This is a genomic window from Sphaerotilus sp. FB-3, from assembly GCF_023706025.1.
GTDB classification, from domain to species: domain Bacteria; phylum Pseudomonadota; class Gammaproteobacteria; order Burkholderiales; family Burkholderiaceae_C; genus Sphaerotilus; species Sphaerotilus sulfidivorans.
Genome location: NZ_BQWE01000046.1, coordinates 21,797 through 128,951, shown reverse-complemented (window position 1 = coordinate 128,951; position 107,155 = coordinate 21,797). Strand labels below are relative to the sequence as shown.

The 107,155-nt window shown below is 71.0% G+C and carries 109 protein-coding genes, 1 tRNA gene, 1 other RNA gene and 1 pseudogene; 66 read left to right on the top strand and 46 right to left on the bottom strand.

What is annotated here, in order from left to right; all coding sequences use genetic code 11:
• Window positions 1–182: 182 nt before the first annotated feature.
• A complete protein-coding gene (gene ssb, locus NFT33_RS16080) occupies window positions 183–740 on the bottom strand; it encodes a single-stranded DNA-binding protein (protein WP_173804681.1) in 558 nt (185 codons plus the stop codon).
• A 154-nt stretch (window positions 741–894) separates the two neighbouring features.
• On the opposite strand from ssb, the gene NFT33_RS16075 reads away from it, so the two are divergent.
• Both NFT33_RS16075 and recQ read left to right on the top strand, forming a co-directional pair.
• Complete coding sequence (locus NFT33_RS16075; RefSeq protein ID WP_251676849.1) at window positions 895–2,277, top strand: chloride channel protein; 1,383 nt, start codon at window positions 895–897, stop codon at window positions 2,275–2,277.
• A gap of 40 nt (window positions 2,278–2,317) precedes the next feature.
• On the top strand, window positions 2,318–4,228 hold the full coding sequence (gene recQ, locus NFT33_RS16070; protein WP_149502546.1) for a DNA helicase RecQ: 1,911 nt from the start codon (window positions 2,318–2,320) through the stop codon (window positions 4,226–4,228).
• A gap of 21 nt (window positions 4,229–4,249) precedes the next feature.
• On the opposite strand, the gene NFT33_RS16065 is transcribed toward recQ, so the two are convergent.
• On the bottom strand, window positions 4,250–5,515 hold the full coding sequence (locus NFT33_RS16065; RefSeq protein WP_251676847.1) for a carboxylate--amine ligase: 1,266 nt from the start codon (window positions 5,513–5,515) through the stop codon (window positions 4,250–4,252).
• Between the two features lie 547 nt (window positions 5,516–6,062).
• Between NFT33_RS16065 and NFT33_RS16060 the strand changes: the two genes are divergently transcribed.
• The 3 genes from NFT33_RS16060 (at window position 6,063) to NFT33_RS16050 (ending at window position 9,629) form a co-directional block, all read left to right on the top strand.
• Complete coding sequence (locus NFT33_RS16060; protein WP_251676845.1) at window positions 6,063–6,359, top strand: hypothetical protein; 297 nt, start codon at window positions 6,063–6,065, stop codon at window positions 6,357–6,359.
• 33 nt (window positions 6,360–6,392) lie between these two features.
• Window positions 6,393–8,069, top strand: coding sequence for a hypothetical protein (locus NFT33_RS16055; RefSeq protein ID WP_251676843.1), 1,677 nt, complete (start codon window positions 6,393–6,395; stop codon window positions 8,067–8,069).
• 147 nt (window positions 8,070–8,216) lie between these two features.
• Window positions 8,217–9,629 (top strand): substrate-binding domain-containing protein, encoded by a 1,413-nt coding sequence (locus NFT33_RS16050; RefSeq protein WP_251676840.1) that lies wholly within the window; start codon window positions 8,217–8,219, stop codon window positions 9,627–9,629.
• On the opposite strand, the gene NFT33_RS16045 is transcribed toward NFT33_RS16050, so the two are convergent.
• From NFT33_RS16045 to fabI, 5 genes are all read right to left on the bottom strand, one after another.
• Window positions 9,616–10,059 carry a hypothetical protein gene (locus NFT33_RS16045; protein ID WP_220786021.1) on the bottom strand — a complete coding sequence of 148 codons (444 nt, stop codon included), beginning with the start codon at window positions 10,057–10,059 and terminating at the stop codon, window positions 9,616–9,618. The genes NFT33_RS16050 and NFT33_RS16045 overlap by 14 nt on opposite strands.
• A gap of 90 nt (window positions 10,060–10,149) precedes the next feature.
• Window positions 10,150–11,919 (bottom strand): PHA/PHB synthase family protein, encoded by a 1,770-nt coding sequence (locus NFT33_RS16040; protein WP_251676838.1) that lies wholly within the window; start codon window positions 11,917–11,919, stop codon window positions 10,150–10,152.
• A gap of 18 nt (window positions 11,920–11,937) precedes the next feature.
• Window positions 11,938–13,236: an acetate/propionate family kinase gene (locus NFT33_RS16035; protein ID WP_251676836.1), complete on the bottom strand. Its 1,299-nt coding sequence runs from the start codon at window positions 13,234–13,236 to the stop codon at window positions 11,938–11,940.
• A complete protein-coding gene (locus NFT33_RS16030; RefSeq protein ID WP_251676834.1) occupies window positions 13,233–14,654 on the bottom strand; it encodes a bifunctional enoyl-CoA hydratase/phosphate acetyltransferase in 1,422 nt (473 codons plus the stop codon). The genes NFT33_RS16035 and NFT33_RS16030 overlap by 4 nt, the downstream gene beginning before the upstream one ends.
• Window positions 14,655–14,719: 65 nt before the next feature.
• Complete coding sequence (gene fabI / locus NFT33_RS16025; protein ID WP_251676832.1) at window positions 14,720–15,538, bottom strand: enoyl-ACP reductase FabI; 819 nt, start codon at window positions 15,536–15,538, stop codon at window positions 14,720–14,722.
• Between the two features lie 221 nt (window positions 15,539–15,759).
• On the opposite strand from fabI, the gene NFT33_RS16020 reads away from it, so the two are divergent.
• The 8 genes from NFT33_RS16020 to NFT33_RS15985 all read left to right on the top strand — a co-directional run bounded on the left by NFT33_RS16020 (window position 15,760) and on the right by NFT33_RS15985 (window position 22,797).
• Complete coding sequence (locus NFT33_RS16020) at window positions 15,760–16,791, top strand: BMP family lipoprotein (protein ID WP_251676830.1); 1,032 nt, start codon at window positions 15,760–15,762, stop codon at window positions 16,789–16,791.
• A 48-nt stretch (window positions 16,792–16,839) separates the two neighbouring features.
• Window positions 16,840–18,372 carry an ABC transporter ATP-binding protein gene (locus NFT33_RS16015; RefSeq protein WP_251676828.1) on the top strand — a complete coding sequence of 511 codons (1,533 nt, stop codon included), beginning with the start codon at window positions 16,840–16,842 and terminating at the stop codon, window positions 18,370–18,372.
• Complete coding sequence (locus NFT33_RS16010) at window positions 18,369–19,517, top strand: ABC transporter permease (protein ID WP_251676826.1); 1,149 nt, start codon at window positions 18,369–18,371, stop codon at window positions 19,515–19,517. Before NFT33_RS16015 ends, NFT33_RS16010 begins: the two co-directional genes overlap by 4 nt.
• On the top strand, window positions 19,514–20,497 hold the full coding sequence (locus tag NFT33_RS16005) for an ABC transporter permease (RefSeq protein WP_251676824.1): 984 nt from the start codon (window positions 19,514–19,516) through the stop codon (window positions 20,495–20,497). The genes NFT33_RS16010 and NFT33_RS16005 overlap by 4 nt, the downstream gene beginning before the upstream one ends.
• 120 nt (window positions 20,498–20,617) lie before the next feature.
• Entirely contained in the window at window positions 20,618–21,160 is a 543-nt protein-coding gene (locus tag NFT33_RS16000; RefSeq protein WP_149502557.1) for a hypothetical protein, read from the top strand.
• A gap of 11 nt (window positions 21,161–21,171) precedes the next feature.
• Window positions 21,172–21,474 carry an Rz1-like lysis system protein LysC gene (gene lysC / locus NFT33_RS15995; protein WP_251676822.1) on the top strand — a complete coding sequence of 101 codons (303 nt, stop codon included), beginning with the start codon at window positions 21,172–21,174 and terminating at the stop codon, window positions 21,472–21,474.
• Between the two features lie 77 nt (window positions 21,475–21,551).
• Window positions 21,552–21,868: RNase P RNA component class A (gene rnpB / locus NFT33_RS15990), an RNA gene on the top strand.
• Between the two features lie 17 nt (window positions 21,869–21,885).
• Window positions 21,886–22,797, top strand: a complete 912-nt coding sequence (locus tag NFT33_RS15985; protein WP_251676820.1) for a DMT family transporter — start codon at window positions 21,886–21,888, stop codon at window positions 22,795–22,797.
• Here NFT33_RS15985 and NFT33_RS15980 read toward each other — a convergent pair.
• Window positions 22,778–23,401: an RNA pyrophosphohydrolase gene (locus tag NFT33_RS15980; protein ID WP_149502560.1), complete on the bottom strand. Its 624-nt coding sequence runs from the start codon at window positions 23,399–23,401 to the stop codon at window positions 22,778–22,780. The genes NFT33_RS15985 and NFT33_RS15980 overlap by 20 nt on opposite strands.
• A gap of 143 nt (window positions 23,402–23,544) precedes the next feature.
• Here NFT33_RS15980 and NFT33_RS15975 point away from each other — a divergent pair, with 143 nt between their 5' ends.
• The 12 genes from NFT33_RS15975 (at window position 23,545) to NFT33_RS15920 (ending at window position 35,085) form a co-directional block, all read left to right on the top strand.
• Window positions 23,545–25,290: a proline--tRNA ligase gene (locus NFT33_RS15975; protein ID WP_251676817.1), complete on the top strand. Its 1,746-nt coding sequence runs from the start codon at window positions 23,545–23,547 to the stop codon at window positions 25,288–25,290.
• Window positions 25,287–25,958, top strand: coding sequence for a lytic transglycosylase domain-containing protein (locus NFT33_RS15970; RefSeq protein WP_220786031.1), 672 nt, complete (start codon window positions 25,287–25,289; stop codon window positions 25,956–25,958). The genes NFT33_RS15975 and NFT33_RS15970 overlap by 4 nt, the downstream gene beginning before the upstream one ends.
• A gap of 40 nt (window positions 25,959–25,998) precedes the next feature.
• Window positions 25,999–26,349 carry a hypothetical protein gene (locus NFT33_RS15965; protein ID WP_220786032.1) on the top strand — a complete coding sequence of 117 codons (351 nt, stop codon included), beginning with the start codon at window positions 25,999–26,001 and terminating at the stop codon, window positions 26,347–26,349.
• A 143-nt stretch (window positions 26,350–26,492) separates the two neighbouring features.
• Window positions 26,493–27,188, top strand: a complete 696-nt coding sequence (locus NFT33_RS15960) for a Bax inhibitor-1/YccA family protein (RefSeq protein ID WP_149502564.1) — start codon at window positions 26,493–26,495, stop codon at window positions 27,186–27,188.
• Between the two features lie 246 nt (window positions 27,189–27,434).
• Complete coding sequence (locus tag NFT33_RS15955; protein ID WP_220786033.1) at window positions 27,435–28,505, top strand: glycosyltransferase family 2 protein; 1,071 nt, start codon at window positions 27,435–27,437, stop codon at window positions 28,503–28,505.
• Window positions 28,506–28,530: 25 nt separating this feature from the next.
• Window positions 28,531–29,817, top strand: coding sequence for a class I SAM-dependent methyltransferase (locus NFT33_RS15950; protein WP_251676816.1), 1,287 nt, complete (start codon window positions 28,531–28,533; stop codon window positions 29,815–29,817).
• Window positions 29,814–30,923 carry a CDP-glucose 4,6-dehydratase gene (rfbG, locus tag NFT33_RS15945; protein WP_251676814.1) on the top strand — a complete coding sequence of 370 codons (1,110 nt, stop codon included), beginning with the start codon at window positions 29,814–29,816 and terminating at the stop codon, window positions 30,921–30,923. Before NFT33_RS15950 ends, rfbG begins: the two co-directional genes overlap by 4 nt.
• Window positions 30,920–31,510: a dTDP-4-dehydrorhamnose 3,5-epimerase family protein gene (locus NFT33_RS15940; protein ID WP_220786035.1), complete on the top strand. Its 591-nt coding sequence runs from the start codon at window positions 30,920–30,922 to the stop codon at window positions 31,508–31,510. Before rfbG ends, NFT33_RS15940 begins: the two co-directional genes overlap by 4 nt.
• Window positions 31,510–32,892 (top strand): DUF4910 domain-containing protein, encoded by a 1,383-nt coding sequence (locus tag NFT33_RS15935; protein ID WP_251676812.1) that lies wholly within the window; start codon window positions 31,510–31,512, stop codon window positions 32,890–32,892. Before NFT33_RS15940 ends, NFT33_RS15935 begins: the two co-directional genes overlap by 1 nt.
• Window positions 32,889–33,689 (top strand): sugar phosphate nucleotidyltransferase, encoded by an 801-nt coding sequence (locus NFT33_RS15930; RefSeq protein ID WP_251676810.1) that lies wholly within the window; start codon window positions 32,889–32,891, stop codon window positions 33,687–33,689. The genes NFT33_RS15935 and NFT33_RS15930 overlap by 4 nt, the downstream gene beginning before the upstream one ends.
• Window positions 33,689–34,339, top strand: a complete 651-nt coding sequence (locus NFT33_RS15925) for a PIG-L deacetylase family protein (RefSeq protein WP_251676808.1) — start codon at window positions 33,689–33,691, stop codon at window positions 34,337–34,339. The genes NFT33_RS15930 and NFT33_RS15925 overlap by 1 nt, the downstream gene beginning before the upstream one ends.
• A complete protein-coding gene (locus NFT33_RS15920) occupies window positions 34,336–35,085 on the top strand; it encodes an SDR family NAD(P)-dependent oxidoreductase (protein WP_251676806.1) in 750 nt (249 codons plus the stop codon). Before NFT33_RS15925 ends, NFT33_RS15920 begins: the two co-directional genes overlap by 4 nt.
• Here the strand turns inward: NFT33_RS15920 and NFT33_RS15915 are convergent.
• The 5 genes from NFT33_RS15915 to hemA all read right to left on the bottom strand — a co-directional run bounded on the left by NFT33_RS15915 (window position 35,052) and on the right by hemA (window position 39,270).
• A complete protein-coding gene (locus tag NFT33_RS15915) occupies window positions 35,052–35,663 on the bottom strand; it encodes a UbiX family flavin prenyltransferase (RefSeq protein ID WP_251676804.1) in 612 nt (203 codons plus the stop codon). The genes NFT33_RS15920 and NFT33_RS15915 overlap by 34 nt on opposite strands.
• Before the next feature lie 11 nt (window positions 35,664–35,674).
• Window positions 35,675–35,989, bottom strand: coding sequence for a Grx4 family monothiol glutaredoxin (grxD, locus tag NFT33_RS15910; RefSeq protein WP_251676802.1), 315 nt, complete (start codon window positions 35,987–35,989; stop codon window positions 35,675–35,677).
• Window positions 35,990–36,089: 100 nt separating this feature from the next.
• Complete coding sequence (gene prmC / locus NFT33_RS15905) at window positions 36,090–36,911, bottom strand: peptide chain release factor N(5)-glutamine methyltransferase (RefSeq protein ID WP_251676800.1); 822 nt, start codon at window positions 36,909–36,911, stop codon at window positions 36,090–36,092.
• Entirely contained in the window at window positions 36,908–37,990 is a 1,083-nt protein-coding gene (gene prfA, locus NFT33_RS15900; RefSeq protein ID WP_251676799.1) for a peptide chain release factor 1, read from the bottom strand. Before prfA ends, prmC begins: the two co-directional genes overlap by 4 nt.
• Window positions 37,987–39,270, bottom strand: a complete 1,284-nt coding sequence (gene hemA, locus NFT33_RS15895; RefSeq protein WP_251676797.1) for a glutamyl-tRNA reductase — start codon at window positions 39,268–39,270, stop codon at window positions 37,987–37,989. The genes prfA and hemA overlap by 4 nt, the downstream gene beginning before the upstream one ends.
• A gap of 86 nt (window positions 39,271–39,356) precedes the next feature.
• Here hemA and NFT33_RS15890 point away from each other — a divergent pair, with 86 nt between their 5' ends.
• Entirely contained in the window at window positions 39,357–39,665 is a 309-nt protein-coding gene (locus NFT33_RS15890; protein ID WP_251676795.1) for a hypothetical protein, read from the top strand.
• A gap of 34 nt (window positions 39,666–39,699) precedes the next feature.
• Here NFT33_RS15890 and NFT33_RS15885 read toward each other — a convergent pair whose 3' ends face one another.
• Complete coding sequence (locus NFT33_RS15885; protein WP_251676793.1) at window positions 39,700–40,653, bottom strand: LysR family transcriptional regulator; 954 nt, start codon at window positions 40,651–40,653, stop codon at window positions 39,700–39,702.
• Between the two features lie 11 nt (window positions 40,654–40,664).
• Window positions 40,665–41,672: an MBL fold metallo-hydrolase gene (locus NFT33_RS15880; RefSeq protein ID WP_251676791.1), complete on the bottom strand. Its 1,008-nt coding sequence runs from the start codon at window positions 41,670–41,672 to the stop codon at window positions 40,665–40,667.
• Here NFT33_RS15880 and NFT33_RS15875 point away from each other — a divergent pair.
• Window positions 41,643–42,263 (top strand): response regulator transcription factor, encoded by a 621-nt coding sequence (locus NFT33_RS15875; RefSeq protein ID WP_251676789.1) that lies wholly within the window; start codon window positions 41,643–41,645, stop codon window positions 42,261–42,263. The genes NFT33_RS15880 and NFT33_RS15875 overlap by 30 nt on opposite strands.
• Before the next feature lie 84 nt (window positions 42,264–42,347).
• Here NFT33_RS15875 and NFT33_RS15870 read toward each other — a convergent pair whose 3' ends face one another.
• Window positions 42,348–44,120 (bottom strand): sensor histidine kinase, encoded by a 1,773-nt coding sequence (locus tag NFT33_RS15870; RefSeq protein WP_251676787.1) that lies wholly within the window; start codon window positions 44,118–44,120, stop codon window positions 42,348–42,350.
• A gap of 288 nt (window positions 44,121–44,408) precedes the next feature.
• On the opposite strand from NFT33_RS15870, the gene NFT33_RS15865 reads away from it, so the two are divergent.
• Together NFT33_RS15865 and NFT33_RS15860 are read left to right on the top strand one after the other, a co-directional pair.
• Complete coding sequence (locus NFT33_RS15865) at window positions 44,409–45,023, top strand: response regulator transcription factor (RefSeq protein ID WP_220786046.1); 615 nt, start codon at window positions 44,409–44,411, stop codon at window positions 45,021–45,023.
• 174 nt (window positions 45,024–45,197) lie between these two features.
• A complete protein-coding gene (locus tag NFT33_RS15860; protein WP_149502583.1) occupies window positions 45,198–45,587 on the top strand; it encodes a DUF2628 domain-containing protein in 390 nt (129 codons plus the stop codon).
• On the opposite strand, the gene miaB is transcribed toward NFT33_RS15860, so the two are convergent.
• Both miaB and NFT33_RS15850 read right to left on the bottom strand, forming a co-directional pair.
• Window positions 45,588–46,958, bottom strand: coding sequence for a tRNA (N6-isopentenyl adenosine(37)-C2)-methylthiotransferase MiaB (miaB, locus tag NFT33_RS15855; protein WP_251676785.1), 1,371 nt, complete (start codon window positions 46,956–46,958; stop codon window positions 45,588–45,590). It lies immediately after the preceding gene.
• A gap of 118 nt (window positions 46,959–47,076) precedes the next feature.
• The gene (locus NFT33_RS15850; protein ID WP_251676783.1) at window positions 47,077–47,517 is read right to left on the bottom strand and encodes a hypothetical protein; all 441 of its coding nucleotides are present in this window, start codon (window positions 47,515–47,517) and stop codon (window positions 47,077–47,079) included.
• 360 nt (window positions 47,518–47,877) lie between these two features.
• Here NFT33_RS15850 and NFT33_RS15845 point away from each other — a divergent pair, with 360 nt between their 5' ends.
• From NFT33_RS15845 to NFT33_RS15805, 9 genes are all read left to right on the top strand, one after another.
• On the top strand, window positions 47,878–48,345 hold the full coding sequence (locus NFT33_RS15845; protein WP_251676781.1) for a bactofilin family protein: 468 nt from the start codon (window positions 47,878–47,880) through the stop codon (window positions 48,343–48,345).
• Window positions 48,342–49,019 carry a hypothetical protein gene (locus tag NFT33_RS15840; protein ID WP_149502589.1) on the top strand — a complete coding sequence of 226 codons (678 nt, stop codon included), beginning with the start codon at window positions 48,342–48,344 and terminating at the stop codon, window positions 49,017–49,019. The genes NFT33_RS15845 and NFT33_RS15840 overlap by 4 nt, the downstream gene beginning before the upstream one ends.
• 91 nt (window positions 49,020–49,110) lie before the next feature.
• Window positions 49,111–50,769 (top strand): hypothetical protein, encoded by a 1,659-nt coding sequence (locus NFT33_RS15835; RefSeq protein WP_251676862.1) that lies wholly within the window; start codon window positions 49,111–49,113, stop codon window positions 50,767–50,769.
• A gap of 51 nt (window positions 50,770–50,820) precedes the next feature.
• Window positions 50,821–51,357, top strand: a complete 537-nt coding sequence (locus NFT33_RS15830) for a GTP-binding protein (RefSeq protein WP_149502591.1) — start codon at window positions 50,821–50,823, stop codon at window positions 51,355–51,357.
• 55 nt (window positions 51,358–51,412) lie between these two features.
• Window positions 51,413–52,054, top strand: coding sequence for a hypothetical protein (locus tag NFT33_RS15825; RefSeq protein ID WP_149502592.1), 642 nt, complete (start codon window positions 51,413–51,415; stop codon window positions 52,052–52,054).
• A 143-nt stretch (window positions 52,055–52,197) separates the two neighbouring features.
• Window positions 52,198–52,560 (top strand): roadblock/LC7 domain-containing protein, encoded by a 363-nt coding sequence (locus NFT33_RS15820; RefSeq protein WP_037479351.1) that lies wholly within the window; start codon window positions 52,198–52,200, stop codon window positions 52,558–52,560.
• Between the two features lie 32 nt (window positions 52,561–52,592).
• On the top strand, window positions 52,593–53,084 hold the full coding sequence (locus NFT33_RS15815; RefSeq protein ID WP_219341004.1) for a PAS domain-containing protein: 492 nt from the start codon (window positions 52,593–52,595) through the stop codon (window positions 53,082–53,084).
• The gene (locus tag NFT33_RS15810) at window positions 53,081–53,851 is read left to right on the top strand and encodes a phosphate/phosphite/phosphonate ABC transporter substrate-binding protein (RefSeq protein ID WP_246607222.1); all 771 of its coding nucleotides are present in this window, start codon (window positions 53,081–53,083) and stop codon (window positions 53,849–53,851) included. Before NFT33_RS15815 ends, NFT33_RS15810 begins: the two co-directional genes overlap by 4 nt.
• Window positions 53,852–53,858: 7 nt before the next feature.
• Window positions 53,859–55,007, top strand: coding sequence for a FimV/HubP family polar landmark protein (locus NFT33_RS15805; RefSeq protein ID WP_251676779.1), 1,149 nt, complete (start codon window positions 53,859–53,861; stop codon window positions 55,005–55,007).
• A gap of 13 nt (window positions 55,008–55,020) precedes the next feature.
• On the opposite strand, the gene NFT33_RS15800 is transcribed toward NFT33_RS15805, so the two are convergent.
• From NFT33_RS15800 to cysM, 3 genes are all read right to left on the bottom strand, one after another.
• Window positions 55,021–55,821, bottom strand: coding sequence for a hypothetical protein (locus NFT33_RS15800; RefSeq protein WP_251676777.1), 801 nt, complete (start codon window positions 55,819–55,821; stop codon window positions 55,021–55,023).
• A 4-nt stretch (window positions 55,822–55,825) separates the two neighbouring features.
• Window positions 55,826–57,091, bottom strand: coding sequence for an ammonium transporter (locus NFT33_RS15795; RefSeq protein WP_251676775.1), 1,266 nt, complete (start codon window positions 57,089–57,091; stop codon window positions 55,826–55,828).
• Between the two features lie 262 nt (window positions 57,092–57,353).
• Entirely contained in the window at window positions 57,354–58,259 is a 906-nt protein-coding gene (cysM, locus tag NFT33_RS15790; RefSeq protein ID WP_251676773.1) for a cysteine synthase CysM, read from the bottom strand.
• A 116-nt stretch (window positions 58,260–58,375) separates the two neighbouring features.
• Between cysM and NFT33_RS15785 the strand changes: the two genes are divergently transcribed.
• Together NFT33_RS15785 and NFT33_RS15780 are read left to right on the top strand one after the other, a co-directional pair.
• Window positions 58,376–58,462 (top strand) — tRNA-Leu (locus NFT33_RS15785).
• A gap of 33 nt (window positions 58,463–58,495) precedes the next feature.
• Window positions 58,496–59,113, top strand: coding sequence for a rhomboid family intramembrane serine protease (locus NFT33_RS15780; RefSeq protein WP_037479340.1), 618 nt, complete (start codon window positions 58,496–58,498; stop codon window positions 59,111–59,113).
• Window positions 59,114–59,125: 12 nt separating this feature from the next.
• Here the strand turns inward: NFT33_RS15780 and NFT33_RS15775 are convergent, their stop codons facing one another.
• Window positions 59,126–60,061, bottom strand: coding sequence for an NAD-dependent epimerase/dehydratase family protein (locus tag NFT33_RS15775; protein ID WP_251676771.1), 936 nt, complete (start codon window positions 60,059–60,061; stop codon window positions 59,126–59,128).
• Window positions 60,062–60,106: 45 nt separating this feature from the next.
• Between NFT33_RS15775 and NFT33_RS15770 the strand changes: the two genes are divergently transcribed.
• Window positions 60,107–61,135: a CDP-6-deoxy-delta-3,4-glucoseen reductase gene (locus tag NFT33_RS15770; RefSeq protein WP_251676769.1), complete on the top strand. Its 1,029-nt coding sequence runs from the start codon at window positions 60,107–60,109 to the stop codon at window positions 61,133–61,135.
• A gap of 67 nt (window positions 61,136–61,202) precedes the next feature.
• Here NFT33_RS15770 and rpsT read toward each other — a convergent pair whose 3' ends face one another.
• Window positions 61,203–61,514, bottom strand: coding sequence for a 30S ribosomal protein S20 (gene rpsT / locus NFT33_RS15765; RefSeq protein ID WP_037479336.1), 312 nt, complete (start codon window positions 61,512–61,514; stop codon window positions 61,203–61,205).
• An 89-nt stretch (window positions 61,515–61,603) separates the two neighbouring features.
• Here rpsT and murJ point away from each other — a divergent pair, with 89 nt between their 5' ends.
• The 9 genes from murJ (at window position 61,604) to NFT33_RS15720 (ending at window position 70,695) form a co-directional block, all read left to right on the top strand.
• Complete coding sequence (gene murJ / locus NFT33_RS15760; protein ID WP_251676766.1) at window positions 61,604–63,166, top strand: murein biosynthesis integral membrane protein MurJ; 1,563 nt, start codon at window positions 61,604–61,606, stop codon at window positions 63,164–63,166.
• 62 nt (window positions 63,167–63,228) lie between these two features.
• Window positions 63,229–64,107: a SirB1 family protein gene (locus tag NFT33_RS15755; protein ID WP_220786059.1), complete on the top strand. Its 879-nt coding sequence runs from the start codon at window positions 63,229–63,231 to the stop codon at window positions 64,105–64,107.
• 48 nt (window positions 64,108–64,155) lie between these two features.
• Window positions 64,156–65,238 (top strand): AI-2E family transporter, encoded by a 1,083-nt coding sequence (locus tag NFT33_RS15750; protein WP_251676764.1) that lies wholly within the window; start codon window positions 64,156–64,158, stop codon window positions 65,236–65,238.
• A gap of 35 nt (window positions 65,239–65,273) precedes the next feature.
• Entirely contained in the window at window positions 65,274–65,975 is a 702-nt protein-coding gene (locus NFT33_RS15745) for an HdaA/DnaA family protein (protein WP_251676762.1), read from the top strand.
• 50 nt (window positions 65,976–66,025) lie between these two features.
• Window positions 66,026–66,709, top strand: coding sequence for a histidinol-phosphatase (locus NFT33_RS15740; protein ID WP_220786061.1), 684 nt, complete (start codon window positions 66,026–66,028; stop codon window positions 66,707–66,709).
• Window positions 66,706–68,373, top strand: a complete 1,668-nt coding sequence (pcnB, locus tag NFT33_RS15735) for a polynucleotide adenylyltransferase PcnB (RefSeq protein WP_251676760.1) — start codon at window positions 66,706–66,708, stop codon at window positions 68,371–68,373. Before NFT33_RS15740 ends, pcnB begins: the two co-directional genes overlap by 4 nt.
• Entirely contained in the window at window positions 68,357–68,890 is a 534-nt protein-coding gene (folK, locus tag NFT33_RS15730) for a 2-amino-4-hydroxy-6-hydroxymethyldihydropteridine diphosphokinase (RefSeq protein WP_376744174.1), read from the top strand. The genes pcnB and folK overlap by 17 nt, the downstream gene beginning before the upstream one ends.
• A gap of 139 nt (window positions 68,891–69,029) precedes the next feature.
• Entirely contained in the window at window positions 69,030–69,677 is a 648-nt protein-coding gene (locus NFT33_RS15725; protein ID WP_037479331.1) for a DUF47 domain-containing protein, read from the top strand.
• A 7-nt stretch (window positions 69,678–69,684) separates the two neighbouring features.
• A complete protein-coding gene (locus NFT33_RS15720; protein WP_251676756.1) occupies window positions 69,685–70,695 on the top strand; it encodes an inorganic phosphate transporter in 1,011 nt (336 codons plus the stop codon).
• On the opposite strand, the gene NFT33_RS15715 is transcribed toward NFT33_RS15720, so the two are convergent.
• Together NFT33_RS15715 and NFT33_RS15710 are read right to left on the bottom strand one after the other, a co-directional pair.
• The gene (locus NFT33_RS15715) at window positions 70,671–71,141 is read right to left on the bottom strand and encodes a hypothetical protein (protein WP_251676754.1); all 471 of its coding nucleotides are present in this window, start codon (window positions 71,139–71,141) and stop codon (window positions 70,671–70,673) included. The genes NFT33_RS15720 and NFT33_RS15715 overlap by 25 nt on opposite strands.
• 19 nt (window positions 71,142–71,160) lie before the next feature.
• Complete coding sequence (locus NFT33_RS15710) at window positions 71,161–71,712, bottom strand: GNAT family N-acetyltransferase (RefSeq protein WP_220786065.1); 552 nt, start codon at window positions 71,710–71,712, stop codon at window positions 71,161–71,163.
• Window positions 71,713–71,927: 215 nt separating this feature from the next.
• Between NFT33_RS15710 and rpsP the strand changes: the two genes are divergently transcribed.
• From rpsP to NFT33_RS15680, 6 genes are all read left to right on the top strand, one after another.
• A complete protein-coding gene (gene rpsP, locus NFT33_RS15705; protein WP_149502608.1) occupies window positions 71,928–72,197 on the top strand; it encodes a 30S ribosomal protein S16 in 270 nt (89 codons plus the stop codon).
• 53 nt (window positions 72,198–72,250) lie between these two features.
• A complete protein-coding gene (gene rimM / locus NFT33_RS15700; RefSeq protein ID WP_149502609.1) occupies window positions 72,251–72,844 on the top strand; it encodes a ribosome maturation factor RimM in 594 nt (197 codons plus the stop codon).
• A gap of 39 nt (window positions 72,845–72,883) precedes the next feature.
• Entirely contained in the window at window positions 72,884–73,648 is a 765-nt protein-coding gene (gene trmD / locus NFT33_RS15695; protein ID WP_149502610.1) for a tRNA (guanosine(37)-N1)-methyltransferase TrmD, read from the top strand.
• Window positions 73,649–73,736: 88 nt separating this feature from the next.
• Window positions 73,737–74,090: a 50S ribosomal protein L19 gene (gene rplS / locus NFT33_RS15690; protein WP_037479324.1), complete on the top strand. Its 354-nt coding sequence runs from the start codon at window positions 73,737–73,739 to the stop codon at window positions 74,088–74,090.
• Window positions 74,091–74,162: 72 nt separating this feature from the next.
• Complete coding sequence (locus NFT33_RS15685; RefSeq protein ID WP_251676752.1) at window positions 74,163–74,891, top strand: CoA pyrophosphatase; 729 nt, start codon at window positions 74,163–74,165, stop codon at window positions 74,889–74,891.
• Window positions 74,888–75,880, top strand: coding sequence for a CobD/CbiB family protein (locus NFT33_RS15680; RefSeq protein WP_149502612.1), 993 nt, complete (start codon window positions 74,888–74,890; stop codon window positions 75,878–75,880). The genes NFT33_RS15685 and NFT33_RS15680 overlap by 4 nt, the downstream gene beginning before the upstream one ends.
• A 31-nt stretch (window positions 75,881–75,911) precedes the next feature.
• On the opposite strand, the gene NFT33_RS15675 is transcribed toward NFT33_RS15680, so the two are convergent.
• Window positions 75,912–76,553 carry a LysE/ArgO family amino acid transporter gene (locus tag NFT33_RS15675; RefSeq protein WP_251676744.1) on the bottom strand — a complete coding sequence of 214 codons (642 nt, stop codon included), beginning with the start codon at window positions 76,551–76,553 and terminating at the stop codon, window positions 75,912–75,914.
• Window positions 76,554–76,628: 75 nt separating this feature from the next.
• Here NFT33_RS15675 and NFT33_RS15670 point away from each other — a divergent pair, with 75 nt between their 5' ends.
• A complete protein-coding gene (locus NFT33_RS15670; protein ID WP_259373347.1) occupies window positions 76,629–77,531 on the top strand; it encodes a LysR family transcriptional regulator ArgP in 903 nt (300 codons plus the stop codon).
• A gap of 22 nt (window positions 77,532–77,553) precedes the next feature.
• Here the strand turns inward: NFT33_RS15670 and rsgA are convergent, their stop codons facing one another.
• Entirely contained in the window at window positions 77,554–78,468 is a 915-nt protein-coding gene (gene rsgA, locus NFT33_RS15665; RefSeq protein WP_251676742.1) for a ribosome small subunit-dependent GTPase A, read from the bottom strand.
• A gap of 10 nt (window positions 78,469–78,478) precedes the next feature.
• Window positions 78,479–79,744 (bottom strand): M48 family metallopeptidase, encoded by a 1,266-nt coding sequence (locus NFT33_RS15660; RefSeq protein WP_251676740.1) that lies wholly within the window; start codon window positions 79,742–79,744, stop codon window positions 78,479–78,481.
• 58 nt (window positions 79,745–79,802) lie between these two features.
• On the opposite strand from NFT33_RS15660, the gene orn reads away from it, so the two are divergent.
• The gene (orn, locus tag NFT33_RS15655; protein ID WP_251676738.1) at window positions 79,803–80,399 is read left to right on the top strand and encodes an oligoribonuclease; all 597 of its coding nucleotides are present in this window, start codon (window positions 79,803–79,805) and stop codon (window positions 80,397–80,399) included.
• 35 nt (window positions 80,400–80,434) lie between these two features.
• Here the strand turns inward: orn and NFT33_RS15650 are convergent, their stop codons facing one another.
• The 10 genes and pseudogenes from NFT33_RS15650 to NFT33_RS15605 all read right to left on the bottom strand — a co-directional run bounded on the left by NFT33_RS15650 (window position 80,435) and on the right by NFT33_RS15605 (window position 92,004).
• The gene (locus NFT33_RS15650) at window positions 80,435–81,022 is read right to left on the bottom strand and encodes a CAP domain-containing protein (protein ID WP_251676736.1); all 588 of its coding nucleotides are present in this window, start codon (window positions 81,020–81,022) and stop codon (window positions 80,435–80,437) included.
• A 104-nt stretch (window positions 81,023–81,126) separates the two neighbouring features.
• Window positions 81,127–81,600, bottom strand: coding sequence for a MarR family winged helix-turn-helix transcriptional regulator (locus NFT33_RS15645; RefSeq protein ID WP_251676734.1), 474 nt, complete (start codon window positions 81,598–81,600; stop codon window positions 81,127–81,129).
• A 47-nt stretch (window positions 81,601–81,647) separates the two neighbouring features.
• Window positions 81,648–83,459, bottom strand: coding sequence for an acyl-CoA dehydrogenase (locus NFT33_RS15640; RefSeq protein ID WP_251676732.1), 1,812 nt, complete (start codon window positions 83,457–83,459; stop codon window positions 81,648–81,650).
• A gap of 19 nt (window positions 83,460–83,478) precedes the next feature.
• The gene (locus tag NFT33_RS15635) at window positions 83,479–84,198 is read right to left on the bottom strand and encodes an ABC transporter ATP-binding protein (protein WP_220786075.1); all 720 of its coding nucleotides are present in this window, start codon (window positions 84,196–84,198) and stop codon (window positions 83,479–83,481) included.
• Between the two features lie 28 nt (window positions 84,199–84,226).
• Window positions 84,227–86,023: a branched-chain amino acid ABC transporter ATP-binding protein/permease gene (locus tag NFT33_RS15630; RefSeq protein ID WP_251676730.1), complete on the bottom strand. Its 1,797-nt coding sequence runs from the start codon at window positions 86,021–86,023 to the stop codon at window positions 84,227–84,229.
• Window positions 86,010–87,047, bottom strand: a complete 1,038-nt coding sequence (locus NFT33_RS15625) for a branched-chain amino acid ABC transporter permease (RefSeq protein WP_251676728.1) — start codon at window positions 87,045–87,047, stop codon at window positions 86,010–86,012. The genes NFT33_RS15630 and NFT33_RS15625 overlap by 14 nt, the downstream gene beginning before the upstream one ends.
• Window positions 87,048–87,098: 51 nt before the next feature.
• Window positions 87,099–88,280, bottom strand: coding sequence for an ABC transporter substrate-binding protein (locus NFT33_RS15620; RefSeq protein WP_251676726.1), 1,182 nt, complete (start codon window positions 88,278–88,280; stop codon window positions 87,099–87,101).
• 150 nt (window positions 88,281–88,430) lie between these two features.
• On the bottom strand, window positions 88,431–89,201 hold the full coding sequence (locus tag NFT33_RS15615) for an SDR family NAD(P)-dependent oxidoreductase (protein ID WP_251676724.1): 771 nt from the start codon (window positions 89,199–89,201) through the stop codon (window positions 88,431–88,433).
• A gap of 78 nt (window positions 89,202–89,279) precedes the next feature.
• Window positions 89,280–91,174: pseudogene (locus tag NFT33_RS15610) on the bottom strand (feruloyl-CoA synthase).
• Window positions 91,175–91,179: 5 nt separating this feature from the next.
• Window positions 91,180–92,004, bottom strand: a complete 825-nt coding sequence (locus tag NFT33_RS15605) for a crotonase/enoyl-CoA hydratase family protein (protein WP_251676722.1) — start codon at window positions 92,002–92,004, stop codon at window positions 91,180–91,182.
• Between the two features lie 71 nt (window positions 92,005–92,075).
• Between NFT33_RS15605 and NFT33_RS15600 the strand changes: the two genes are divergently transcribed.
• The 3 genes from NFT33_RS15600 (at window position 92,076) to NFT33_RS15590 (ending at window position 93,625) form a co-directional block, all read left to right on the top strand.
• Window positions 92,076–92,237 carry a hypothetical protein gene (locus NFT33_RS15600; protein WP_251676720.1) on the top strand — a complete coding sequence of 54 codons (162 nt, stop codon included), beginning with the start codon at window positions 92,076–92,078 and terminating at the stop codon, window positions 92,235–92,237.
• Entirely contained in the window at window positions 92,224–93,114 is an 891-nt protein-coding gene (locus NFT33_RS15595) for an amidohydrolase family protein (RefSeq protein ID WP_251676718.1), read from the top strand. The genes NFT33_RS15600 and NFT33_RS15595 overlap by 14 nt, the downstream gene beginning before the upstream one ends.
• 205 nt (window positions 93,115–93,319) lie before the next feature.
• Entirely contained in the window at window positions 93,320–93,625 is a 306-nt protein-coding gene (locus NFT33_RS15590) for a c-type cytochrome (protein ID WP_149502629.1), read from the top strand.
• A gap of 215 nt (window positions 93,626–93,840) precedes the next feature.
• On the opposite strand, the gene NFT33_RS15585 is transcribed toward NFT33_RS15590, so the two are convergent.
• From NFT33_RS15585 to xseB, 4 genes are all read right to left on the bottom strand, one after another.
• On the bottom strand, window positions 93,841–94,611 hold the full coding sequence (locus NFT33_RS15585; protein ID WP_149502630.1) for a ferredoxin--NADP reductase: 771 nt from the start codon (window positions 94,609–94,611) through the stop codon (window positions 93,841–93,843).
• 163 nt (window positions 94,612–94,774) lie between these two features.
• Window positions 94,775–96,703, bottom strand: coding sequence for a 1-deoxy-D-xylulose-5-phosphate synthase (dxs, locus tag NFT33_RS15580; protein ID WP_251676716.1), 1,929 nt, complete (start codon window positions 96,701–96,703; stop codon window positions 94,775–94,777).
• Between the two features lie 41 nt (window positions 96,704–96,744).
• Window positions 96,745–97,647 carry a polyprenyl synthetase family protein gene (locus NFT33_RS15575; RefSeq protein ID WP_251676714.1) on the bottom strand — a complete coding sequence of 301 codons (903 nt, stop codon included), beginning with the start codon at window positions 97,645–97,647 and terminating at the stop codon, window positions 96,745–96,747.
• Complete coding sequence (gene xseB, locus NFT33_RS15570) at window positions 97,644–97,895, bottom strand: exodeoxyribonuclease VII small subunit (RefSeq protein WP_037479289.1); 252 nt, start codon at window positions 97,893–97,895, stop codon at window positions 97,644–97,646. The genes NFT33_RS15575 and xseB overlap by 4 nt, the downstream gene beginning before the upstream one ends.
• Window positions 97,896–98,251: 356 nt before the next feature.
• Here xseB and NFT33_RS15565 point away from each other — a divergent pair, with 356 nt between their 5' ends.
• The 4 genes from NFT33_RS15565 (at window position 98,252) to NFT33_RS15550 (ending at window position 101,811) form a co-directional block, all read left to right on the top strand.
• Window positions 98,252–99,373, top strand: coding sequence for an aromatic ring-hydroxylating oxygenase subunit alpha (locus NFT33_RS15565; RefSeq protein WP_149502634.1), 1,122 nt, complete (start codon window positions 98,252–98,254; stop codon window positions 99,371–99,373).
• Between the two features lie 87 nt (window positions 99,374–99,460).
• Entirely contained in the window at window positions 99,461–100,372 is a 912-nt protein-coding gene (locus NFT33_RS15560; protein ID WP_251676712.1) for a DMT family transporter, read from the top strand.
• A gap of 22 nt (window positions 100,373–100,394) precedes the next feature.
• Window positions 100,395–101,252, top strand: a complete 858-nt coding sequence (locus NFT33_RS15555; RefSeq protein WP_251676710.1) for a sulfurtransferase — start codon at window positions 100,395–100,397, stop codon at window positions 101,250–101,252.
• Window positions 101,253–101,376: 124 nt separating this feature from the next.
• Window positions 101,377–101,811, top strand: a complete 435-nt coding sequence (locus NFT33_RS15550; RefSeq protein WP_149505140.1) for a universal stress protein — start codon at window positions 101,377–101,379, stop codon at window positions 101,809–101,811.
• Window positions 101,812–101,835: 24 nt separating this feature from the next.
• On the opposite strand, the gene NFT33_RS15545 is transcribed toward NFT33_RS15550, so the two are convergent.
• The 3 genes from NFT33_RS15545 to NFT33_RS15535 all read right to left on the bottom strand — a co-directional run bounded on the left by NFT33_RS15545 (window position 101,836) and on the right by NFT33_RS15535 (window position 104,857).
• The gene (locus tag NFT33_RS15545) at window positions 101,836–102,615 is read right to left on the bottom strand and encodes a TIGR00266 family protein (RefSeq protein ID WP_251676858.1); all 780 of its coding nucleotides are present in this window, start codon (window positions 102,613–102,615) and stop codon (window positions 101,836–101,838) included.
• A gap of 117 nt (window positions 102,616–102,732) precedes the next feature.
• Window positions 102,733–103,494: a hypothetical protein gene (locus NFT33_RS15540; RefSeq protein ID WP_251676709.1), complete on the bottom strand. Its 762-nt coding sequence runs from the start codon at window positions 103,492–103,494 to the stop codon at window positions 102,733–102,735.
• A complete protein-coding gene (locus tag NFT33_RS15535; protein ID WP_251676707.1) occupies window positions 103,481–104,857 on the bottom strand; it encodes a M48 family metalloprotease in 1,377 nt (458 codons plus the stop codon). The genes NFT33_RS15540 and NFT33_RS15535 overlap by 14 nt, the downstream gene beginning before the upstream one ends.
• Before the next feature lie 52 nt (window positions 104,858–104,909).
• On the opposite strand from NFT33_RS15535, the gene NFT33_RS15530 reads away from it, so the two are divergent.
• Window positions 104,910–105,731, top strand: a complete 822-nt coding sequence (locus NFT33_RS15530) for an SDR family NAD(P)-dependent oxidoreductase (protein ID WP_251676705.1) — start codon at window positions 104,910–104,912, stop codon at window positions 105,729–105,731.
• A gap of 4 nt (window positions 105,732–105,735) precedes the next feature.
• On the opposite strand, the gene NFT33_RS15525 is transcribed toward NFT33_RS15530, so the two are convergent.
• Window positions 105,736–107,155, bottom strand: a 1,420-nt coding sequence (locus tag NFT33_RS15525; protein ID WP_309296160.1) for a calcium-binding protein, incomplete at its 5' end; no start/stop codon positions are given.

Here is a 107,155-nt window from a genome sequence, read left to right as displayed (position 1 = left end):
GGGTCGATGGTCGTACCGCCCGGTCTCATTTCTCCACCGCTCGTGTCCTCAAGGCTGCTGGGCGGTCACCTTGAAAGGGATGGCCTTTAACCCTCCTTGCAGAGGGCGCCGTCATGCGCGGCCAGGGCCATTCCATTTCCTGAGCGACCTCGCCACGTCAGTGCGGCGAAGCGCCTGTTCGATCAGAACGGAATGTCGTCATCCATGTCGTCGAAGCCGGTCGACGACTTCGGCGCGGGGGCCGGGGCGGGGCGGGGGGCCGGACGCGGGGCCGGGGCGGCCTGGCGCATCGGGGCGCGCGGGGCCGGTGCCGGGGTGTAGCCGGATTCGGCGTCGTCGCCGAAGTCGCCACCGGCACTGCGGCTGCCGCCACGGCTGCCGCCGCCCGAGCCGCCTGCAGCGCCGTCCTCGCGGCCGCCCAGCAGCTGCATCTGGTCGGCGATGATCTCGGTGGTGTACTGGTCGACGCCGTCCTTCTGCCACTTGCGGGTCTTCAGGCGGCCCTCGACATAGACCGGGCGGCCCTTGCGCAGGTATTCGCCGGCGATCTCGGCCAGGCGGTCATAGAAGACGACGCGGTGCCATTCGGTCTCTTCCTGGCGCTCGCCGGAGGCCTTGTCCTTCCAGTTGCGCGAGGTGGCGATGGTGACGTTGCAGATGGCCGAGCCGCTGGGCGCGTAGCGCACTTCCGGGTCGCGGCCGAGGTTGCCGATGAGGATGACTTTGTTGACGGAGGCCATGGGCGCTCGCTCCTGGAACGGTGGGGCCGGCCGGGGCATCGGGCGGATGCGACGGCGGCCGTGGTGTGTAGAGAACTGGGGGACAATTGTGCCGCACCGCCCGTCTTCCGCGCCGCCCGGCGCCGTCCCCCTCTCTGGTGATGACCCGCGTCTGATGTCCCTGCCTCCCGACCGTTCCCTGCGTGCATTGATCGAGCCGCTGCTGCGCGAGATGCGCTCCGGTCGCCAGTGGATCGACCGCAGCGTGGTGCTGGTGTTCGCGCTGCTGACCGGGCTGGTGGTGACCGCCTTCACCGCGCTGGCCGATCTGGCCACCGGCACCTGGGTGGCGCTGCAGGGGTCGGGCTGGACCGGCGCGCTGCTGGCGCTGCTGTGGTCGCCGGTGCTGACGGTCGCGGTGCTGATGTGGACCCGCCGCTTCGCCCGCGAGGCCGGCGGCTCCGGCATTCCGCAGGTGCTCGCCGCGCTGCATGACGACACCCCGCCCGAGCGTGTCTCGGCGCTGGTCTCGCCCCGGCTGGCGCTGCAGAAGCTGCTGCTGACCTGCGCCGGGCTGCTCGGCGGCCTGTCGATCGGCCGCGAGGGTCCGACGGTGCAGGTCGGCGCCGGCGTGATGCTGGGCGCGCGGCGCTGGCTGTCGCCCGGCAGCGGCATCGACGCGCACGACCTGATGGTGGCCGGCGCCGCCGCCGGGGTGGCCGCGGCCTTCAACACGCCGCTGGGCGGCATCGTCTTCGCGATCGAGCAGCTCACCCGCCGGCGCGACCTGCGCCACAGCAATCTGACGATCGCCGCGATCGTGCTGGCCGGCCTGGTGTCGATCTCGGTCTTCGGCAACGAGAGCTATTTCGGCGCGCTGGTGGTGCCGGTGCTGGACTGGAGCCTGCTGGCGCCCGGCCTGGCGGTGGCGCTGGCCGCCGGACTGGCCGGCGGGCTGTTCTCGCGGCTGCTGGTGCTGTGCGCGCAGGGCGGCAGCGACCGCGTCAGCCGGTGGCGCGCCGCGCATCCGCTGCGCTTTGCCGCCGCCTGCGGGCTGGCGGTCGGCCTGATCGGCCTGGTGACGTCGGGCGCGACCGCCGGCGCCGGCTACCACCCGACGCGCGCGCTGCTCGAGCACGGCGATGACGGGCTGCCGCCGCTCTACACGCTGCTGAAGTTCGTCGCCACCTGGCTGTCGGCCTGGAGCGGCGTGCCGGCGGGCACCTTCGCGCCCTCGCTGGCGATCGGCGCCGGGCTCGGGCAGGACATCGCGCGGCTGGCCGGTCTGGCCGGACGGCCGGAATCGGTCGCGCTGGTGGCGCTGGGCATGGTCGGCTTCCTGTCGGCCACCACCCAGGGGCCGATCACCGCCTTCATCATCGTCATGGAGATGGTCTCCGGCCAGGCGATGGTGCTGAGCCTGATGGCCTGCGCGCTGCTGTCGGGCGCGGTGGCGCGGCTGGTGAGTCCGTCGATGTACACCGAGATGGCGGTGCTGTGGGGCATGCCGCGGCCGGCGGCGGGCGTGGCGGCAGGCGCGTCTCCCCATTCGGGGTGAGCGGATGCGCACGCCGGCCTCGCGTACCATCGGCCCGATCATGAACGCGTCCGACCCGAACCCGCCGTCCCCCACCGTCGCCGCCGCGCGGCGCGTGCTTGCCGAGGTGTTCGGCTATCCCGCCTTCCGCGGCCAGCAGCAGGACATCGTCGAGCAGGTGATCGACGGCGGCGACGCGCTGGTGCTGATGCCCACCGGCGGCGGCAAGAGTCTGTGCTACCAGATCCCGGCGATCGTGCGCCATGGCGCCGGCCAGGGCGTCACCGTGGTGGTCAGCCCGCTGATCGCGCTGATGCAGGACCAGGTCGGCGCGCTCGACGAGGTCGGCGTGCCGGCGGCCTTCCTGAACTCCTCGCTGGGCGCGCAGGAGGCCTCGGCGGTCGAGCGCGACCTGCTGGCCGGGCGGCTGACGCTGCTCTACGTCGCGCCGGAGCGGCTGCTGACGCCGCGCTTCCTGGCGATGATGGAGTCGCTGCACGAGCGCGGCCTGCTGGGCCTGTTCGCGATCGACGAGGCGCACTGCGTCAGCCAGTGGGGCCACGACTTCCGCGAGGAATACCTCGGCCTGAGCGCGCTGCACGAGCGCTTCCCCTCGGTGCCGCGCATCGCGCTGACCGCCACCGCCGACGACCACACCCGCGCCGACATCGTCGAGCGGCTGCAGCTGCAGGCGGCGCGCCTGTTCGTCAGCAGCTTCGACCGGCCCAACATCCGCTACACCATCGTCGAGCGCGACAACGCGCGCACCCAGCTGCTGCGCTTCATCCGCGACGAGCACGAGGGCGACGCCGGGGTCATCTACTGCGGCAGCCGGAAGAAGGTGGAGGAGACGGCGGCCTGGCTGCAGGGCGAGGGTGTGCCGGCGCTGCCCTATCACGCCGGGCTGGACGCCGGCACCCGAAAGCACCATCAGGACCGCTTCCTGCGCGAAGAAGGACTGGTGATGGTGGCCACCATCGCCTTCGGCATGGGCATCGACAAGCCGGACGTGCGCTTCGTCGCCCACCTCGACCTGCCCAAGAACATCGAGGGCTACTACCAGGAGACCGGCCGCGCCGGCCGCGACGGCCAGCCCGCCGATGCCTGGATGACCTACGGCCTGGCCGACGTGGTGCACCAGCGCCGCATGATCGACGACAGCCCGGCCGCCGACGAGTTCAAGCGAGTGCAGCGCGGCAAGCTCGACGCGCTGCTGGCGCTGGCCGAGGCGCATGACTGCCGCCGCGTGCGCCTGCTGGCCTACTTCGGCGAGGCCAGCGGCCCGTGCGGCAACTGCGACAACTGCCTGCATCCGCCTTCGACCTGGGACAGCACCGACGCCGCGCGCAAGGCGCTGAGCTGCATCTACCGCTTCGCCCAGCACGGCCGCGAGACCCAGGGGCCGCGCAGCTTCGGCGCGGTGCATCTGATCGACGTTCTGCGAGGCAAGCCGACCGACAAGGTCGGCCAGTACGGCCACGCCGGCCTGAGCACCTTCGGCATCGGCGCGGACCTGTCGGAGGCGCAGTGGCGCGCGGTGCTGCGCCAGCTCGTCGCGCTGGGCCATGTGGTGGCCGAGGGCGAGTACGGCACGCTGGCGCTGACCGACTCGGCGCGCGCGGTGCTGCGCGGCGAGGTGCGGCTGCAGATGCGGGTGCCGGCCGAGCCGGTGCGCGGGCGCGCGAAGCGCGGCCGTGCGGGCGCCGATGCCGCGGGCAGGGGCGCGCGCTCCGCACCGGCCGATCTGGTCGGGCAGCAGCTCGAGCGCTTCGAGGCGCTGCGTGCCTGGCGCTCCGGCGTTGCGCGCGAGCACAACATTCCGGCCTATCTGGTCTTCAACGACGCCACGCTGATCGAGATGGCGCGCCGCCAGCCCGGCACGCTCGACGAGCTGGGCCAGGTCAGCGGCGTGGGCGGCCGCAAGCTGGCGGCCTATGGCGATGCGCTGCTCGAGGTACTGGGCGCCTCCTGAGGGCGCGGGCGCACTGGCGCTTCAGCGCCCCTTGAAGGCCGGATCCTCGGCTTCCTCGAAGATCGTCTGCATCGATGGGCGTGATGCGGCCGGGCGTGCCGGCCGGGCACGCCGGACCAGCTTCTGCGCGAACCAGTCGCGCGTCAGGTGCAGCGCCGGGCCCAGATCGTCCATCGGCGCGAGCTGGCGCACCGTGCCGGGACGCAGCAGCGTGCCCAGGTAGCGCGACCAGCTCAGCTCGCCCTCGCGCACATACTGGCGCGCGGCGCGGAAGTCGCATTTCTCGTTGAGATAGCGCAGGCCGGTGCGGCGTTTCGAGGGCGCGGCGGCCGGCAGGCCGCAGGCATCGCGCCAGGCCATCTCGGGCAGGTTCATGCCGCAGCGCGTCGTCAGGATGTGCCACTGGCTCAGCCGCGGATTGATCTCCAGCAGCTTGTACTCCCCGGTGAGTTCGTGGCGCTTGAAGTCGAGATTGGCCACGCCGCGATAGCCGATGCGGGTCAGCACCTCGGCGGCGAGCGTCTCCAGCTCGGGCAGGCGCAGGTTCTCGCAGTAGGAGCCGCTGCCGACATGCGGCGGATCGTGGCGCAGCTTGCGCCCGCAGCTGCTGGCACGCACCGCACCGTCCGGGCCGATGTAGACATCGACGGTGAAATGCTCGCTGTCGCCGCCCGGCACATAGTCCTGCGCGATGATGTGGAAGCCATGCGGCGCCAGCATCCGCGCGATCTCGCGCAGCCGCTCCGGCGTCTCGACCACCACCGCCTTGGCGCGTGCCACCGCCGGCTCCACGCCCGGGTGCTGCCAGGCCACCGGCTGCGCCGGCTTGACGATCAGCGGGAAGTCGATCGCGCCGGCGATGATGTCCTCGATCTGCGCCATGCGCTCGATCCGCAGGGTGCGCGGCACCGGCAGATCCTGCTGCCGTGCCAGCTCGTCGAAGCGCGCCTTGTCCACCAGCTGCGCCACCAGGTCGGGCGCAGCCAGTGCCGGCCGGATGCGTTCGCCCAGACCGGGCAGAACCTCCAGCAGCGCCTGCAGATCCGGATCCGCGGTCGGGAAGACCACTGGCGCCGCGCCGTGCTCGGCTTCGATCTCGCGCAGCGCACTCGCCAGGCGCTTCGGATGGCGGGTGAAGTCCGGCACATGCCGGAACTCCGTGCAGTGGCGCGAATGGCGTGAAGGCGGCTGTGCGTATTCGCCGATCACGATCACCTTGATGCCGCGCTCGCCCAGCGAGCGCACCGCGTTCAGATCGCCTTCAGGGGCGCCGGCACAGGCCAGCACGACGGCAGGCGCCTGCCGAGCGGGCAGGACAGGCCGGGAAGAGCGATCGAGGCGATGAAGCATGATGTGGGCGCACCCGCGCGGGTGCCCTTTGTTGTCGGTTTGTGAGCGGCAGGATCAGGTGAAAAAATAGTCCAAGAACGCAGCGGTCCAGCTTCGGTTACGTAATCGATCCGTTCTCAATCATTTCCGCCTGTTATTTTTGCGGTTTGATTGTTGATCTATTAGGCACACCGGTTCGAGGGGGTTCCTGGGGCTTGGTTTTTGTGCTTGATCGCGGATCGTTCTGCTGGGCGTCGGGACGATTTCGGGCGTGATCGACAAGGTCGATCCGAGCAGGGACGGCTCAGGATGGGGTCGATGATCCGTGAAATTCTTTACGATTTTCTCATCTTGCTCTAGTACCGTCAGGTAGTCAAATCGCCAGGAGGTGCCGTGTCGTACCGCCTGTGCAGGTGGGGCGACAGCGCTGGTGAGTTGCTGTCATGAACATGACACATCGTGACAGGAGAGTCGTGTGCCATGCGACAAGTCCTCCTTGGTACCGGTGTGTTCGCCCGGCAGATCCTGCAGGCGCTCGAGCGGCGCCACCAGGTGGCGCCGGCGCGCGCGCCAGCCCGGGCTGCAGGTCGAGCTGCATCTCGACCGGATCGCCGGTGCTGACCGGCTGCCGCTGGCAGGCGGCCTGGTCTGCTGGGTGCCTGCGGCCGGTCAGGCCGATGCGCAGGCGATGGCCGCCTGGCTGCTGCAGCGTCTGGCGCTGCAGGCCGACTCTGCCGACCTGGCCGATTCGACGGATGCTGTCGATCCTGTGGAGCCGGCCGCTGGCCGGCTGCGCAGCTAGGCGCTGAGCGAGTGCCGCGCCGATCTTTCCGCGGTGCGCGCGCATTTGTCCGAGGTGCTGCTGGGGCAGCTGCTGCGGCTGCTGCGCCAGGGTCTGCCGGGCGATGCGGCGCCGGCCGCCGCGGTGCTGGCCGATCTGCCGGTGCTGCCGGATGAGCGCGGCCTGACGCTGGGCGCAGCCCAGTCCGGCGCGATGTGGCAGCGGCTGGCGCTCCACTACCAGGGGCTGGTGCAGCAGTGCGAGCCGGCCCGGCAGGCGGCGGAGCTGCGCCGCCTGTTCGCGCTGGGCGTGCACGAGGGCTTCGACGGCCGCGGCGTCGAGCCCGCGATGCGGGCCGACGAGGCGCTGCTGCAGCAGCGTGCCGAGGGCTGGTGCGATGAGGTCGAGGCCCGGCTCTGGCAGGACTGGCGCAGCGGGCGCCTCTCGCTCGAGGGCGTGCGGGCGCAGGCGCAGCAGGTGCGGCAGCACCTGCTGCAGGCGGGCGAGGCGGCGACCCGGCAGCTGCGCCAGGACGAGGCTCTGGCCGACCGGCTGCAGGCCGCGCTGGACGAGCCGCCAGCGCCGGCCGGCGGCCTGCCGCGCTGGTTCGGGGGCGCACGTGTGCCGGATCTGTCGGCCTGGAGCCATGCGCTGCAGGCCTGGGCGCAGGCCCGCACCACCGCCGCCCGCTCGCGGCGCGAACTCCGTCAGGTCGAGCGGCTGCAGACGGCATGGCAGCGCGGTCAGGAGGCGGTCGAGGCGGCCGATCTGGCGCTGGCCAGCCTCGCGGCCGAGGCCCGAGCGGTGGCGCAGGCCCTGCTGATCGACCCTGCCACCGGGCCGCAGCGCCTGGACCGGCCCGAGCTGGTGCAGGCGCTGGCGCGCACCTGGGTCGGCAGCAGCGGACCGGAGCAGCGTCAGATGCTGGGCCGGCTGCGCGCCGATCTTTTCCTGCGCCTGGGCGAGACGGCCCGCTTCGAGACGCTGGCACACCAGATCGGCGAGGACGGCGGCTGCGAGGCCCTGCGCCAGGCCTGCGACCGCGCGGTGGCCGCACCGGTGGTGGCGTCGGTCGCGCAGTCGGGTATGCAGTGGCTGCAGCGGCGCTGGGCGGACGACGCCCTGCGCGGCCAGGATCTGGCGCGGCTGCAGCCCCGGCTGGCGGCGCCGGTGGCGGTGCAGCAGCGTGCGCTGGCCGCACCGCTGCGCGACCGGATCGATCCGGCGGCGGCGCTGTTGCCGGCGCTCGGGCCGCGTGCGGCCGCGCTGGTCTGGCTGGTGCTGTCGGTTCCGCTGGCCGAGCTGCCCGAGCCGGTGCCGGTGCTGCCGCCGGACCTGTCGCCCGAGATGCCGCCTGAACCGCCGCCCGAGCCGCAGCCCGACCCCGTGCCGCCCTGGGCCGCGCGGCTGCTGCTGGCCGAGGCGCTGGATCTGCTGCGCGACGGGGGCGCGCAGGGCTGGCTGCGTGCCGAGCTTGACGACTTCGGCCTGGAGCTGGCGCTGCATCCGCTGGGCGCCGACTGGCCGGCGGTGCTGGCGCGTCTGCAAGACGACGCCGACGAGCGTCGGCGGCTGCTGGACGACGCGCTGCAGCCGCTGCTGGGGGCCGTGCCGGCCTCGGCGCGGCTGCGCGAGGTGATCGCGCGCCGTGTCGCCGTGCTCGGTCCGGCGTGGTCCGCCCCGGGGGCGGCCGCTCTCGAACTTCTCCGACAGGATGGGATGAATCCATGACTTCGACTGCGCCCCTGACGACGCCCCTGACGACGCCCCCGGCGATGCCGCCTGACCGAGGTGTCTGCACCAATCTGCCCGAGGCCTGCGGACTGGCCGCCCGCCGCCAGCCGCAGCCGCTGACCGACGGCGCTGGCCCTGCTGCTGGTGCTGGCCGCGCTGGTCGGCTGGCTGCTGCAGCGCGGCGCGAGCAGCCGTGCGGCGCCGGCCGAGCCCTCGCCGCCCTTGGCCGCGGCCGGGGCGTCGGCACCGCTGCTGCGCCTGCACGGCTCCAACACGGTCGGCGCCGCGCTGGCACCGGCGCTGGTCAAGGCCTTCCTGGCCCGCGAGGGCTACACCGAGCAGTCCGCCACCCCGACCGCGCCGGAGGAGCTGCGCATCGAGGCACGCCGTCCGTCCGATGGCGCGCGGCTGGCGGTCGCGCTGGCCTCGCATGGCACCTCGACCGCCTTTTCCTCGCTGGCGGCGGGACAGGCCGAGCTGGGCATGGCCTCGCGGCCGATCCAGGCGCAGGAGCGCGAGGCCACGAAGGCGCTCGGCGATCTGTCGGCCGAGGGCAGCGAGTACATCGTCGCGCTCGATGGCGTGGCGGTGATCGTGCACCCGAGCAATCCGCTCAAGCAGCTGACGCTGGCGCAGCTGCGCGACCTGTTCACCGGCCGCACCGGCGACTGGTCGGCGCTGGGCGCGCCGGCCGGTGCGGTGCGCCTGCATGCCCGCGACGAGAAGTCCGGCACCTGGGACACCTTCCGCGCGCTGGTGCTGGACAAGCAGGCGCTGGCCGCCGGCACCACCCGGCATGAGGACAGCCGCGCGCTGGCCGCGGCGGTGGCGGCCGATCCGATGGCGATCGGCTTTGTCGGCCTGCCCTATGCCGAGGCGGCCAAGACGCTGGCGCTGGCCGACGGTCAGGGGGCGGCGCTGCGCCCGAGCCGCTTCACCGTGGCCACCGAGGACTATGCGCTGGCGCGTCGGCTGTATTTCTATGTCGCCCGCGATGCGCAGCCGCTGGCGCGCCGGCTGGCCGACTTCGCGGTGTCGGACGAGGGCCAGAAGGTGGCGCAGACGGTCGGCTTCATCGGCCAGGCGCCCGAGGCCGACCCCGGCACCGCGGTGGCGCCCACCGATGTGCCGGCCGAATACCGCCGCCTGACCACCGGCGCGCAGCGGCTGGCGGTCAACCTGCGCTTCCGGCCCGGCTCCGATCAGCTCGACAACAAGGCGCTGCGCGATGTCGGACGCATCACCCGGCTGCTCGAGCGCGATGGCGCTGGCTCGCGCCAGCTGATGCTGCTGGGCTTCTCCGACGACCGCGGCGACCGCTGCGCCAACATCGGCCTGTCGCAGCAGCGGGCCCGCGCGGTGGCGGCGGATCTGTCGACCTACGGCGTGCGCCCGGCGGTGGTGCAGGGCTATGGTCCGGCCGCGGCGGTGGCCTCGAACGACACCGAGGCCGGGCGCGAGCGCAACCGCCGCGTCGAGGTCTGGCTGCTGGACAAGCCGCCGGCCACGCCGGTGCAGCCCTTCGCCTGCGGCCAGGCCGCGCTCAGTACACGCTGATGCCGCTCCAGCCGCTCAGTCCGGACTGGCCCGCATCGTCCCAGGCGCGGGCGCGCAGGCTCAGCACGCTGCCGCCGGTGCCGTAGGGCAGCGAGATGTCGAGCACCCAGGGCGGACGGCGCACGCTGCCGAGGTGCTGCACCGCCCCACCCGGGTAGACCATCTCGAAGTCGACCTGGGTGACCGCGTAGTCGTCCCAGGGCGAGGCGCTCAGCCGCACGGTGGTGCCGCCGGCGCCGCTGGCGGTGCTCATGCTCATCGAGACGGTGGGCGGTGCGTCGTGGCTGCCTGCATCGATGCCGATGCCCACCCCGACCGATACCCCGCCGCCGCAGCCCGACAGGCCGAGCGTGCCGGCCGAGAGCGCGGCCAGCAGCACGAGACGCGCGGCGCGCAGGAAGGACGTGCGGGAAGGGCGGACGGTGTTCATGGCGCGCTCAACGGCATGCCGACCCGCGGCGTTGACCGCGGCCGGCCGGCCCTTCCCCCGGCCTTCATCTGCGCTTCATCTTCAGGACGCTCAGTCCGGGTAGCGCACCATCACATACTCGCCCGGCGCGGGCATCAGCGCCGCCTCGGGCGCGATCTCGCGCGCCGGCACCTGGCGGCCGCTGCCGTGCGCCAGCAGCCAGTCGTGCCAGGCGGTCCACCACGAGCCCTCATGGCGCGGTGCGGCGCGCTGCCAGTCGTCCGGGCTCATCCACGGATCCTCGGCGCCGCAGGCCAGCAGCGCGTAGTGGCGCTTGGGGTGGCCGGGCTCGCTGACGATGCCGGCGTTGTGGCCGCCGCTGGTCAGCACGAAGGTGAGCGCGGTCTCGGTCAGGCGCAGCACCTTGTAGACCGAGCGCCACGGCGAGACGTGGTCCTTCTCGGTGCCCACGACGAACAGCGGCTGGCGGATGTCCGACAGCGACACCGGCCGGCCCTCGACCGGATAGCGGTCCTCGGCCAGGTCGTTGTGCAGGTAGCAGCGCCTGAGGTACTCGCCGTGCATGCGCGCGGGCATGCGGGTGACGTCGGCGTTCCAGGCCATCAGGTCGCTGGGCTGGCTGCGCTGGCCGAGCAGGTATTCCTGCATCCGCTTCGACCAGACCAGATCGCGCGAGTGCAGGAACTGGAAGGAGCCGGCCATCTGCCGCCCGCTCAGGAAGCCGCGCTCGGCCATCACCGCCTCGAGCAGCTGCACCTGCGCCTCGTCGATCAGCACGCCCAGCTCGCCGGGCTCGCTGAAGTCGGTCTCGGCCGCCAGCAGCGACACCGAGGCCAGCGGCGCCAGGCGCTCGGCGCCCTCGACCTGACCGGGGCGCGCCAGCGCGGCCGCGGCGATCGACAGCAGCGTGCCGCCCAGGCAGTAGCCGCAGGCGTGCACCGGCTCGCCCGGCACCAGCTCGGCGATGCGCGCCAGGCTGTCGAAGACGCCCAGGCGCAGGTAGTCGTCCATGCCGAGGTCGGCGTCGCCGGCGTCGGGGTTCTTCCAGCTCAGGATGAAGACGGTGTGGCCCTGCCCGGTCAGCCAGCGCACCATCGAGTTGTGCGGGCTGAGGTCGAGGATGTAGTACTTCATGATCCACGACGGCACGATCAGCACCGGCTCGGCCTGCACGGTGGCGGTCGTGGGCGCGTACTGGATCAGCTCGACCAGGCGGTTGCGCATCACCACCGCGCCGGGCGTGGTCGCCACCTCGATGCCGGGGCGGAACTCGCGCTCGGGCGGCTGCAGCGGCTCCAGGCCGTGGTCGCGGCGCCAGTCGTCGAGCGCGTGCTGCGCGCCCTGGACGAGGTTGGCGCCGGCGGTCTCGCGGGTGCGGCGCAGCACCTCGGGGTTGAAGGGCAGGTTGCTCGGGCTGAGCAGGTCCAGCCACTGGTGCGCGAAGGTGCGCACCACCTCGGCGTGGTGGCGGGTCAGGCCCTCCAGGCGCATCGCCTCGTCCCACCAGCGCTCGCTGCGCTTGTAGGCATGGGCCAGGCCGCTCCAGGGCCAGGCGCGCCAGTCCTCGCTGGCGAAGCGCGGGTCGCGCCGCACCGTCTCGTCGTCGCTGCACAGGCCGCTGGCGCAGTGGCCGGCCCATTCCACCGCGCCGGCCTGGGCCAGCGCGGCCAGCCGCAGCGCCTGGCCGGGCTGGCTGGCCAGATGCTGGGCCCAGTCCTGCCAGGCCAGCGACAGCGAGATCGGCGACAGGCCGGAGGTCAGCGGCGCCGAGCGCGCCATCAGCACCCGGTCCAGCGCGGCGGCGGCGGTGGCCGGATCGGGGGAAGGACTCGGGGCAGGACTCGGGGAAGCGGCGTGCACGGTGGATCTCCGTCGTGATCAGGGGGTGAGCGATGCGCGGGACATGGGCGAGTCGGGTGCCGGTGGCGCCGGGTCGTGCGCCGCATCCAGCAGCGCCCAGGCCGCCTGCGCGGCGACCCGGCCCTCGTCGGTCGGCACCACCCAGACCTCGACCGCGCTGTCGGCGGCGTGAATGGCGCGGACCGTGTCGCCGGTGGCGGCGGCGTTGGCCTGCGGGTCGATCGTGACGCCCAGGAAATGCAGCGCCTCGGCCATCGCCGCGCGGGTGGCGGCGTCGTGCTCGCCGATGCCGCCGGTGCACACCAGCACGTCCAGGCCGCCGAGCACCGCCGCCAGCGCGCCGCTCTCGCGGCGCAGCCGGTGCACGAACAGGTCGATGGCGCGGCCGGCCGTCTCGCTGCCGGCGGCCGCGGCGCGGCGCAGCAGCCGCATGTCCGAGCCCAGGCCCGACACGCCCAGCAGGCCGCTGTCCTTGTAGAGCAGCTTCTCGACCTGGGCCTCGGTCCAGCCCTGGCGCCACAGGTGCAGCACCACGCCGGGGTCGAGCGCGCCGCTGCGGCTGCCCATCATCAGGCCGTCGAGCGCCGAGAAGCCCATGGTCGTGGCGGCGCTGCGCCCGCCGATCGCGCCGCACAGGCTCGCGCCGCTGCCCAGGTGCGCCATCAAGACCCGGCCGCCGGCACGCGCGCTGAAGGCCGGCAGCACCTGCATCAGATACTGATAGGACAGGCCGTGAAAGCCGTAGCGGCGTATGCCCTCGTCATGCAGCGCCTGCGGCAGCGCGAAGCGGGTTTCCAGCTCCGGCAGGCTGGCGTGAAAGGCGGTGTCGAAGCAGCCGACCTGCGGCAGCGCCGGAAAGGCCTCGCGCAGCGCGGCCACGCCGGCAAGGTTGTGCGGCTGGTGCAGCGGCGCCAGCGGCGCCAGCCCGGCGAGCCGCTGCAGCGCCGCATCATCCAGCACGACCGGCGCGACGAACTGCCCGCCGCCATGCACGATGCGGTGCGCCACCGCGACGAGCTGCGCCTGCGGCGCCCGCTCGGCCACATGCTGCTGCAGCGCCTGCAGCGCCACCGCGAAGCGTGCATGCTCGTCGGCGGGCGAGGGCAGCTCGATCGGCACCTCGCCGCTCGGGCACAGCCGCAGCGTGCCGCCGGGCTGCAGCCCGTCGAGCTGGCCGCTGGCGAAGGACGGATGCGCGGCGAACTCCGCCGCCGAGTCGCCGCTGCGCGGGTAGAGCGCGAACTTCAGGGTCGAGGAGCCGGCGTTGACGACCAGGACGGCCGCCTCCGTCGGGGCCGCAGCGACGGCGGCGCTCACGGCCGCCGCTCCCGCCAGGCCAGCGCCAGGCGCGCGGCCAGCGCCGCCGAGGCCAGCCGCGAGGCCTCGCCGTCGGCGCGGCTGGTCAGCGCGATCGGCACCCGCGCGCCCAGCACGATGCCGCAGCCGGCCGCGCCCGCCAGATACTCGAGCTGCTTGGCCAGCATGTTGCCGGACTCCAGGTCCGGCACCAGCAGGATGTCGGCATCGCCGGCCACCTCCGAGCGGATGCCCTTGATGCGCGCCGCCTCGGCCGAGATCGCGTTGTCGAAGGCCAGCGGGCCGTCGAGCAGGCCGCCGGCGATCTGGCCGCGGTCGGCCATCTTGCACAGCGCCGCGGCGTCCAGCGTCGAGACCATCTTCGGGTTGACCGTCTCGACCGCCGACAGGATCGCGACCTTCGGCCGCTCCACGCCCAGCACCCGCGCCAGATCGATCGCGCTGGCGACGATGTCGGCCTTGTCCTCCAGCGTCGGCGCGATGTTGATCGCCGCGTCGGTGATCAGGATCGGCTTCGGATAGGTCGGAATGTCGAAGCGGAAGACGTGCGAGATGCGCCGCTTGGTGCGCAGCGCCGGCGTGGCGATCACCGCGTGCATCAGCTCGTCGGTGTGCAGGCTGCCCTTCATCAGCACCTCGACCTGGCCGGAGGCGGCCAGCTCGGCGGCGCGGGCGGCGGCGGCGTGGCTGTGCTCGACCGCCTCGATGCGCGCGTTGCCCAGATCCAGCCCGGCCTGCTCGGCCAGCGCGCGGATCTTCGCCTCCGGGCCGATCAGCCACGGCACGATCAGGCCGCGCCGCGCCGCCGCCAGCGCGCCCGCCAGCGAGGTGGCGTCGCAGGGATGCACCACGCCGCACTGCACCGGCGGCTGCCCGGCCAGGTCGGCCGCCCAGCCGTCGACCCAGCGCGCCAGCCGGGCAGCAGGGTCGAACAGGTGCATCTGCGGCAGCGCCGCGCGTGCCCGGCTGACCTTCTGCATCGGCGCGCGCACCAGCGCCTCGCCGCTGACGACGGTGGCGCCGGTCTGGTTGGTCACCACGCAGTCCAGCGTCAGGCGGTGGCGCTCGGTGTCGCGCGCGGTGACGATGACCTCGGCGGTCAGCGTGTCGCCGGCGCGCACCGGCAGGTGAAAGCGCAGCGTCTGGCCCTCGTAGATCGTGCCGGGGCCGGGAAACTCGGTGCCCAGCAGCGAGGAGATCATCGCGCCGGCCCACATGCCATGCGCGATCGTGCCGTGGAAGCGCGAGGCGTTGGCGTACTCGGGGTCGACGTGGGCCGGGTTGACATCGCCCGAGACCAGCGCGAAGGCGACGATGTCGTCCTGCGTCAGCGTGCGGCTGATGCGGGCCCGCGCGCCCACGGGCAGCTCGTCGAAGGTCAGGTTGGTGATCGGTTCGGAAGACGGGATCGGGTTCATGGCGGTCTCAGTGCATCAGGTCGTCAGGGCATCGAGGCGTCGGGGCGTCGGCCAGGGAGGCGGGCTCAGCGCACCACATGGAAGCCGGCGTCGACGAAGAGCGTCTGGCCGCTCATGCCGCGTCCGCCCGGTCCGGCCAGGAAGGCCGCCAGCGCGCCGACCTCCTCGAGCGTGACCAGCCGGCGCAGCGGCGACTCGGCGCGGGCGGTGGCCATCAGCGCGTCGAAGTCCTGCAGGCCGGAGGCCGCGCGGGTGGGCATCGGCCCCGGCGAGATCGCATGCACCCGCACGCCCTGCGGACCCAGCTCGGCGGCCAGGTAGCGCACCAGCGATTCCAGCGCCGCCTTGACCGGCCCCATCAGGCCGTAGTGCGGAATGGCCTCGTCGGCGCCGAGGTAGCTCATCGTCATCAGCGCAGCGTCGTCCGACAGGTGCGGCTCGCAGGCCCGGGCCAGCGCGGCGAAGGAGTGGCACGACACCGTCATCGCCCGCGCGAAGCCGGCGGCCGAGCTGTCGATGACGCGCCCGCGCAGCTCGGCCAGCGGCGCCCAGGCGATCGAGTGGATGACGAAGTCGAGGCCGCCCAGATGATCGACCGCGGCCTGCACCAGCCGCTCCAGATCGCCCTCGGTCTCGACATTGCAATCGAAGAGCGGTGCCTGGACCGCATCGGCCAGCGGCTGCACGAAGGGGCGCGCCTTCTCGTTCAGGCACGACAGCACCAGCGAGGCGCCCTGCGCGCGCGCCACCTGCGCGCAGCCCCAGGCGATGCTGTGCTCGTTGGCCACGCCCAGGATCAGGCCGCGGCGGCCCGCCAGCGGCAGGGGCGACGCCGACGGTGCGGTCGGCAGGGGGGCGGAGTCAGGCGTGGAAGAGGGGTTCATGCGCGTCCTCGGGGGTTCTGTGGCTGCCGTCATGCAGGATGCCAGCAGCCTAACCGAAAAAGATGTCAGCTTGATGCTGCAGTGCAGCACCGTTGATGCATGTCAATTCCGGCGGCTCCGGCGGAGCCTGCGGCCTTGTCTCTCCGGCAAGCCCCGGGGGGACGATCGGGTACGGCTATTGCAGAATCCGTCACGCCAGTCACCCTGCGCGAGGAGACGCCATGCCTGCAGACCCCTTTTCGTTCCGCCTGAATCCTGTCTTTCTGGCCACGGCCGCCGCCCTGGCCGGAGCGCTGCTGCTGGCGGCGCCGGCCGCCCGGGCCCAGGCCCAGCCGGCGGTCGTCTACGACGCCGGCGGCAAGTTCGACAAGTCCTTCAACGAGGCCGCCTACAACGGCATGGAGCGCTTCAGGAAGGAGACCGGCGGCAGCTACCTCGAGTTCGAGATCGCCAACGACACCCAGCGCGAGCAGGCCTTCCGCCGCATGGCGCAGAAGGGTGCCAACCCGATCATCGCCATCGGCTTCACCCAGGCCTCGGCGCTGGAGAAGGTGGCCAAGGAATTCCCGCAGCTCAAGTTCGCCATCGTCGACATGGTGGTGAACCTGCCCAACGTGCAGTCGGTGGTCTTCAAGGAGCAGGAGGGCGCCTTCCTGGCCGGCATGGCTGCGGCGATGGCCAGCACGTCGGGCAAGGTCGGCTTCGTCGGGGGCATGGACGTGCCGCTGATCCGCCGCTTCCAGTGCGGCTACGAGCAGGGCGCGAAGTACGCCAACCCGAAGGTCGAGACGCTGGCCAACATGACCGGCACCACGCCGGCGGCCTGGAGCGACCCGACCCGTGGCGGCGAGCTGGCGCGCAACCAGTTCTCGCGCGGCGTCGACGTGATCTTCGCGGCCGCCGGCGGCACCGGCGTGGGCGTCTACCAGGCGGCCAAGGACCAGGGCCGGCTGGCCATCGGCGTCGACAGCAACCAGAACCACCTGCACCCGGGCACGATGCTGACCTCGATGGTCAAGCGCGTCGACGTGGCGGTCTTCAACATCGCCCGATCGGTCAAGGACAATCGCTGGCAGTCGGGCGTGCAGGTGCTGGGCCTGAAGGAGAACGGCGTGGCGCTGGCGATGGACGAGCACAACGCGAAGCTGGTGACGCCGGAGATGAAGAAGAAGCTCGATGCGGCGCAGGCCGACATCGTCGCCGGCCGCATCAAGGTCGCCGACTACATGGCGGACAACGCCTGCCGCTACTGAGCATCGCGCCTTGAGCACCGGGCAGTCCATGGCCAGCGCCTGCGCCGCATGATCGCGCTGCGCGGCATCCACAAGCGCTTCGGCAGCGTGCACGCCAGCCGCGGGGTCACGCTGGAGGTGGCGCCCGGCTCGATCCACGGCCTGATCGGCGAGAACGGCGCCGGCAAGTCGACGCTGATGGGCATTCTCTACGGCCTGCACCCGCCCGACGAGGGCACCATCGAGGTGGACGGCCATGCCCTGAAACCGGGCAGCGCCCGCGATGCGATCGCCGCCGGCATCGGCATGGTGCATCAGCATTTCATGCTGGTGGACCGCTTCACCGTGCTGGAGAACATCGTGCTCGGCGCCGAGCAGGGCTTCGTGCTGGCGCCCGGCCTGGCGGCGGCGCGGCGCGAGGTGCTGCGGCTGGCGGCGGAGTTCGGGCTGGAGGTCGACCCGGACGCGGTGGCCGGCGAGCTGCCGGTGGGCGTGCTGCAGCGCGTCGAGATCCTGAAGGCGCTGTACCGCGGCGCCAGGGTGCTGATCCTCGACGAGCCGACCGGGGTGCTGACGCCGCAGGAGGCCGACCAGCTGATGCGCATGCTGCGCCAGCTGAAGCGCCGCGGCACCACGGTGCTGCTGATCACGCACAAGCTGCGCGAGGTGCTGGCGGTGACCGACCGGGTCACGGTGATGCGTGCCGGCGAGGTGGTCGCCACCCGCGAGACGTCCGCCACCACCGAGGCCGAGCTGGCCGAGCTGATGGTCGGGCGCAAGGTGCGGCTCGGCCGCGAGGGGCCGCCGGCGCAGCCCGGTGCGGTGGTGCTGAGCGCGCGGGGCCTGGGCTGGCGCGATGCGCAGGGCGTGGCGCGGCTCTCTGGCATCGACCTGGACCTGCGCCAGGGCGAGATCGTCGGCGTGGCAGGCGTCTCGGGCAACGGCCAGAGCGAGCTGCTGGAGCTGCTCGCCGGGCTGCGGCCGCTGCAGTCGGGCGAGATCCGTCTGGCGGCCGACGGCGAGCGCCCTGCGGGCGTCTGGCCGCTGGATCCGCACCGGCTGCGCCAGCTCGGCGTGGCGCATGTGCCGGAGGACCGCCACCGCCTGGGCCTGGTGCTGGATTTCGAGGCCTGGGAGTCGGCCGCGCTCGGCTACACCGACGACGCGGCGATCGCCCGCGGGCCGGCGCTGCTGGGCCTGCTCGACCACCGGGCGATGCGCGCACAGTGCGCCGGGATGATGGCCGACTTCGATGTGCGCCCGCCCGACCCGGCCTGGCGCTCGGCGAAGTTCTCCGGCGGCAACCAGCAGAAGCTGGTCATCGCGCGCGAGCTGCGCCGCGCGCCGCGCCTGCTGCTGATCGGCCAGCCCACGCGCGGCGTCGACATCGGTGCGATCGAGACCATTCACCGCGCGCTGCGCCGGCTGCGCGATGCCGGCTGCGCGGTGCTGCTGGTGTCGACCGAACTCGACGAGATCCTGGCGCTGGCCGACCGCATCGTCGTGATGTCGCAGGGCCGCATCACCGGCGAGATGGCGCGTGACGCCGCCGACGAGGTGACGATCGGCCGCTGCATGGGCCAGGGAGGGATCGCGGCATGAGCGGATCGACCGCAGCCGCCGGGGCGCCGCTGCCGCGCTGGATCGACTTCGGCGTGCTGCCGCTGCTCAACGTGCTGCTGGCGCTGGCGGTGGCGGGCGCGCTGGTGGCGCTGCTCGGCCACAGCCCGGCGCAGGCGATGCGGCTGCTGGTCGAGGGCGCCTTCGGCTCCGGGCTGGCCTGGGGCTACACGCTGCACTACACCACCAACTTCATCTTCACCGGTCTGGCGGTGGCGCTGGCCGCGCATGCCGGGCTGTTCAACATCGGCGCGGAGGGCCAGGCCTCGATCGGCGGGCTGCTGGCCTGCGTCGTCGCGCTGGCGCTGGACCGCTGGCTGCCGGGCTGGGCGGTGCTGCTGCTGGCCATGCCGGCGGCGGCCGTGGGCGGCGCGGCCTGGGCGGCGGTGCCGGCCTGGCTGCAGGCGCGCCGCGGCAGCCACATCGTCATCACGACGATCATGTTCAACTTTCTGGCCTCGGCGCTGCTGGTCTGGCTGCTGGTGAACGTGCTGGCGGTGCCGGGCAATCCGTCGGTGGAGAGCCGGGCGCTGGCCGAGGGCGTCGGCCTGCCGACGGCGCAGGCGCTGCTGGCCGCGCTGGGCGTGAACGCGCCGGCCACGCCGCTGAACGCGGCGCTCGGGCTGGCGCTGCTGTGCGCGGCCGGGCTGTGGGTGCTGCTGTGGCACACCCGGCTGGGCCACGCGCTGCGCACGCTCGGCCACGCGCCGGGCGCGGCGCACTATGCCGGGCTGTCGTCGGTGCGGCTGACGCTGATCGCGCTGATGGGCTCGGGCGCACTGGCCGGCGGCGTCGGCATCAACGAGGTGCTGGGCGTGCACCACCGGCTGCTGCTGGACTTCGTCGCCGGTGCGGGCTTCACCGGCATCGCGGTGGCGCTGATGGGGCGCAACCACCCGGCCGGCATCGTGCTGGCGGCGCTGCTGTTCGGCGCGCTGGTGCAGGGCGGCTCCGAGCTGGCCTTCGAGATCCCGACCTTCTCGCGCGACATGGTGACCGCGGTGCAGGGCCTGGTGGTGCTGTTCTGCGGCGCGCTGGCGCTGATGCTGCGGCCGCTGGTGGCACGCCTGTGGGCGCTGTGGACGCGGCGGGCGCGGCGGGTCGCCCCGGCCGGGGAGGGCGCATGAGCGAGCTGCAGGAGCTGGCGACCGTCGTCGCCTCGGTGCTGGGCGCGACGCTGCGCATCAGCGTGCCGCTGGTGCTGTGCGCGCTGGCCGGGGTGCTGAGCGAGCGCGCCGGCGTCATCGACATCGGCCTGGAGGGCAAGCTGCTGGCGGCGGCCTTCGCCGCGGCGGTGGCCGGCGCCTTCGGCTGGCCGGCCGGGGCGGCGCTGCTGGCGGCGGTCGCGGCCGGCATGGCGCTGTCGGCGGTGCACGGGCTGGCCTGCATCCGCTTCCGCGGCGACCAGATCGTCTCCGGCGTGGCGATCAACATCCTGGCGCTCGGGCTGACCGCGGTCATCGGCCTGCACCTGTTCCAGCGCGGCGGGCGCACGCCCGATGTGCCGCCTGAAGGGCGCTTCGGCGTGCTGTTCGACGAGGCGGCGCGTGCGGTGCAGGACTGGCCGCTGATCGGACCGCTGCTGGCCGAGGCGCTTCTGCGCCACACGCTGCTGACCTGGCTGGCCTTCGCGCTGGTGCCGGCGGTGTGGTGGCTGCTCTACCGCACCCGCTTCGGGCTGCGGCTGCGTGCGGTCGGCGAGAATCCGGCGATGGTGGATGCCGCCGGCATCTCGGTGGCCGGGCTGCGCTGGCGCGCGGTGCTGCTGGCCGGCGTGCTGTGCGGCATCGGCGGCGCCTTCCTGACGCTGGCGCAGAACGCCAGCTTCATGCCCGGCATGAGCGCCGGCCGCGGCTTCATGGCGCTGGCGGCGATGGTGTTCGGCCACTGGCATCCGGTGCGCGCGCTGTGGGCCTGTCTGCTGTTCGGCCTGCTCGATGCGGTGGCGATCCGGCTGCAGGGCACGGTCCTGCCGGGTCTGGGCGCGGTGCCGGTCGAGCTGATCCAGGCGCTGCCCTATCTGTTCACCGTGGTGCTGCTGGCGGGCTTCTTCGGCCGCGCGCAGGCGCCGGCCGCACTCGGACAGTCGTTCACGAAGGAGCGCTGAGCGGCGCGGCCTCTCACGAATCGTCACCGCTGCGGTTCCGGGTCTTGCCTACCATGCGCACCCGTCGGCCGGGATGACAATCCGACCTGAAATGCAAAATCATTATTCTGGAGTCCATCGATGTCCGACAAGCTGCGTCTGATCGCGACGACCGCGGCCCTGCTGGTGTCCGGCTGGATCGGCCATGGCATCGGCTCCTCCGACCGGCAGGCCGCCGAGCACCGTGCCGCCCGGCTCGAGACCCAGATGCGTGACAGCGAGGCCCGCCACCGCCAGGCGCAGATCGCGCTGGCCGAGGAGCTGCGCTCGCGCGAGGCCGCCTTCGAAGTGCGCCTGCGCGAGCTGCAGGTGTCCTTCGACGAGCAGAAGGTCGAGATGATCGAGGCGCTCGACGACAGCCAGGCCCAGCTGGCCGATCTGGCCCAGCGTCGCCGCGACACCGATGCCGAGCTGCTGCGGGTGCGCAAGGCGCTGGCGGCGGCTGGCGGCGGCGGCTCCGGCCGCCTGCGCGACGAGCTGCGCGAGCGCGAGCTGCAGCTGGTGCTGCTGCAGGGCCAGCTGCGCCAGAACGCGGCCGGCATGAGCTGCCTGTCGGCGCCGGTGCCGCCGGAGGCGCTGCGCACGCTCAACCGCGTGGCCGGCAACGGCAGCCGGGCGCGCTGATGAGAGCCGCCATGCTGTCGCCTGCTTCGGCTCTCGTGCTGCTGGCCGCGCTGGGCCTGGGCGGCTGCGCCTCGAGTCCGTCGGTGCCGCCTGCGCCGGTCGCGCCGAAGTGCGTGCTGCCGACCGGCGTCGACAGCGCCTGCCCGACGCCGCAGCCGCTCAAGGCCGGCCTGACCTACCGCGAGCTGCTCGAGGCCCATCTGGCCGATCGCCAGCAGCTGCAGCGCTGCGCGGCGCAGCATGAGGAACTGCGCCGTGTGATCGCGGCCTGCCAGGCACGGGTCGACGCGCTGTCCCGCACGCGGCGCGACTGAGCGCCACGAGGCGGCCGGTGCGCCTGTGTCCGGCCTCGCCCGCCCTTGTCTTGCGCTTGTGGGACAATCCCGGCCGTGGAGTCAGCCAGACCGCCGCTGGTGCAAGGATCGAAAGGTCGCACTGGAGGAAGGTCCGGACTGCACAGGGCAGCGCAGGAGGTAACACCTCTCCACCGCGAGGTGAGGATCAGAGCAACAGAGACGAGCCGGTTCGGTCCGGGTGAAACGGGCAATCTCTGCGCGCAGCAACACCAAATAGGCCAGCTATGACGCGGCCCGCTGAGCTGGCGGGTAGGTGGCATCGAGCCGTTCCGGTGACGGGCGGCCCAGAGGAATGGCGGTCACGGCGGGGCAACCCGCCGCACAGAATCCGGCCTATCGGCTGACTCCACACTTTTCTGTCGTTTGCCCATGCCCGCACGCTCCCATCTCGATCTTGTCGCCGTCCTGAGCCTGCTGCTGTGCTGCATGCTGTGGGGCCTCAACCAGGTCTCGATCAAGCTGGCGCTGCCGGAGGTGCCGGCGCTGGTGCAGGTCTCGATCCGCAGCATCGTCGCCTTCGTGCTGCTGCTGGGCTGGATGCGCTGGCGCGGCCTGCGCTGGCACTGGCTCGGCCCGAGCCTGCTGCCGGGGCTGCTGGCCGGTTTCCTGTTCGCCACCGAGTTCGCGCTGGCCTTCGTCGGCCTGCAGCACACCACCGCCGCGCGCGGCGTGGTCTTCATCAATACCTCGCCCTTTGTCGTCGCGCTGGTGCTGGCGGCGCTGCACCGGGGCGAGCGGCTGATGCCGCTGCAGTCCGTCGGGCTGCTGATCGCCTTTGCTGCGCTGGCGGCGGCTTTCGGGGAGGGTTTTTCGCTCACCGCCGCCGGCACCACCTGGCGTGGCGACCTGATGATCCTGGTGGCCGCGGTGCTGTGGGGGCTGACCACGGTGACGATCCGGCTGTCGGTGCTGCGCAGCGCGCCGTCCGAGGTCACGCTGGCCTGGCAGCTCGGGGTGGCGGCGCTGCTGTCGCCGCTGGCCGCCCTGGTCCATGGCGATGCCTGGCTGCAGTCCTGGAGCCTGTTGGCGATCGGCTCGATGGTCTATCAGGGCGTGATCGTGACCTTCGCCAGCTATCTGCTGTGGTTCTGGCTGCTGACCCGCTATCCCGCGACCCAGGTCCAGGCCTTCGTGCTGCTCACGCCGGTGTTCGGCACGCTCAGCGCCGGGCTGCTGCTCGACGAGCCGATCACGCCAGCCCTGCTGCTGGCGCTGGTCGGCATCTGCCTGGGGCTGGTGCTGCTGAACCGGCGCCCGCCGGTCAGGACGTCCCCAGCTTGAACTCGAGCGGCGGCAGATCGCTCATCGCGGTGTCGCCCTGCAGCTGGGCCGTGCTGGCGCGGGGCTCGGCGCCGTCCTCGCGGCGCATCGAGCGCATGCCGTGGCGCAGATAGCGGTTGTGATGGTTCGGGCGCGCCGGGATGAAGCGCGCCAGCTCGGTCAGCGCCATCTGGTAGACATTGCGCTTGAACTCGATCACCACATCCAGCGGCACCCAGTAGTCGTGCCAGCGCCAGGCGTCGAACTCCGGATGCGTGGACGCGCGCAGGTTCATGTCGGTGTCCCGACCCATCAGCTGCAGCAGGAACCAGATCTGCTTCTGTCCCTTGTAGTGGCCGCGTGCGTCGCGGCGGATGTAGTGCTCGGGCACCTCGTAGCGCAGCCAGTCTCGTGTGCGCGCGATGATGCGCACATGTTCAGGATGCAGCCCCACTTCCTCGTGGAGCTCTCGGAACATCGCCTGCTCCGGCGTCTCGCCATGCTTGATGCCGCCCTGCGGGAATTGCCAGGAGTGGGTGCGAATGCGCTTGCCCCAGAACACCTGGTTCCGCTGGTTGAGCAGGATGATGCCGACGTTGGGCCGGAAGCCTTCTCGGTCGAGCATAATCAGACCCCAATTTTCACGTTGAACCCATTATTGCACCGGGTCCGATTGGCGCAAGCCCGCGGATCACCCGAGCAGGGACAAGGGCTCCCGTCGCCTGTCCAGAGGTTCCACTCAGTACCCGTCCGCGTACCGACCACCCCATGAAAGCCTCCCAGTTCTTCATCGCCACCCTGAAGGAAGCGCCCGCCGATGCCGAGGTGATCAGCCACAAGCTGATGATGCGAGCCGGCATGATCAAGCGCCTGGGCGCCGGCATCTACAACTACATGCCGATGGGGCTGCGGGTGATCCGCAAGGTCGAGGGCATCATCCGCGAGGAGATGAACCGCGCCGGCGCCGTCGAGCTGCTGATGCCGGTGGTGCAGCCGGCCGAGCTGTGGCAGGAGACCGGCCGCTTCGACAAGATGGGCCCGGAGCTGATGCGGGTGAAGGACCGCCATGAGCGCGACTTCATCATCCAGCCGACCTCGGAGGAGGTGGTGACCGACATCGCGCGCCAGGAGCTGCGCAGCTACAAGCAGCTGCCGAAGAACTTCTATCACATCCAGACCAAGTTCCGCGACGAGCGCCGGCCGCGCTTCGGCATCATGCGCGGACGCGAGTTCACGATGAAGGACGCGTACTCCTTCGACCGCAGCCCCGAGGCGGCGGCGAAGAGCTACGAGACGATGTTCGCCGCCTACAAGCGCATCTTCGACCGCTTCGGCCTGACCTACCGCGCGGTCGCGGCCGACACCGGCGCGATCGGCGGCGACCTCAGCCATGAGTTCCAGGTCATCGCCCAGACCGGCGAGGACGCGATCATCTACTGCCCGACCAGCGACTACGCCGCCAACATCGAGCTGGCCGAGGCCGTGGCCCCGGCCACGCCGCGCGCCGCGCCGACCGCCGAGCTGACGAAGACGCTGACGCCGGGCAAGAGCACCTGCGCGGATGTGGCCGCCTTCCTGGGCCTGCCGCTGACGAAGTCGCTCAAGAGCCTGGTGCTGGCCACCGACCGGCTCGACGAGCAGGGCAATCCGGCCGGCTCGACCGTCTGGCTGCTGCTGCTGCGCGGCGACCACGAGATGAACGAGGTCAAGGTCGGCAAGGTCGAGGGCCTGAAGGCGGGCTTCCGCTTCGCCACGCTGGCCGAGATCGACGAGCACTTCGGCTGCAAGCCCGGCTACCTGGGCCCGGTCGGTCTGAAGAAGCCGGTGAAGATCATCGCCGACCGCACGGTGGCCGCGATGAGCGACTTCTGCTGCGGCGCCAACGAGGCCGACTATCACCTGACCGGCGTGAACTGGGGCCGCGACCTGCCCGAGCCCGATCTGGTGGCCGACCTGCGCAATGTCGTCGAGGGCGATCCGTCGCCGGACGGCCAGGGCGTGCTGGCGATCGAGCGCGGCATCGAGGTCGGCCATGTCTTCTACCTCGGCACCAAGTACTCGAAGGCGATGAACGCGACCTTCCTGGACGAGACCGGCAAGCCGGCGCTGATGGAGATGGGCTGCTACGGCATCGGCGTGACCCGCATCCTGGGCGCGGCGATCGAGCAGGGCCATGACGCGCGCGGCATCATCTGGCCGGACGCGATCGCGCCGTTCACCGTGGCGATCTGCCCGATCGGCTACGACCGCTCGGCCGAGGTCAAGGCCGCCGCCGACGCGCTGCACGACGAGCTGCTGGCCGCCGGCATCGACGTGATGCTCGACGACCGCGGCGAGCGTCCGGGTGCGATGTTCGCCGACTGGGAGCTGATCGGCGTGCCGCACCGCGTGGTGCTGTCCGACCGCGGCCTGAAGGAAGGCCAGGTCGAGTACCAGGGCCGCCGCGACGAGGCCGCGACCAAGGTGCCGGCTGCCGAGGTCGCCGCCTTCGTGAAGGGCCGTCTGAAGGCATGAGCTGCCGCCGCCGCGCCTGGCTGATCGGTGCCGGACCGGCGCTGGCCGGGCTGGGCATCAGCCCGGCCGCGCAGGCCGGTGGCCAGCTCGAGGAGCCGCTGGCCGATTCGGTGCGCACCGCGCTGGCGGCAGCGGTGGCCGGCAACGGCGCGCCGCCCCGGCTCGAGTTCGTCTCGACCGAGGCGCGGCTGGCGCATCTGCGCTGGCTTGGCGCGATGAGCGATCGGCTGGCGCGGCGCAAGCCCGACTTCAACGTGCGCAGGGAATTCCTTGAGACGGTCTGGTACGAGAGCCGGCGCGCCGGCCTCGACACCGCGCTGGTGCTCGGGCTGATCGAGGTGGAGAGCGGATTCCGCAAGTACGCGATCTCGGTGGTCGGTGCGCGCAGCTACATGCAGGTCATGCCCTTCTGGGCGCGCACCATCGGCGACGGCGATGCCTCGCGGCTTTTCCACATGCAGACCAATCTGCGCTTTGGCTGCGTGATCCTGCGCCACTATCTCGACCGCGAGCGGGGCGATCTCTTCATGGCGCTGGGGCGCTACAACGGCAGCCGCGGCAAGGCGCCGTATCCGAACATGGTGATGGCCGCCCGCCGTCGCTGGGAACATCCGGACGCGGTGACCGCTTCTCCGGTGCTGGCCGCAGCCCCGACGCCGACACGGTGAGCGCGGCTCCGCTACACTGGGTGCCATGTTCCGTCGGTTGATGTCCCTGTTCGCTGTGCTGATGCTGCTGTGCGCCGGCCTGCTTGGCGGGGCACAGGCTGCAGTCGCGACCGTCACGCTGGTCGCCCAGGCCGATGCCGACTGCCGTGCCGAAGCCGACCGGTCGCTGCTGGCCGACGAGGGCACACCGCCGGCCGCGCTGCCGGATCGCACCGATCCGGCCCAGGAGTCCGACCCGGTTGCCGAACTGGCCGATGTTCCGCCGCTGCCAGGGCTGCTGCCGCAGCCGCATTGCCGCGGACTGCAGCGGGCGCTGCACCCGGCCGAGGGCCGACCCCAGGCTTCGCCCTATCTCGACGGGCCCTTGCGTCCACCCCGCCTGAGCGCCTGAGCCGCGATCCGTCGGCGCGCCGCACGCCCGACGCCGATCGCCGTGACCGCCCGGGGTCCGTCATCCTTCCGGGTCGCCTCTGCATCCACTGATCCGTCGTGATCCGTTCCTGTCTTTCCGCTGTCTCCGAAGGAGCTACTGCCATGTCCGACCTGTTCCAGAACCACGGTTTCGCGTCTGTCGCGATGCCCAGCGCCGCCGAGCGCAACCGCGTGATGCGCAACACCTACATGCTGCTCGCGCTGTCGATGATCCCGACTGTGCTGGGCGCCTGGCTGGGTGTCGCCACCGGCCTGACCCGCGCGATGTCGCCGCTGGTCGGCCTGATCGTGTTCATGGCCGGCGCGTTCGGCTTCATGTTCGCGATCGAGAAGACCAAGAACTCGGCCGCCGGCGTGCCGATCCTGCTGGCCTTCACCTTCTTCATGGGTCTGATGCTGTCGCGCCTGATCGGCACGGTGCTGGGCCTGTCCAACGGTGCCGGCCTGATCATGACCGCCTTCACCGGCACCGGCCTGATCTTCTTCGGCATGGCCACGCTGTCGACGGTGATCAAGCGCGACCTGTCGTCGATGGGCAAGTTCCTGTTCATCGGCATGATCATGGTGCTGGTGGCCGGCATCGCCAACATCTTCCTGCAGTCGAGCGCGCTGATGATCACGCTGTCGGTGCTGACGATCGGCATCTTCTCGGCCTTCATCCTCTATGACCTCAAGCGCATCGAGAACGGCGAGGAAACCAACTACATCACCGCCACGCTGGGCATCTACCTGAGCCTGTACAACGTGTTCCAGTCGCTGCTGTCGCTGCTGGGCATCTTCGGCGGCAACGACGACTGAGTGTCGGACGGCCAGATCGCCGCGCCGGCCTGACCGGCGTGGCGCTCCCGGTCTAATCTGATCTCCCGGGCAGGGCGCCCGACTGCTGACGCGGTCGGGCGCCCTGCCGCTTTCTGGACTTCCGGCACCGCCGCGCCCCGTCAACCGGGGGACTCTGTCGCGGGATGGCTTTCCAGTGGACAGTCTCTGAAGATAATGATTCATGAGTAACACATGGTTACCATGGGTGTCATCAGAGAGTCCCCGATGCCTGCTTCCGCCTCCGCGCCCATCGCTGCCGATCCGGCCGTCTCGATCGTCGTACTGAACTACAACTACGGCCGCTTCGTGGCCGCAGCGATCGAATCCGCGCTGGCGCAGACCGCTCCGGGCTGCGAGGTGATCGTCGTCGACAACGGTTCGACCGACGATTCGGCCGAGGTGATTGCGCGCTATGCGGACCGGGTGAGGGTGGTACGCCAGCCGGTCAACATCGGCCAGGGCCAGGGCTACAACCTCGGCATCGCGGCGGCGCGCGGCCAGTGGATCGTCTGGCTGGATGCCGACGACCTGCTCGATCCTGACGCGATCGCCACCTGCCTGGCCGCGGCCGACGACCACACCGCCAAGGTCCAGTACGCGCTGCGCCTGATCGACGCCGAGGGCCGGCCGCTCGGCGGCACCATGCCCTATCTCAGTCACCACGGCGATGTGGTGCCGATCATTCGCCGGCTCGGCCACTACGCCGGCCCGCCCGGCAGCGGCAATCTCTACCGGCTGCGTGCGGTCGCGCCCTATTTCCCGGTCGAACCGAAGGACTGGCCGATCTGCACCGACACCGTGCCGTTCCTGACCGCGCCCTTCCACGGCCGCGTGCTCCATGTCGAGCGTCCGCTGGGCAGCTACCGGCTGCACCGCAAGCCGGCCGACCGCGATGCGCCGGGCTACCGCGGCAACTACAGCGGCAGCGTTGGCCAGGAGGTGCGGCTGGTGGTCGACAGCCGCGAGCGCACGCTCGAGCTGCTGCGCCAGCGCTCGGGCTTCTGCATCGACGCGCCGGTGCTGATGCTGCCCACGCATGTGCGCCACCGCATCACCTCGTGGCGCTGGGCGCGCGAGTCCCACCCCTTTCCCGAGGACAGCGCCGAGAGCCTGTGGGCGCTGATGCGCGCGTCGCTGCAGCACTGTCCCGGCTATGGCGAGGCGCAGCGCGCCGCACTGCTGGCCTGGGCGGCCGGCGCGCTTTTCCTGCCCGCGCCGATGGCCGGCGCGGTGATGAACGGCGCGCAGCCGCTGCGCGAGGCGCTGGACCGCTGGCGTCGCCGCTCCATTTCCTGATCCGATTGCCGAGAAGAAGTCCGCCATGAACGACGACACGAATGACGACACGAACGATCCGACGAGGGTGGACCGCCTGCTGCCGGCCTGCCGCTTCTGCGGCACGCCGCTGCGCACCAGCTTCGTCGACCTGGGCCTGAGCCCGCTGTGCCAGACCCACATCGAGGCGCACCAGCTCGGCGAGATGGAGCGCTTCTATCCGCTGCATGCGCGCGTGTGCGAGCAGTGCTTCCTGGTGCAACTGCCGGCCTTCGTCGCGCCGGACGAGATCTTCGGCGAGTACGCCTACTTCTCGTCCTTCTCGTCGAGCTGGGTCGAGCATGCGCGCCGCTACACCGCGCAGATGACCGCGCGCTACCGGCTCGGCGCGCACAGCCGCGTCGTCGAGGTCGCCAGCAACGACGGCTATCTGCTGCAGCACTTCGTCGCCGCCGGCGTGCCGGTGCTGGGCATCGAGCCGGCGGCCAATGTCGCGCGCGCCGCCGAGGCCCGCGGCGTGCCGACCCGGGTGGACTTCCTGGGCGAGGCCACCGGCCGGGCGATCGCGGCCGAGTTCGGCGCCGCCGACCTGGTGCTGGGCAACAACGTGCTGGCCCATGTGCCCGACATCAACGACTTCGTGCGCGGGCTGCGCGCGCTCTTGGCGCCCGCGGGCGTCATCACGATGGAGTTCCCGCACCTGATGCGGCTGATCGAGCGCAACCAGTTCGACACCATCTACCACGAGCACTTCAGCTACCTGTCGTTCTCGACGGTGGAGCGCATCTTCGCCGCGCACGGCCTGGTGCTGCACGATGTGGAGGAACTGCCGACGCACGGCGGCTCGATCCGCATCCACGCGCGCCACGCCGCGAATGCGGCGCTGCCGGTGGGCGAGCGCGTGGCCGAGATGCGCGAGCGCGAGCGCACGCTGGGCTATCACGCGATCGAGCGCTATCTCGGCTTCGGCGAGCAGGTCCGGCAGGTCAAGCACCGGCTGCTGTCCCACCTGATCGAGGCGAAGGCGGCCGGCCGCAAGGTGGTGGGCTACGGCGCGCCGGGCAAGGGCAACACGCTGCTGAACTACTGCGGCATCCGCAGCGACTTCCTCGACTTCACCGTCGACGCCAATCCCTACAAGCAGGGCAAGTTCACGCCCGGCACCCGCATCCCGATCCTCGCGCCCGAGGCGCTGCGCCAGGCGCGGCCCGACGAGGTGCTGATCCTGCCGTGGAACCTGAAGGACGAGATCGTCGAGCAGCACGGCTACATCCGCGAATGGGGCGGGCGCTTCATCGTGCCGATCCCGCAGCTCGAGGTGATCACGCCATGAACGCCGCCGTCATCGATCCCGCCTTCTGGCGCGGCCGCCGGGTGATGCTGACCGGCCACACCGGCTTCAAGGGCGCCTGGCTGGGGCTGCTGCTGCACCGGCTCGGCGCCGAGGTGCTGGGCTTCTCGCTGCCGCCGCCGACCACGCCCAGCCTGTTCGATCTGGCCGGCGTCGGCGCCGACCTGCGCATCGTCACCGGCGACGTGCGCGACGCCGCGGCGCTGGCGGCGGCGGTGCGCGACTTCGCGCCCGAGGTGCTGCTGCACATGGCCGCGCAGTCGGTGGTGCTGGACTCGTACGCCGATCCGCTGGGCACCTACTCGACCAACGTGATGGGCACCGCGAACCTGCTCGAGGCGGTGCGCCGCGCCGGCCTGACACGGCCGCTGGCGCTGGTCAACGTCACCACCGACAAGGTCTATCACAACCAGCGCTGGCTCTGGAGCTACCGCGAGAACGAGGCGCTGGGCGGGCGCGACCCGTACTCGAACAGCAAGGCCTGCTCGGAGCTGGTGACCCAGTCCTTCGTCACCTCCTTCTTCCCGCCGGAGCGGCGGGCCGAGCACGGCGTCGCGGTGGCCTCGGCACGCGCGGGCAACGTCATCGGCGGCGGCGACTGGACGCCGCACCAGCTGGTGCCGGCCATCATCGCCGCGGCGCAGGCCGGGCAGCCGGTGGCGCTGCGCAACCCGGCCGGCGTGCGGCCCTGGCAGCATGTGCTCGACTGCCTGCACGGCTACCTCGGCCTGGCCGAGCGGCTGCTGCGCGAGCCGCATCGGGCGGCCGGCGACTGGAACTTCGGACCGCCCTCCGACGAGTTGGTCACCGTCGCGCAGGTGGCCGAGGGCGTTGCCCGCCACTGGGCGCTGTCGCCGGCCTGGACCCAGGCGCCGGGCGAGCGTCCGCCCGAGGAGCCCGAGCTGCGCCTGGACTGCAGCAAGGCCGCGCGACAGCTGGGCTGGCGCTGCCGGCTGGCGACGCCGCAGGCGCTGGACTGGGTCGCGCAGTGGCATCTGCGCCATCAGGCGGGCGAGGGCGCGCGCCAGATCTGTCTGGACCAGATCGACGCCTTTCTCGCGCACCTCGGGCTGGAGGCGCCGCGATGAGCACGCTGCGCTGCGTCGCTCTGGCGATCGAGGGCGCTTTCCGGCTCGAGCCGCAGCCGGTGCAGGACGAGCGCGGCGGCTTCGCGCGGCTGTGGTGCCGCGACACGCTGCGCACGGCCGGCCTGGACGAGGCGCGGCTGGCGGTGATGCAGACCAGCGCGTCCTTCAATCGCCGCGCCGGCACGCTGCGCGGCCTGCATTTCGCCTGGCCGCCGGCGCAGGAGGCCAAGGTGGTGCGCTGCGCGCGCGGGCGCATGCTCGACGTGCTGCTCGACCTGCGGCCCGGTTCGCCGACCTGGCTGCGCCATGTCGCGGTCGAGCTGGATGCCGACACCCGTCAATCGCTGGTGGTGCCGGCGGGCGTCGCGCACGGCTTCCAGACCCTGGTCGACGACACCGAGGTCCACTACATGATGAACGAGGCCTGGCGGCCGGACTGCGCCGCCGGCGTGCGCCCGGACGATCCGGCCTTCGGCGTGGCCTGGCCGCTGCCGGTCGCGGCGATCTCCGAGCGCGACCGCGACGCGCCCGACTTCGACGCCGACGCGCACCGCCGGCGCTGGTCGGCCGGCGGGGAGGGCCGCTGATGGCGCTGCTGCTCGACGAGCTGCGTTCGGCCGACGGCGCCGCCGAGGCCGGCGCGCAGGCCTGGCGCCTGGCCGAGGCGATGTATCCGCTGTGCCGCAGCCTGACGGGCGCCGGCGTGCGCGCCACGCTCGACCTGATCGAGACGCAGGGCGGCCTGCCGCTGCAGCGCACCGAGGTGCCCAGCGGCACGCCGGTGCACGACTGGGAGGTGCCGCTCGAGTGGAACGTGCGCGACGCCTGGATCGCCGATGCCGCCGGCCGGCGGGTCGTCGACTTCCGCGCCCACAACCTGCACCTGATGAGCTACTCGGTGCCGGTGCGCCGCCAGATGACGCTGGAGGCGCTGCAGCCGCACCTGCACTCGCTGCCCGAGCGGCCCGACGACATTCCCTACCGCACCAGCTACTACCGCGAGCACTGGGCCTTCTGCCTGCGCCACCGCGACCGCGAGCGCCTCGGGCCCGGCCCCTACGAGGTGGTGGTCGACAGCACGCTGGCGCCGGGCCACCTGACGCTGGCCGAGTGCATCGTGCCCGGCCAGAGCGACGACGAGATCCTGGTCCACACCCATGTCTGCCATCCCTCGCTGGCCAACGACAACCTCGCCGGCATCGCGGTGGCGGTCGAACTGGCGCGGGCGCTGGGACGCAGCCGGCCGCGCCACACCTGGCGCTTCATCTTCGCGCCCGGCACGATCGGCTCGCTGACCTGGCTGGCACTGCGCCCCGAGGTGCTGCCGCGGGTGCGCGCCGGCCTGGTGCTGGGCCTGCTGGGCGACGGCGCGCCGCTGCAGTACAAGCGCAGCCGCCGCGGCGACACGCTGACCGACCGCGCCGCCGCGCATGTGCTGGCCGGCATCGAGGGCGCACGCCTGCTCGACTTCGAGCCCTACGGCTACGACGAGCGCCAGTACGGCTCGCCCGGCTTCGACCTGCCGGTGGGCCGGCTGACCCGCTCGGTCAACGGCGGCTACCCCGAATACCACTGCAGCGCCGACGACATGACGCTGCTGCGCCCGCAGGCGCTGGCCGGCGCGCTGCAGGCGCTGGCACGGCTGGCGCAGGTGCTCGACGGCAACCGCCGCCTGCTCAACCTCAGCCCCTTCGGCGAGCCGCGGCTGGGCCGGCGCGGGCTCTACCGCAGCACCGGCGGCCACGCGCCGGGCGCCTTCGAGCACGCGCTGCTGTGGGTGCTGAGCCAGTCCGACGGCACACACGACCTGCTGGCCATCGCCGAGCGCGCGCGGCTGCCCTTCGAGGCGATCGAGGCCGCCGCCGAGGCGCTGCAGCAGGCCGGGCTGCTGCGCGATCTCGCGCCGGACGAACCCGCTCCGGCCTTCACGATCCCTGGCTCCCAGACCCCGAAAGGCACTCCGACATGAAAGTCGTCCTGTTCTGCGGCGGACTCGGCACGCGGCTGCGCGAGCATTCCGACACCATCCCCAAGCCGCTGGTCAACATCGGCGTGCGGCCGATCCTGTGGCACCTGATGCGCTACTACGCGCACTTCGGCCACAAGGAATTCATCCTCTGCCTGGGCTACCGCGGCGACCTGATCCGCGACTATTTCCTGAACTACAACGAGTGCCTGTCGAACGACTTCGTGCTCAGCGAGGGCGGCCGGCGCATCGAGCTGATGCGCAGCGACCTGCAGGACTGGAAGATCACCTTCGTCGACACCGGCCTGCACGCCAACATCGGCCAGCGCCTGCTGCGGGTGCGCCAGCACCTCGGCGACGACGAGGAGTTCCTGGCCAACTATGCCGACGGCCTGAGCGACCTGCCGCTGGACCGCCACATCGCCGAGTTCCGCGCGCGCGGCGCCACCGCCAGCTTCGTCGCGGTGCCTTCGCCGCAGAGCTTCCACACGCTGCACGGCGACGAGGACGGCCTGGTGACCTCCTTCGGCCCGATGAGCGAGGCCAGCCTCTTCTGGATCAACGCCGGCTTCTTCTGCCTGCGCCGCGAGATCTTCGATCTGATCGAGGAGGGCGACGAGCTGGTGGAGGCGCCGTTCCAGCGCCTGATCGCGCAGCGCCGCCTGGGCGTGTTCCGCTACCGCGGCTTCTGGCAGGCGATGGACACCTTCAAGGACAAGATCACCTACGACCGCATGGAAGGCCGCGGCGATTGCCCGTGGATGGTCTGGAAGGACGCGCGCCTGCAGGGGGCGGCCTGATGCTTCGGCTCGATCCGGCCGCCGGGCGCCAGCGGCTGCATCTGCTGTGCCTGGGGGCGCACAGCGATGATCTGGAGATCGGCTGCGGCGGCGCGCTGCTGCGCTGGCTGGCCGAGGTGCCCGAGCTGCACCTGACCTGGGTGGTGCTGAGCGCACCGGGCGAGCGCGCCCGGGAGGCGCGGCGCAGCGCGCGTGCGCTGATGAAGGGTGCGGCCGGGCTGGAGATCGTCATCGGCGACTTCGCGGACGCGCAGTTCCCGGCCGAGCTGCCGCGGCTGAAGGCCTTCCTGGCCGAGCTGGGCCGGCGGGTGTCGCCCGACCTGGTGCTGACGCACCGGCTGGAGGACCGCCACCAGGACCACCGCACGGTGGCCGAGCTGACCTGGCAGACCTGGCGCGACCATCTGATCCTCGAGTACGAGATCCCGAAGTACGAGGGCGATCTTGGCCAGCCCAATGTCTATGTGCCGCTGACGGCCGAGCAGGCCCGGCGCAAGGTCCGCCACCTGATGCGCCACTTCGGCAGCCAGCGCTCGAAGGGCTGGTTCTCGGAGGCGACCTTCCGCGGCCTGATGGCGCTGCGTGGCATCGAATGCCGCGCGCCCGACGGCCAGGCCGAGGCGCTGCACGCGCGCAAGGTGGTGCTGTGAGCGCAGACGGGCCGCCGCCGCAGCGGCTGGTGCTGCTCAGCGGCGGCTCGCGCGGGCTGGGTGCGGCGCTGGCGGCGGGCTGGCGCGGCGAGGGCTGGCGGGTGCTGACGCTGTCGCGCACCGAGCCGCCCGACACGCCGCCGGGCGACTGGATCCGCGCCGATCTGGCCGATCCGGTCGCGGCCGCCGCCGCGCTGTCGGCGGCGCTGGCCGGCATCGATCCGGCCGGCGTGGCGGCGCTGATCGTGCTGCACAACGCCGCGACGCTGGAGCCGCTCGGCCCGGTCGAGCAGGCCGCGCCCGAGGCGCTGGCCGCCGGGCTGCAGGTCGGTCTGATCGCCGGGGTCACGCTGCTGGCCGCCGCGATGGCGCATTTCCGCGCCAGCCCGGGGCGCAAGATCGTCGCGCAGGTCAGCTCGGGCGCGGCGCTGCGCAGCCACGCCGGGCTGACGGTCTACGGCGCGGCCAAGGCCGGTCTGGATCATTTCATCCGCGGGCTGGCGGTCGACGAGGCGACGCAGTGCCGGCCCTTTCTCCCGGTCGCGCTTGATCCGGGGGCGATGGACACCGCGATGCAGCAGCGCCTGCGCCAGCGGAATGCGGCCGGCAGCCGCCAGCGCGAGCAGGCCGGCCAGCTCGGGGCGGTGGAGGAGGTCGCGGCGTGGATGCGCGCGCTGCTGGCCTCACCCGGGCTGAAGCCGGGCTCGCGCCATCATGTGCGCGACGGGCTGGCCGGCGTCGCCTGACCGAGCCCCGCCCAGGCCTGCGGCCGGGCCGCGGCGATGCCGGCGAGCTGCAGCACCCGCTCGACCGTCTCGTCGACCAGCTCGGCGATGGTCTGCGGCCGGTGGTAGAAGGCCGGCAGCGGCGGGAAGACGATGCCACCCATCTCGGTGACGGCGGTCATGTTGCGCAGGTGGGCCAGGTTGAACGGCGTCTCGCGCACCATCAGGATCAGGCGGCGGCGCTCCTTGAGCGTCACGTCGGCCGCGCGGGTCAGCAGGTTGTCGCCGAAGCCGTGCGCGATCGCGGCCAGCGTCTTCATCGTGCAGGGCGCGATCACCATCGCCGCAGTGTCGAAGCTGCCGCTGGCGATGCAGGCGCCGATCTCGCCGGGCGCATGCGCGACCGCGGCCAGCGACTCCAGCGCGCGCCGGTCCAGGCCGCACTCGTGGTGCACGTTGAGCACGCCCGAGGGCGTGACCACCAGATGCGTCTCGACGCCCAGGTCGCGCGCGCGCTCGAGCAGGCGCACGCCATAGGCCGCGCCGGACGCCCCGGTGATGCCGACGACCAGCCGCGGGCGCGTCGCCGGGGCGGTCATCGCGTCCGGCATCAGGCCTTCGGGGCCAGCAGCTGCTGCAGCTCGCCGGCCTGGTACATCTCCATCATGATGTCCGAGCCGCCGACGAATTCGCCGTTGATGTAGAGCTGCGGGATGGTCGGCCAGCTCGAGTAGTCCTTGATGCCCTGGCGGATCGCCGGATCCTCGAGCACGTTGACGGCCGTGATCTGGCTGACGCCGCAGGCCTTCAGGATCTGCACCGCGCGGCCGGAGAAGCCGCACTGCGGAAACTGGGCGGTGCCCTTCATGAACAGGACAACCGGGTTGCCCTTGACGAGTTCGTCGATCTGCTGATGGGTGCTCATGGCGTGGTTCGGGGGGAGTGGGAAAGAGGATCGGGAATCAGGGCCGATTTATAAGGCAAAGCGGCAGCGCCGGCCTGCGGACCGCAAGAGACCGCGCCGCTCAGTCCGGTCGGCGCGCGCCGGTGCAGCGGCGGTGGCCGGCCAGGTCCTGACGGTGTGCCACCGCCTGCCAGCCGGCCGCATGCAGCAGCGCCGCGACCGCGTCGGCCTGGTCGTGGCCGTGCTCGAGCAGCAGCCAGCCGCCGGGCGCCAGATGCGCCGGCGCGTCGGCGACGATCTGGCGGATCGCGTCCAGGCCGTCGGCGCCGGAAGTCAGCGCCAGGAGCGGCTCGTGGCGCAGCGCCGGCAGGTGCGCGTCGCCCTCGGCGATGTAGGGCGGGTTGCTGACGATCAGGTCGAAGCGGCGCCCGGCCAGCGGCGCGAACCACGCGCCCTCATGCCAGTTCACCGCCAGCCCGAGCCGCTCGCCGTTGCCGCGCGCGACCGCCAGCGCCGCCGGGCTGAGGTCGACCGCGCTGACCTGCGCATCCGGCCGCCGCGACTTGAGCGCCAGCGCGACGGCGCCGCTGCCGGTGCCCAGATCGACCAGCGCGCGGCCCGGCGGCAGCGCGTCCAGCACGTCGAGTGCCCAGTCGACCAGCGTCTCGGTGTCGGGCCGCGGGTCGAGCACGTCGGGCGTGACCGCCAGCATCAGGCCGTGGAACTCGTGCTGGCCGGTGAGATAGGCGACAGGCACCTCGTCCTGACGCCGGGCCAGCCAGTCCTGCCAGCGCGCCTGCTGCGCGTCGTCGAGCGGCGCGTCGTCATGCGTCAGCAGCCAGGTGCGCGAGCGCGCCAGCAGCGCGCCGAGCAGCGCCATCGCGTCCGCGCGGTCCAGCCCCTGCGCCCGCGCCTGGCGCAGCGCCTCGGCGACGGTGCTCATGCCTGCGCCTCCATCTCGGCGAGCAGCTCGGCGGCGCGGGCGGCCTTCAGCGCGGCGATGACCTCGTCCAGGTCGCCTTCCATGATGCTGCCCAGCTTGTAGAGCGTCAGGTTGATGCGGTGGTCGGTCAGGCGCCCCTGCGGGAAGTTGTAGGTGCGGATGCGGTCGGAGCGGTCGCCCGAGCCGATCAGGCCCTTGCGGGTCGCGGCCTCGCGGGCCTGGCGCTCCAGCCGTTCCCTGTCGCGCAGCCGCGCGGCCAGCACCGCCAGCGCCTTGGCCTTGTTGCGGTGCTGGCTGCGGTCGTCCTGGCATTCGGCCACCAGCCCGGTCGGCAGGTGGGTGACGCGCACCGCCGAGTCGGTCTTGTTGATGTGCTGGCCGCCGGCGCCGCTGGCGCGGAAGGTGTCGATGCGCAGCTCGGCCGGGTTGAGCGTGACCTCCTCGGCCTCGTCCGGCTCGGGCAGCACCGCCACCGTGCAGGCGCTGGTGTGGATGCGCCCCTGCGTCTCGGTGGCCGGCACGCGCTGCACGCGGTGACCGCCGGACTCGAACTTCAGCGCCTCATAGACCGTGTCGCCGGCCAGCCGCACGACCACTTCCTTGTAGCCGCCGAGGTCGGATTCGTTCGCCGACATGATCTCGGCCTGCCAGCCCTGGCGCTCGGCGTGGCGCAGGTACATGCGCAGCAGGTCGCCGGCGAAGAGCGCCGACTCGTCGCCGCCGGTGCCGGCGCGGATCTCGAGAAAGGCGTTGCGGTCGTCGTCCGGGTCGCGCGGCAGCAGGGCCGTCTGCAGCTCGGCGCCGAGCCGGGCGATGTCGGCCTCGGCGGCCGCGATCTCCTCGCGCGCCATCTCGGCCAGGTCGGCGTCGTCCAGCATCACGCGGGCGTCCTGCAGGTCGCGCTCGCGCTGCTGCAGCTGCGTCCAGCGCCCGGCCAGCGCCGAGACGCGCGCGTGGTCGCGGGTGAGGGTGCGCAGCCGGCCGATGTCGGCCATGACCTGCGGATCGGCCAGGGCGGCGTCGAGTTCGGCAAGGCGCAGGATCTGGCGGTCGAGCTGCTGGCGCAGGAAAGGCGTCATCGGGTCGGGTTCTCGCCGCGCAGGAACAGCCGCGTGACCGCGTCGATCATCTGCGCGCGCTGCTGCGGGTCGGCGTTGTGGAGTTCGGCCATCGCGCCGTGCAGCATCTTCTGCGTCAGGCCGCGCGCCAGCGCCTCCAGCGCCTCGTCGGGCGAGTCGCCGCGGGCCAGCAGCTTGCGCGCACGGGCCAGCTCGTGCTGGCGCCACTGCTCGGCCTGCGCGTTGAGCGAGCGGATCAGCGGCACGGTGGCGCGCTGGTCGAGCCAGTGCACGAAGTTCTGCACGCCCGACTCGATGATCGCCTCGGCCTGTGCGACGGCCGCCTGGCGCTTCTCGCCGGCGGTCTGCACCACCGCCGACAGGTCGTCGACGGTGTAGAGATAGACATCCTCGAGCTGCGCGACCTCGGGCTCGATGTCGCGCGGCACGGCCAGGTCGACCATGAAGATCGGGCGGCGCCGGCGCGCCTTCAGCGCGCGCTCGACCGCCCCGAGACCGATCAGCGGCAGCGCGCTGGCGGTGCACGACACCACCGCGTCGAACTCGTGCAGGCGCGAGGGCAGGTCGGCCAGCCGCATCACCTCCGCGCCGAACTGCGCGGCGAGCTTTTCGCCGCGCTCGAGCGTGCGGTTGGCGATGGTGATGTGGCGCGGCGCCTTCGCGGCGAAGTGGGTCGCGGCCAGCTCGATCATCTCGCCGGCGCCGACGAAGAGGATGCGGATGCGGCTCAGGTCCTCGAAGAGCTGGCCGGCCAGGCGCACGGCGGCGGCGGCCATGCTGATCGAGTGCGCGCCGATCTCGGTGGCGGTGCGCACTTCCTTGGCGACCGAGAAGGAGCGCTGGAAGAGCTGGTGCAGCGTCGTGCCCAGCATGCCGGCGGCATCGGCCTCGCGCACCGCCTGCTTCATCTGGCCGAGGATCTGCGCCTCGCCCAGCACCATCGAGTCCAGCCCGGAGGCGACGCGGAAGGCGTGGCGCGCGGCTTCCTGGCGCTCCATCACATGGGTGTGGCGCAGCAGCTCGTCGGCGCTGACGTCGCCGTGCGTGGCCAGCCACTCCAGCGTCGGGCGCACCAGCGTGCGGCTCTGCGGCGTCGGGGTGGCGATGTAGAGCTCGGTGCGGTTGCAGGTCGACAGCAGCGCGGCCTCGGGGGTGGCGCGCGACAGGCCGGAGCGCAGGCCGTGCAGTGCCGCCGGGATCTGCTCCAGCGTGAACGCGAACCGGCCGCGCAGGTCGACCGGCGCGGTGTGATGGTTCAGGCTGAGGGCGAAGACGCTCATCGCGCAATTGTAAGATCCCCGGCCTGACTCCTCATCTTGATGAGGCTCATGTTTCCGCTTGATGAACCTCCCGGGAGATCCCGACGATGGGCCCGATCGACGCTTTCTGGCACCTGTGCAATTTCCTGCTGCCGGCGCTGGTGACCACGCTGCTGACCACCGCGGCCTGCCGCGTGCTGTGGCGCCGAGCGCTCGGCGGCCTGTCCTGGCGGACCCTGCTGCGTCCGGCCCTGATCGCAGCGCTGCTGGCGCAGACGGGCGCGCTGGTGCTGGCGGGCCGCGACGGCAGCATGCTCGGCCATGCGGCACTGGTGCTGGCGGTGGCGCTGGCGCTGTGGTGGCGCGCCTTCGGGCCCGGCGTGTCGCGCAGTGGTGACGGCGCGCCCCCGGCCTGAGGGCAGGCGGGATCAGGCCGGAATCAGGCCCGCGTCAGACCGGCGTCGGCGCACCGCTGCACAGCGGATGGGTCTGCCACGGATCACGGTCGGCGTCGCCGAAGGTGTGCAGCATGAAGTTCCAGAACGCGCGGATGCGCGCCGGCACATGCTTGCGCGAGGGCATGGTCATCCACAGCCCCAGGCTCAGCGCATGCCAGCCCGGCAGCACCCGCTCGAGCGCGCCTCGGCGCAGGGCCTCCTCCACCACCAGCGAGGTCAGGCCGGCAATGCCCAGGCCGGCCAGCGCCGCCGCGTAGAGCGTGTCGGTGTGCGCGGTCGACAGCAGCGGCCGGCGCGGCGTGGGCACCCGCACCGAGCGCTTGTCGCCGTCATGGTGAAAGCTGACATCGCGCTGCAGCATCGAGGTCGGCGGCAGCAGCATCTGGTGCTGCTCGAGTTCGAGCGGATCGACCGGCCGGCCGGCGCGGGCCAGATAGGCCGGCGAGGCGCACAGGATCACCTCGCTGCGCGCGAACTGGCGGGCGACGAAATCGCCCTCGGGCGGATCGCGCAGCGCCAGGATGGTGATGTCATGCTGCTCGTCGATGCTGGCGAGATCGACCGTCGAGGTCAGCGACAGCGTGATGCGCGGATGCTCGGCATGGAAGGCCGGCAGATGGCGCGCGAGCTGATGGCTGGCGAAGGCCGAGGGCACCATCACCCGCAGATGGCCGTGCGGCTCCTCGCTGGCGGCCTGCACCAGCGACTCGGCCTCGTCCACGTCGGCGAGGATGGCGCGCACCCGCTCCAGATAGCGTTCGCCCACGCCGGTCAGGGCCAGGCTGCGGGTGGTGCGCTGGATGAGTCGGGCGCCGAGATGGTCCTCCAGCTCGGCCACCAGCCGGGTGACGACCGCTGGCGCCAGGTCGAGCGCCCGTGCGGCACCGGCAAAGCTGCCCTCGTCGATGACGCGGGCGAAGACGCGCATCGCGCGCAACTGATCCATGAGTGCACTCCCTAGACATCGTGAAGCCGCTGCTGGTCGTCGAGGCGCAGTGCGCCGACGGCCAGCAGTTCGGCCAGCAGTTCCTGGAACCACTCGCCCGGGGGGCCGTCGAAGCCTGCCCGGCTGCGGGTCGACTCGAAAAGCGGTGTGGTCTCGGCCCAGGAACGGGCCGCATCGAGAGCCTGTTGCTGCTCTTCCATCAAGTGATATTTCAGCAGAACCTTGCCGGCATGACGGGCATGCAGTGCCGGATTCGCGACAAAACGGGACAGTCGTCTGCCGGCGCGCTGCAATGCGGCCGGCACATCGTCGAAAGGCGTGCCGTGACCGGGAATGACCCGCGCCGGCGCGATGCGGCCGATCAGCGCCAGCGTCTCGGCCACCCGATCGAAGGCGTCGAGGCCGTCGAGCTCCGGAAACACCACGCCGAATCCGTTCTGCCACAGCGCATCGGCCGAGATCAGCACGCCGTCGGTCGCCTCGAACAGCATCAGCGCGTCCGGGTCGTGTCCGGGTGCGGCCAGCACCTCCCAATGCCGCGTGCCGACCGTCAGCCGTTCGCCGGCGGTCAGCGCACCCGCCGCCACGAAGCGCGGGCAGCGCTGGCCGGTCGGTCGGTAGCCCAGCCTGTCTTCGTCCCAGTCTATGACTGCCGCAAGCGATCCGGCAGGTACCAGGATCTGTGAACTGAATGCGGCCTGGACTGTCGCATTTCCGCCGCAGTGATCCGAGTGCAGATGGGTGTTGAGCACCCGCCGCAGCGGCTCGCCCTGCAGGGCGTGGTGCAGCAGGGCCAGGGTCTGCCCGGCGTGGTTGCAGTGACCGGTGTCGACCAGCACCGCGCCCTCGCCGGGATGGCCGTGCAGCACGATGTTGTTGGCGGACAGCCAGCCGCGCTCGAGCACCGTCAGCGGGTCGTGCGGGCAGCGGAAGAGGGCGGTGGAATGGTCGGTCATGGCGCTACATTCATCGGCGGGGAGGAAAGCACCATGAAGTCTGTGCTGCTGATCGATGACCATGTGATGTTCCGGGAGGGACTGGGCCTGCTGCTGGGCCAGCGCCTCGGCCCGATTCGCCTGCTGGAGGCCGGTTCCCTGCACCTGGGCATGAGGCTGCTGGCGGCGCAGGACCGGCCGGTCGATCTGGTGCTGCTCGACCTGGAGCTGCGCGACAGCCGCGGGCTGGCCACCTTCGAGCGCCTGCGCCAGTCCTGTCCGCAGCTGCCGGTGCTGGTGCTGTCGGGATCGGTCGACGACATGCCGGCGGCCGAGCTGATCGAGCGTGGCGCCGCCGGCTTCGTGCCGAAGTCGCTGGGCATCGACGCGCTGGTCGAGCCGGTGCGCCGGCTGCTGCAGTCGGCCGCGCCTGCCGAGCCCGAGCCGCTGTCGCCGCGTCAGCGTGCGGTGCTCGGCCTGCTGGTCGAGGGCAAGTCGAACAAGCTGATCAGCCGCGAGCTCGATCTGTCCGAGGCGACGGTCAAGACGCATCTGCAGGCGATCTTCCGCAAGCTCGATGTCTGCAATCGCACGCAGGCGGTGCTGGCCGCGGTGCGGCTCGGACTGGTCGACGGGCATGAGGCCGAGCGCTTCAGGACGATGACGCACGACTGAGTGCGGCTGGCGTCAGCCTGGGCAGCACCAGGCTGAAGCTGCTGCCCCGGCCCGGTGTCGAGCGCAGGCTCAGCGGGGCCTGCATCAGCCGGGCGCAGCGGCGCACGATGCCCAGGCCCAGGCCGCCGCCCGGGGGGGGGCGTCGTCGAGCCAGGCCGGGTCGAGGCCGGGGCCGGTGTCGATCACCACCAGCCGCACCTGCGTGCGGCCATGCGGGCGCACGCCCACCAGCACGCCGCCGTTCAGGGTGTTCTGCACCGCATTGCCGACCAGGTTGCGCAGGATCTGCTCGAGCAGCAGCGCGTCGGCGATGACCACCGCTGGGGTCGGCCGCACGATCAGCCGCAGGCCGCGGGCCATCGCCAGCGCATCGCAGTCCGCCGCCACGGTGCGCAGCAGCGGCTGCAGCGGCACCGGAGCCGGCCGTGGCTGCTGGCTGCACCCCTCGATGCGCGACAGGTCGAGCAGGCCGTCGAGCAGGCTGGCCATCGTCTGGCTGGTGCGATCGATCTGTCCGGCCAGCTCGGTGATGCGCTGGCCGGTCCGGGCCGGCGCGACCGGCTGCTCCCGCAGGGTCTGGTGCAGCAGCTCGGCCAGCATGCGCAGTGCGCTCATCGGCTGGCGCAGGTCATGGCTGGCCGAGGCGATGAAGCGGCTGCGGGCCTGCACCGCCTGGTTCAGCTCGGCGGTGCGCAGCGCGACCTGACGCTCCAGCTCGAGGCGGTCGCGGTCGCCGCGCATCAGACCCTCGGCCAGCCGGGACAGCAGCTGAGCCGCGAAGACGGCCACGATCAGCGGCACCGCGAACGGGGTCCAGTAGGCATCGCTGACCGTGGTGCGGCCGGTCTGATGGAGGTAGTCGTGCACGCCGGCGACCAGCACCGCGAGCATGCCGGCCGGCATCAGCGCCCGCTGGAACGTGCTGGCGCCGGGCGCATGCCGAACCATCAGTGCCAGGGACCACAGCACCATGACGATCAGCACCGGATAGGCCAGCTGCCGCACCGCATCGCTCTGGCCGGCCAGGATGCCGATCGTGCCCGCCAGCGCCAGCGCGCCGCCGCCGACCTGCAGCAGCCAGCGCAGCCGCGGCGCTTCCTGCTGGACATGGGCGCGCACGAAATGCCCCAGCAGCACCACGGTCAGCAGCTGGAGCAGATAGAACAGCAGACTGCTGAGCGGGCCGGGGACCGGGCTGGCGATGCTGAAATAGGCCTGGTTGCGCAGCGTCGCCAGCAGGGCCAGCAGGCCGAAGCAGCCCAGGGCGCGCTCGTTGCGACGTACCGCCCACAGCAGCAGCATGAACAGCGCGATGCCGCTGGCCGCCGCATTGATCAGCTGCACCGCCAGGCGCTGCTGCTGCCAGGACCATACCGGCCCGCGCAGCAGCAGGTCCTCGGGCCCGATGTGCAGCACGCCCAGGCCGGCGCGCGGGAAATCGCCCGCCACCTCGATCTCGAGCAGGTCGACGCCGTCCTGCCGCCGCGCGGATGGCGGCAGTCGCACCAGGGTGGTGCCGATGCTCAGCAGATGCCGCTCCTGTCCGGCGCGGTCGCTCAGCAGATGGCCGTTGAGCCGGATGCGGTGACGCGAGGGAATGTGCTCGATCCAGAGCGCCAGGTCGGCGCCGGCCGACGTGGATGCCGGCAGCCGGATCCTGTACAGCCCGGTGCCGCGCGGCGGCTCATCGCGTCGCCGCCAGCTGTCCGGCAGGGTGACCGGGCGCCAGCGCGCCTCGCCTTCCTTGCGGAATTCGGCCTGAAGCTGCTGCTGCAGCGGCAAAGGCGTCGCCAACGGGGCGGATCGCGCAGGACCGGCGAGCAGCACCACCACCAGCAGCAGGAGCGCAGGCGGCATGGGTCCAGGTGCGGGCAGGACAAGCCTCCACAGGCCGGACAGGGCGCGGACGGACGGCAGACGCAGGCTGAGCATGGCGCGACAGGCCGGGGAGGGCGGGGGTGACGCCATCTTGCATGTTCCGGCGCCGCTGCGGCTCGGGGATCAGCCATAGGGTTGAGGCCGTGGCTTGACGGCCCGCAAGCCGGCCTGATCCAGCGCGTCTGCACAATCAAGGTGTGATGAGCAGTTCCGGCCAGCCGGAATCCGCCGGCGGGCCGCAGGGCTGCGCCCAGGGGGAGTCTGATCATGAGAACCGTGCTGCTGGTCGATGACCATGTGCTGTTTCGCGAGAGCCTTGCGCTGCTGCTGCGTCAGCGACTGCCCGAGCTGAGGGTGCTGGAGGCCGGTTCGCTCCACCTGGCCCTGCGCCAGTGCGAGCGCCATCCCGACATCGATCTGATCGTGCTGGACCTGATGCTGCGCGACAGCCGCGGCGTGCTGACGCTCGAGCGCCTGCGCCGGGCGTGCCCGGGCACCGCGGTCGTGGTGGTGTCCGGCGCGACCGAGGCCGGTCTGGCGCTGGAGCTGCGCCGGCTGGGGGCCAGCGCCTTCCTGCCGAAGGAGGTCGGCTCGGAGGATCTGCTGGCGCTGCTGCGGCGCTTGCTGCTGCTGCCCGAGGCGGTGGCCGCCGAGCATCGCGAGCCGCTGTCGGCGCGGCAGCGCGAGGTGCTCGAGCGCATGATCGAGGGCAAGTCGAACAAGGCCATCTGCCGCGAGCTCGACTTGTCGGAGGCCACTGTCAAGACCCATGTGCAGGCGATCTTCCGCAAGCTCGAGGTCAACACCCGCACTCAGGCGGTCATGGCGGCGATCCACCTCGGGCTGCATGCCCCGGGCAGTCTGTTGCTTCCGACCGACTGAACCGCCTCATGGCGGGCTTCGGATGAGGCCCCCTGAATGAGGGGGTCAAGGGATTTTCCTGACCTTGCCCCGTGAACAAGTGCTCGCTGGGCGTTTGAACCCCTCCATTTGAACGAGGGGGTTCCCCGGCCGGGCTGCATAGGATGGCGGCCACAACAAGTTCAGGAGCTGGAAATGAGGCAGTTCAAGGTGTTCAAGCATCCCGACGGTGCGCTGGAGAGCATTCGCCCCGGCTGGTCGTGGACTGCCTTCGGTCTGGGATGCTTCTGGGCGCTGGCGCTGAAGATGTGGGGCGTCGGCCTGGCCGGCCTGGCCAGTCTGGTGCTGGCGGGCCTGCTGGTGCCTCTGGAACTGGTCGGCGCGCTGATCTTCTCGGGCGTGCTGCTGCTGATCCATCTGGTCTTCGGCCTGCTGGGCAACCGCTGGCACATGCAGCATCTGCTCGACAGCGGCTACCGCCATGCCGACACCGTCACCGCGGCCGACGCCGAGCGCGCGATGGCGCTGGCTGCCCGCTACCGCGGCTGGCAGGAGGCCGAGGACGACGCGCTCAGCCCGCGCTGATCAGACCACCACCACCTCGCCGCGCAGCGAGTGCGGCAGCGCCGAGGTGATGGTCACGTCGATCATCTGGCCGACCAGACGCGCCGCGTTCGGGCCGCCGGGGAAGTTGACGATGCGGTTGCACTCGGTGCGGCCCATCAGCTCGCTCGGATCCTTGCGGCTCGGGCCCTCGACCAGAATGCGCTGCACGGTGCCGACGCGCGAGGTGCTGATGCGGCGCACGTTCTCCTCGATGGCGGCCTGCAGCTCCTGCAGGCGCGCGAGCTTGACCTCCTGCGGCGTGTCGTCCGGCAGCGCAGCCGCCGGCGTGCCGGGGCGGGCGCTGTAGATGAAGCTGAAGCTGGCGTCGAAGCCGATGTCCTCGATCAGCTTCATCGTGCGCGCGTGGTCCTCGGCCGTCTCGCCGGGGAAGCCGACGATGAAGTCGGTGGACAGGCTGATGTCCGGGCGCACCGCACGCAGCTTGCGGATCGTGCTCTTGTATTCGAGCGTGGTGTAGCCGCGCTTCATCGCCGACAGGATGCGGTCGGCGCCGTGCTGCACCGGCAGGTGCAGGTGGTTCACCAGCTGCGGCACGCGTGCGTAGACGTCGATCAGGCGCTGCGTGAACTCGTTCGGGTGGCTGGTGGTGTAGCGGATGCGCTCGACGCCGGGGATCTCGGCGACGTACTCGATCAGCATCGCGAAGTCGGCGATCTCGCTGGTCTCGCCCATCTTGCCGCGGTAGGCGTTGACGTTCTGGCCCAGCAGCGTGATCTCCTTGACGCCCTGGTCGGCCAGGCCCGCCACCTCGGTCAGCACTTCCTCGAACGGGCGGCTGAACTCCTCGCCGCGGGTGTAGGGCACGACGCAGTAGGAGCAGTACTTGCTGCAGCCTTCCATGATCGAGACGAAGGCCGACGAGCCCTCGACCCGCGCCGGCGGCAGGTGGTCGAACTTCTCGATCTCGGGAAAGCTGATGTCGACCTGCGGGCGGCCGGCGCGCTGGCGGGCCTCGAGCATCTGCGGCAGGCGGTGCAGCGTCTGCGGGCCGAAGACCACGTCGACATAGGGCGCGCGCTCGATGATCGCCGCGCCTTCCTGGCTGGCCACGCAGCCGCCGACGCCGATCAGCACGCCCTTCTTCTTCAGGTGCTTGACGCGGCCGAGATCGCTGAAGACCTTCTCCTGCGCCTTCTCGCGCACCGAGCAGGTGTTGAAGAGGATCAGGTCGGCCTCTTCCGGGTCGTCGGTCGGCGTGTAGCCCTCGGCGGCCTTCATGACGTCGGACATCTTGTCCGAGTCGTATTCGTTCATCTGGCAGCCGAAGGTGCGGATGTAGACCTTCTTCTGCGCCGGCGCATCGGTGGGAACGGAGGGTTCGTTGTTCATGATTGCAAGCAAATCGAAACAAAGGCAACCGACGCGGCGCCAGGCGCGGCCGGTCAAGGACGGTGGAAAAAGTCGTCGGACGAGCGACCGTGGGGCGCCGCGCGTCCGCAGGCCGGGCTCAGGCGCTGCGCCGGCTCCAGACCTGGGCGGCCGGGTCGAGCTGGTAGCGCGCGGCTTCCTCGCGCGAGCGCGGCCAGAAGTTCGCGATCTCGTCGGCCCGCAGGATCCAGACATCGCGCAGCAGCACCGAGCCGTCGAACAGGGCTTCGACGGTGTAGTTCACCGTCAGCCGGCGGCCGGTGAGCGCGGCGCTCATCGCCAGCAGGTTGTTCTCGTCGCGGATGCGTGCGCCCGGGGCCAGGCGGGCGGCCTCGCCGTTCAGGCGCACCTCCGGGGCATCGAGCACCAGCAGCGTGCCGCGCAGCGCCTCGGCGGGAAAGGCGCGGCGCACCTGATGCTGCGCGTGCGCTCGAGGCGTGGCCTGCGCCAGCAGCGCCAGCAGCGGCAGGCCCAGCAGCAGGCGGCGACGGTGGCCGGGGGGGCGATGGCGTTGGGGCATCGCGGCGGTGGGGCGATCACAGCGGGGCATGGTGTGGATCCAGGGGCTGCGCAAGGGAGGCCGGATCTTAACCGGCCTCCGGCCGGCTGCCGATGGGCTGCGGCGCCTGATCCGGGATCATTTTGGTACCAAAAACTGACGTTCTTGAGCAAAATCGACCCTGGCTTCCTTCGATGAGATCGACCTGGGTCATTGTCTGAGCCTGTCGTGTTCAAATCGGAGATATGCGGGGTGTTTGGATGCATTTATCACAGGTTCATGCCGTGCTGCGGATGCATGGCTTTGCCGTTGCGGGGCTCCCTCGGGCAGGGGGGCGGGCCTGCTGCACCGGCGGCCGGCTGACTCGACCCTGTTGCCGCCATGACGGATGATGTGCCGATGCACCACCGTCCCGACCTCTCTTCCCATCGATCGCGAGGGCCGCACGCCATGCCTTTCCTCCGCACGACCCGGCAGATGACGGATGACCCGAAGCTCGAGCGCATCGACTGTCTGCTCGGCGTCGGCACGCAGGTCCGCGGCGACCTGATCTTCTCCGGCGGGCTGCGCATCGACGGACAGGTCGACGGCGACGTCACGGTGTCATGCACCGACGCGGGCACGCTGACGATCGGCGACCAGGGGCGAGTGGCCGGCGAGGTGCGGGTGTCGCATCTGGTGGTCTACGGCTACATCGACGGGCCGGTGCATGCCAGCGGTCTCGTCGAGCTGCGCGCCGGTGCGCGCATTCGCGGCGATGTCCATTACGGGGCGATCGAGATGCACCAGGGTGCGGTGATCGAAGGACACATGATCCGGTGCGTGGGCCGGGCGAGCGGGTGGCAATGAGCGCAGTCGAGCAGATCTTCCAGGGATCGATCCAGGGGGCGATCGATCCGGTGTTCGCCTATGTGCGGGCCGGCCGGCTCGACTGTCCGCCCGGGGTCGATCCCCTGGCCGCATGGCGGCATCTCTCCGGTCAGGTGGCGCGCGACGCGCTCGATGTCGAGGCGCATGTGCGCCGGGTGCTGCTGGCCTGTCAGCCGCCGCTGACCGAGCGGGCCTTCGGCGCGCTGGTCGATCTTTTCCTGGCGCTGGGTGACCGGGGGCGTGGCCTGCGCCGCCAGCTGCTCGACCAGGCCGAGCCCTGGCTCGATCCGCAGGATGCCCATCTGCTGCGGGTGCATCTGGACAGCGGTCTGCCGCGCGGCACCCGCCTGCCGGCGCAGGACTGGTCGCTGTTCGACAGCGCGGTGCTCGGGGCCTCGGCGATGGTGGAACTGCAGCGTCGCGAGGTGGCGCGGGAGACGCCGTTCCAGCAGGCGATGTCGTTACTCGAATACGGCGACCTGGAAGGTGCCCGTGGCATGCTTGAGGAAGCACTTCTCGACGCGCCGCAGGACGACGAGGTCCTGCGCGAGCTGCTGGCGATCTATCGCCACAGCCGCGACGACGCCGCGAAGGCCGCGATGGCCGAGCGGCTGGTCGCGCGCCACGGTGCGGTGCCTGCGGGCTGGGTCTGAGACGCCGTTGGCGCGACGACTCCAGATCCACGATCGATTCCCTACGACCTTGAGCCTGTAGTCAGTGGAAGCCTCCAAGCTGCAAACCCGATTGAAGGTTGCCCTTCTGTCCCTGCCGCCGCGCACGCAGGCGGTGCTGGATTTCTTCTTCTCGAGCTCCGGCCGCAGCAGTTTTGCGCCGAGCGGCGAGGAAGTGGCCGATGTGGCCATCTTCGACTTCGATACGCTGGAGTCTCGCCTGCACTGGGAGGCCTTCCGGGCTCGCAGTGGCCGGCCCGGCATCGCGCTGTCGACCCAGCCTCAGCAGGTCGAGGGCGCCGTGTGGGTGCACAAGCCGGTGACGCCGGCCTCGCTGCTGGCGGCGGCAGCCGATCTGCGCGCCGGCCGCCTGGGGGCGCCGGTGGCGGCGCCTGATGCGGTCGAGGCGCCGGCTGCAGTCCCGGCTGCGGCTCAGCCGGTCGTCGACACCGGACCGGCGTCGCAGTGGCAGGAGGTCACGCCGGCCCCGGAGCCTGCGCCGGAGCCCGTGGCGGCGCCCGTACCTGCCAGCCCGCCTGCGCCTGAACCGGCGCCCGTTGCCGCTGCACCGGTGGTGGCGCCCGCACCGGCACCGGCACCTGCGCCGGCTCGTCCGGGTGGCTTCGGGGGACTGCTGCGCCGGCTGTTCGGCCGCGACACCGCACCTGCCCCGGCGCCGGTGTCCGCGAGGCCGAGCGCGCCTGCGCCGGCTCCGGTGCGGCCAGCGGCATCCGCCCCGGCGCCGGCCCCCGTGCCGGTGGCGGCGCCTGCGCCGGCGCCGGTGGTGGCTGCGCCGGTGGCCGAGCCGGTGCTGGAGGCGGCCGTGGCCGCGCCCGCAGTGCGGCCTGCCGTCGCGCCACAGCCCGCGGCCTCCCGGGCTCCTGCGGTCGCGCCGGTCCGCAAGGATCTGCCGAAGGACACGCCCAAGGACCTGCCCAAGGAGGCGCCCCGCACCGCAGCGCCCGCCGAGGCGGTGCCTGCGCTGGCCTCGGCCGCCTTCGATGCCCAGGGCCTGCGTCGCTGCCGCCCGGAGGAGCTGGTCGACGAGGCGCGCTACTGCGGCGCCCGTGCCGACATGGATGCCGCTGCGCTGGCGGCCGACGCTTCGCTGCGCTTCGACCCGGCCCAGCATCTGGTCGGGGTGCTGAAGGATGCCTTCCAGGTCAGCGGCAAGTGGCAGGTGCCCGCGCACCTGGAGAGCGCGGCCGGCCGCATCACCGTCGACGGCACCACCAACCTGATCTACTGCGAGTTCTCGGCCGAGCGCTTCGCCGAGCTGGTGCGCGCGCCGGTGGACAAGCGCCCGAAGACCCGTGCCTTCAGCCGCCAGGAGTTCGCCGATCTGCAGGACACGCTGACCCGGACCGCGCTGGTGCGCCGGCTCGACCAGGTGCTCTGGCAGGCGGCGCTGGAGACCTCGGCCGGCCGGCTGCCGGTCGGCGTCGACCCGGCCGCGACCGTCTATCTGAAGAGCTGGCCGAACCTGACCCGGCTGCACCGCACCCCGCACGCGCTGCGCATCGCCGCGCTCTGGGCCACGCGCGGCGCCTCGCTGCTGGAGACGGCCCAGTCTCTGAAGATCGCCCAGCGCCATGTGTTCGCGTTCTACAACGCGGCGCTCGCGCTGGACCTGATCACCGACGACGGCGGCCAGATCCGCAGGTCGCAGCGCGGCAAGGCCAAGGACAACCGCGGTCTGCTGACCCGCCTGTTCGGCTGGCTGCACAAATAATCGAAGACGTCCTCCTCCACGACGACCCCAGGACGCCCCGGACACATTCTCATGGCCCATACCGACCACAAGATCATCTTCACCGGCCCCGTCGGTGCCGGCAAGACCACGGCGATCGCCTCGATCAGCGACATCGAGCCGATCCGCACCGACGAGCATGCCTCGGACATGACGCAGAAGCGCAAGTCCAACACGACGGTGGCGATGGACTACGGCATGATCCGCCTCGGCCCCAAGGAGAAGGTCCACCTGTACGGCACGCCCGGCCAGGAGCGCTTCGACTTCATGTGGGACATCCTCACCAAGGGCGGGATCGGGCTGGTGCTGCTGCTCGACAACACCCGGCCGACGCCCTTCGAGGACATGCGCTTCTACATCAAGTCCTTCAAGGAATTCATCGACAGCACCCGCCTGGTCATCGGCGTGACGCAGATGGATGCGCGCGCCACCCCGACGATCGACGACTACGCCCGCCAGCTCGCCGAGCTCGAGGTGACTGCGCCGATCTTCGAGGTCGATGCGCGCCAGCGCGGCGATGTCTCGGTGCTGATCGAGGCGCTGCTGCTGCAGATCGATCCGACCCTCTGACTGCCGAGTTCCCGAACCGACTCTCCTGGCGGCTTGTCTGCCGATGCCCGCGCCCATGGATCACTACACGCTCACCGGCGAGTTCTACCTGCACCCGACCCCGGCGGGCGCCTATTACGCCGCGAGCCGGCCGACCCGAGAGCCGGCGCGCACCTTCCTGCAGCGCCTGCTCAGCGAGCCGGAGACGCCGCGCCTGAGCGCCGATCTGGTGCAGGACTGGATGGGCCTGAACCAGCAGGATGCGCTCGAGTTCGTCTACCGGCTGCAGTCCTCCGGCTTCGTACAGGGTCTGCCGATGCAGGTCGAGGTGCCGCCCGACTCGATCGAGGCGATGCTGCCGCCGCTGCTGACCCAGCTCTCCGACGAGGGCAAGGCCATCCTGGCCGACAAGCGCGGCCTGTACCTGGGCACCGCCGGCTTCGCGCACGAGACCTCGGAGGAACTGGCCGCGCTGGGCGGCGACATCGCCAGCGTGCATGAGCGCCACTCGCGGCTGCTGCACGGCAACATGCGCCTGCGCAGCGATGGCTGGGGCATGGTGAATGCCGCCGGCTGCAGCGAGGTCGGTTTCTGGCCGCTGTACTTCGGCGACGACTACTTCATCCTGATCGTCAGCGGCATGCCGCGCTTCAACCAGGAGGCGTTCACCACGCTGGTGTGGGCGCTGGGCGTGCGCTACGGCCGCACGTCGATCTGAACGCGATGATCGCCTGATCGATTGATCGACTGATCGACTGATCTGCGGGTGATCCGGCGTGGCGGGGGGGCCGCACCGGACGCCCGGATGGCCTCCCTCTCCCCTCGACCACCCAACCACCACTTTTCCCGAAGGAAACGCCCATGCGTGAAGACCTGCTGAACTCGATCCTGAGCGAACTGAACGGCTCGACCGCCGACATCGAGGCCTCGGCCGTGCTGTCCACCGACGGCCTGATGATGGCCTCGATGCTGCCGGCCGGCATGGACGAGGACCGCGTCGGCGCGATGAGCGCCGCGATGCTGTCGCTGGGCGACCGCACCTCGCGCGAGCTGGCCCGCGGCGAGCTCGAGCAGGTGCTGGTCAAGGGCGCCAAGGGCTATGTGCTGATGACGCATGCCGGTCCCGACTCGGTGCTGACCGCGCTGTGCAAGCCCAATTCCCGCCTGGGCCTGATCTTCCTCGACGTCAAGCGTGCTGCCGACGCCATCAGCAAGGTCATCTGATCGGTTCGCTTCGTGATCGAGGGAATCCGATGATGACCGACATGAACGAGTCCGATCTGGTGCCGGGGGAACGGCGCGAGCTGACGATGAGCTACCACGACGGGCGCACCCGCCGGGTGCTGGTCGTGGACCATGAGGTGCCGTATCCGGACGGCAAGCTGATCGTCTCGCGCACCGACACCGCCGGCGTGATCACCCACGCCAATCAGGCCTTCGTCGACATGTCCGGCTATGAGCGCGACGAGCTGATCGGCGAGAACCACTGCATCCTGCGCCATCCGGACATGCCGGCGGCGGCCTTCAAGGACCTGTGGGACACCGTCGAGCGCGGAGAGAAGTGGCAGGGCTATGTGAAGAACCTGCGCAAGGACGGCGCGCACTACTGGGTGTTCGCCACCGCGATCCCGAACGTGCGCGACGGCCGGGTCGTGGGCTACACCTCGGTGCGTCGCAAGCCTTCGCGCAGCAAGGTCAACGAGTGCATCGCGCTCTATGCCCGGATGCGGGCGGAGGAACTGAAGTGAGCGAGAACGCCGCGACCACGCCGCTGGAGCTGACGGTCAGCCCCGACTTCTCGCCCGAGCACATCGCCGGCTGGTATGTGTTCAACACCTGGCTGCAGCGCCGGCTGGGCGAGCGCATCCACCTGGAGCTGTACGAGGACTTCGCCGCGCAGCGCCAGGCGATTGCCGCCGACAAGGTCGACCTGATCTACGCCAATCCCTATGACGCGGCGATGCTGGTGCGCGAGAAGGGCTTCGTCGCCATCGCCGCGCCGCGCGACTGCCCCGACGAGGTGGTCATCGCGGTGCCGGCCGACTCGCCGGCGCAGTCGGTCGAGGATCTGCAGCCCGGCCTGCGCCTGGCGGTGACCCGCGACCCGGATGTCAACCTGATCGGCATGATCCTGCTGGAGTCGGCCGACCTGAACCGCGACAACGTGTCCACCGCCTCGGTGTCGACCTACGTGGTCCTGGCGCGAACCCTGCTTCAGGGCAAGGCCGACTGCGGCTTCTTCCTGAAGGAGGCCTTCGACGACCTGAGCGCGCCGATCCGCCGCCAGCTGCGCCCGCTGATGACCAGCGAGATCAGCCTGGTGCGGCATGTGCTGCTGGTGGGCCCGCGCGCCGCGCATCTGCGCGAGCCTCTGCAGCAGCTGCTGCTGTCGATGGACGATCCGGCCTCCGACGGGCGTCGCACGCTCGAGGCGCTGGGCCTGAGCGGCTGGGAGAAGCAGGACCAGGAGGACACCGAGTTCATGATCGACCTGATGGACACCTTGATGGTGTGAACACCCCATGCTGCCTCCTCTGAAGCGCCGACTGCTCCATCTCGCGCTGGCCTGCGCACCGCTGGCGCTCCTGCCCGTGGCGTCGGCCCAGCCGGCGGCGGAGCCGATCGTCGGCGAGACGGCCCGGCCCTTCCGCACGACCGTCGCGCAGGACAATCTGTGGGACATCGCCGGCAAGGTGGCCCGGCAGGCCGGTGTCGGGCGCCAGCAGGTCATGGTGGCCGTGCTGCGTCGCAATCCGGATGCCTTCGTCAAGGGCAACATCCACCGGCTGCGCCAGGGCGTGCCGCTGGTGCTGCCCTCGCTGGGCGAGCTGAAGGCGGAGGATCGCGCGGCATCGATGGCGCTGGTGGAGGCGCATCTGGCGGCGCTGAAGTCGGGCGCGACGCTGCCCGCGCTGCCGGCGGCAGGCGCGCCGGTCGCTGCGGTGGTGACGCCGCCGCCGGTGGCCGCCTCCGCGCCTGCGCCCGCCCCGGCGAGCGCTCCAGCCTCGATGCCGGCCGCTCCGGTCGTCCAGGCGCCTGCCCCGGAGCCGATGCCCGCGTCTGCGCCGGCGTCCGCCGCCGCTGAAGTCCCGGCCGAAGCGCCGGCCTCGTCGGCGACGCTCGCCCCCGCGAGCCCGGCCACCCGTCCGGCGGCCGATGTCGCTCGTCCTGCGGCCCGCGAGGGCGATGAGGCGGCGGCTCCGGCCTCGGCGCTGCGCTGGCTGCCCTGGCTGCTGGGCGCGGGCGTTCTGGCCGGCGGCGTGATCCTGTGGCGTCGTCGCCCCGGCCTGCAGGAGGCGGCGCTGCCGTCCGCTTCGCCGGTCGAGACCCTGCGCGCCTCGGCGCCGCGCAACTTCGACGTGTCGACCGCCGCGGCCGACATGGCCCGCACCGTCGAGGCCGCGCCGCTGGTGACCGAGCTGGTCCGCCCGGTGGCGGCTGAAGGCGAGGAGACCTCGTCGTCGGCGCCTGTGCCTGCGGCCCCGCTGGCCGGATCGATCGATCCGGAGCTGCGCGGTGCCCTGCGCGTCGAGATGGCCCGCACCTGTCTCGAGATCGGCCGCGAGGCGGCTGCGCGCGAGCTGCTCGAGGGGGTGCTGCGCGAGGACAGCGGTCGGCATCAGGCGGCTGCCGCCGACATGCTGGCCCGGATGGGGCCGGCCGCGGTCTGATCCCGCCCCGGGCTCAGAGCAGCCGGCGCGGCGAGAACTGCCGCGCCTGCGGGCCCTGCTCGGTGGCGCGCACCGCGCGGGTCAGCACCTGGTCGGCCTCGACCGGGCCGAGTGCCTCGCACAGCGCCATGTAGAGCAGGTGCACCACCTGCGACAGCTCGGCCGCCGGCAGGTCCAGCACCCAGTGCGCCTGCAGCGGCCGTGTCCACAGCTCGCGCAGCGTGCGCCGCAGCGACAGCGGCACCTTCAGCGTGTCGATCAGATCGAGTGCGCTGTCTCCCAGATCCTGCAGTGCGCCGGGATGGAAGCGCTGCACCTCGGCCAGCGCGCTGCGCATCAGGTCGGCGCAGACCGCCTGCTCGGGCGGCAGTGCCGCGGCCGTGGCGGGCGCCGGCGCGGTCGGTGTCGGCAGCGGAGCCGGCCCCGGTGCGATGCCGGCCGCCTGCATCGCCGCGGCCACCGGATGGATCGCGGCCACCGGTGGCGCCGCGACCTGCGCAGCGGGGGCGGGCGCAGCCGGTGCCGGTGCTGCGGGCGCCTGCGAATACATCATCGGCCACGGGTCCATCGGCAGCTGGTCCTCGGGCAGGCGCAGGGCCTTGTAGAAGGTCTCGTAGAGCTTCTTGCGCAGCGGCGCCTCGATGTGATGCCGCTGCGCCACCTGATCGATGTAGCGGATGATGTCCGCGACCGCGTCGCCGCGCATCGACTGGTGCTGCAGACGCAGCGCGTCGAGCAGCGCCTCCTCGTCGAGCACGGGAGACAGCGCCGCGCAGGCGGCGCGGCGGCGCAGGGACAGGGCTTCAGTGGCCATCGAATCAGGTTTCCTTGTGCAGCTGCCCCGGCGAATCCTGGAACTCGGGGTAGCCGATCTCGTGGTGCTCGGTGGCGTCGAGGCCGCGCTGCTCGTTGAGCGTCGGCGCGCGCAGGCCGATCAGGCGGTCGATGATCTTGAACAGCAGCCAGGCGACCGGGAAGGCCCAGGCGAAGGTGGCCAGCGCGCCCAGCAGCTGCACCATCACCCGGGCGCCGTCGAACAGATCGCCCTGGTAGAACAGGCCGGCGGCCAGCAGGCCCCAGACGCCGCCGATGCCGTGCACCGCAATCGCGTCGACCGCATCGTCGATGCGCAGCCGGCGCAGCGCCTCGGCGCCCCAGGTGCAGGCCGCGCCGGCGACCAGGCCGGTCAGGAGCGCGAAGACCGGGCTCATCGTCGCGGCGCCGGCGGTCAGCGAGGCCAGGCCGCACAGGCTGCCGTTGACCGAGGCGCTCATCAGCACCGGCCGGCCGCTCAGGCGCATGAAGGCCAGCGCGCCGATGCCGCCCGCGCAGCCGCCCAGGTAGGTCGACAGCAGCACCGTGCCGAGCTGGCCGCTTTCCAGTCCGCCGATCGAGCCGCCGTTGAAGCCGAACCAGCCCATCCACAGGATGAAGCCGCCGAGCGCCACCATCGGCAGGTTGTGGCCGGGAATGTCGCGCACCTCGCCGTTGCGGCCGAAGCGGCCCAGGCGCGGCCCCAGCACCAGCAGGCCCGCCAGCGAGCACCAGGCGCCGATCGCGTGCACCGCGCCACCGCCGGCCAGATCGACGAAGCCCATCGTCTTCAGCCAGCCCGACGGGTTCCAGGTCCAGTGCGCATAGGCCGGGTAGATCAGCAGCGACATCAGCAGCGCGAAGGCCAGGTAGGCGCCGTAGCGCATGCGCTCGGCCACCGCGCCGGAGACGATGCTGACCGCGGTGGTCGCGAACATCATCTGGTAGAGCAGGCCGACCGCGTCGAAGGCCTTCAGGCCCTCGGGCGCGAACAGGCTCGTGCCGATCAGGCCGCCCTGGCTGCTGCCGAAGGCCAGTCCGTAGCCCGCCACCCAGAAGCCCACCCCGACCAGGCAGGTGCCGAGGTAGATCTTCATGATCACGTTGATCGAGTTCTTGGCCCGCGACAGGCCGCCCTCGACCAGCGCGAAGCCGGCCTGCATGAAGAAGACCAGGGCGGTGCAGATCGCCACCCAGGTCATGTTGATCAGTTCGTTCATCTCGAGGTTCACCCGCGGTCTGGAGGGCATGCGCACTTCGGTGGTGCGCACGATCGGAACCTGACGGATCGCAATTGCGATGCCAAGCATGGCTCAGATCACGAGCCTCCCATGTCGGGATTTCGACCGGTTCCCCTCGGAAACGGGAGGGTTCCGGGAGGCTGAGATGAATTTTTTTCCGGATTGGGGCCGGTGGCGCCGACCCCGTGCTGGCGCGTGGCTGCCTTGTCGTGGGGCAGCGCTGTTCACGAGCATTCCATTCATGGTGCGCAAGGCACCATAGTGGTTTGTTTTGTGCTGTGTTGTGGTGCGTTCAGGCCGGGAAGACGCCGGTGGAGAGGTAGCGGTCGCCGCGGTCGCAGACGATGAAGACGATGGTGGCGTTCTCGACCCGGGCCGAGACCTGCAGCGCCGCCCAGCAGGCGCCAGCGGCCGAGATGCCGGCGAACAGGCCTTCCTCGCGTGCCAGGCGCCGGGCCATGTCCTCGGCGTCGGCCTGGCTGACGAGGATCATCTCGTCGACGCGCCGCGGCTCGTAGATCTTCGGCAGGTAGGCCTCGGGCCACTTGCGGATGCCGGGAATGCGCGAGCCCTCCGAAGGCTGTGCGCCGACGATGCACACCTGCGGGCTCATCTCCTTCAGGTACTGCGAGGTGCCGGTGATGGTGCCGGTGGTGCCCATCGCGCTGACGAAGTGGGTGACGCGGCCTTGCGTGTCGTTCCAGATCTCCGGGCCGGTGGTCTCGTAGTGGATGCGCGGGTTGTCGAGGTTGGCGAACTGGTCGAGCACCCGGCCCTTGCCGTCGCGCTGCATCTGCTCGGCCAGGTCGCGGGCGTATTCCATGCCGCCGGCCTTCGGGGTCAGGACCAGTTCGGCGCCGAAGGCCTTCATCGTCTGCGCGCGCTCGATCGACAGGTCCTCCGGCATGATCAGCACCATCCGGTAGCCGCGCACGGCCGCGGCCATCGCCAGCGCGATGCCGGTGTTGCCGCTGGTGGCCTCGATCAGCGTGTCGCCGGGGCGGATGTCGCCGCGCTCCTCGGCGCGGCGGATCATGCTGATGGCCGGGCGGTCCTTGACCGAGCCGGCCGGGTTGTTGCCTTCGAGCTTGGCGAGGATCACGTTGCCGCGTCGCGCGGCCTCCTCGCCGGCCAGGCGCTGCAGCCGCACCAGCGGGGTCGCGCCGATGACATCCTCGACGGTCTTGTAGTCAGGCATCTTCTCTCCTTGGGGTCCTCGGGGTCGCTGATCGGGGCGATTGTGGCAGCAAGGTCGGTGCGGCGTGGGGCCATGCCATAATCGCCGCCGCGCGACCGACGCATCCTCTTTCTCCTGCCGGAGTGGCGAAATCGGTAGACGCAGTGGATTCAAAATCCACCGCCCTCACAGGCGTGCCGGTTCGAGTCCGGCCTCCGGCACCAGATCCCTCGCGGATCCCCGCAACCTCCGCCGACATGCCCCAGATCCCGCCCGTCACCAAGGCCCTGATGCTGATCTGCACCGCGCTGTTCTGCGTGCAGCTGCTGTTCGGTTTCTGGGTCGAGGCGCTGTTCGCGCTCTGGCCGCTCGGCGGCGGCCTGGGCGGCGGCTCCTTCATGCCGTGGCAGCTGATCACCTATGCCTTCCTTCACGGCAGCATGGGGCATCTGTTCTTCAACATGCTGGGCCTGTGGATGTTCGGCTCGGAGCTGGAGTCGATCTGGGGCCGTCAGCGCTATCTGCAGTTCCTGGGCGCCAGCGCGCTGGCCGGCGGCGTGATCCAGCTGATCGTGGTCAGCCTGGGGGCGAGCGGCGGCGGCCCGACGCTGGGCGCCTCCGGTGCGCTGTTCGGCCTGCTGATGGCCTTCGGGATGATGTTTCCCGACCGCACCATCATGCCGCTGTTCCCGCCGATCCCGATGAAGGCCAAGATCTTCGTGATGGTTTTCGGCGGCATCGAGCTGCTGTTCGGCCTGATGGGCAGCAACGGCGTGGCCCACTTCGCCCACCTCGGCGGCATGCTGGGCGGCTGGCTGATGATGCGCTACTGGCGCGGTCTGCCGCCGTTCCCGCCCCGCCAGCGTCGGCGCTGAGCGCTCCAGGCCTCAGGCCAGCAGACCGGTCGCCACGCTCGGGTGGCGCAGCGTCAGCCTCAGCTCGTCCTTCAGGCGCCGGTTGACCAGCCGGCGCGACTCCGACAGAAAGCTCATCTGCATCGGCGAGAGCCGCTGCGCCGCCTCGGCGCGGCTGATGCGCGGCGGGCGGGGCAGCCCGCACAGGTCGGCGGCCAGATCGAAGTAGTCGCCCATCCTCAGCTCGGTGTCGTCGCAGACGTGGATCACCCGCTGCGGTCGCCCGCGCAGCAGCGCGGCGACGCAGGCGCGCGCCAGGTCGTCGGCATGGATGTGGTTGGTGTGCACATCGTCCTCGGCGCGCAGCACCGGCGTACCGCGCTGCAGCCGCTCGCGCGGATGGCCGCCCGGGCGGTCGCCGGCGTAGATGCCGGGAATGCGCAGGATCGTCGCCTTCAGCCGGCCGCTGCCGCCCGCCTGGCGCAGCCTCGCCTCGGCGGCCACACGCCGACGCGCGCGCTCGCTGGCCGGCGCGACCGGGCGGGTCTCGTCGAAGCGCGCGCCCGCGCAGTCGCCATAGACGCCGGTGGTGCTGCCGTAGACCAGCCGGTGCCCGCCCGGCGGCGCGTGACGGGCCAGCGCCTGCAGCAGGTGCGCGGTGCGCGGGTCGTCCGTGCCGTGGCCCGGCGGCGGTGCCAGATGCAGCACCCGCGGCGCCAGCGCGCCCAGCCGGCGCAGCGTGGCGGGCTCATCCAGATTGCCGACGAGCGGCCGGATGCCCAGCGCGCGCAGTGCCGGCATGCGCGCGGCATCCGAGGTCAGCGCGACCAGGCGCCAGCGCTCGCCGAGCAGCCGGGCCACGCGCTGGCCGACATCGCCGCAGCCGACGATCAGCAGGCGCGGGCGCCGCAGCAGGCGGGTCGCCGCGGCAGGCAGTGCAGGGCGCAGGCCCCGGTGGTGGTGCGGCACAATCTCGCCCCGTGGTGATGTGATGACAACCCCGAAGGATAAGAGATGAATTTCACCGTGACCGTCCAGCCCTCCGGCCGCCAGTTCGAGGTCGCGCGCGACGAGGTCATGCTGCCCACGGCGATCCGCCAGGGCATCGGTCTGCCCTATGGCTGCAAGGATGGCGCCTGCGGCTCGTGCAAGAGCCGCCTGCTGGAAGGCCGGGTGATCCACGGTGCGCACCAGCTCAAGGCGCTCAGCGCCGAGGAGGAGGCCGCCGGCCTGATCCTGAGCTGCTGCGCCACGCCGCAGACCGACTGCATCATCGAGTCGCGCCAGGTCACGGCCGCCGACCAGTTCCCGGTGCTGAAGATGCCCACGCGGGTGATGTCGATCCAGCGGCCGGCCGCCGATGTGGCGGTGCTGAAGCTGCAGCTGCCGGCCAACCAGTCCTTCCAGTACCACGCCGGCCAGTATGTCGAGTTCATCCTGCGCGATGGCGCGCGGCGCAGCTACTCGATGGCCAGCGCGCCCGAGCTGGCACAGGGCGTCATGGAGCTGCATATCCGCCACATGCCGGGCGGGCGCTTCACCGACCATGTCTTCGGTGCGATGAAGGAGAAGGAGATCCTGCGCATGGAAGGGCCCTTCGGCACCTTCTTCCTGCGCGAGGACAGCGCCAGGCCGGTGGTGATGCTGGCCTCGGGCACCGGCTTCGCGCCGATCAAGGCGCTGATCGAGCACATGGAGGCCAAGGGCCTGACCCGGCCGACGGTGCTGTACTGGGGCGCACGCCGGGCGGCCGATCTCTATCTGCGCGACTGGGCCGAGGCGGCGGCGGCGCGGCTGCCGTGGCTGCGCTTCGTGCCGGTGCTCTCCGAGCCGGAGGCCGACTGGAGCGGTCGCACCGGTTTTGTCCATCAGGCGGTGATGGCGGACCTGCCCGATCTGTCGGGCCATCAGGTCTACGCCTGCGGCGCGCCGGTGATGGTGCAGTCGGCGCAGCGCGACTTCGTCGCGGCCTGCGGTCTGCCGGAGGAGGAATTCTTCGCCGATGCCTTCACCAGCGAGGCGGACAAGGTGGCGGGGGGCTGAGCCCTTCGCGCAAAGCAAAAAGCCCGCGCAAGCGGGCTTTTGCTGGGATCCACCCGGATCAGCTGATTCAGGCGGCGGCCTGGGCCGGAGCCAGGGCCTTGATCTTGGCCGACAGGCGGCTCTTGATGCGCGAGGCCTTGTTCTTGTGGAAGATGCCCTTGTCGGCGATCGAATCGATCACGGCCTGGGCGGTCTTGAAGGTGTCGCCTGCCTTGGACTTGTCGCCGGAGGCGACGGCCTTCAGCACGCCCTTGACGGCGGTGCGGAACTTCGAACGCAGCGCGGTGTTGGCGGCGTTGAGCTTGACATCCTGACGCGCACGCTTGCGACCCGAGGCAATGCGGACGGTCTTCTTCTTGGCTTTGGACGAGGTGGCCATGGTGTGTTTCGTGTTCCGGGTGGAAAAGCCTAGCAGTATAGCATTGATAATCGCAAGACCTGCGACCCCTGACGCTCAAGTCCCCATCCATGAGTCTGCTTCGTTCTGCCTCCGTCGTGTCTGCGCTCACGCTGGCCTCGCGCATCACCGGGCTGGTGCGCGAGCAGCTCATTGCTGCCTCCTTCGGCGCCAGCGCGGCCACCGATGCCTTCCAGGTCGCCTTCCGCATCCCGAACCTGCTGCGGCGGCTCTTTGCCGAGGGCGCGTTCTCGCAGGCCTTCGTGCCGATCCTGGCCGCCTCGCGGGCCACCGAGGGTGACGAGAAGACGCAGACGCTGATCGATGCGGTGGCCACCGTGCTGCTGTGGGCGCTGGTGGCGGTGTGTGCCCTGGGCGTGATCGGCGCGCCGGTGCTGGTCTGGGCGATGGCCTCGGGCCTGCCGGCCGACGGCCAGGAGGCCGCGGTGGTGATGACCCGGCTGATGTTCCCGTACATCGGCTGCATGTCGCTGGTGGCGCTGTCGGCGGGCATCCTGAATTCGTGGAAGCATTTCGTGGTGCCGGCCGCCACGCCGGTGCTGCTGAACCTGAGCGTGATCGCCGCCGCCTGGCTGCTGCGGCCGCAGTTCGAGGCTTGGGGGCTGCGGCCGGTCTATGCGCTGGCGGTCGGGGTGATGGTCGGCGGCGTGCTGCAGCTGGCGGTGCAGGTGCCGGCGCTGCGACGCATCGGCATGCTGCCGCGCCTGGGGCTGGGGCTGGCGGCGCTGCGCCGCGCCTGGGCCCACGAGGGCGTGCACCGCATCCTCAGGCAGATGGCGCCGGCGCTGCTGGGCGTGTCGGTCGCGCAGCTGTCGCTGCTGGTCAATACCCAGATCGCCTCGCATCTGGTGGCGGGTTCGGTGTCGTGGCTGACCTATGCCGACCGGCTGATGGAGTTCCCGACCGCGCTGCTGGGCGTGGCGATGGGCGTGGTGCTGCTGCCGCAGCTCTCGGCCGCGCAGGCCAAGGGCGAGACCGAGCGCTACTCGGGCCTGCTCGACTGGGGCCTGCGGCTGGTGGTGCTGCTGGCGCTGCCGTGTGCGGTGGCGCTGCTGGTGTTTCCGCAGCCGCTGGTGGCGGTGCTGTACCACTACGGCGCCTTCACCGCCGAGGATGTGCGCCAGACGGTGATCGCGCTGATGGGCTATGGTGCCGGCCTGATGGGGCTGGTGGCGATCAAGGTGCTGGCGCCGGGCTTCTACGCGAAGCAGGACATCCGCACCCCGGTGCGCATCGCCATCGTCGTGCTGGCGCTGACGCAGCTGATGAACCTGGTCTTCGTTCCCCTGCTGGGTCATGCGGGGCTGGCGCTGTCGATCGGCCTGGCCGCGCTGGTCAACGCGACCTGGCTGCTGATGGGCCTGCGCCGGCGCGGCAGCTACCGGCCCGAGCCGGGCTGGGGCGGCTTTGCGCTGCGGGTGGCGGCGGGCTGCGTGGCGCTGGGCGCGGCGCTGGCCTGGGCGGCCCAGGCCGTCGACTGGATCGGTCTGCGCAGCCAGCCGGGCTGGCGTGCGCTGGTGCTTGCCGGGGTGCTCGGCGGGGTGGCGCTGCTGTATTTCGGCGTGCTGCGGCTGCTGGGGCTGGACCTGCGCCAGTTCGCGCGGCGGCAGTGAGATCGGCGCGAATCCCCAGGCATCCGCAGGCCCGGCGCGCGCTGTCGATACACTTTCGCTCCATGGACCGCAGCTCCCTGTCCCCGCTCGAGTATTTCGCCGCGCTGGTCGCCGACGACGACAGCCTGTCCCTGACCGAGGCGGCAGCCGCGATCGCGCAGGCCGAGGAGCCGGGGCTGGACCTGCAGGCGGTGCAGACCGAGCTCGACACCCTGGCCTGGCGGCTGCGCAGGCGCCTGGCCGCTGATGCCTCGCCGCTGCAGCGGGTGCAGGCCCTGCATCATTTCCTCTACAAGGATCTCGGCTTCATCGCCGGCGATGTCGACGAGCCGGCCTGCAGCCATCTGCATCAGGTGCTGCGCCAGCGGCGCGGCATTCCGGTGTCCCTGGCGGTGATCTACCTCGAGCTGGCCGGCCAGATCGGCCTGCAGGCGGACGGGCTGGCGTTCCCGGGGCATTTCCTGGTCAAGCTGCACCTGCCGATGGGCGAGGCGGTGATCGATCCGCTCAGCGGGCGCTCGCTGTCGCGTCACGAGCTGGAGGAGCGGCTCGAGCCCTGGCTGGATCTCGACGCGATGTCGCGGCTCGGCGTCGAGGCGGCCTCCGGCGCGCTGGGCGAGCTGCTGGCCGAGCATCTGCAGCCGGCCTCGGCGCGCGAGATCCTGTCGCGCATGCTGCGCAACCTCGAGCGGGTCCACCGGGCCGACGGCGATCCGGCGCGCCTGCTGCAGATCCAGCACCGGCAGGTCGCGCTCGAGCCGGAGAACTGGACCTGCCGGCGCGAGCGCGGCCTGACGCTGGCGCAGCTCGGCCTGACCACCGAGGCGATCGAGGATCTGCAGTGCTATCTCGACCATGCCGGCCGAGGCGCCGCCGACCGGCGCCGCATCGGCGCGCAGCTGGCGGCGCTGCGCGAGGCCGGGCCGCCGCGCTGGCACTGAGGCCGGCCAGAGCCTTCATCCGCATTGCCCAGGACCCCGCACGACCCGATGACAAGCCGCTCCCTGCCGAGACTGACCCGAGCCCGGGGCCTGATGCTGGCCTGGCTGGGCGTGGCGCTGCTGGCCGGGCTGCTGCTGTGGCTGCTGGCGCCGGTGCTCACGCCCTTCCTGGCGGCGCTGGTGCTGGCCTATGCGCTGCAGCCGGCGGTCGGGCGGCTGCAGCGGCATCTGCACCTGCCGCGGGCGCTGGCGGCGCTGCTGGTCGAGCTGATCGCGATGGCCGCGCTGCTGGGCGTGCTGCTGCTGATCGTGCCGGTCATCTCGCATGAGCTGCCCCGGCTGCGCGAGCAGATCCCGCAGCTGGCCGCCCGCATCAACGACGGGCTGGCGCCGTGGCTGGCGCAGTACGGCATCAGCGTCAGGCTGGACATCGCCGGCATCAAGGCCTTCGTGGTCAAGTATCTCGATGCCGGCGGCGAGGACATGCTGGCCGCGCTGCTGAGTTCGGCGCGCATCGGCGGCAGCGTGCTGCTGGCGCTGGTGGGCAATGCGGTGCTGGTGCCGGTGGTGATGTTCTACCTGCTGCTGGACTGGCCGATGCTGACCGGGCGGCTGCGCCGTCTGGTGCCGCCGCGCCATCTGGAGGCGGTCTGCGGCTTCGCCGAGGAGTGCGACCAGGTGCTCGGGCAGTACCTGCGCGGACAGCTGCTGCTGATGCTGGTGCTGGCGACCTTCTACACTTCGGCCCTGGCGCTGGCCGGTTTCGAGCTGGCGCTGCCGCTGGGCGTGTTCACCGGGCTGGCGATCTTCATTCCCTACCTGGGCTTCGGCCTGGGCGCGGCGCTGGCGCTGCTGGCCGGGGTGCTGCAGTTCGCCAGCCTGTACGGCGCCGGTGCGGTGCTGCTGATCTACGGGGTCGGCCAGGTGCTCGAGAGCTTCGTGCTCACGCCGCGCCTGGTCGGCGAGCGCATCGGCCTGCACCCGATCGCGGTGATCTTCGCGCTGCTGGCCTTCGGGCACCTGTTCGGCTTCGTCGGCGTGCTGCTGGCGCTGCCGGCCGGTGCGCTGGTGCTGGTGGCACTGCGCCGGGTGCGACGGGCCTATGTCGACAGCCGGCTCTACCGTGGCTGATGCCCGAACGACAACGAACGACCTTCTCCGCACGCATGTCCCGTGACCCGTCCTCGACGATGCGACAGGTGCCGCTGGCCTTCGGGCCGGAGCCGGTGCTGCGCTTCGATACCTTCGTTCCCGGCGCCAACGCGCAGTGGGAACAGGTGCTGATGGCGCTGCTGGCGCCCAACCCGACGATGCCGCTGTATCTGTGGGGTCCGCCGGGCAGCGGCAAGTCGCATCTGATGCAGGCCGCGGCCAGCCAGACGCAGTCCTTCGGGCTGCGGGTGGCGGCCTTCGACCTGAAGTCGCCGGTACCCTGGGAGTTCGACGAGGAGGCCCGGCTGCTGATCCTCGACGACTGCGACCGCTATGATCGGCGCCGCCAGCACGAGGCCTTCCGGATGTTCGTCGAGGCCACGACGCTGGGCGTGCCGATCCTGGCGGCCGGGCGGCTGCCGCCGGTGGACCTGCCGGTGCGCGACGACCTGCGCACCCGGCTGGCCTGGGGGCTGGTCTACCGCCTGGTGCCCCCGACCGACGAGCAGGTTCGCGCGCTGCTGCGCCGCGAGGCCGAGCGGCGCGGCATCACCCTCGACGACGAGATGATGGCCGAGCTGGTGGGCCGAGCCGGCAAGGAGCTGGTGCCGCTGATGGAGCTGCTCGACCGGCTCGACCGCTACGCGCTGTCGAACAAGAAGGCGGTCACGCTGGCGCTGCTGCGGCAGATGCTGGCGGAGCCGGACGAGATCTGAGCCGTGCTCGGATCCGCCAGCGCGCCTCGCCCCTTACCCGAACCGAACCGATGACCGCACCCTCCCGCCATCTCTGCCTGTTCGACCTGGACCACACGCTGATCCCGATCGACTCCGACCATGCCTTCGGCAGCTTCATGGTCGAGATCGGCTGGGCCGATGCCGACGAGTTCCGTCGCCGCAACGATGCCTTCTATGCCGACTACCAGGCCGGCACGCTCGATCTCGACGCCTACATCGACTTCGCCACCTCGGTGTGGCGTCAGCGCCCGCTGGCCGAGGCCCTGGCCGCGCGCGAGCGTTTCCTGGCCGAGGTGCTGCGCCCCAGGGTGACCCCCCAGGCGCTGGAGCTGGTGCGCCATCACCAGCGCCGCGGCGATCTGGTGGCGATCGTCACCGCGACCAACGAGTTCGTCACCACCCCGATCGCGGCCGAGTTCGGCGTCGAGCATCTGCTGGCGGTGCAGCTCGAGCGCGAGGCCGACGGCCGCTGGCTCGGCCGGGTGCGCGGCACGCCGACCTTCCGCGAGGGCAAGGTCGAGCGCGTGCATGACTGGCTGGCCGGGCAGGGCGCCTCGCTGGCCGACTTCTCCGGGGTGAGCGTCTACAGCGACTCGCCCAACGACCTGCCGCTGCTGGAGATCGCCACCGATCCGGTGGCCACCAACCCGAGCCCGGCGCTCGAGGCCACCGCCACGCAGCGCGGCTGGCGCATACTGCGTCTCTTCCCATGATCAAGAACATCATCCGCAAGCTGCTCGGCAAGTCGAGCCTGTCCACTCCGGTCGGCGAGACCACCCTCGAGGCGGTGTCGCTGCGACCGGCGGCCGCGCCCGCGCCGGCTGCCGCGCTGCCGCTGCCTGTCGAACCGACGCCGGTGGCCGTCGCCGCGGCGGAAGTCGCGGCCGCTGCGGTGGCCGGCCCGGTGCGCGGCACGCGCGTCGAGGTGCCGGCCTCGGTGCACCGCATCGATGCCTCGCTGCTCGACGAGCGCGCGGTCAAGGTGGTCACCACGCTGCAGGACGCGGGCTTCGAGGCCTACATCGTCGGCGGTGCGGTGCGCGACCTGCTGCTCGGCCACCGGCCGAAGGACTTCGACGTCGCCACCAACGCCACGCCCGAGCAGGTCAAGGGCCTGTTCCGTCGCGCCTTCATCATCGGCCGGCGCTTCCGCATCGTGCATGTCGTGCACGGCCGGGGTCGCGAGCACGAGGTGATCGAGGTCTCGACCTTCCGCGCCTACCTCGACCCGGCCGCCGCCGAGCAGGTCGAGGGCAGCGAGAAGACCTCGCGCGCCGCGCTGGCCGACAAGAGCCATGTGGTCGACGCCAGCGGCCGGGTGCTGCGCGACAACGTCTGGGGGCCGCAGGACGAGGATGCGGCGCGGCGCGACTTCACCGTCAACGCGCTCTACTACGACCCGCGCCGGCGCATCGTCGTCGACTACCACGACGGCATCGCCGACGCGCGCGCCCGCGTGCTGCGCATGATCGGCGACCCGGTCACCCGCTACCGCGAGGACCCGGTGCGCATCATCCGGGTGGTGCGCTTCGCCGCCAAGCTGGGCTTCGAGATCGAGCCCGGCACCCGCGAGCCGATCCGCGCCTGCGCCGAGCTGCTGTCGGCGGTGCCGGCCAGCCGGATGTTCGACGAGATGATCAAGCTGCTGCAGACCGGCCACTCGCTGGCCAGCCTGGAGGAGCTGCGCAAGCAGGGCCTGCACAGCGGCATCTTCCCGATCCTCGACGCGGTGCTCGACGATGTGCACCGCGACGACGGGCGCGAGCAGTTCATCCAGCGCGCGCTGGCCGACACCGATCGCCGTGTCGGCGAGGGCAAGCCGGTGGCGCCGAGCTTCATGCTGGCGTGCATGCTCTGGCATGACGTGGTGCGCCGTGCCGACGAGCTGCGCGCCCGTGGCGAGCTGCCGGTGCCGGCGCTGCAGCTGGCGATCGATGCGGTGTTCGACGCGCGCATCGGCGACATTTCCGGCCGCGGCAAGCTGGCCGCCGACATGCGCGAGATCTGGATGATGCAGCCGCGCCTGGAGCGGCGCACCCCGTCGGCGGCGCTGGCGCTGGTGGCGCAGCCGCGCTTCCGTGCCGGCTTCGACTTCCTGCGCCTGCGCGCCGACACCGGCGAGGCCGATGCCGACCTGGCGCACTGGTGGGAGCGCTTCTCGACCGCCGACGACGCGCTGCGCGAGGAGCTCTTCGTCGAGGCGCGTCAGCAGGACCAGGCGCGCCGCGCTGCAGTGGCCGCCGGCGAGCTGCCGGCCGAGGCCGCAGCCGGCGCGTCCGGCGGTCCGGCGAAGAAGCGCCGCCGCCGCCGCAAGCCGGCGGGTGCGCGCGCCGACGGCGCGCCGGCCCTCGCCGGGGCCGATGCCGGCGGTGACTGAGCCGCTGGCCGCGCCGCGTCGTGCCGTCATCGGTCTGGGCGCCAACCTCGGCGACCTGGACGCGACGCTGGACGCGGCCTGCGCCGCGATTGCCGCGCTGCCGCACAGCCGCTGGCTCGGCGTGTCGGGGCGCTGGTGCAGCCGGCCGGTCGATTCGTCCGGCCCGGACTACCTGAACGCGGTCGCCGCGATCGAGACCCGGCTGGCGCCGCGCGAGCTGCTCGCGGCGCTGCAGGCGATCGAGAACGCGCATGGCCGCGAGCGCCCCTGGCGCAACGCGCCGCGCACGCTCGACCTCGACGTGCTGCTGATCGACGATCTGGCCAGCGACGATCCGGTGCTGCTGCTGCCGCATCCGCGCCTGCTCGAGCGAGCCTTCGTGCTGCTGCCGCTGCTGGAGCTGCATGCCGCGCTGGGGGGCGCGCTGCCGCTGCCGGGCCGCGCCGATCGGGCTGGGCTGCAGGCGCTTGCCGACCGGCTGGCCCGCGAACAGGGCCTGGAGCGCCGGCCCGACTGAGGCGTTTCCGGCCTGTGCCCGCCAAGCGGCTACACTCCGGCGTTTCCAATCATGACAATTTCGTGACAGGTTGCCGCCGCCCGGCGGGCATTCGGTCACCCCCTGACCGTTCCTGTCCCTCTCCCCCCTGGAGCTCAACATGCTGTTCGGCAAGCTGCTGCCGCGCGAAGGCAATTTCTTCGAACTGTTCAACAAGCACGGCGAGGCGATGGTCGCCGGATCGCGCTCCTTCCAGAGTCTGCTGCAGAACTACGGCGACACCTATCTGCGCGAGAAGTACGCCGCCGAGGTGGACGCGGCCGAGCACGCCGCCGACAAGGTGACCGCCGAGGTCAACCGCCTGCTGCACAAGACCTTCATCACCCCGATCGACCGCGAGCAGATCCACGGCCTGATCAACGCGATGGACGATGTGCTCGACCTGTTCCAGGATGTCTCCGAGACGCTGGCGCTGTACGACGTGCGCACCATCACCGAGGAGGTGCTGCGCCTGGGCGATCTGGCGGCCAAGTGCGGCGAGCGCGTCGCGCATGCGGTGTCGCTGCTGGGCAAGCTCAGCGACCACAGCGTCGCCGAGGCCACCGTCAAGACCTGCGAGGAGATCGACCGCCTCGAGTCCGATGCCGACCGGGTGATGCGCTCGGCGATGTCGCGCCTGTTCCGCGAAGAGCAGGACATCCGCGAGCTGATCAAGCTCAAGGCGATCTACGAGATGCTCGAGTCGATCACCGACAAGTGCGAGGACGTGGCCAACCTGATCGAGGGCATCGTCCTCGAAAATTCCTGATCGCATCATGGACGGCATTCAGGTCAGTCTCTGGGTGGTGGTGCTGCTGGTCGCTCTGGCGCTGCTGTTCGACTTCATGAACGGCTTCCATGATGCGGCCAACTCCATCGCCACCGTCGTCTCCACCGGCGTGCTCAAGCCGCAGCAGGCGGTGCTGTTCGCGGCCTTCTTCAACTTCATCGCCATCGGCATCTTCCACCTGAAGATCGCCGCCACCGTCGGCAAGGGCATCGTCGAGCCGGGCATCGTCGACTATCACGTCGTCTTCGGCGCGCTGGTGGGGGCGATCACCTGGAACGTGGTCACCTGGTTCTACGGCATTCCGTCGAGTTCCTCGCATGCGCTGATCGGCGGCATCGTCGGCTCGGTGACCGCCAAGGCCGGGCTGGATGCGCTGATCGGCGCGGGCATCTGGAAGACGGTCGCCTTCATCCTGGTCTCGCCCACGCTGGGCTTCATCCTGGGCTCGCTGCTGATGGTGATCGTCGCGTGGCTGTTCCGGCGCAGCACGCCGATCCGGATCGACAACTGGTTCAGGCGCCTGCAGCTGGTCTCCGCCGGCCTGTACAGCCTGGGCCACGGTGGCAACGACGCGCAGAAGACCATCGGCATCATCTGGATGCTGCTGATCGCCACCGGCTACACCAGTGCCACCGACGCGATGCCGCCGGGCTGGGTCATCTGGTCGTGCTACATCGCCATCGGCCTGGGCACGATGTTCGGCGGCTGGCGCATCGTCAAGACCATGGGCCAGAAGATCACCAAGCTCAAGCCGGTCGGCGGCTTCTGCGCCGAGACCGGTGGCGCGATGACGCTGTTCCTGGCGTCCTGGCTGGGCGTGCCGGTGTCGACCACGCACACCATCACCGGCGCCATCGTCGGCGTGGGCTCGACGCAGCGCGCCTCGGCGGTGCGCTGGGGCGTGGCCGGCAACATCGTCTGGGCCTGGATCTTCACGATTCCGGCCTCGGCGGCGGTCGCGGCCGGCGCCTACTACCTGGGCACGCTGATTCTCTGAGGCGTCTGCAGGTCGGCCTCGGCCTGCGCCTCGAACCAGCGCTGCAGGCCGAAGGCGATCGACGACATCAGCACCGTCGTGCCGATCAGCAGCGCGGCGATCACCGCCAGCACCGCGCCCCAGCCGCTGGGCGGCGTGCCGCCGCTGCGCCCGGCGTTGTGCTGCGCATCCCAGCGCTCGTCGGGCGTCAGGCCGGTCAGGATGGTCGCGAGCATCGCCGCGGCGAAGGACAGCCCGCCCAGCGGCAGCATCCAGGCCGCCTGGGCATCGTCGATGCCGAAGGCGTCGAGCCGCTGCAGGCCGGCCAGCCCGGTCAGCGTGGCCAGCAGATGCAGCCATCCCCAGGCGTCACGCAGGCCGTGACGCCAGAATCGGTGCAGGCCGAAGGTGCCGCCCAGCAGCGTCAGCCAGGTGGCGCGGGTCTTGGAGCGGGGGTGGGCGCTCATCTCGCGGCTCCGGGCGGGATCAGTCGCCGGCTGGCGCCGAGGCGCTGCCGTCGCCGAGCGCGCGCTGCATGATCACCACATCCAGCCAGCGATCGAACTTCCAGCCCGAGTCGCGCATCACGCCGGTGTGCTCGAAGCCGCAGGCGCGGTGCACGCCGATCGAGCCGGCATTGGCCGAGTCGCCGATGACCGCGAACATCTGCCGCGCGCCCAGCGCGGTGCAGCGCGCGATCAGCTCGGCCAGCAGCAGCCGGCCCAGGCCCCGGCGCTGCGCCTGCGGGCCCAGATAGATCGAGTCCTCCAGCGAGAAGCGCCAGGCCGGTCGCAGCCGGAACAGGTTGGCATAGGCATAGCCGACGACCTGCGGGCCGCGGCCGTCGCCGCTGTCGACCTCGGCCACCAGCCAGGGCAGATTGCGGCCGAGCACCTCGTCGCGCCGTCGTGCCATCTCGGTCGCGTCGGGCGCTTCGGTCTCGAAGGTGCCGGTGCCGTGGAGCACATTCCAGGCATAGATCTCGGCGATGGCCGCCACGTCGGTCGGCAGGCTGGGGCGAATCAGTGTCTCGGGCATCGAAGGCAGCTTATAATCTCGGGTTTTCCGGCGACGGCTGATCGGCAGCATGCCACGCAGCACGTATCTAACGGGGCCGGGAGAAGCCTGATTGTCAATGCATTCGTCACTTCGATCTGCCGGCCTGCGTGTCTCCCGGTCCTGTGGATCACCGGTCATTCCGGGGCACCGGTACCTGCGCCCCGAACCTGACACCTTCTGATCGAGGAAACATCATGGTCGTGATTCGTCTGTCCCGCGGCGGCTCCAAGAAGCGCCCGTTCTACAACATCGTCGTCGCCCCGAAGGCCGAGCGCCGTGACGGCCGCTTCATCGAGCGCGTCGGCTTCTACAACCCGGTCGCTTCCGGCCAGGCCGAAGCCCTGCGCGTCGCCTTCGACCGCGTCGAGTACTGGACCGGTGTCGGCGCCCAGATGTCGCCGACCGTCGACCGCCTGGTCAAGCAGGCCAAGGGCGCTGCCGTTGCTCCGGCCGCTGCCGCCTGAGATCGGCCCGACCGGTCTTCCCTGCATCTCTCGTCTGACCTGAACGGATTCCGATGAACACGCAGCCTCACGACGACGACGTGGCCTGGCCCGACGACGCCGTCGAGGTCGCGCGGGTGCAGGATGCCTGGGGCATCAAGGGCTGGCTGCGCGTGCAGCCGCATGCCGCCGATCCCCAGGCGCTTTTCTCGTCGCGCCGCTGGTTCCTGCAGCCGCCGGCCGGCAAGCCGCGTCCGAAGGACGCGCCGCCGCTGCCCCGCCTGCTGCATGTGACGCTGGTGAAGGAGCACGGCGACGGCATCGTCGCGTCGGTGCGCGAAGTCGCCGACCGCAACGGCGCCGAGGCGCTCAAGGGCGCACGCATCTTCGTGTCGCGCCAGAGCTTCCCCTCGACCGATGACGGCGAGTACTACTGGGTCGACCTGATCGGCCTGGAGGTCGTCAACCGCGAGGGCGAGCCGCTGGGCACTGTCGCCGAGATGATCGACACCGGGCCGCACTGCGTGATGCGGCTCGAGCAGGCCTCGACCGATGCCGCCGGCAAGGCGCGCACCGTCGAGCGCATGATTCCCTTCGTCGCCGCCTACATCGATGGCGTCGACCTGCCCGGACGGCGCATCACCGCCGACTGGGGCCTCGACTACTGACTTGCCGTCGCGCGGGTGCCGCGTGCCGGACCGGATGGCATGCGCTTCGATGTCCTGACCCTCTTTCCCGAGCTGTTCGACCCGTTCATGAAGGTCGGCGTGACCCGCCGCGCCTACGCGACGCGCCAGGTCGATGTGCGGCTGTGGCCGCTGCGCGACTTCGCCGACGACAACTACCGCCGGGTCGATGACCGGCCCTACGGTGGCGGCCCGGGCATGGTCATGCTGGTCGAGCCGCTGGAGCGGGCGCTGGCGGCGCTGCGCGCCGACCGCGCCGAGCCTGAAGGTGCGCAGGCGCCGGTGATCCTGTTCAGCCCGGCCGGTGCGCCGCTGACGCAGGCGCGGGTGCAGCGCCTGGCGGCCTCGCCCGGCGCGGTGCTGCTGTGCGGCCGCTACGAGGGCATCGACCAGCGCTTCGTCGACCGCCATGTCGACGAGGAGATCAGCCTGGGCGACTTCGTGCTGTCGGGCGGCGAGCTGCCGGCGCTGACGCTGCTCGATGCGGTCACGCGCCTGCAGCCCGGCGTGCTGCACGACGCGGCCTCGCACGAGCAGGACAGCTTCTCCGACGGCCTGCTCGACTGCCCGCACTACAGCCGTCCCGAGCGCCTGGGCGACGATGGGGTGCCGGAGGTGCTGATGTCGGGCCACCATGCCCGCATCCAGCGCTGGCGGCGCGAGCAGCAGCTGGCCATCACTGCCCGGCGTCGGCCTGACCTGATCGAGGCGGCGCGGGCCGCCGGACGCCTCAGTCGCGCCGACGAGCAGTTCCTGGTGCAGTTCCTGTCGAAAACCGAGCTATAATCTTCGGTTTTGATCCTCTGCCTGAAGGCAACCAGGCGTCCGAGCACGGGCGCCTCCGCCGCTGCAGGCACGATCTCAGGAGCCCCTCATGGATCTGATCCGTCAGCTCGAGCAAGAAGAAATCGCTCGTCTCAACAAGACCATTCCCGAGTTCGCCCCCGGCGACACGGTGATCGTCAGCGTCAACGTCGTCGAAGGCACCCGCAAGCGCGTCCAGGCCTACGAAGGCGTCGTGATCGCCCGCCGCAACCGTGGCCTGAACAGCAACTTCATCGTCCGCAAGATCTCCAGCGGCGAAGGCGTGGAGCGTACGTTCCAGCTGTACAGCCCGCTGATCGCCTCGATCGAGGTCAAGCGCCGCGGCGACGTGCGCCGTGCGAAGCTGTACTACCTGCGCCAGCGCAGCGGCAAGTCGGCCCGCATCAAGGAAAAGCTGGCCTGATCGTCAGATCATCGGCAAAGCTGCAAGGCCGCCTTCGGGCGGCCTTGTCATTTTCGGCCTATGCTGAAAGGCATGGCCCGACCCTCGCTCATCCGTGATCCGCGCGCCGTGCCGGTGACGCGCGCCGACGATCACCTGCCTGCGCTGCCGCCGCAGCTGCTGCTGCCGCCGGTGCTGCGGCATGTCTTCGCCACCGCGCCGACCGACTGGCCGCCCGAGCTGCCCGGGGACGGCGGCGGACCCCTCGCCGAGCGCACGCCGGCTGCCGCCGCGGTGCTGGTGCCGCTGGTGCCGCGCGAGGATGGGCTGCGGGTGCTGCTGACGCGGCGCACCGACCATCTGCGCGACCATGCCGGCCAGATCAGCTTTCCCGGCGGCCGGGTCGATCCGGGCGAGACCGATCCGGTGGTGACCGCGCTGCGCGAGGCGCGCGAGGAGGTCGGCCTGGATGCCCGCCATGTCGAGGTGATCGGTGCGCTGCCGGTCTACACCACCGTGACCGCCTACCGGGTCACGCCGGTGGTCGCGCTGGTGCACCCGCCCTTCGAGCTCTCGCTTGACGCCTTCGAGGTGGCCGAGGCCTTCGAGGTGCCGCTGCAGTTCCTGATGACGCCTGCCCATCACCGCATTCACCAGCTCGACGGCGATGCCGGCAGGCGCTTCCTGTCGATGCCGTGGCGCGAAGGTGAGCGCGAATATTTCATCTGGGGAGCGACCGCCGCGATGCTGCGCAACCTCTACCACTTCCTGGCGCGGGCTCAGGCGGGAGCGGCATCGGCACCGCTATCATTCATGGCATGAGTTTTCTTGCCGTCCTGCTGGCCCTGATCGTCGAGCAGCTGCGTCCGCTGCCGCAGGGCAATCCTGTCCATGAATCCCTGATCGACTGGGCGCGCTGGACGGCGCGCAACTTCGACGCCGGCCGCGAGCACCATGCCTGGGTGGTCTGGGCGGTCACGCTGAGCGTGCCCTCGCTGCTGGTGTTCGGCGTGTTCAAGCTGTTCGACCACTACAGCGTGCTGCTGGCCCTGCTGTGGAATCTGGTGGTGCTCTACCTGACGCTGGGTTTCCGCCAGTTCAGCCATCACTTCACCGACATCCGCGACGCGCTCGAGCAGGGCCAGGAAGAGCGCGCGCGCACGGTGCTGCAGCAGTGGCGCCATCTCGATGCCAGCGAGCTGCCGCGCACCGAGCTGCTGCGCCATGTCATCGAGCATGCGCTGCTGGCCGCGCACCGCCATGTCTTCGGCGTGTTCTTCTGGTTCGTGCTGGGCTCGGCGATGGGGCTGGGGCCGGTCGGTGCGGTGGTCTACCGCATGGCCGAGTTCTGCTCGCGCTACTGGGCCTTCAAGACCCGCGCCGAGGTCGCTGCGGTCAACGAGGGGCTGTCGCGGCGCTCGCAGCTGGCCTTCTCGGTGCTCGACTATGTGCCGGCGCGCATGACCGCGGCCGGCTTCGCGGTGGTCGGCAACTTCGAGGAGGCGGTCGATGGCTGGCGCCAGCACGCCGGCCTCTGGAAGAACGACAACGACGGCATCCTGCTGTCGGCCGCGGCCGGGGCCTGCGGCGTGTCGCTGGGTGGCGCGGCCGCGCCGGTCATCGCACCGGCTTCGGTGTCGACCACCTTCGACGCGATGCTGCCGGTCGACGAGGATGACGGCCAGGGCAGCATGCCGGGCGCCGCCCCGACGCTGGCGCATCTGCGCTCGGTGGTCGGGCTGGTCTGGCGCTCGATGGTGCTGTGGATGCTGCTGCTGGCGCTGCTGTCGCTGGCCAATCTGCTGGGCTGAGGGCGGCGTCTGCCTGCCGCCGCCGTGCGGCTCAGGGGTGCAGCGAGCGCATCGTCAGTCCGCCGGCCAGGCCCATCATCATCAGCGCGACGCTGGCATCGAAGACCCGCCAGGTCTGCGGGCGGCGGAACAGCGGCGCCAGGCGGCCGGCCGCCCAGGCCAGCAGCGTGAACCACAGCAGGCTCGACGAAGCCGCGCCGGCCGCGAAGGCCCAGCGCCCGTCCGCCCCTTGCGCATTCGCCAGCGAGCCGATCAGCACCGTGGTGTCCAGCCACGCATGCGGATTGAGCCAGCTGAAGGCAGCGGCCTGCAGCATCACCCGCCCGCGGCCGACCGGCGCGTCATCCTCGCGGCTGGTCAGCCCGGCTGCCGCCGGCTGCCAGGCCCGCCGCGCCGCCTGCCAGCCATAGACCGACAGGAACAGGATGCCGGCCACCGTGATGATCGGCACCACCATCGGCAGCCGGTCCGATACCAGGCCGATGCCGGCGGTGCCCAGCGCGATCAGCAGCACATCCGACAGGGTGCACACCGCGACGACCGCGCCCACATGCTCGCGCCGGATGCCCTGGCGCAGGATGAAGGCGTTCTGCGCGCCGATCGCGATGATCAGGCCGGCGCAGGTCGCCATGCCCAGAAAGTAGGTCGAGAGGGAGAAGGTGCTGAAGCTCATGGCCGCCAGCGTAGGCTCCGTGCTGAATGCAGGCCAGCTAAACTTCATAAGCATGATTAAGCTGAGCTTCACTTCATGATCGATCTGGTGGCGCTGCGGGCGCTGGCGATGGTGCTGCGGCTGGGCTCGTTCGAGCGCGCGGCGCGCGAGCTGCATGTGACGCCCTCGGCGATCTCGCAGCGGGTGCGGGCGCTGGAAGATCGCCTGGGCTGCATGCTGGTGGTGCGCGCCAGTCCGGCCGAGGCCACGCCCGAGGGCGCGCGGCTGTACCGGCATTTCCTGCAGATCGAGCTGCTCGAGGCCGACCTGCGCGAGGATCTGCAGCCGCTGGCCGAGGTCGATCCGGTCGGCCCCCGCAGCATCCCGATCGCGGTCAACGCCGACAGCCTGGCGACCTGGGTGCTGCCGGCGTTGGCGGATTTCCATGCCCGCACCGGCGACACGGTGGCGCTGGAGGTCGACGATCAGGACCACACCCGCGAGTGGCTGAAGAACGGCACGGTGATCGGCGCGGTCACCACCGCGGCCGAGCCGCTGGCGGGCTGCCGGGTCGATGCGCTGGGGCAGATGTCCTATGTCGCGGCGGTCAGTCCGGCGTTCCGAGCCCGCTATTTCGAGGGACGAACGCTGGTGGAGGGCTTCCGCAGCGCGCCGATGCTGGTGTTCAACCAGAAGGACCTGATGCAGCACCGCTTCCTGCGTCAGGTGGCCGGCGAGGACTGCCATCCGCCGCAGTGGTGGGGCTTCTCGACCCAGAGTTTTCTGGAGGCCGGTCTGATCGGGATGGGCTGGGGCCTGCATCCTCGCCCGCTGGTGGCCGAGATGCTGGCCGACGGCCGGCTGGTCGACCTCTGTCCCGGCCACAGCCTGACGGTCACGCTCTACTGGCAGAGCTGGCGGCTGGAGTCGGCACGGGTGAAGCTGCTGCGCGAATGCCTGTGGCGCGCCTCGAGCGCGGTGCTCGAGCCCGGCGCCTGAGCCACGGGCCCGGGCGCGCGGCTCACCAGCGGGTGCGGGTCAGCTCGTCGCGCAGGTCGAGGTAGATGCGGTGACGGATGTCGGTGATCTCGCCGCGCTCGAGGGCCGCCAGCACCTGGCAGCCCGGCTCATGGTCGTGGCTGCAGTTGGCGAAGCGGCAGGCGCCCAGATGGCGCGCGAAATCGGGCATCAGCGCGGCCAGATCGGCCACCGGCACCTGGCGCAGGCCGAATTCCTGGAAGCCGGGCGAGTCGATCAGCGCCGCCTCATGCGCCTTGTCGAGCCAGTACCAGCGGGTGTGCGTGGTGGTGTGGCGGCCGGAGTTCAGCGCGGTCGAGATCTCGCCGACCTGCGCGGCCGCGTCCGGCACCAGCAGATTGACCAGCGTGCTCTTGCCGGTGCCCGACGGCCCCAGCACCAGCGTGGCGCCGCTCGAGAGCGCGGCCAGGCGCTCTCTGGCCTCGTCGGGGCGGGTCTTCAGCGCCACCTCGATGATCGGGTGACCCATCGCGGCGTAGGGCGCCAGGCGCGCGCGCGCGGCCGCGGCCGCCTCGCTCAGGTCGGTCTTGTTCAGCAGGATGTGCGCCGGAATGCCGGCGTGCGCGGCGGCGATCAGCGCGCGGGTGAGCTGGCTCTCGCTGAAGACCGGCTCGGCGGCGACCATCACCAGCAGCCGGTCGAGGTTGGCGGCGAAGGACTTGGTCTTCCACTCGTCCTGGCGGTAGAAGAGGTTGCGCCGCGGCTCGATCGCCTCGATCACGCCCTCGTGGCCGCGGCTGTCGGTGACCTGCCAGCGCACCCGGTCGCCGACGACGCAGTCGCTCTTCTTGCCGCGGGTGCTGCACTGGACCTCGCGGCCCTCGGGCGTCTCGACGATGTAGTGGCGGCCGTGGCCGGCGATGACGCGGCCGATGTCGAGTTCGATGGTTTGCGGCATGAAGCGGGGGTCAGCGCCCGGCCAGCGCGGCGAGGCGCTCCGACGCGGGCGGGTGGGAATAGTGGAAGCGCACGTACACCGGGTCCGGCGTCAGCGTCGAGGCATTGTCCTGGAAGAGCTTGAGCAGTGCGGCGCGCAGATCGGCGCCCGAGGCCTGGCGGCAGGCATAGGCATCGGCCTCGAACTCATGGCGGCGCGAACTGGCGGCGGTCAGCGGCGCCAGCAGGAAGCCGAACACCGGCCCGGCCAGCATCAGCAGCAGCAGCGCCAGCGCATGGTTGGGCGCGAGCATGTTGGGCTGCACGCCCAGGCCGGTGTAGAAGGCCGCCTGGCCCATCAGCCAGCCCAGCAGTGCCAGGCTGCCCAGCCACACGCCCATCAGCATCAGGATGCGCTTCGGGACATGGCGATGGTGGAAGTGGCCCAGCTCATGCGCCAGCACCGCCTCCACCTCGCCGGGCGTCAGCCGCGACAGCAGCGTGTCGAAGAACACCACCCGCTTGGAGGCGCCGAAGCCGGTGAAATAGGCGTTCGCGTGCGCCGAGCGGCGCGAGCCGTCCATCACGAACAGGCCCTGAGCGCGGAAGCCGCAGCGCTGCATCAGCGTCTCGACGCGGCCTTTCAGCGCCTCGTCGGCCAGCGGCTGGAAGCGGTTGAACATCGGCGCGATGACGGTCGGATAGACCACCTGCATCAGCAGCGTGAAGCCAGCCAGCGCCGCGAAGGCCCACAGCCACCACAGCGGGCCGGCGGCGGCCATCAGCCACAGCACCAGCGCCAGCAGCGGCACGCCGACCACCGCGCCGACCATCGCGCCCACCGCCGCATCCTTCAGCCACAGCCCCGGCGTCATGCGGTTGAAGCCGAAGCGCTGCTCCAGCCGGAAGGTGCGCCACAGGTCGAAGGGCAGGTCGATCAGGCTGCCGATCACGCTGACGGCCATCACCAGCGCGATCTGGTAGGCCAGGTCGCCCCAGCGCGGCAGCACCGCCTCGCGCACGAGGATGTTGAGCGCGTCGAGCCCGCCCAGCAGCGTCCAGCCCAGCAGCACCGCGCTGCCCCAGGCGGTGGTCAGCAGCTCCAGGCGCTGGCGCGCGATCGTGTAGTCGGCGGCCTTGCGGTGCGCCTCCAGGCTGACGGTGCCGGCGAAGTCGGCCGGCACCGTGTCGCGGTGGCGTGCCACATGGCGGATCTGGCGGCCGATCAGCCACAGCCGCAGCACCAGCCGCAGCATCACGGCAGCGGCGAAGACGGACATCACGACAAGCGAGTTCATGCGCGGCATTCTCGCCGATGGCGCGTGGGAAAATCCCGGCCTTCCGATGGAGTCCCCGATGTCCGACCTGACTGTTCCCGCCGCCCCCGAAGCCCCGGCGGTTCCCGAGCTCGCCCGCCATGACCAGAACCTGATCTGGGTCGACATGGAGATGACCGGGCTCGATCCGATGACCGACCGCATCATCGAGATCGCCGTCGTCGTCACCGACGCGCAGCTCCATGTGCGGGTCGAGGGTCCGGTGATCGCGGTGCACCAGTCCGACGAGGTGCTGAACCGGATGGACGCCTGGAACAAGGGCACGCACGGCAGGAGCGGCCTGATCGACCGGGTCAAGGCCTCGACGATCGACGAGGACGCCGCGCAGCTGCAGGTGATCGAGTTCCTGCGCAGGTACGTCAGCGCCAAGGCCTCGCCGATGTGCGGCAACAGCATCTGCCAGGACCGCCGCTTCATGGCCAACTACATGAAGCGCCTGGAGGCCTTCTTCCACTACCGCAACGTCGATGTCTCGACGCTGAAGGAGCTGGCGCGGCGCTGGCAGCCCGGCCTGGTCGAAGGCTTCAGGAAGCACCAGAAGCACACCGCGCTGGCCGACATCCACGAGTCGATCGACGAGCTGCAGTACTACCGCCAGCACATCCTGAAGATCTGAGCCTGGCGGCGGCCGGGGCTCGGTGCCTCGGCGCCTCAGCGCCGGCCGAGCATCAGCACCCAGTAGCTGTCGTACTGTGCAGTGCTGGAGGGCGTGCAGGCCAGTGCGACCTCCTGGAAGCCGGCATTCATCAGCGCCGAGCAGTGGCCGGCGCTGGCCAGCCAGCCCTGCAGCGCGGCCTCGGCCGAGGCGTAGCCCGCGCCGATGTTCTCCCCGACCTGATCGCTGGTGTAGCCGGCCCGCCGGGCGCGGCTGGCGGGCGTCGAGCCGTCCAGGCCGGTGTGGTCGAAATAGTTGCTGCGGGCCATGTCGCTGGCATGTGCCTGCGCGGCGCTGGCCAGCGTGCCGCTCCAGCTCAGCGCGCCGGCCGCCGCGAAGCGGGTGCTGCCGCACTGGCGCGCCACCGCTCGCAGCGCATTGATCCGGGCCAGGACCGTCGCCGAGGCGCCCGCCACATCGCTGCAGCCCAGGCTGCTGGTCGTGCCGGTGCTGCCGTAGCTGCCGCCACTGCTGTCGCCGCTGGTGTTGCCGGAGCCGCCGCAGCCGCCCAGCAGCAGCGTGATCAGGCTGGCTGCCGCGGCTGCCCTGATCCGGCTTCCAGTCCAGGAACCTGTCGTAACCATTGTTTCTTCCTCCCGTCGAGAAGGGCGATTCTTCCGGGTCGGAATGTTTCAATGGGTTTAGCAGGTGTGAGGGCGTGTCTTCTTGCGTGTCGATCTGTTGCGATTCAGTCCGCAGCACCGACCTGATGCCGCGCGACCTTGTCGAGCAACTCGATCAGCATCGCGCGCTCGGCGCGGCTGAGCGCGCCGTCGAGGTCGGCCTCCATCGCCGGCGTGCGCGCCAGCGCCTGGTCGGTCAGCGCGCGGCCGGCCGAGCTCAGCAGCACATGCTGCGAGCGCCGGTCGGTCTCGCTGCGGATGCGCTCGATCAGGCCGCGCTCCTGCATGCGGTCGAGCAGGATCGTCAGGTTCGGCGCCGACAGCGCCAGCGCCTGCGCGAGCTGCTTCGGCGTGAGGCGGATGCTGGCGTCGAGCAGCATCAGCAGCGAGTACTCGACCGGGCGCAGCTCGAGCGGCTGGCCGACATGGCGCAGGAACATCGCCTGCGTCGTGACCCGCGCGCGGGCGACGTGGTAGCCGACGACATCGTCGAGCACGCCCTGGCGGACCGGATTCTTCTTGGCGTGGGAGGTGTCCATGCCGCCATCTTGCCCGCACTCGGGCGGCGGGCCTGCGGGCGAGCGGCTCAGAGACCCGGCCACGCCAGCTCCGGCACGCCGGATTCGATGCGCGTCCAGCGCCAGCGCGCGGCCGGCAGCAGCCAGTCGCGGCCGTGCGCGCACAGCGCCTGCAGGCGCTGGCGCCGTGCCGCGTCCAGGTCGCCCAGGCTGGCGCGCAGCAGCCGCGCCCAGGCCCAGACCAGCAGCGTGTGGCCGAGCGCGTGCAGATAGTCGTCGGCCACCAGGAAGGGCAGGTCCGGCCGTGCCGCGCGCTCGCGCTGCAGCGTCGCGGTGGCGCGCTCCAGGGTCGCGGCCTCGTCGCGCAGCAGCGCGGCCCAGCGCGCCAGGCCGGCCGGATCGCCGTCCGCGGCCGTCCCGGCCAGCGCGTCGAGCGTGCCGGCCTCGCCGCGCAGCACCTCGAGCAGCAGCGCCAGCCGCCCCGGCCGGTCGAGCACCTTGCGCATCAGCAGGTCGATGGCCTGGATCTCGTTGGTGCCCTCGTAGATCAGCGCGATGCGGCTGTCGCGCACATGCTGCTCGATGCCCCAGTCGTGCACATAGCCGTGGCCGCCGAGCACGCCCAGCGCCTCGTTGGCACCGTGGTGGCCCAGGTGGGTCAGGAAGGCCTTGACCACCGGCGTGAGCAGGGCGACCAGATCGTGGCGCTGCGTGCGCACCGCGGCGTCCGGATGGTGTTCGGCCTCGTCGAGCAGCAGCGCGGTCCAGTAGGCGATGACCCGCGCGCCCTCGGTGCGGGCCTGCAGGTCGAGCAGGATGCGGCGCATCGCCGGATGCCAGGCGATCGGGTCGGGGCCGCGGGCGGCTGCAGCGTCGATGCCGGCCGGGCGGCTCGGCGCGCGCAGCTGCAGCCGCTCCTGCGCGTAGGCCGAGGCGATGCGGGTGGCCGCCTCCAGGTGCCCCAGGCCCTGCATGCCGACATGCAGCCGCGCCGAGTTCATCATCAGGAACATCGCCGCCAGGCCGGCGTTGGGCTCGCCCAGGATCCAGCCCTCGGCCTGCTCGAAGCGCATCTGCGCGGTGGCGCTGCCCTTGATGCCCATCTTCTTCTCGATGCCATCGCACCAGGCGCCGTTGCGCCGGCCGTCGGGCAGGATCTTGGGCACCAGCACCAGCGTCAGGCCCTTGGTGCCATCCGGTGCGCCGGGCAGGCGCGCCAGCACCAGGTGGACGATGTTGTCCGTCATGTCCTGGTCGCCGCCGGAGATGAAGATCTTCTGGCCGGTGACCGTGACCGCTGCGCCGTTGGTGACCGGCGCGGCCGCATCCACCGGCTCGCAGCGGGTGCGGCTCAGGCCGAGGTCGCTGCCGGCCTGCGGCTCGGTCAGGTTCATCGTCGCCAGCCATTCGCCGCTGACGACTCTGGGCAGGTAGCGCTCGCGCAGCGCCGGCACCGCGTGGTGGCGGATCGCCTCGCAGGCGCCGTGCAGCAGGCCGGGATACATCGTCCAGGCGTGGTTGGCGCCCACCAGCATCTCGAAGAGCGCGGCGTTGAGCAGCTGCGGCAGGCCCTGGCCGCCGTCCTCGGGCGCGCAGGGCAGGGCGGGCCAGCCGCCCTCGACGAAGGCCCGCCAGGCGGCGGGAAAGCCGTCGGGCGTCTTCACCGCGCCGCCGGACTGCCAGGTGCAGCCCTGCAGGTCGGCCGGGCCGTTCAGCGGCGCGATCACGTCCTGCGCGAAGCGGCCGGCCTGCTCCAGCACCTCGCGCGCCAGATCGGCGTCGACCTCGGCGAAGTCGGGCATCGCGCGCCAGGAGGCCGGCGCGTCGAGCACCTGCTCGATGACGAAGCGCATGCGCTCCAGGGGGGGCGTGTAGCTCATGTCCGGGCTCCGGGGCGCATCACTTCTTCGCGCCCAGATAGGTCTCGATGACGCGCGGGTCGACCGCCAGCTCGCGCGCCGGGCCCTCCAGCGCGATCGCGCCGGTCTCCAGCACATAGCCGTAGTCGGCCACTTCCAGCGCGGCGCGCGCGTTCTGCTCGATCAGCAGGATGGACACGCCCGTCTCGCGCAGCCGCTCGATGATGCGGAAGATCTCGCGCACGATCAGCGGCGCCAGGCCCAGGCTGGGCTCGTCGAGCATCAGCACCTTGGGCTGGCTCATCAGCGCGCGGCCGACCGCCAGCATCTGGCGCTCGCCGCCCGACATCGTGCCGGCCTGCTGGTCGCGGCGCTCCTTCAGGCGCGGGAACAGGGTGTAGACCCGCTCGAGCTGCTCCAGCCACTGGTCGTTGCCGCGGCGCTTCTGGCGCCAGCCGCCCAGCACCAGGTTGTCCTCGACCGTCATCGTCGAGAACAGCTCGCGCTTCTCGGGCACCAGCGCCAGGCCGGCCATCACCCGTTCCTCGAGCGGCACGTCGATGATGTCGCGGCCGTCGAAGGAGATCGCGCCGCTGGCCGGCAGGATGCCCATCAGCGCGTTGAGCGTCGTCGACTTGCCGGCGCCGTTGGGGCCGATCACCGTCACCACGCTGCCCTGGGGCAGCTTCAGGTCCAGGCCCGAGAGCACCTCGGCCTTGCCGTAGCCGGCGCGCAGGCCGCGCACTTGCAGCAGATCCATCGTCCTTGTCTCCCGTGAAGGCTGAGTCTCAGTGCTCGGTGCCGAGGTAGGCCGCGCGCACCTCGGGGCTGTCCTGCACCTCGGCCGGCGTGCCCTCGATCAGCTTGGTGCCGAACTCCATCACCACGATGCGGTCGGTCAGGTTCATCACGAAGTCCATGTCGTGCTCGACCAGCAGCAGGCTCATGCCCTCGCCTTTCAGCTGGCGCAGCACCGCGGCCAGTGCCTGCTTTTCCTTGTGGCGCAGGCCGGCGGCGGGCTCGTCGAGCAGCAGCAGCGCCGGGTCGGTGCACAGCGCGCGCGCGATCTCCATCAGCCGCGCCGGGCCCAGCGCCAGATTGCCGGCCAGCTCGTGCATCTGGTCCTTCATGCCGATGCGCTCGAGCTGGCGCTCGGCCTCGCGGAAGAGGCGGCGCTCCTCGTCGCGGTCCAGCCGCAGCATCGCCTGCGCCATGCCGGCCGAGCTGCGCAGGTAGCCGCCCAGCGCGACGTTCTCCAGCACCGTCATGTCCGGCAGCATCTTGACGTGCTGGAAGGTGCGGCTCATGCCGCGCCGCGCGATCTCGCGCGAGGCCAGCGCCGAGACATCCTCGCCGCGGAAGCTGACCCGCCCGGAGGTCTTGGCCAGCACGCCCGAGATCAGGTTGAAGGTGGTCGACTTGCCCGCGCCGTTCGGGCCGATCAGGCCGATGATCTCGCCGGCGCGGATCCGGAACGACACGTCGTTGACCGCCACCAGGCCGCCGAACTGCTTGCGCACCCGGTCGACCTCGAGCAGCAGTTCGCCCGGCGCCGGCTTGGCGCGCTCGGGCAGCGGCGCGGCGTCGGCCCAGTCGCGCACCCGGCGCTTCTCCGGCAGGAAGCGCGCGAACAGGCGCTCGATGTGCGGCCACAGGCCCTCGGAGGCGTACTTCAGCACCACCACCAGCACCAGGCCGAAGACGATGACCTCGTAGTTGCCGCTGGTGCCGATCAGCCGCGGCAGCCAGTCCTTGAGCTGATCCTCGGTCAGCTTGACCAGTGCCGCGCCGGTGAAGGCGCCCCAGACATGGCCGACGCCGCCCAGCACCGCCATGAACAGGTACTCGATGCCCTTCGACAGCGAGAAGGGCGAGGGGTTCACGGTGCGCTGGAAGTGCGCAAAGAGCCAGCCCGAGACCGAGGCCAGCATCGCCGCCAGCACGAAGACCTGGACCTTGTAGCGGTAGGTGGAGATGCCCATCGCCTCGGCCATGGTCGTGCCGCCCTTGAGCGCCCGGATCGCGCGGCCGCTGCGCGAGTCCAGCAGGTGGATGACCGCCAGCGCCGCCAGCAGCGCGATCACCCAGATCACGTAGAAGTAGCTGCGACCGGAGCCGAGATCGAGGCCGAACAGGCTCAGCGCCGGCACGCCCAGGATGCCGTCGTACTTGCCCAGCATCTCCATGTTCGACATGGTGTAGTAGAGCGCCAGCGCCCAGGCGATGGTCGCCAGCGGCAGGTAGTGGCCCGACATGCGCAGCGTGACGGCGGCCAGCACCAGCGCCACGACCACGGTGATGCCCAGGCCGATGAACAGCGTCAGCCAGGGCGACAGCCCGACATTCACCGCCAGCGTGGCCGCGGTGTAGGCGCCGATGCCGACGAAGGCGGCCTGGCCGAAGGAGGTGAGGCCGGCCACGCCCGTCAGCAGCACCAGGCCGAGCGAGACGATGGCATTCAGGCCGATGTAGTTGAGCTGGGTGATCCAGAACTCGGGAACCGGCAGGACCGGCAGCAGCGCAAGCAGCGCGGCGAAGGCGATGAACCAGCGTGTACGGGCCGACACCACGTCAATCCTCCTCATGATGCGGGTCACGCAGCGAACGCCACAGCAGGACCGGCAGGATGGAGGTGAACACGATCACCTCCTTGAACGAGCTGGCCCAGAACGAGCCGAACGATTCGAGCAGTCCGACGCCCATCGCGCCGACCAGGGCCAGCGGATAGCTCGACAGCCCGGCGAAGACCGCCGCGACGAAGCCCTTCAGGCCGATCAGGAAGCCCGAGTCGTAGAACACCGTGGTGGTCGGTCCGATCAGCAGGCCCGAGAGCGCGCCGATGAAGGCTGCCATCGTGAAGCTCAGCCGGCCGGCCTGCACCGTCGAGATGCCCATCAGCCGCGCGCCGACCCGGTTCACCGCGGTCGCGCGCAGGGCCTTGCCGTACAGCGAGCGCTCGAAGAACAGCCACAGCATCACGATCAGCGCCGCCGAGGCCAGGAAGATGATGATCGTCTGGCCCGAGAGCATCAGCGGCCCGGCCGAGAAGCGCTCGTCCCAGAAGCTCGGGTTGCGGAAGCCCTCGGCGCCGAAGAACAGCAGGCCCAGGCCCAGCAGCGCGAAGTGCACGCCCACCGAGACGATCAGCAGCACCAGCACGGTGGCGTCGGCCAGCGACTCGTAGGCCAGCCGGTAGGTCAGCCCGCCCAGCGGCGTGACGATGGCCAGCGTCAGCAGCGCCTGCGCCACCAGCGGCAGCTGCATCGGCGCCACCGTGATGGCCAGCGCCGACACCGCCACCGGCACCGCCAGCGTCAGGCCGGCCTCGCGCAGCAGCAGCGCGGTCGGCCGGCCCTGGCGCAGGCCCTGCACCAGCGTGGTCAGCGCCACCAGCACCGCCATGATCAGCAGCAGCCAGACGGTGCCCGGCACCTGGCCGGTCTGCAGCAGCGCCAGCGTCAGCGCCCCGAAGGCGACGAACTCGCCCTGCGGGATGAAGATCACCCGGGTCACGGCGAAGAGCAGCACCGTCGCGGTGGCCAGGAGCGCGTAGACCGCGCCGTTGGTCACCCCGTCGAGTGCGAGGATGCTTGCGATCGAGAAGTCCATGGGTTCGTCTCGTGCGGGCCCGCGCCGGCAGCGGCACGGGCGGGGCGGTTGTTACTCGACCTTCCAGTCGCCGTTGACCACCTTGAGGATCACGCCGGTCTCGGTGGTGAAGCCCCAGTGGTTGTCCTTCGCATAGGTCAGGACGCCGTGCGAGACGACGGTGCGGCCCATCGTCTCGACCGCGTCCTTCAGCGCGGCGCGGAATTCCGGCGTGCCGGGCTTGCCCTTCTTCAGCGCCACCGGCACCACCTTCTCCAGCACCAGCGCCGCGTCATAGGCGTGGCCGGCGAACTGGTTGCGCGAGCCCGCGCCATGGGCCTTCTCGTACTTCTGCACGAAGTCGAGCGCGACCTTCTTCGACGGGTGGCTGTCGGGCAGCTGCTCGCCGATCACCGCCGGGCCGGAGACGACATAGGCGCCCTCGACATCCTTGCCGCCGACGCGCATCAGGTCGCGGGTGGCCGCGGCATGGGTCTGGTAGATCCTGCCCTTGTAGCCGCGCTCGACCACCGCCTTGTGCGGCATCGCCGCGCCCGAGCCCGAGGCGACGATCAGCATCGCGTCCGGGTTGGCGGCCACCAGCTTGAGTGCCTGCGCGGTCACGCTGGTGTCGGAGCGGGCGAAGCGCTCGGTGGCCACCACCTTGATCTCGGGCGCGATCTTCGCGGCCTCGGCCTGGAAGTCCTTCAGCCAGCTCTCGCCGTAGGCGTCGGTGTAGCCCAGGAAGCCGACCGACTTCACGCCGAGCTTCTTCATGTGGCCCAGCAGCGCATGCGACATCACCGCGTTGGACTGCGGCAGCCGGAAGGCCCAGGCGTCCTTGCCGGCCTGCAGCACCGCCGGCGAGAACATGAAGTGCGGCGTGCTGGCGGCCGCGACGGTGTCGGACATCGCGATGGCCACCGGCGTGGCGGCCGAGCCCATGACGATGTCGGCCTTGTCCTGGGTGACGAAGCGCTGCGCGTTCTGCACGCCCTTGGTCGGGTCGGTGGCGTCATCGAGCACGATGACATTGAGCTTCTCGCCGGCGATCGAGGTCGGCCACAGCTTGATCGCATTGCCCATCGGAATGCCCAGGCCGCTGGCCGGCCCGGTCAGCGGCAGCGACACCCCGATGGTGATGTCGGCCATCGCCGCGCCCGACACCGCCCACAGCGCCGCGCTGGCGAGCAGGGTCTTCAGGAGCGGCTTGCTGGCGTTCTCTTGCGTCTCTTGCGTCTTGTGCGTCGTCATGTCTTCCTCCGGGGTCCGGTGAGGTGGTGGCACTGTGCCGTTGAGGGAAATCAAGGACCATGCGGATATTCCCGACCGTCCGGTCGGTCTATGTGACGCCTCCGCGAAGCGTCGGGTCGCGTCCGGGTCGGCTGCGGCCGGGGCGGGCGATCAGCGCGGCGCCAGCCGCAGCGCGCCGTCGAGGCGGATGACCTCGCCGTTGAGGTGGCCGTTGGCGACGATGTGGGCGGCGAGCTGCGCGAACTCGGCCGGGTCGCCCAGCCGCTTCGGGAAGGGAATCGCCGCGGCCAGCGACTGCTGCACCGCCTCGGGCAGCTCGTTGATCAGCGGCGTGGCGAACAGGCCCGGCGCGATCGTGCAGACCCGGATGCCCCACTGCGCGAGGTCGCGCGCCAGCGGCAGCGTCATGCCGACCACGCCGCCCTTGCTGGCCGCATAGGCCTCCTGGCCGACCTGGCCGTCGAAGGCCGCGACCGAGGCGGTGTTGACGATGACGCCGCGCTCGCCGGCAGTGCCCTCCAGCGGCTCGAGCTTCGCGATGCGTGCGGCCGCCAGCCGGACCATGTTGTAGGTGCCCAGCAGGTTGACGCGCACCACCCGCTCGAAGTCCTCCAGCGGCGCGGGCGAGCCGTCGCGCTGGATCACCCGCTTGGCGGTGCCGATGCCGGCGATGTTCATCAGGATGCGCGCGGGTCCGAGCGCAGCCTCGGCGGCATCGAGCGCGGCCGAGACGCTGGCGCTGTCGGTGATGTCGCAGCGCAGCGCCAGGCCGCCGATCTCGGCGGCCACCGCCTCGGCGCCGGCGGCGTTGACGTCGAGCACCGCGACCTTCGCGCCCTGGCGGGCCAGCTCGCGGGCGACCGCGGCACCGAGGCCGGAGCCGCCGCCGGTGACCAGGGCGGTGTGTCCTTGAGTCTGCATGGGAGGGGTTCCTTCGTGGGTCCCCGCCTGCGCGGGGATGACGCAATCAAGCGGGTGGCGTGCGGGCGCGCTCGGCGCTCAGCCGCGGCGCGGCAGGATCAGGAAGGGATCGCTCTCGCGGCCCTCGTACATCGCCTCGACCAGCGCGGCGCGGTGCTGCAGCACCGCACGCTGGTTGATCGAGCCCTTGTCGGTGACCTCGCCCTTGTCGATCGAGGGCGGCTCGGCCAGCACATGCAGCCGCGCCGGCCGGTTGGCGCTGCCGGTGCCCTCGCGCCAGAGCCGGTCGGCGAGCTGCTGGAAGAATCCGCGCACCGCGGGCAGGTGCAGCAGCTCCGGCACCGGCAGCGTCGCCGCGGCCGGCTCGCCCAGCTCGGCGGCGAGCCGGCGGCACTCGTCGATGCGGGGGAAGACCAGCAGGCCGATCTCGTCGCGGTTCAGCCCGGTGACGACGACGTCCTGCACGAGGGCGCGCCGGCCAGCGTGACCCGGGCGCGCAGGGGGCCGACGCTGACGAAAGTGCCGGTCGAGAGCTTGAAGTCCTCGGCGGTGCGGCCGTCGAAGACCAGGCCGCGGTTCGGGTGGGCCGGATCGATGAAGCGCACCGCGTCGCCGGTGCGGTAGAAGCCGTCGGCGTCGAAGGCGTCGCTGGTCTGCTGCGGCGCGCGCCAGTAGGCCGGCATCACGTTGGGGCCGCGGAAGCGGATCTCGGTCTTGGCATGCGGATCGTCGGCCGCGCCGTCGCGCACCAGCTTCACCTCGACGCCGGGCACCGGCAGGCCGATCCAGCCCGAGCGCACGTCGGTGCCGACCGCGAAGGTGCACGACGGGGCCGTCTCGGTCATGCCCAGGCCGGTGATGATGCGGATGCGCTCGCCCACCGTCGCCTCGGCCAGCGTCTCCAGCCGGTCCCAGACCGCCTGCGACAGGCCGGCGCCGGCGAACATGAAGGCGCGCACGCGGGCGAACAGCGTGCGCCGCAGCTGCTCGTCGGTCTCCATCGCCGTGGCGATCTCCTCGAAGCCCTTCGGGACGTTGAAGTAGACCGTCGGCGAGATCTCGCGCAGGTTGCGCAGCGTCTCGGCCATGCCCTTGGGCGTCGGCTTGCCGTCGTCGATGTAGAGCGTGCCGCCGTTGTAGAGCACGATGCCGACGTTGTGGTTGCCGCCGAAGGTGTGGTTCCACGGCAGCCAGTCGACCAGAACCGGCGGCTCCTCGGCGAGGAAGCGCAGGCACTGGCGGATCATCTGCTGGTTGGCGCAGATCATCCGGTTGGTGTTGATGACCGCCTTGGGCAGCTTGGTCGAGCCGGAGGTGAACAGGAACTTGGCGATGGTGTCGGCGCCGACCGCCGCATGCGCGGCCTCGCCCGAGGCCTGCGGCGCGGTCGCCAGCAGGTCGTCGAAGGGCGTGACCTCGCGGCCTTCGAGCGTGCCGGCGCCGAGCACCACCTCGACGTCGGGCGCGAACACCGCCTCGATGGCGCGGCCGTAGGCGGCGCTGGCGGCGAACACCAGGCCCGGCGTGACGGTCGCGGCGATGTGGCGCAGCTTGCCGTGGTCCTGCGACACCAGCGAGTAGGCCGGCGACACCGGCACGTAGGGCACGCCGGCCCACATCGCGCCCAGCGCCAGCGTCAGGTACTCGATGTCGTTGTCCGACAGGATCATCACCGGCCGCTCGGCCGACAGGCCGCGGTCGGTCAGCGCCTGGCCGATGGCGCGCACCCGCGCCAGCATCGTCGCGTAGCTGATGCGGCGCCAGTCGCCGCCGTGGACGCGCCGGGCGACGAAGATGCGCGACGGCGCCTCGGCGGCCCACTGCTCCAGGCAGTCGGTCAGCCGGTCGGGAAACCAGCCCAGCGCCTCGGTCGAGCGCAGCACGGTCGTGCCGTCGGCGCGGGCCTCGATCGTCGCGTCGACGCAGCCGCCGACCTCGGCGTGGCGGTAGCGGGCAGGGGTGTCGACATGCATCGCGCTCACTCCTTCACGACCTTGCCGGCCCGGCCTTCGAGGAAGGCGCGCAGCCGCGCCTGCGCTTCGGGCGTGTTGCTGGCCGATGCGGCCATCAGCGATTCGGCGAACAGGCCCTCCGACGGGCTCATCTCGACGATGCGCGGCAGCGCGTGCATCACCGCGAACGCCGTCATCGGCGCGTTGCCGGCGATCTTCCGGGCCAGCTCGATGCCCTTGGCCAGGCCGGCGCCGTCGCCGACGCGGTAGTTGACGACGCCGTAGCGCTCGCCCTGGTCGGCGTCGAAGACGCGGCCGGTCAGCATCATGTCGGTCATGCGCGCCGTGCCCATCAGGCGCGGGATGCGCACCGAGCCGCCGCCGCCGACGAAGATGCCGCGCTGGCCTTCGGGCAGGCCGAAGTAGGCCGAGTCCTCGGCGACGCGGATGTGGCAGGACGCCGCCAGCTCCAGCCCGCCGCCGACCACCGCGCCGTGCAGCACCGCGATCACCGGCACGCGGCCGAACTGGATCGCGTCGAAGGCGGCATGCCAGCCGCGCGAGTGCAGGATCGCGGCGTGGATGTCGCGCTCGACCAGCTCGGAGAGGTCCAGCCCGGCGCAGAAGTGCGCGCCCTCGCCGCTGACCACCACCGCACGCACGTCGGCGGGCAGGTTGACGAAGGCGGTGTGCAGCTGCGCGATCAGGCCGTCGTTGATCGCGTTGCGCTTGACCGGGCGGTTCAGGCGGATGTGCAGCACCGCGCCGTCCTGGCTGATCTGCAGCAGGTCCAGGCCGGCCAGCAGGCCGGTCGCGGGGGTGAGGGTGGAGTCGGGGGCAGGCGTGCTCATGTCGTGAGGACTCGTTTCGCTGTCGCTTGATGCTTAGTAAATATAAGTATCTGGCTGCGATGAATACCCCCATGGAAACCCTTGATCTGCAATTTGCAGTCGTGATGAGTCGTGTTGTTGCGGGTAAACCCTCGGTACGGGATGCTTTTTTAATTACAGAATTTAAGAAAATTTCCCGTGACACCGCCCGCAAGACTGCCCCAGGACTGGACCCCGCCGATGAATACCGATGACCTGATCGCGATCGACATCCACACCCATGCCGAGGTGTCGTGCTGGAACCCGTTCGACAACTACGGCGAGGAGTACGACCGCGCCGCCGACAAGTACTTCGGCTCGAACCGGCGCCCGACCATCGCCGAGACGGTCGCCTACTACCGGGAGCGCAGGATCGGCCTGGTGATGTTCACCGTCGACAGCGAGAGCAAGCTGGGGCGCCGGCGCATTCCCAACGAGGAGATCTGCGAGGCGGCGAAGGCCAATTCGGACATGATGATCGCCTTCGCCTCGATCGACCCGCACAAGGGGAAGATGGGCGCACGCGAGGCACGCCGCCTGATCGAGGAGCATGGCGTCAAGGGCTTCAAGTTCCACCCGACGGTGCAGGACTTCCTGCCCTACGACCGCATGGCCTGGCCGATCTACGAGGTGATCGCCGAGTACAGGCTGCCGGCGATCTTCCACTCGGGCCACTCGGGCATCGGCTCAGGGATGCGCTGCGGCGGCGGCCTGCGGCTGCAGAACTCCAACCCGATGCTGCTGGAGGACGTGGCGATCGACTTTCCCGACATGGAGATCGTCATCGCGCACCCGAGCTGGCCATGGCAGGACGAGGCGCTGAGCCTGGCGCTGCACAAGCCCAACATCTGGATCGATCTCTCGGGCTGGAGTCCGAAGTACTTTCCGCAGCAGCTGGTGCAGTACGCCAACACGCTGCTGAAGGACCGCATGCTCTTCGGCTCGGACTATCCGCTGATCACGCCCGAGCGCTGGATGAAGGACTTCGACGAGGCCGGCTTCAAGGACAAGGTCAAGCCGCTGATCCTCAAGGACAACGCGATGCGGCTGATGCGCCTGGGGCCCTACCGGGAAAGCGCTGCGTCGGTCTGAGGCGCGGTGTCACGGAGTTGAGCACTGTTCGCGGCATTTGTCTCGCACCTGGCGGGGTGATCCGCGTCGGCACAGGGTAAGCACTGTCACTGGGCAGGGGGCAGGGCCGTTGAATCACACGGCACGCGGCTTGCTGATGACGCCGCGGCTCGGTCGGTTCACCGGCCGAACCTGTCCGATCAACGCCCCGTATCGAGGAGACCCCATGAAGTTCGTCGTGCTGTCCGCCCTGGCTGCCACCCTGTCCCTGTCCGCCGGCCTGTCGCAGGCTGCCGACGGCAAGGAAATCTACAACCAGAGCTGCGCGATGTGCCATGCCGCCGGTCTGGCCAATGCGCCGAAGCTCGGCGACAAGGCCGCCTGGGAGCCGCGTCTGAAGGCTGGCAAGGATGGCCTGGTCCAGTCCGCGCTGAAGGGCAAGGGCGCGATGCCGGCCAAGGGCGGCAACCCGAAGCTGACCGACGAGCAGATCGGTGCCGCGGTCGACTTCATGCTGGCGTCGGTCAAGTGAACCGGGCCTGCCATCCGGCCGGATGACCGGATTGCACAAATTTGTGGCAACCTAGTGAAACTGCTTGAAGATCAAGGACTTGCGAGTCGGCTCAGACAGTAATCCCCAGGGTTGTCCACAGGTGCTGTGGAATGGCGGGCACAAAAAAAGCGCGACGGCTGTCGCGCTTTTTTCATTGGGGGATGGACGGGCGATGGTCGCTCGCCCTGCCGTGCTCACTGCTCGGCGAAGGCGCGCTCGATGACGAAGTCGCCCGGCTTGGTGGTGTTGCCTTCGGCGAAGCCACGCTCTTCCAGCATCTTCTTCAGGTCGCGCAGCATGGCCGGGCTGCCGCAGATCATCACGCGGTCCTCGGCCGGATTCAGCGCCGGCAGACCGAAGTCGTTCCACAGGCGGCCGTCCTCGATCAGGTCGGTGATGCGGCCCTGGCGCTCGAACGGCTCGCGGGTCACGGTCGGGCAGTAGATCAGCTTGTCGCCGATGATCTCGCCCAGGAACTCGTGGTTCGGCAGGCTCTTGAACAGGTCCTGATAGGCCAGCTCGGCGACCTCGCGGCAGCCGTGCACCAGGATGACCTTCTCGTAGCGCTCGTAGGTCTCGGGGTCCTGGATGATCGACAGCCACGGCGCCAGACCGGTGCCGGTGCCGAACAGGTACAGGCGCTTGCCGGGGTTCAGGTAGTCGACCAGCAGCGTGCCGGTGGGCTTGCGGCCGACCAGGATCTTGTCGCCCGGCTGCAGATGCTGCAGGCGCGAGGTCAGCGGGCCGTCCGGCACCTTGATCGAGAAGAAGTGCAGCGTCTCTTCCCAGTTCGGGCTGGCGATCGAGTAGGCGCGCAGCAGCGGCTTGCCGTCGACCGGCAGGCCGATCATCACGAAGTGACCGTTGGAGAACCGGAACGCGGTGTCGCGGGTGGTGGTGAAGCTGAACAGGCGATCGGTCCAGTGATGCACCGAGAGCACGGTCTCTTCGTTGAAGGCTTTCATGGCGGCAGGATCAAGAGCGAGTGAAGCCCCACCCGGTATCACAGGTCGTCGCCTGTGGCAAGTGAAAGTGGGGCGAGCAAAGGTGCCGAGGATAACCGAATCCGCGCGGGATCAGGGTTTGTCCGGTGCATCCGCGGTTGACTTCAACCGTGTTCAGCCGTGTTCAACCATTGACCACGGTGCGCAGCGTGGTCGGCGGGTTGATGAAGCGTTCGGTGATCGTGCGCTCGATGCCGGCGGCATCCAGGCCGCACTGCGACAGCAGCACCGCCGGATCGCCGTGATCGATGAAGCGGTCGGGCAGGCCGAGCTGCAGCACCGGCACCGTCAGGCCGAGCGCATTCAGATGCTCGGTGACCGCGGAGCCGGCGCCGCCCGTCACGCAGCCTTCCTCGATCGTCACCAGCGCGTCGTGGCTGCGTGCGAGCTGCTCGACCAGCGCGCCGTCGATCGGCTTGACGAAGCGCATGTCGGCCACCGTCGCGTCGAGCTTCTCGGCCGCGGCCAGCGCCGGATGCAGCAGCGTGCCGAAGGCCAGGATGGCGATGCGGCGCGTGCCGGGGCGACCCTCGGTCAGCGTCGAGGAGCGGCGCACCACGCCCTTGCCCCACTCGATCTCGTCGAACTCGCGGCCGGCCTCGGCGCCGATGCCGCTGCCGCGCGGGTAGCGCACCGCCACCGGGCCGCCGTGGCGGTAGGCGGTGGTCAGCGCGCGGCGCAGCTCGGCCTCGTCGGAGGGGGTCAGCATCGCCATGTTCGGGATGCAGCGCACGAAGGCGATGTCGTAGGCGCCGGCGTGCGTCGCGCCGTCGGCGCCGACCAGGCCGGCGCGGTCCAGCGCGAAGACCACGTCGAGGTTCTGCAGCGCCACGTCATGGATCAGCTGGTCGTAGGCACGCTGCAGGAAGGTCGAGTAGATGGCGACCACCGGCTTGAGGCCCTCGCAGGCCATGCCGCCGGCGAAGGTCACCGCATGCTGCTCGGCGATGCCGACATCGTGGTAGCGGGCCGGGAAGCGCTTGTGGAACTCGACCATGCCGGAGCCCTCGCGCATCGCCGGGGTGATGCCCACCAGCTTCATGTCGGCGGCGGCCATGTCGCACAGCCACTGGCCGAAGACCTGCGTGAAGGTCGTCTTCGGGGCGACGGCCGGCTTGACCAGGCCGACGGCCGGATCGAACTTGCCGGGGCCGTGATAGGCGATCGGATCGGCTTCGGCGAGCTTGTAGCCGTAGCCCTTCTTGGTGACGACATGCAGGAACTGCGCGCCCTTGCGGTCGCGCAGGTTCTCCAGCATCGGGATCAGCGCGTCGAGGTCATGGCCGTCGATCGGGCCGACATAGTTGAAGCCGAACTCCTCGAAGATCGTGCCCGGCACCACCATGCCCTTGGCGTGCTCCTCGAAGCGGCGCGCCAGCTCCAGCAGCGGCGGCGCGTTCCTCAGCACCTGCTTGGCGCTCTCGCGCGCGGCGGCGTAGAAGCGTCCGCTCATCAGCCGCGCGAGGTACTTGTTCAGCGCACCCACCGGCGGGCTGATCGACATGTCGTTGTCGTTCAGCACCACCAGCAGATTGGGCACGCGGCCGGCGTGCGGCATGCCGCCGTTGTTCAGCGCCTCGAAGGCCATGCCGGCGGTCATCGCGCCGTCGCCGATGATGGCCACGCAGTGGCGGCTCTCGCCCTTGAGCTGCGCGCCCAGCGCCATGCCCAGCGCCGCCGAGATCGAGGTCGAGGAGTGCGCGGTGCCGAAGGTGTCGTACTCGCTCTCGTCGCGCTTGGGGAAGCCCGACAGGCCGCCGGCCTGACGCAGCGTCGGGAAGCGCTCCTTGCGGCCGGTCAGGATCTTGTGCGGATAGGTCTGGTGGCCGACGTCCCAGACCAGGCGGTCGTCCGGCGTGTCGAAGACATGGTGCAGCGCGATCGTCAGCTCGACGGTGCCGAGGTTGGACGACAGGTGGCCGCCGGTGCGGGCCACGTTGCGCAGCAGGTAGTCGCGCACCTCGGTGGCGAGCTGCTTGAGCTCGGGCCGGGACAGGGCACGCACATCGGCCGGGGACTGGATGCGGTCGAGCAGCGGAGTAGGCAGGGTCATCGCGAGGGATCCGTCGAAGGGCGCGTCGGCGCGTCAGGGCATCAGGAGACGCGGTCGATGACGCGGTCGGCCAGGACCGCCAGCGTCGAGGTGTCGGGCAGGTCGCTGGTCTCGAGCGCGGCGCGCGCGCGGGCATGCAGCGCGTCGGCGCGGGCGCGGGCACCCTCGAGGCCGAGCAGCGAGACATAGGTCGGCTTGTTCTGGTCGGCGTCCTTGCCGGCGGTCTTGCCCAGCACCTCGGAGTCCTGGGTGCAGTCAAGAATGTCGTCGACCACCTGGAAGGCCAGGCCGATCGCCCAGCCGTAGTCCGACAGCGCCGCGGCGGCGCGTCCGGGCAGCTCGCCACAGGCCGCGCCCATCATCACGCTGGCCTGCAGCAGCGCGCCGGTCTTGCGGCGGTGCATGTCCTGCAGCTGAGGCTCGGTGAGCGGGCGGCCGACGCTGGCCAGGTCGATCGCCTGCCCGCCGGCCATGCCCTCGACACCGGAGGCACGCGCCAGCAGGCTGCACAGCCGCGCCTGCAGCGCCGGGGGTACCCGGTCGCGGCCGTCCTCGGCCGGTGGGGTCAGCACCTCGAAGGCCAGCGCCTGCATCGCGTCGCCGGCCAGCATGGCCTGGGCCTCGCCGAACTCGACATGCACCGTCGGCTTGCCGCGACGCAGCACGTCGTTGTCCATGCACGGCATGTCGTCGTGGATCAGCGAGTAGGCGTGGATCAGCTCGACCGCGCAGGCCGCGCGCATCGCCGCTTCGGCATGGGCGCCGACGGCCTCGGCCGCAGCCAGCACCAGCAGCGGGCGCAGGCGCTTGCCGCCGTCGAGCACGCCGTAGCGCATCGCCAGTCCGAGGCTGGCCGGGGCATCTGCGCGGACATGGGTGCTCAGCGCGGTCTCGACCGCTGTCAGCTGCGCAGCCACCCAGTCATCGAAGGCAGGGCGCTTCATGAGGGATCGCTCCAGGGTTTGAGCTGCCCGTCGTCGAGCATCCTCACCTGCTGCTCCACCGCGTCGAGCCGGGCACGGCAGAAGCCGAGCAGCTCGGCGCCGCGACGGTAGCCGTCGAGCAGCTGGTCGAGCGGCAGCTGGGCGGACTCCATCGACTGCACCAGCCGATCGAGTTCGGCCAGCGCGCTTTCATAGCTCTCGGGTTCGCGGGCGCTGGGGGAGGAGGGGGCGGAGGCGCTCTTGGGCATGGCGTCTGGGGGAAAGGGCTCGATTGTAGAGGGCCGCTCCTGCTGTCACCGTGCATCGTGGGTGACGCGCCGGTGACGATGAGGCCGCACCCTCAGGCAAGCCGAAAGATCGTCGCATGTTGTATCCGGTCGACACACGCAGACGCAGCGGGGGCATGGACGCCACATGGGCAGCGCGCTCGATGAGCTCGGCTACAATGTCAGGTTCGCCCTGGGCGACACCGCCCACCCCGGTCCGGCAGCATGCCGCTGCACTCATGCCTCCCATGTTTCCAGCATGGGGCAGGCGCCCAGTGGTCTGGGACCATTTCCGTGGGGTGGTGGTTCGACATGGATTTTTGGAGATCCTGGGGATCATGTCCGACCTGAGCACACAGCAAGCTCTCCTTCGCAGCCGCACCCAACTTCCGGTGACCAGCTATTTCGACCCGGCGCTCTACGAGCAGGAGATGAAACTCATCTTCGATGCCGGTCCCCGCTATGTCGGGCACGAGCTGATGGTCCCGGCGCGGGGTGATTTCCATGCGCTTGCGCAGGAACGCGAGGGCCGCGCGCTGATCCGCACCGACAAGGGCGTCGAGCTGGTCTCCAATGTCTGCCGCCACCGTCAGGCGGTCATGCTCAAGGGCCGCGGCAACACCGGCGGCAACCTGGTGTGCCCGCTGCACCGCTGGACCTACGACCTGGGCGGCAAGCTGATCGGCGCGCCGCACTTCAGCGAGGATCCGTGCCTGAACCTGCGCAACTATCCGGTGCGCACCTGGAACGGCCTGGTCTTCGAGGACAACGGCCGCGACATCGCCGCCGACCTGGCGAACCTGGGTCCGAAGGATGTCCTCAACTTCGAGGGCTACCAGTTCCACAACGTCATCCAGCACGAGTGCAACTACAACTGGAAGACCTTCATCGAGGTCTATCTGGAGGACTACCACGTCGGTCCGTTCCATCCGGGGCTGGGCAACTTCGTCACCTGCGACGACCTGCGCTGGGAGATGGGACGCGACTACTCGGTGCAGACCGTCGGCACCGCGCCGGGCATCGGCGAGGCGCTGGGCCGGCCGGGCAGCAAGGTCTACGAGCGCTGGCATGAGCAGGTGCGCCGCTTCCAGGGCGGCGTGGCGCCGAAGCACGGCGCGATCTGGCTGACCTACTACCCGCACATCATGATCGAGTGGTACCCGAACGTGCTCACGGTCTCGACCGTGCATCCGATCAGCCCGGAGAAGACGCTCAACACGGTGGAGTTCTACTACCCCGAGGAGATCGCCGCCTTCGAGCCCGAGTACATCGAGGCCCAGCAGGCCGCCTACATGGAGACCTGCATCGAGGACGACGAGATCGCCGAGCGCATGGACGCCGGCCGCCGCGCGCTGATGGAGCGCGGCGACAACGAGGTCGGCCCCTACCAGAGCCCGATGGAGGACGGCATGCAGCACTTCCACGAGTGGTATCGCCGCGTCATGGACTTCAAGGACTGATGCGCAGGGACTGATCGCCGCCGGCGGCCCCTGACGGCCGCCGCGCGTCGCCGACCCGGGGAGGCCCGGGCCGTTAGCATGCCGGGCATGAATGCTCCGATGCTGATGGTCCTGGCCTCCCTTCTCTTTTCGCTGATGGGGGTGTGCGTCAAGCTCGCCAGCACGCAGTTCGGCACCGGCGAGATCGTGATGTACCGCGGCCTGGTCGGCGCGGTGGTGATGGCGGTGCTGGTGCGCGCGCGCAGGCAGTCGCTGCGCACCGCCGTGCCGGGCATGCACCTGTGGCGCAGCATCGTCGGCGTGTCGGCGCTGTGCCTGTGGTTCTACGCGATCAGCGGCCTGCCGCTGGCCACCGCGATGACGCTCAACTACATGTCGCCGATCTGGATGGCGATGTTCCTGATCGGCGGCTCGGTGCTGCTGGGCGGCGCGCGGGTGGATGCGCGGCTGGTGGCGACCGTGCTGGCCGGCTTCGTCGGCGTGGCGGCGATCCTGCGCCCGAGCATCGACCGCGACCAGCTCTGGTTCGGCATCGTGGGGCTGTTCTCGGGCATGCTCTCGGCGCTGGCCTATCTGCAGATCACCGCGCTGGGCCGCGCCGGCGAGCCCGAGACGCGGGTGGTCTTCTATTTCTCCTGCGCCGGCACGCTCGCAGGCCTGGCGCTGACGCTGCTGCAGGGCGGCCCCAGCGGCGGCCATGACCTGCGCGGCATGCTGCTGGTGCTGGCGGTGGGCGTGTTCGCCACCGCCGCGCAGCTGGCGATGACCCGTGCCTTCTCGATCGGCCGGCCGCTGGTCAATGCCAGCCTGCAGTATCTGGGCATCGCCTTCTCCTTCGCCTGGGGCGTGCTGCTGTTCGACGATCCGGTCCATCCGCTGGCACTGCTGGGCATGGCGATGGTGGTGGGCTCGGGTATCGTCGCCACCCGGCTGCGCCATGCCGGTGCCGCGCCGCGCCGCGGTACCTCCGACACGCTGCCGCCCGATCTCGAGTCCTGATCCTGCCGCCCCACACCACACCATGACGATCTCCCCCGACTCCTCCTCTCCGCTGATCTCCGCCGAGGCGCTGAAGGCTGCGCTCGGCCGTGTGCGCGTGTTCGACGTGCGCTTCGACCTGGCCCGGCCGGACGCCGGCGAGGCCGCCTGGCGCGAGGGCCATCTGCCCGGCGCGCATTACCTGCACCTGGACCGCGACCTGAGCGCCAAGGACGGCGTGCCCGCGCTGTGCGGCGGCCGCCATCCGCTGCCGACGCGCGAGGTCTTCGCAGCTACCGCCGCACGGCTCGGCCTGACGCCGGACACGCCGGTGGTGCTGGTCGACGCGCAGGGCGGCATGTTCGCCGCGCGCGCCTGGTGGATGCTGCGCTGGATCGGCGCGCGCGACGTGCGGGTGCTCGACGGCGGCCTGGCCGCATGGCGCGCGGCCGGCGGCGCGCTGGAGCCGGGCGAGGTCGCGCCCGCCGCGGCCGCGCCCGCCTGGCCGCTCGCGCCCGAGCCGGAGGGCCTGCGCCTGACCGCCGACGCGCTGGCGGCGCAGCTGGGCCGCGTCGCGCTGCTGGATGCGCGTGCGCCCGAGCGCTACCGCGGCGATGTCGAGCCGCTCGATCCGGTGGCCGGCCACATTCCCGGTGCGCTGAACCGCCCCTTCAGCGCCAACCTCGGGCCGGACGGCCGCTTCCTGCCGCCCGAGGCGTTGCGTGCGGCCTTCCAGGGCCTGGCCGGCGCGCGTCCGGTGGTGCACCAGTGCGGCTCGGGCGTGACCGCCTGCCACAACCTGCTGGCGATGGCGGTGGCCGGCCTGCCCGGCGGCGCGCTCTACGCGGGCTCGTGGAGCGAGTGGTGCCGCGACCCGGCGCGGCCGGTGGCGCAAGGCTGACGCTGCCCTTGCCGTCCTTGCCGTCGGTGCGGTTCTTGATGAAGCTCAAGCCGCGCCTGGCCGTGCGGCGCATGATCGGTTCATCCCTTTTGCTTTCCAGTCCGCAGGAGTTCCGATCATGTCCATGTACAAGCGCATCCTGGTGCCGACCGACGGCTCGGAGATCACCGCCAAGGCGGTCGAGACCGCGGTGACGATGGCCCGGGCCTTCGGCGCGACGCTGCTGACGCTGGCGGTCAAGGAGCCCTTCCCGTACAGCGCGATCACCGAGATGCAGCCGATCCCGCCGCAGGAGTTCTTCGATGCGCAGGAGCGCATCGCGGTCAAGCATCTCGATCAGGTCAAGGCGGCCTGTGCCGCCGCCGGCGTCGAATGCCTGGCGGCGGCGGTCGAGGCCGCCCATCCGTGGGAGTCCATCATCGACTTCGGCAAGGACCAGGGCGCCGACCTGATCGTCATGGCCTCGCACGGCCGCCGCGGCGTGGCCGCGCTGCTGTTGGGCAGCGAGACCCAGAAGGTGCTGACCCACAGCACCGTGCCGGTGCTGGTGGTGCGCTGATCTCGCTGGGGCGCCGGGTGCGCCTCAGCGGCTGCCGCCGAGGAAGCCGCCGAGCAGCGAGCCCTCGTCGCTCGACGAGCCGCCGGTCTGCGGCGCGGCGGCAAACACCCGGCTGGCCAGGCGCGAGAACGGCAGGCTCTGCAGCCACACCGTGCCCGGGCCGGTCATCTTCGCGAAGAACAGGCCCTCGCCGCCGAAGAGCGCCGTCTTGATCTTGCCGACGTACTGGATCTCGAAGTCCACGTTCGGCGTGTAGGCCACGACGCAGCCGGTGTCGATCAGCAGCGTCTCGCCGTGGCGCAGTTCGCGGCGCAGCACCGTGCCGCCGGCATGCACGAAGGCCAGACCGTCGCCCTCGAGCTTCTGCATGATGAAGCCCTCGCCGCCGAAGAATCCCACCGAGAGCTTCTGCTGGAAGTGGATGCCCAGCGAGACGCCGCGCGCCGCGCACAGGAAGGAATCCTTCTGGCAGATCAGCATCCCGCCGAGCTGGCGCAGGTCCATCGGCAGGATCTTGCCGGGATAGGGTGCGGCGAAGGCGACGCGCTGCTTGGCATGGGCCTGGTTGCTGTAGACGGTGGTGAACAGCGACTCGCCGGTGATCAGCCGCTTGCCCGCGCCGAGCAGCTTGCTCATGAAGCCGCCCTCCTGGCGACCGCCGTCGCCGAAGACGGTGTCCATCTGGATGCCGCCCTCCATGAACATCAGGCTGCCGGCCTCGCCGATCGCGGCCTCGCCGGGGTCCAGCTCGACCTCGACGAACTGCATCTCGGCGCCCTTGATCTCGTAGTCGACCGCATCCATGCGGCCGCCGGGCGCCGGCGCCTGGCCGAAGGAGGACATCGGGGACGGTGCAGGGCTGGGCGCGTTGTAGGAGGAGAAGAGTGACATGGCGTTCAGGTTTGGACGACGTGTCCGCGATCATCGCACCAGCGGTGCGCGCAGCCGGGCAAAGTCCCGGGGAGCCACATACTGCAGCACGGGTTTGCCCCGGCCCTGCGGGTCGAGCGAGACCACCAGGCCGCGCTCCGGGTAGAGCAGATGCACCTGGCCATCGGCCGAGCCGATGCGTTCCGGCGCCGGTCCGAAGCGCTCCAGCGCCACCGCCTCGTCGAAGCGCGCGGCCGGCAGGAAGGTCAGCGCGGCCAGCGTGGCCTGCCGGGCCTGCATCGCATCGTCGAACCTCAGCGTCAGCCGGTAGCTGCCGCTGGGCTGGGGTTCGCGCTCGGTGGCCTGCTCGGCCCAGCGCTGCAGCGTGGCGGCCTCGGCCGCGCCGGTCAGCACCAGCCGGCCCTGCACGAAGCCGGCGCGCACCGTCTCCAGATAGGCCTCCAGCGTCAGCGTGCCCTGCGGATCGCGCACCAGCGCGACCTTCATCTCGGCCGCCTCGGCCGGCCAGCTGCGCTCGATGCGCGCCAGCGGATCGCGCCCCGGCGTGACGCCGAAGACCTCGGTCAGGCCATCGCCCAGCGGCGTGATCTGCCAGGGCAGCAGCCGGGCGGCGTCGGCGCTGGCGGCCGGCGGCGGTCCGCCGCGCAGCTGCTGCCAGGCCCACGGCGCCATCAGCGCGACGACCAGGAACAGCAGCGTGCCCAGCAGCAGCAGCGCCACCATCCGGCCGGTGCCGACGCGGGGCGCCGGGGGCGGGGAGACATTCGGATCGGTCGGTTCAGCGGACGACATGGCCCATCGCTTTCAGTCGGTTGGCGGAGAACTGCGCCGCCTCGCCCTGACGGCTGATCTGCAGGAAGCGCGCATAGTGCTCGGCCGCACGGCGGTCCTGGCCCATGCCGTCGAGCGAGACGGCCTTCAGGAACAGCACGCCCGGATCGCCTGGCAGCACCCGGTCGTGCTGCTCCAGCGCGGCGTAGGCTGCACCGGGGTCGCGCAGGCCCAGATGCAGGGTCGCGGCCAGCTTGTGCGCCTGCGCCTCCTGCGGGTAGATCGCCCGGGCGGTCTCGACATGGCGCTGCGCCTCGCGGGCCTGGCCCTGGGCCTGCAGGCACTGGCCCATGCGCAGATGGGCGGCGTAGTCGCGCGGGGCGACCTTCAGCGCCTGGGCGAACTGGCCCTGCGCCTCGCCGAGCGCCTTGCGGCCCATCGCCAGCTCGCCGTTCTTGCAGGCCTGGATGGCCGGACGAATGCGGCGCAGGCTGGCGGTCGAGTCCATGAAGCGCTCGCGCTGGCGCGGTGCGCTGCGGCTGCCGGCGTACTGGGTGCGGGCCAGCTCCTGCGCGCGGGCCATGCGGTCGGTGCTCATCGGGTGCGAGGAGAACATCGTCTCCAGCAGGCCCGGCTTGTCCTTGTGCTGGCTGACCAGCAGCTGGTGCAGCCGGGTCATGCCCTCGGCCGGATAGCCGGCCTGCACCAGATAGTCCTGGCCGAGCGCATCGGCCTGATGCTCATGCTCGCGCGAGTAGCTCGCCAGCATCGCGCTGGCGCCGAGCTGCGAGCCCAGACCCACCAGCGGCGACCAGGCCGAGTCCTGGGTGGCTGCCGCCAGCGACACCACCGCCACCTGCGCGACCAGCGCCTGGCCCTGGCGCTGCGCCGCATGGCGCGCGTTGACATGCGCCAGCTCGTGGCCGAGCAGCGCCGCCAGCTCCGATTCGTCCTGCAGCTCCACCAGGATGCCGCGGGTCACGCCCATCGCGCCGCCGGGAAAGGTGTAGGCGTTGATGTAGTTGGCGTTGAGCGTGCGGTAGCTGTAGGGCATGTCGCGGCGCTGGGTGCGCTGCTGCAGCGTGCGGCCGACCGTCCCGACATAGCGGTTGACCTCGTCGTCCTGCACCGCGCCGAGGTCCTGCGAGAACTGGTGCGGCGCCTGCTGCGCGTCGATCTGGCGCTCCTGCTCCTCGCTCATGCCGACCAGGATGCGCTCGCCGGTCACCGGCGAGACCGCGCAGCCCGACAGGCCCGACGACAGCGTGCCTGCCCCCAGGCTGGCGCCGAACAGCCAGAGCGCATCGCGCCGGCTCGGGCGGTTGCGCCGCAGTCGCGCGGCGAGATCGGGCGGTGCAGAGGAGGGAAGATCAGCTTGGCTCATGGCGGTGATTCTAGGCACGCTTGTCTGGTCCGGTCCGGCCGACAATCCGGGCATGAACCCGACCTCCTCCCACGCCGCACCGTCCTGCGGCCCGCTCGATCGTCTTGATCATCTCGTCATCCTGACCGGCGCCTCGCGCGGCCTGGGGCTGGCGATGGCGCGTCGCCTGCTGGCCGGCCCCGGCCTGCTGCTGGTGGGCATCGCGCGCCAGCCCGATGCGGGGCTGGACACGCTGGCCACCGCTCACGGCAGCCAGCACCTGGCCTGGCCGCTGGACCTGAGCGACGCGCCGGCTGCGGCCGCGCGGCTGTCGGCCTGGCTGGCCACGCAGCCGCCGGCGCGCTGGCGCCGCGTCACGCTGATCAACAACGCTGGCGTGATCCCGCGCATCGGCCCGCTGGGCGAGGATGCGCCCGGCGCGCTGTCGGCCGCGCTGCGTGTCGGCCTGGAGGCGCCGATGCTGCTGACGGCCGCGCTGCTGGGCGCGACCGCCGGCTGGGCGGCGCGTGCCGGCGGCGAGGTGCGGGTGCTCAACCTCTCGTCCGGCCTGGGCCGGCGCGCGATGGCCGGCAGCGCCGCCTACTGCGCCGCCAAGGCCGGCATGGACCACTTCAGCCGCGCGGTCGCGCTGGAGGAGGCAGCCGGCGCACACCCGGCGCGCATCGTCTCGCTGGCGCCGGGCGTGATCGACACCGACATGCAGGTGCAGCTGCGCGGCGCCGATCCGGCCGGATTCCCCGACCACGGCCGCTTCGTGCATCTGCAGTCGGCCGGCCTGCTCGACAGCGCCGACGCGGCCGCCGCCAAGGTGCTGGCCTGGCTGGATCGGCCGGACTTCGGCGTGCAGCCGGTGGCGGATGTGCGCGAGGGCTGAGGCCTCAGCTCCAGCTGGCCGCCAGCACCGGCGCGAGCAGCATCTGCTGGCCGGCTGTCAGCGAGGTCTGTCCAGCTGCCGGCGGCACCATCGCCGCCATCGCGCTGACCAGCGCATCGACCTTGGTGTCGAGCAGGACGCGGCCGGTGCTGGTGCGGATCTGCTCGACATGGCCGGCCTGGCCGAGATACCAGTCCTGGATCGTCACCTGGTCCGACGTGCCGATCACGCTGATCTGCAGGTTGTTGCCGCTGCGGCTCAGCCAGAGCTGGTCGTGACCGATGCCGGACTGGAACAGGAGCTGGTCGCTGGCAGCGTCCGTATTCTGCGATTCGACGACGAGATCGATGCCATCGCCGCGCGAGAACAGGTAGGTGTCAGATCCGGTGCCGGCCCAGATCGTGTCGTTGCCGGTGCCCCCTTGCAGCGTGTTCTGGCCACTGCCTGCATAGAGTCGATCGTCACCGCCGTCTCCGCTCAGAAGATCGTTGCCATCGCTGCCCGCGACCGTGTCGTTGCCATCACCCCCATAGACCAGGTTGTTTCCTGCGCCTCCGCTGACGATGTCGTTGCCGCCCATTCCGTAGATCGTGTCGTTGCCGTCCAGACCGTATATCTCGTTCATTCCGGCGCTGCCGATCATGGTGTTGTTCAGCGCATTGCTTTCCGCGATGACGGTCGTGCTGATGATCTTCAGGTTCTCGATGTCGGTCCCCAGCGTCCAGGACTTGACCGAGCAGAGCACCGTATCGACCCCCTCGCCAGCAAACTCGATCGTCTGGTCATCCATGTGGTTGACGACATAGGTGTCATTGCCCGTGCCGCCATACATGACATCCATCCACGAGCCGCCATCCAGCCAGTCATCGCCTTCATAGCCCAGGAGCGTGTCGCTGCCTTCCATGCCGCTGAGCGTGTCGGCCAAGTAGGAGCCGCGGATCAAGTCGCTGCTCGCGGTGCCGGTGAGGGCCAGGGTGCGCAGCTCGTCGGGGCCCCACTGGCTGCCGTCGGCGAAGCGCACGATCTGAGCGCCCGAGAGCCGGCCGCCCAGATCGGCGCCCTGCATCGGCACCCACGGATTGCGGTACATGTTCAGCGTGACCGAGTCGGTCGTGCCGCGCAGCGACAGCACGAGGTCGTTGCCGGAGAGCGTGACCGCGACATCGGCCTGAGTGATGCCGGCACCGAACTGCAGCGTGTTGCTGCCGATCGCGGTGTCGGTGCGCGCACTGATCACGTCCTGACCGTCGCCGCGGTTGAAGACGAAGGTGCTTGCGCCGAGGCTGCGCAGGATATCGCTGCCGGCGCCGCCGGTGATCATGGCGTTGCCGTTGGCGGAGATCGTGTCGTTGCCCGCGCCGCCCAGGATCGTGTCGGCGCCTTCGAAACCGCCGTTGATGGAGTCGTTGCCGTCGCCGCCGAGA

Excerpts from the sequence above, each read along its gene's own strand:
- ssb (WP_173804681.1), bottom strand. The coding sequence starts at position 740 with ATGGCCTCCGTCAACAAAGTCATCCTCATCGGCAACCTCGGCCGCGAC.
- NFT33_RS16075 (WP_251676849.1), top strand. The coding sequence starts at position 895 with ATGTCCCTGCCTCCCGACCGTTCCCTGCGTGCATTGATCGAGCCGCTG.
- recQ (WP_149502546.1), top strand. The coding sequence starts at position 2,318 with ATGAACGCGTCCGACCCGAACCCGCCGTCCCCCACCGTCGCCGCCGCG.
- NFT33_RS16045 (WP_220786021.1), bottom strand. The coding sequence starts at position 10,059 with ATGAACACCGTCCGCCCTTCCCGCACGTCCTTCCTGCGCGCCGCGCGT.
- NFT33_RS16030 (WP_251676834.1), bottom strand. The coding sequence starts at position 14,654 with ATGAACCCGATCCCGTCTTCCGAACCGATCACCAACCTGACCTTCGAC.
- fabI (WP_251676832.1), bottom strand. The coding sequence starts at position 15,538 with ATGAACCCCTCTTCCACGCCTGACTCCGCCCCCCTGCCGACCGCACCG.
- NFT33_RS16020 (WP_251676830.1), top strand. The coding sequence starts at position 15,760 with ATGCCTGCAGACCCCTTTTCGTTCCGCCTGAATCCTGTCTTTCTGGCC.
- NFT33_RS16015 (WP_251676828.1), top strand. The coding sequence starts at position 16,840 with ATGATCGCGCTGCGCGGCATCCACAAGCGCTTCGGCAGCGTGCACGCC.
- NFT33_RS16010 (WP_251676826.1), top strand. The coding sequence starts at position 18,369 with ATGAGCGGATCGACCGCAGCCGCCGGGGCGCCGCTGCCGCGCTGGATC.
- NFT33_RS16005 (WP_251676824.1), top strand. The coding sequence starts at position 19,514 with ATGAGCGAGCTGCAGGAGCTGGCGACCGTCGTCGCCTCGGTGCTGGGC.
- NFT33_RS16000 (WP_149502557.1), top strand. The coding sequence starts at position 20,618 with ATGTCCGACAAGCTGCGTCTGATCGCGACGACCGCGGCCCTGCTGGTG.
- lysC (WP_251676822.1), top strand. The coding sequence starts at position 21,172 with ATGCTGTCGCCTGCTTCGGCTCTCGTGCTGCTGGCCGCGCTGGGCCTG.
- NFT33_RS15985 (WP_251676820.1), top strand. The coding sequence starts at position 21,886 with ATGCCCGCACGCTCCCATCTCGATCTTGTCGCCGTCCTGAGCCTGCTG.
- NFT33_RS15980 (WP_149502560.1), bottom strand. The coding sequence starts at position 23,401 with ATGCTCGACCGAGAAGGCTTCCGGCCCAACGTCGGCATCATCCTGCTC.
- NFT33_RS15975 (WP_251676817.1), top strand. The coding sequence starts at position 23,545 with ATGAAAGCCTCCCAGTTCTTCATCGCCACCCTGAAGGAAGCGCCCGCC.
- NFT33_RS15970 (WP_220786031.1), top strand. The coding sequence starts at position 25,287 with ATGAGCTGCCGCCGCCGCGCCTGGCTGATCGGTGCCGGACCGGCGCTG.
- NFT33_RS15965 (WP_220786032.1), top strand. The coding sequence starts at position 25,999 with ATGTCCCTGTTCGCTGTGCTGATGCTGCTGTGCGCCGGCCTGCTTGGC.
- NFT33_RS15960 (WP_149502564.1), top strand. The coding sequence starts at position 26,493 with ATGTCCGACCTGTTCCAGAACCACGGTTTCGCGTCTGTCGCGATGCCC.
- NFT33_RS15955 (WP_220786033.1), top strand. The coding sequence starts at position 27,435 with ATGCCTGCTTCCGCCTCCGCGCCCATCGCTGCCGATCCGGCCGTCTCG.
- NFT33_RS15950 (WP_251676816.1), top strand. The coding sequence starts at position 28,531 with ATGAACGACGACACGAATGACGACACGAACGATCCGACGAGGGTGGAC.
- rfbG (WP_251676814.1), top strand. The coding sequence starts at position 29,814 with ATGAACGCCGCCGTCATCGATCCCGCCTTCTGGCGCGGCCGCCGGGTG.
- NFT33_RS15940 (WP_220786035.1), top strand. The coding sequence starts at position 30,920 with ATGAGCACGCTGCGCTGCGTCGCTCTGGCGATCGAGGGCGCTTTCCGG.
- NFT33_RS15935 (WP_251676812.1), top strand. The coding sequence starts at position 31,510 with ATGGCGCTGCTGCTCGACGAGCTGCGTTCGGCCGACGGCGCCGCCGAG.
- NFT33_RS15930 (WP_251676810.1), top strand. The coding sequence starts at position 32,889 with ATGAAAGTCGTCCTGTTCTGCGGCGGACTCGGCACGCGGCTGCGCGAG.
- NFT33_RS15925 (WP_251676808.1), top strand. The coding sequence starts at position 33,689 with ATGCTTCGGCTCGATCCGGCCGCCGGGCGCCAGCGGCTGCATCTGCTG.
- NFT33_RS15915 (WP_251676804.1), bottom strand. The coding sequence starts at position 35,663 with ATGACCGCCCCGGCGACGCGCCCGCGGCTGGTCGTCGGCATCACCGGG.
- grxD (WP_251676802.1), bottom strand. The coding sequence starts at position 35,989 with ATGAGCACCCATCAGCAGATCGACGAACTCGTCAAGGGCAACCCGGTT.
- prmC (WP_251676800.1), bottom strand. The coding sequence starts at position 36,911 with ATGAGCACCGTCGCCGAGGCGCTGCGCCAGGCGCGGGCGCAGGGGCTG.
- prfA (WP_251676799.1), bottom strand. The coding sequence starts at position 37,990 with ATGACGCCTTTCCTGCGCCAGCAGCTCGACCGCCAGATCCTGCGCCTT.
- hemA (WP_251676797.1), bottom strand. The coding sequence starts at position 39,270 with ATGAGCGTCTTCGCCCTCAGCCTGAACCATCACACCGCGCCGGTCGAC.
- NFT33_RS15890 (WP_251676795.1), top strand. The coding sequence starts at position 39,357 with ATGGGCCCGATCGACGCTTTCTGGCACCTGTGCAATTTCCTGCTGCCG.
- NFT33_RS15885 (WP_251676793.1), bottom strand. The coding sequence starts at position 40,653 with ATGGATCAGTTGCGCGCGATGCGCGTCTTCGCCCGCGTCATCGACGAG.
- NFT33_RS15875 (WP_251676789.1), top strand. The coding sequence starts at position 41,643 with ATGAAGTCTGTGCTGCTGATCGATGACCATGTGATGTTCCGGGAGGGA.
- NFT33_RS15880 (WP_251676791.1), bottom strand. The coding sequence starts at position 41,672 with ATGGTCATCGATCAGCAGCACAGACTTCATGGTGCTTTCCTCCCCGCC.
- NFT33_RS15870 (WP_251676787.1), bottom strand. The coding sequence starts at position 44,120 with ATGCCGCCTGCGCTCCTGCTGCTGGTGGTGGTGCTGCTCGCCGGTCCT.
- NFT33_RS15865 (WP_220786046.1), top strand. The coding sequence starts at position 44,409 with ATGAGAACCGTGCTGCTGGTCGATGACCATGTGCTGTTTCGCGAGAGC.
- NFT33_RS15860 (WP_149502583.1), top strand. The coding sequence starts at position 45,198 with ATGAGGCAGTTCAAGGTGTTCAAGCATCCCGACGGTGCGCTGGAGAGC.
- miaB (WP_251676785.1), bottom strand. The coding sequence starts at position 46,958 with ATGAACAACGAACCCTCCGTTCCCACCGATGCGCCGGCGCAGAAGAAG.
- NFT33_RS15850 (WP_251676783.1), bottom strand. The coding sequence starts at position 47,517 with ATGCCCCAACGCCATCGCCCCCCCGGCCACCGTCGCCGCCTGCTGCTG.
- NFT33_RS15845 (WP_251676781.1), top strand. The coding sequence starts at position 47,878 with ATGACGGATGATGTGCCGATGCACCACCGTCCCGACCTCTCTTCCCAT.
- NFT33_RS15840 (WP_149502589.1), top strand. The coding sequence starts at position 48,342 with ATGAGCGCAGTCGAGCAGATCTTCCAGGGATCGATCCAGGGGGCGATC.
- NFT33_RS15830 (WP_149502591.1), top strand. The coding sequence starts at position 50,821 with ATGGCCCATACCGACCACAAGATCATCTTCACCGGCCCCGTCGGTGCC.
- NFT33_RS15825 (WP_149502592.1), top strand. The coding sequence starts at position 51,413 with ATGGATCACTACACGCTCACCGGCGAGTTCTACCTGCACCCGACCCCG.
- NFT33_RS15820 (WP_037479351.1), top strand. The coding sequence starts at position 52,198 with ATGCGTGAAGACCTGCTGAACTCGATCCTGAGCGAACTGAACGGCTCG.
- NFT33_RS15815 (WP_219341004.1), top strand. The coding sequence starts at position 52,593 with ATGACCGACATGAACGAGTCCGATCTGGTGCCGGGGGAACGGCGCGAG.
- NFT33_RS15805 (WP_251676779.1), top strand. The coding sequence starts at position 53,859 with ATGCTGCCTCCTCTGAAGCGCCGACTGCTCCATCTCGCGCTGGCCTGC.
- NFT33_RS15800 (WP_251676777.1), bottom strand. The coding sequence starts at position 55,821 with ATGGCCACTGAAGCCCTGTCCCTGCGCCGCCGCGCCGCCTGCGCGGCG.
- cysM (WP_251676773.1), bottom strand. The coding sequence starts at position 58,259 with ATGCCTGACTACAAGACCGTCGAGGATGTCATCGGCGCGACCCCGCTG.
- NFT33_RS15780 (WP_037479340.1), top strand. The coding sequence starts at position 58,496 with ATGCCCCAGATCCCGCCCGTCACCAAGGCCCTGATGCTGATCTGCACC.
- NFT33_RS15770 (WP_251676769.1), top strand. The coding sequence starts at position 60,107 with ATGAATTTCACCGTGACCGTCCAGCCCTCCGGCCGCCAGTTCGAGGTC.
- rpsT (WP_037479336.1), bottom strand. The coding sequence starts at position 61,514 with ATGGCCACCTCGTCCAAAGCCAAGAAGAAGACCGTCCGCATTGCCTCG.
- murJ (WP_251676766.1), top strand. The coding sequence starts at position 61,604 with ATGAGTCTGCTTCGTTCTGCCTCCGTCGTGTCTGCGCTCACGCTGGCC.
- NFT33_RS15755 (WP_220786059.1), top strand. The coding sequence starts at position 63,229 with ATGGACCGCAGCTCCCTGTCCCCGCTCGAGTATTTCGCCGCGCTGGTC.
- NFT33_RS15750 (WP_251676764.1), top strand. The coding sequence starts at position 64,156 with ATGACAAGCCGCTCCCTGCCGAGACTGACCCGAGCCCGGGGCCTGATG.
- NFT33_RS15745 (WP_251676762.1), top strand. The coding sequence starts at position 65,274 with ATGTCCCGTGACCCGTCCTCGACGATGCGACAGGTGCCGCTGGCCTTC.
- NFT33_RS15740 (WP_220786061.1), top strand. The coding sequence starts at position 66,026 with ATGACCGCACCCTCCCGCCATCTCTGCCTGTTCGACCTGGACCACACG.
- pcnB (WP_251676760.1), top strand. The coding sequence starts at position 66,706 with ATGATCAAGAACATCATCCGCAAGCTGCTCGGCAAGTCGAGCCTGTCC.
- folK (WP_376744174.1), top strand. The coding sequence starts at position 68,357 with ATGCCGGCGGTGACTGAGCCGCTGGCCGCGCCGCGTCGTGCCGTCATC.
- NFT33_RS15725 (WP_037479331.1), top strand. The coding sequence starts at position 69,030 with ATGCTGTTCGGCAAGCTGCTGCCGCGCGAAGGCAATTTCTTCGAACTG.
- NFT33_RS15720 (WP_251676756.1), top strand. The coding sequence starts at position 69,685 with ATGGACGGCATTCAGGTCAGTCTCTGGGTGGTGGTGCTGCTGGTCGCT.
- NFT33_RS15715 (WP_251676754.1), bottom strand. The coding sequence starts at position 71,141 with ATGAGCGCCCACCCCCGCTCCAAGACCCGCGCCACCTGGCTGACGCTG.
- NFT33_RS15710 (WP_220786065.1), bottom strand. The coding sequence starts at position 71,712 with ATGCCCGAGACACTGATTCGCCCCAGCCTGCCGACCGACGTGGCGGCC.
- rpsP (WP_149502608.1), top strand. The coding sequence starts at position 71,928 with ATGGTCGTGATTCGTCTGTCCCGCGGCGGCTCCAAGAAGCGCCCGTTC.
- rimM (WP_149502609.1), top strand. The coding sequence starts at position 72,251 with ATGAACACGCAGCCTCACGACGACGACGTGGCCTGGCCCGACGACGCC.
- trmD (WP_149502610.1), top strand. The coding sequence starts at position 72,884 with ATGCGCTTCGATGTCCTGACCCTCTTTCCCGAGCTGTTCGACCCGTTC.
- rplS (WP_037479324.1), top strand. The coding sequence starts at position 73,737 with ATGGATCTGATCCGTCAGCTCGAGCAAGAAGAAATCGCTCGTCTCAAC.
- NFT33_RS15685 (WP_251676752.1), top strand. The coding sequence starts at position 74,163 with ATGGCCCGACCCTCGCTCATCCGTGATCCGCGCGCCGTGCCGGTGACG.
- NFT33_RS15680 (WP_149502612.1), top strand. The coding sequence starts at position 74,888 with ATGAGTTTTCTTGCCGTCCTGCTGGCCCTGATCGTCGAGCAGCTGCGT.
- NFT33_RS15675 (WP_251676744.1), bottom strand. The coding sequence starts at position 76,553 with ATGAGCTTCAGCACCTTCTCCCTCTCGACCTACTTTCTGGGCATGGCG.
- NFT33_RS15670 (WP_259373347.1), top strand. The coding sequence starts at position 76,629 with ATGATCGATCTGGTGGCGCTGCGGGCGCTGGCGATGGTGCTGCGGCTG.
- rsgA (WP_251676742.1), bottom strand. The coding sequence starts at position 78,468 with ATGCCGCAAACCATCGAACTCGACATCGGCCGCGTCATCGCCGGCCAC.
- NFT33_RS15660 (WP_251676740.1), bottom strand. The coding sequence starts at position 79,744 with ATGAACTCGCTTGTCGTGATGTCCGTCTTCGCCGCTGCCGTGATGCTG.
- orn (WP_251676738.1), top strand. The coding sequence starts at position 79,803 with ATGTCCGACCTGACTGTTCCCGCCGCCCCCGAAGCCCCGGCGGTTCCC.
- NFT33_RS15650 (WP_251676736.1), bottom strand. The coding sequence starts at position 81,022 with ATGGTTACGACAGGTTCCTGGACTGGAAGCCGGATCAGGGCAGCCGCG.
- NFT33_RS15645 (WP_251676734.1), bottom strand. The coding sequence starts at position 81,600 with ATGGACACCTCCCACGCCAAGAAGAATCCGGTCCGCCAGGGCGTGCTC.
- NFT33_RS15640 (WP_251676732.1), bottom strand. The coding sequence starts at position 83,459 with ATGAGCTACACGCCCCCCCTGGAGCGCATGCGCTTCGTCATCGAGCAG.
- NFT33_RS15635 (WP_220786075.1), bottom strand. The coding sequence starts at position 84,198 with ATGGATCTGCTGCAAGTGCGCGGCCTGCGCGCCGGCTACGGCAAGGCC.
- NFT33_RS15630 (WP_251676730.1), bottom strand. The coding sequence starts at position 86,023 with ATGAGGAGGATTGACGTGGTGTCGGCCCGTACACGCTGGTTCATCGCC.
- NFT33_RS15625 (WP_251676728.1), bottom strand. The coding sequence starts at position 87,047 with ATGGACTTCTCGATCGCAAGCATCCTCGCACTCGACGGGGTGACCAAC.
- NFT33_RS15620 (WP_251676726.1), bottom strand. The coding sequence starts at position 88,280 with ATGACGACGCACAAGACGCAAGAGACGCAAGAGAACGCCAGCAAGCCG.
- NFT33_RS15615 (WP_251676724.1), bottom strand. The coding sequence starts at position 89,201 with ATGCAGACTCAAGGACACACCGCCCTGGTCACCGGCGGCGGCTCCGGC.
- NFT33_RS15605 (WP_251676722.1), bottom strand. The coding sequence starts at position 92,004 with ATGAGCACGCCTGCCCCCGACTCCACCCTCACCCCCGCGACCGGCCTG.
- NFT33_RS15600 (WP_251676720.1), top strand. The coding sequence starts at position 92,076 with ATGGAAACCCTTGATCTGCAATTTGCAGTCGTGATGAGTCGTGTTGTT.
- NFT33_RS15595 (WP_251676718.1), top strand. The coding sequence starts at position 92,224 with ATGAATACCGATGACCTGATCGCGATCGACATCCACACCCATGCCGAG.
- NFT33_RS15590 (WP_149502629.1), top strand. The coding sequence starts at position 93,320 with ATGAAGTTCGTCGTGCTGTCCGCCCTGGCTGCCACCCTGTCCCTGTCC.
- NFT33_RS15585 (WP_149502630.1), bottom strand. The coding sequence starts at position 94,611 with ATGAAAGCCTTCAACGAAGAGACCGTGCTCTCGGTGCATCACTGGACC.
- dxs (WP_251676716.1), bottom strand. The coding sequence starts at position 96,703 with ATGACCCTGCCTACTCCGCTGCTCGACCGCATCCAGTCCCCGGCCGAT.
- NFT33_RS15575 (WP_251676714.1), bottom strand. The coding sequence starts at position 97,647 with ATGAAGCGCCCTGCCTTCGATGACTGGGTGGCTGCGCAGCTGACAGCG.
- xseB (WP_037479289.1), bottom strand. The coding sequence starts at position 97,895 with ATGCCCAAGAGCGCCTCCGCCCCCTCCTCCCCCAGCGCCCGCGAACCC.
- NFT33_RS15565 (WP_149502634.1), top strand. The coding sequence starts at position 98,252 with ATGTCCGACCTGAGCACACAGCAAGCTCTCCTTCGCAGCCGCACCCAA.
- NFT33_RS15560 (WP_251676712.1), top strand. The coding sequence starts at position 99,461 with ATGAATGCTCCGATGCTGATGGTCCTGGCCTCCCTTCTCTTTTCGCTG.
- NFT33_RS15555 (WP_251676710.1), top strand. The coding sequence starts at position 100,395 with ATGACGATCTCCCCCGACTCCTCCTCTCCGCTGATCTCCGCCGAGGCG.
- NFT33_RS15550 (WP_149505140.1), top strand. The coding sequence starts at position 101,377 with ATGTACAAGCGCATCCTGGTGCCGACCGACGGCTCGGAGATCACCGCC.
- NFT33_RS15545 (WP_251676858.1), bottom strand. The coding sequence starts at position 102,615 with ATGGATGCGGTCGACTACGAGATCAAGGGCGCCGAGATGCAGTTCGTC.
- NFT33_RS15540 (WP_251676709.1), bottom strand. The coding sequence starts at position 103,494 with ATGTCGTCCGCTGAACCGACCGATCCGAATGTCTCCCCGCCCCCGGCG.
- NFT33_RS15535 (WP_251676707.1), bottom strand. The coding sequence starts at position 104,857 with ATGAGCCAAGCTGATCTTCCCTCCTCTGCACCGCCCGATCTCGCCGCG.
- NFT33_RS15530 (WP_251676705.1), top strand. The coding sequence starts at position 104,910 with ATGAACCCGACCTCCTCCCACGCCGCACCGTCCTGCGGCCCGCTCGAT.